The organism is Oenococcus oeni (assembly GCF_020510245.1).
Taxonomy (GTDB): Bacteria; Bacillota; Bacilli; order Lactobacillales; family Lactobacillaceae; genus Oenococcus; species Oenococcus oeni.
The window spans coordinates 1671572-1786914 of record NZ_CP084701.1; the positions used below are offsets into that span (position 1 = coordinate 1671572).

Genomic DNA, 115343 nt, shown 5'->3' on the forward strand with positions numbered 1-115343 from the left:
GATTACCAATTGGTTACTCTTCAATCCGGCCAATTCGGCTGCCTTTGTATACAAAACAGCAGTCGTCTGCGGGTTGACCTGATAAAAAGAATTGATACCGATTTCAAAATCAAGTCCCAGCAAAGTATCATGAATAACCTGTTGACCGGATAAAACACGATTATCCAGCCCTAGTTGAACATTTGTCTGTTTGGGATTGTAGTTCAATAAAAAACTGGTTAAATCCGGAATTCTTTGGTTAATTTCTTTAATAATTTCTTTTTCATGCGGCAAATGTTTTTTTGTTGCCACTACCGCCAGCATTGTCTGGCCACTATGATAACCATGGCGAACCATCAGGTAACGCACAATTCCCTCCCGGGAAATTTCATTATAGGCGGAAATGTGAAAATCATTCAAAACATCCCGAGCAATTCCAACAACAACATCAATTTTCGGATCATTTAAATAATAATCTTCAATCGGAACCAGCTTGTGAGAACCACGGCGGTAAAAGCCGGTCACCAACTTCCCTGCTTGAAATTTTACCGGAACTACTGTTTTATTTCGATAATGAGTCGGGTTCTTCATCCCCAACGTCGGCAATATCTCAAGATCATCGATACCAACTTTATGAAACAATTGACGAATTTGTTTGCGTTTAAACTCCAGCTGAGCCGGGTAGGACAAATTTACCAGCGGAGCGATGCCACTAGCAATCATTTCCGGGTGATCGGCTCGAACCCGATCTGGAGATTCCTTAATAATTCCAAGCACTCGTCCAAATGCATAGGAATTTAAAACTCGGGTGATTGCAAACTTAATTCGTTCTCCAGGAAGTGAATTAACAATAAAAACCGGAAAATCGTCGACTTTGACAACACCTAATCCCTCATAAGTTAGATCAATTACATCTCCGGTTAATTCTTGATTCTTAACTAATTTTGAATAAGTTTTTTTGCTCACTTATCCACTCCCACCTTTTTCTTAATTTCTTTAGAAGCTGTTTTGAACTCTTCTTCGGCTTTCTTAGCCATTACCTCATCTGCAGTTTGAGCTCTCGTTCTTGAACCTGGTTTCATTCTTGAGGTGACCGCGATAAATTCAATATGCCGCTGCAAATTTTTAAAAGTCATTGGAGCAACGCCACCGAATTCACCGTCAAGATTAACTTTCATTTTATCGTTAGATAAAGGTTCGACTTTGACCTTACTTGTTTTAATGTAAGTTATTAATTTGTCTTTAATGTGGGAACCGTTATTTAAAGCCTTCGTAATTAAATTAAAAAGTTGAGCAATATTAGACTTTTCAACAATTAATAAGGAAAATTTTCCATCATCAAGTTTGGCATCAGGAACAATTTTTTCAAAACCGCCAACTGAATTCGTCAAGGCTAATAAAATAAGACTGACCTGTCCCTCGAATTTTCCTTCATCATAAGTTATCCGAACAGGAACCGATTGAATGCGTGTGATCAGTTCGGCACCCTTGGTAATATAAGCCAAATATCCATACAGAGTTTTCAACATCGAAGGAACTTCATATGTTAATTCAGATAAAGTGCCAAGTGCCCCAATATTCATAAAATAGTTAAGACGAGAATTACCGGAAGTGATTTCACCGATATCCATTTTAAGTGTCTCGTGTTTATTAATAACTTTAGCAGCTTCGACCAAATCATCGCGGGGTATTTTTAAAGCACGAGCGTAATCATTAGTCGTTCCCGAAGGAATCACCGCCATCAAAGGACGCTTTTTTAAAGGGGAAATACCGTTGACAACTTCATTGACAGTTCCGTCGCCTCCAGCGGCTACAATCAAATCAAAACCGGCTTGGGCAGCACGCTTTGCTTCATCGCGGGCTGAAAATGCTTTTGGGGTTGTCTCATAAACAGAAGTTTCATAGCCGGCACGCTCGTAAACTTTCATTATTTTTAGTAAATCTCGTTGAATCGCTTCACGACCAGAGGATGGATTATAAACAATACGGGCACGTTTCATACAAATTTATTATAGGCTATCAAATCAACATGCCGACTGGCTTATAAGCGATTGTAAAACTAATTCAAAATTAAAAGTCGCCACGTCCTTGTCAACTCTTTATCCAATTTAATAATTATTTAAGTTGTTTGGTTCAGGACTTAAAATATAAAGTACGATTTTTGCGATCCTTTTTCGGCAAAACCTGAATATCATTATAAAAGCCCTGATTAACTTTTCGCAAGAAGAGGTTGCCAGCCATGACACGATCGCCAATATAGATTTTTCTCCACTGATCTTCGCCGTACAAATCAGGTAAAGAAAAACTTGTTTCAGAGTACAATTTCTCCAATTTGGAGTCGATTATCTTAAAAATATCTGTAAGTTCTTCCTTCATTTAAAGTACCCCCCTACACGCCTAAAACTATTTGGCTATTTCTTTTGCAACATCAACCCAGCCAGCTGCTCGAGAATATTTTTCCAACTCGTCCAAAGATAAACGGATAGCAGCATTGAGATCGCCGGCGGCCGGGTAAAGTAAATCATGTTTTTTTTAAAGAATAATCCAAATAAACCTTTACCCCATCGTTCAAAGCAAAAGGGCAAACACCACCAATTCGGTAACCGGTCATCGTTTCTACCTGATCGTGAGGAAGCATCCTCGGCCTTTGGTTAAAGACTTTTTTAAATTTTTGATTGGAAATTCTGGTCATGCCGCTTGTGACTACCACAAAGGATCGATCTTCAAATGAGAAAGCCAGCGTCTTAGCAATTTGATCAGCTTGAACGTAAAGTTTCCGCCACCTGATCGACGGTTGCTGTCGGCCTGGTAAACATCTTGATTCGATCGTTTAAAGCGAACTGTTCAAAATATTTCCTCACTCTTTCTACAGTCATGATTGCCTCTAATCAATTAATAATTATTAAAATAATCTTAATACTAATCAGGAAAACTAAATAAAAAAAGAGCGCAAATTATGCGCTTTTTTTACTTCTCATAATTAGAGTTCAATCAAACAAGCTATCTCTTTTTAAAAACTAACTTATTGTTGAATTCAAAGTATCTTTCGAATTTTTAGATACTTCTTTTAGATTATTAGGTTCATCCTGAAAAAATTCTTTTTTCTGATCTTCGAATTGATAAGCTTCTAATGTCAATGAAATCACATAATCAACATTTTCACCATGTTCCCCAAAATCAAGCCCTTTTTGTTCTTCTTTAACATCGACCCGCATTTTCATGAATAATTTGAGAAACTTTATTATTAAAAAACAGATTAGAGCCGTGAAGATAACTGAAAAAAGCGTTGCAAATAACTGAACAGCAAATAATTTAAATCCGCCGCCATAAAATAATCCATTAATACTTATCGAAGAATTAACCGCCCGACTGGCAAACAAACCGGTTAAAATACTGCCAACTATTCCACAAACCCCATGGCAGCCAAAAGCGTCCAAAGCATCATCAATGCCAATTCTGGCTTTGAGAAAATTGACAAAAAAGTAACTGGCAACAGCCGCTAATATTCCAATCCAAAAAGATCCGGCTACAGTTACATAACCGGTAGCCGGTGTAATTCCAACTAATCCGCACAGGGTTCCGTTACATATCCCTGCCAAAGTCGCTTTACCTTTTAAAGACATTTCAATCAGCATCCAGGTAATCATTGAACAAGCTGTCGCGACCGTTGTGGTCAACACGGCCTGCACAGCAATTTGGTTGGCTGCTAAAGCAGAACCGGCATTAAAACCATACCAACCGATCCAAAGAATCGTCGTCCCCAAAAGTGCCCAAGGAAGACTGTAATGTCCTTCTTGTTTACCCTTGCGATAACCGATACGTGGTCCAAGAAAATAAGCCAGAACCAGGGCGGTTACACCAGCATCAATATGAACAACAGTTCCTCCGGCAAAATCAATTACTCCCATTTTGGCCAAAAATCCGTTTGCCCAAACCATATGCACTAACGGATAATAAATAAAAATTGACCAAAAAACAGTAAAAAGCAGTAAAAATTTAAAACGAATCCTGCCAACTACTGCTCCAACAAATAAAGCCGGTGTGATTACAGCGAACATCATTTGAAAAATTAAATATAAACTGGTTGGAATTTTTGTCGATGTCAGAGCGGTTAATTTCACCCCATGTAACAAAAGGGCACTGAGACTTCCAAAAACACCGCCGAAATCACCGACGAAAGATAGCGAATAACCGCAAATCACCCAAAGAACAACTGCAAGTCCACACATGACAAAGACCGACATCATTGTATTGACAACATTTTTCTTTGAGCCGAGTCCGCCATAAAAGAAAGCCAATCCAGGTGTCATAAACAAAACTAAAACACTCGATAAAATTAAAAAAGTTGTATTTGCCGTACTCATTATTTCAATAATGTATAACTTATGACAACTTTTTGGCAGTTTTGTGTTAACTAATATAATAATGATTTCTATTTTTTAATAACAGTCACTTAAAAAGTAATTATTCTTTGCCTGCCAGAATTTACCAAATAAATCACAATCTTTTTGCTTCTTTTAAACTTTTAGGTAGTATAATTATTCTGCGATTAAGATAATTAAATAAATTCTTCGGGGCAGGGTGTGATTCCCAACCGACGGTAACAACATTTTGTTGAAGTCCGTGACCCGCGCAAGCGGTTGACCCAGTGAAACTCTGGGACCGACAGTATAGTCTGGATGGGAGAAGAAATAGACGAATATTTCATAGATTCAGTGTAAATTTCATTACACTGAATTATGAGATTTTGTTTGATGCGTCATCAGTTAAGCCCCATATTTATGGAGCTTTTTTTATTGGCTAATTTAAATAGAAAAAGAAATCGATTTATGAATTTATTTTTTTGGTTAATAAATATCGCGATGCAAAAAGGATGATAAATTTCAATACCATCTCCGATATTTAATGAAAGGTTGAAAAATAAAACATGATTGAAAGCAGAAAAAAACTTAGAATCTTAATGATTACCGTTCTCTTCTCGGCTGTCAGCTTTATCTTAATGATTTTTCCACAAGTGCCGATTATTCCAGGAGCGAGTTTTTTAAAACTGGAACTCTCGATTATTCCCTTGCTTCTATTGGCTCATTTTTTCGGCATTAGATACGGACTACTTGGTGTTTTGCTTAGATCGGTCCTGCATTTGATTCTATTAAATCAGGGAGTTATAACTTGGATTGGTTTACCGATTAATATTGTTGCTGTCATTGTTTATATGCTGATTCTTAGTTACCTAAGAAGGAAGAACGTTTGGTTAGCGATTATTGCCTCGACTATTGCTCTAACATTAGTTGAAATATTTGCCAATATTTTCTTCGCTTTACCTTTATATGCTGAATTTATGAACTATAACATCGGTAAAATAATCGGTCTGGGGAAATACATACTATTAATGGTACTTCCCTTCAATTTAATAGAAGGACTGGTTTGGGGATTCGTTTATTATCCAATTGAGAAAATTTTTGAGAAAATTTTCCCCAAACAATTATGATCGAATGATATACACATGTGTCGAGTAACAAAAATAAGAGATCAGTTTAGGATTTAATTGGAAATTATGAACGACGGAATGAATCTTCCAACTGTTCCAAGCTTCTTCCGGATGTTTCTGGAATAATAAAGAAAGAAATAATTATGCAAATCACACCGATCACGGCAAAAATCCAAAAAGTATTTGATAAACCAAAGATCTCAATTAAAATCGGGAAAAAGAAGCCAACGCCGAAGTCCATTATCCACATGCCGAAAGTCGCAATTCCGACCCCCAATCCACGCACATGCAATGGAAAAATCTCGGATAAAAGCAGCCAGCAAACCGGTCCAAGAGTCATTTGATCAACAAAGACAAACAGCATCGTACAGGTGATAACAATATAAGGCAAAATCGAAAGTCCAGCAGCATAGTGACTCAAAATCGCAATGGCAGCTAATATAGTCGTCGTGAAACAGAAGCCGCCAATCCAAGCAAGTCGACGTTTAATTCGGTTAGCAAGGAAGAACATATATATAGTGGTACCCAAAACAGATAGAACTCCGTTACCGATATTGGCAATCAAAGCTGCCTTCGTGCTGAAACCCGTTTTTTCCAAAATGGTCGTTCCATAATACATCATGATATTGATACCGGCCAGTTGTTGCATTACCGCAATCGTAATTCCAATAATTAAAATTCTTTTAATCCAAGGAGTGTGAAAATCGTGCAGGCTCGCATGCCCTCTTGAACTTTCTTTTTTAATGTTTTGTTCAATATGCTTTAAATCCTGATCAGCAGTTTTATCGTCTCTGGTATTTCTAAGAACGACTAAAGCCTGATCACTTTTTTTCTCGATTGCCAACCAACGGGGCGTCTCGGGAATAATATAAGTCCCTATCCAGAGGATAATCGCAGGAATCGCTGCCAGTGCAATCATAAAACGCCAGATATAGGAAACATTAAAGGCGTTTCCCAAAATGCCATTCATGACATAAGCCAGTAATTGTCCTAAAACAATCATCATTTGATCTTGGCATACCAGGCTTCCACGAATATTGGATGGTGCCATTTCTCCCAAATAGACCGGCACAATTCCGGCAACTCCGCCAACTGCTAGACCCATAAACAATCTGCCAATAATCAAAACGTATGAATTCGGTGCGATAGAAGAACCAAGTGTAGAAAAAAAGAAAATTATCGCCAAGACACGTAAAATTGATTTACGACCGTATCTATCAGCCAAACGGCCCCAAATAACGGCCCCAATTGCCGCTCCAAATAACAAAGAGCTGGTGACCAGTCCCTCCATAAACGGAGAGAGATTAAGCTCATCGCCTCGAGCCATAAAAGAAAGAGAGCCATTAATGACTCCCGTATCGTAACCGAACAAAAAAGCTCCAAAAGTGGCTAAAATGGCAATTTTCTTTATATATTTTAATTTTTTATTCGCTGGAATTGTCTCAATAGCTTGTTTCAATATCCCTCCTTTAAAAAATCAAAAACGTAATACGATAAATAAAAAAACAATTGAAGCATTAATACTGCTTTTAAAATCAACACTAAAACCTATTTAATACTTTGTCAATTAATAATGAACTTCTATAAGTAGTTATTGCAATTAGCTATTCAAAACAGCCAATGAAATTTCACCGATTGACCTTTTTTCTTGCCAAAAATTTTGCTTTTAAAAATAAGTATTCAAATAAATCGTTTGTTTCCGAATTCTTTTAAAATCAATTTTGGGAATTATTAGTTACTTGATTTTTTTAATGCAAGGGTTTACACTTAAAAACTGTTGAGCTTTTTATGGTTTGCAATTAATTAACTAATTATGGAAAGGAATTATTTTGAAAGCACATCATTTAAATATATTTTTTATTTTTGTTTTTGGTGCCTTGGGAGGTTTGCTCTTCGGTTTTGATACTGGGATTATTTCCGGTGCATCATCTTTAATCGAAAGTGATTTCAGTCTAAATATCGAACAAACTGGCTTCATTACATCTTCTGTTTTGATCGGATCATCGATTGGGGCCCTGTCTGTTGGTTCTTTATCCGACAAGTTCGGTCGTAAAAAATTGTTAATTCTGGCCTCGGTTTTATTCTTAATCGGATCTGGGCTATCAATGTCGGCTGTCGGTTTTGTTTCAATGGTTATCGCTCGTATCATTCTGGGTTTTGCCGTGGGATCCGCTTCAGCCTTAACTCCGGCTTACTTGGCCGAATTAGCTGATGCCCCACATAGAGGATCATTAGGAAGCATGTTCCAGCTAATGATTACCCTTGGTATTTTATTGGCATATGTTTCTAATCTCGGCTTCCTGGGTCATAATTTGTTAGGGCTTCGTGATTGGCGTTGGATGCTCGGATCGGCATTAATACCGGCTTTAATTTTATTCATAGGTTCGATTGTCCTACCGGAATCACCACGTTATCTGGTAGAAAAAGGAAGAATCGATGAAGCTCGAAGTGTCCTTCACCACTTGCGTGAAAAAACCAACGAAGATCCTGATAAGGAACTAGCAGATATTAAAAAAGTTTCCAATCAGCCCAAAGGCGGTTTTAAAGAACTTTTTACTTTTGCCCGTCCAGCCGTCATTGTTGCGATTGGACTGATGCTTTTACAACAATTGGTTGGTATTAATTCCGTTATCTACTTTTTGCCACAGGTCTTTATTAAAGGATTCGGCTTTCAAGCAGGCAATGCTATCTGGATCTCAGTCGGCATTGGTGTTGTTAATTTTCTATGTACCGTTTTGGCATACAATATCATGGACAAATTTAACCGTCGCACAATCCTCTTGTTTGGATCGATTGTAATGTCAGTATCAATTGGAATTTTGTCCGTGCTTAACTTTACTCTCAGTGTTAAACAAGCGGCCATTCCGACAATGATTCTCATTGCGATATATATCTTTGGTTTTGCCGTTTCCTGGGGACCAATTTGCTGGTTAATGATTGGTGAAATCTTCCCATTGAATATTCGTGGAGTCGGCACATCGATAGGATCAGCTGCTAACTGGATTGCAAACTTTATTGTTTCTCAATTCTTTCTCGTATTATTGGCAACTTTCCATGACAATGTCGGTGGGCCGTTTGCAATCTTCACTTTCTTTGCCATTCTTTCAATATTCTTCGTGATCTATCTCGTTCCAGAAACCAGAGGAAAATCACTTGAGCAAATTGAAATGGATATGCGTCGTAAGCCGCTGCCAAAGAAAAACTGAAAATCAATAAACGATTAAATGATTGAACTTTAAACGGTTCAATCATTTTTTATATTTAATTTATATGTAAACATGCGATAATTAGTCGAACTCTCTACACTTAAGCTATGGACAACCAACAGATACTTATAAAACTGGATCAAGGACTTATAAGTTTTGCTAATGCTTTTCGACAACAATTTCCCATTCGGTCGTCAAGCCCCGATCAAAAAATTATTAATAAGAATAATCATCGGTCTTCTATAGAAGATGCCGCACAAGTTTGTTATCAAACACTCAAACAGCTCCAAAAAAATCGAACGATTCAAAAACAAGAACTATTAAACTTCCGGAATCAACTTTATACATTAAAGGGCTCTTTGGAAGGGTCGTCAGTCTATTCAAGTATTGAAAAGCAGGCCAAGATTGACCAATTATTGAAGCAATTGAGAGAGTTAAGCACTTTAGCCGAGCAAATGAGACCCGACTGATTTGAGCTCAATTTTTTATCGCTTTAATCTGATTTAAATCTTCAATGATAAAATAAACATTTGTAAGCGTTTAGATAAACATTAGTTGTTTCGTTTAATAAGATATTTTCCTCAACCAAAATGAAGGCTTACAAAATCAAAAAATAAAGTTATATTTACTTACGATTGCGATACTGAACATAAAATAATTTCTATCGTGAGTTTTGCGTTTTTATGCCTGACACTAGAAATCTCGATAACAAAAAATCAAACCAAGAGGTTCATTAATGGAAAAATCAGATTTTAAAGTCACTAAATGGGAAGAGAAGGCAATCGAAAACGAAACAGATCTTTTTCCGGTCCATACAGTTGAAGTAGAGTATAAAATTTCCGGCATTTTAGAGGGGATTGCCTACCTGCAGTATCTCCTTTATTATCTTGAAGAGGACGTTGATGGCCAACAGGCAGAGGCCAGGGTTTCTGGTTTTTTTCACTTTAAAAGAATTTACAAAAACAGGGAAGGAACTTTTACCGCTTGTGAAAACGGCACCTTTGAAGAAGGAAGACTGAATATTAACGCTCAAATAGTTAATGCGACCGAACAATTAAAGGGTTTGGATGGAACTTATAAATATGATTTCCAAGGTAAATCAAGTGAACTTTTGCTTGATTTCAAACTTAGTGATCAGGATTGAAAAAATAGTAAATTCAACGGAAAACTTGACCGAAATCCAACTCGTTATAATAATCTTTTTGGAAAATAATTAATTCCTCTTTAATAAAAAACGTGTGGTTATATGAACTGATCAACTGTTTAAAACACCGCAAAAGCAACTAAAACTGCTTTATTCCGCGATTATAATCCGGAACATAAAGATTTAATATTTAATTATCGTTATTTTAATTTGACCTCAAAAAAACCGGTAACAGTATTTTATCGACAATTTCTGTGAGAGATTCTTTAGGCACTATTCCGCGAGTTGAAATTACTTCATTCAATAATAATAAAAACGGAAGTTCTAAAACTCTTTGAGATAGCTGATTGATTTTTAATTCTCCGCGTTTCTCTGCCCTTTGAAGAATAATTACAATAAATTTTTGTAGGGCGTTATTTTCGTCCACTCTTCCAAAAACCTTATCGATAGACGTGTCACGTAAACGGTCAAGCAGCAATCCCTCGAATTTTCCGCTAGTTAAGAATTCTAACTGATTTACCAACTGTTCAAATAGTTTAACAAGATCGTCACGCAAATTTCCGCTATTGGGAATGTGCATTTTTGGTCTGGGTACGAACTTAGAAAAAGCACTAACTACAAGCAAAGATTTGTTTGGCCAACGCCTATAAATAGTTGTTTTGTTCGTACCGGCTAAACTAGCAATCTCTGTAATGGTTAAATCTTTATAACCAACTTTATTTAATTGATCCCAAGCTGCAGTTAGAATCGTATTTTCTAATTTCTCACCACGACGACGAGTTTGTTTTTGTGTTTCCATCTGAAAACTCCTCCTTGTATTCTTAAAAACAATGAGTTATATTACTTAAGGTACTTAAGTACCTTAAGTAATAAAGTAAATGAGGTTGTAATAACGAACAAAGAAAATAATCGTCACGAGATTGTCAAAATTGCCTTTATCTTAATATTAGGCGCTATCGCACCAATGCTTGACACAACGATGACTAACGTAGCAATTAACACCATTATGAATGATTTAAACAGTTCTGTCGACGTCGTCCAATGGGTCACGACTGGCTATATACTTTCCCTTGGTATTACCGTTCTTTTTACGGGCTGGGCTTCAGATAGATTCAGTGGAAAAAATCTTTATATAGCCGGCATTATTTTGTTTTTAATCGGTTCGATATTTTCCGGAATTGCTTCAAATATTGATATTTTAATCATTGGTCGATTAATTCAAGGTGCTGGATCAGGAATAGTTGTTTCCTTGTTATCGACATTGATTGTTCGCGCAGCAGGTGGGAAAAATTTGGGAAGTTTGATGGCTATCGTGGGTTTGCCCGCCGTATTAATACCTATATTAGGACCAACGATTGGTGGATATATTATTGATCAATTAAACTGGCACTGGATTTTTTATGTTAATATTCCAATCGTTGCCGTTTCGATTGCTTTAGTAATTTGGCTCATGCCAAAATTTCCTGCTTCTAAAAAATATGGTAAAAGTTTTGACTGGATTGGTTTTCTGATATTAGGAGGAATGTTCTCTTCTTTAATTCTAGGTATTGTTAAATTCAGTAATTATGGCAATCTATCGTCTGCAAACGTTCTAATACCACTATTTATCGGAATTGATTTACTAGTTGCTTATGTTATTTACGCACAAAAGTTCTCCAAACATGCATTAGTTAGTCTAAGTTTGTTTAAATCAATTAACTTTTCAGGAGCTACAGTGATTCTTTTAATGTCTGGAATCACGGTTAATGGTGCCATGTTTCTTCTGCCTCTGTATTTGCAAAATGTTCGTGGCTTAAGCGTTGTCTGGTCAGGAACCTACTTAATTTTTCAGGGAGTTGGTTTGTTGGTGTCGAGGATCCAAATAGGCAAACTAACCGATCGTATTGGAACTCGTTGGGTTGTTCTGGTCTCCGTTGTTATTGCAGTATTAAGTACTCTGCCTTTTGCTTTCTTTGATGCTAATACCAGTAAATATTTAATTTGGCTGATGCTTTTCTTTCGTGGGATTGGCCAAGGTGGATTAACGATTCCAGTTATGTCCGATTCCTATAGCGGCATAGCAGCTGAGCAGGTTCCCGAAGCCACCACAGCAACCAGGACATTACAAAATGTCGGAGGCGCTTTTGGATCGGCAATTTTAGCAACAGTTATTCAGAGTCAAACAAACGGACTAGTACCAACAGTTTCAAATCTGTCGAATGCCTATCACATGGCTTTTATCTGGTCAATTGCAATAACGGCGGCGGCTGCTATTCCAGTTTGGTTCCTGTCCCATCATAAAGACCTAAAAAAACAAGAAAACAAAAACATTGTAAAAGGAGCAGACCGATGATAATTATTATCAGTTTAATCTGTATTATTGGAATTATTCTATTAGCTTTATTAGGAAACATTCCACACCGAATAACTATTGGAGCCATTTTAATAATTACTTAATTAGCCTCCCAAACCTTGTTGATCGCCGATACACATTATCACTGGGGAACAGAATTAAAGGTAATGAGTTCTAAAAAAACTATTTATCCATTGGTTAATTTTCCAGGATCAAATCACATTTTGGTTTATCAAAACATCAACCAAGGCAAGGAACAAAAACAAATTTATGTCTACAAAGGCAGTACTCAATCGCATAAAAGCCAAACAACCTATTCAAACGGTATAACTGTTAAGCTGCTTATCAATCAATCTCAAAAAAACGCTTCAAGAATTAAATCAGTTAGTCAATACCGTTACACAAATAAAGCCGATCAAATACTTTTTGCCGGAATAATCAACAATCATCAAATTAAAAAAAATACCGTTAGTTTCGTTCTTCCCCGCAATTGGTTCGTAATTTCTAAAACAAATCTAGTTAAAGCAGGAAAAGATATTAAGAAAAATACGAAAAAAACGGTCTCAAAACAATTGAAGGACTATTTGCAAGAGCATCCCAAAGAAGCTACTAATAAATCAGCCATTCAAAGAGAAGAAAACGAGTTACTGAAAAAATATACTAAAAAAACATTAGTCAAATATTCTAAAAACTGAACAGATAGTTTTTTAGAATTTCTTTATTTTTAAATTTAAGAGTTTCAACAGAAAAATATAAATTACGCGAAGTAAAAAATAGAACTTTTAATTTCTTTGCTATTCATTCGATTTCAGTGCCGATACCATATCAATATTTTTTAATCGCTGATGTGTAATAAACATGACAATCACGGTAAATAAAATCATCAAAAATGTTGACGCAATATAACCAAATAAATGAATCGTCAATGGAAAAATTACTTGATCGGTTTCTGCCTGCTGAAGAATATACCAGGTAAGCAAATTTCCGACAATATAGCCGGTAAAGATTCCAATAATAGTTAAAACAATGTTCTCCCGCACAACATACATGTTTACTTCCTTATCATAAAAACCAAGTACCTTAACGGTTGATAATTCACGTATACGCTCGGAAATATTAATATTCGTCAAATTATACAAAACAGCAAAAGACAGTATTCCTGATAACAAAATAAGAATCAAAATAATCGGAATTAAACTAGAGGACATATTTGAAACAGCATTTTTTTGATCCTCTGAATAAGTGACACCCAAAACATCATCTTTTTCGATCAATTGATTAGACAGCTTGTTACGCTGCTTTTCTGTTTGTGTTTTTAGCCTAATTAGAAAGCTGTTCCAGTTGGCCTTGTGGCTAAATAGTTTTGTATAAGAGGACTGGCTCATATACATAAAATTACCAACAAAGTTTTCAGCAATAGCCTTAACTTCAGCCTGGGCCTTTATACCGCTGCTAGTGGTGATTCTAATTTTATCGCCAACATTTATATTTAGAACAGCAGCAATTTTTTGAGTAATTACGACACCTTTCTTTGGCAAAGTTATTTTTTGATTGGAATTAACTCTCCTAAGGTTAACGTACTGATAAAACCGACTATTTTCTTTCGGGACATAAATGCCAGTATCGCTCACCTGTTTCCCATTTGCTTGAATTTTGCCAATATCAGAAGAAATATCAACGTGACTTTTATAGCGTTTATTTTTTTGTAAGGTTCCAAGAACCCGATTTTCGCTTTTTGCACTTTTCAGTCTAATGAGTGCTTGATATTTGGTTAGTTCGTTGAATTAACGCGTACCACTGGCAGCAATTGAATTTTGTATCCCAAAACCGGTGAGGATCAGTGCTGTTCCACCGGCAATTCCGATAATTGTCATAAACATTCTCGATTTGTATCGAAAAAGATTGCGGTAACTAATCTTCTGTTTAAAATTTAACGATGACCAAAGAGGTTTAATCTTCTCCAGCAAAATTTTTTTAGCCGATTTAGGTGATTTCGGCTGCATCAATGCTGCTGGTTTTTCTGATAATTCGTTAAAAACAACAATTATAGCAGCGCCCGTGGTTGCGATTAATGAAAATAAAATAGATAAGGCAAAAAATCCCCATTGAAATTTCACAACAGCAACGATTGGTATGTAATTTTTATACAAAGACAATACAATTAGTGGCAAAAAATTATTACCGATTAGTGCACCAATAATTGTACCGGCCATTCCTGCCATTAAAGCATAACCAATATAATTGCGGGCGATTGAAAATTTAGAGTATCCCAAGGCCTTAAAAATGCCAATCTGTCCACGAGCTTCTTCGATCATTCTCGTAATGGTTGTGAAAGTAATCAGGGCAGCAATCAAGAAAAAGAACGCCGGGAATACATTTGCGATTGCTGAAATTCGATTCGAACTGTCTCCATAAGTGGAAAATCCCGGCAAATCTTCACGTGTTTGCCAAGTATAAACCGTTTTGGAATTTTGATTGGCCTTTTTTAAAAGTCCACTAAGTTTCTTCTGCTGAACATTCAATCTTTTTTCTTGTTGATCCAGTTTAGGTGTTGTTTTGACAAGACCACCGGATTTTTCGACCAATTGTTTTTTCGCTTGATCAACTTCATTTTTGGCCTGATTCAGTTGTTTTTGTTTTCCTTCTATAACGCTAAGTGTTTTATTTAAGATCTGGCTGCTTCGTATTTTTGAGCGAGTTTTAAAAAGTTTTTTTAATTGAATTATTTTCTTGTTAATTTGGTCCTGGTAGTGATTGCCAAAACTGCTGTATTTTTGCAAACTGTCGAATCTAATATTCAACAAAGTCGCAGAATCAAGGTTCATTTGATTATCAGGTATATAGGCAAAAAAATGAACCGTTCCGTCACCGATATTGGTTGTTCCTCTTTCTGTATTGTCAATATACATTGGCGAATCAGCGAAACCAACAATCTTATATTTCCGTTGTTTTAAATTTGCTGATTTAAGAAAAGTAAATGTTTGCCCTAACTTATATCCATATTTTGTTTTGGCTCTATTATCCAAAACAATTTCATTTTTGGACTTTGGCAATCTTCCGCTGCGCAGAATTAATTTATTTTGCTTTTGCTGAGACTGGTATCCAAACAAAGCCACTGCAGACTTGTCTTTACCTGCTAAAACATATTTAAATTTAACGGCTTCGGCTTTTGCATCGGAAAGCTTCTCGGCAATTTTAATATCTTTTTTGTCAAAGCCGGTTGTTGAAAGGACTTGGATGTCGCTCAATTTAGTATTAAGTAACGTTTTACTCAAAGAATCATTTAAGCTGGGTCCTGAAGCTTTCACGCCGACAAAAATTAAAACTCCAAGCATAATAATTAAAACAATCGCAATAAATCTTCCCAAGGGTTTTTTGATGGCACGCCACATATTTTTAGTTAAGGGTTTCATTGAAATTTCCTACCACTTTATATCCGAAATCGGAATCGGTTTTGCATTATCCTGAACGGAAGCTACTTTGGCGTCATTGATTCTAATAACTCTGTCGGCCATTTCAGCGATTGCTGAATTATGTGTAATCAACAGAACGGTTTTATTATATGTTTGGCTGGCACTTTGTAATAAATTCAGAATTTGTTTGCCAGTTTCATAATCCAACGCGCCGGTTGGTTCGTCGCATAAAAGTATCTTGGGATTTTTAACCAAAGCTCGCGCAATAGCAACGCGCTGCTGCTCGCCACCGGACAATTGGGAAGGAAAATTGTCCAATCGTTTCTCTAAACCGACATCTTTCAATACTTCGGAGGCATCAAGGCCGCTTTTTACAACCGAAGAAGCTAATTCAACATTCTCTTTTGCCGTAAGATTCGGTATTAAATTGTAAAATTGAAAAACAAAGCCAATATCCTGACGCCGATATTCAGTTAATTGTTTCTCATTGAAAACAGCAATATCAGTGCCATCTACAATGACTTTACCCTCGGTTGGCGAGTCCATACCACCCAAAATATTTAAAATGGTTGACTTTCCAGCACCGCTTGGTCCAAGAATAACGGTTAGTTTTCCTCGTTCAGCCTCAAAAGAAAGATCGTCATTGGCGACAATCTCGATTTCACCCATTTTATAACGTTTAAATTCGTTTTTGACCTGAATATAAGCCATATTAAGTTCCCCATTAATTATTAAACAGACTATCTAATAAAAAACATTATCCTGGATTAATAATCAAATCTCAATATAAAAAACTTTAGTCCATGAAATATTGAGCAAAAAAATAATTTATTAAAAATAATTTTATAAGTTCCTTTCATCTAAGAAAAAAATATTGAACTGTTATTAAAAAAAGAAATAAAAATGACAATATAATTGCAAATATTCTGCTATTTCGATAACTACAAAAAATCTGATTCAAAAGTACTGTAGGTTAAGGAATTCCAATAATGTACGCAAATTGGTTTAGACCAAAGACGTTTTGACTTCCAAAACATACTCTGAGCAGTTAAGAGCGGTGTTAGAATGATTTCTTGTAAGCGCTTGCAGGGTACTCTTTATTATCCGATTCAAAATAACTTCTCTTCTTGAAAAACGGGCGCTTACACATTACTAAAATCATTGAAATAACTCATAGTGAAGCTTCATAATCGTATCTTTGCTGTGAGTTTTTAATTTGACAAAAAAGCGCCAGCTAATGAACTGGCGCCTTATCATAATAAATATTGTACTGGGAAACTTAAAGTTTTCTCATGAAAAATATATCAATTTCAAGTATTGAAGCTATTTAATTATGCTGCTGCGATTGTAGCCAGCTGAAAACTGGCTACAAAACATAAGATAACGCCGATTAGTTAAAGCTAAGTAAATCAAATATTAAATAAAAATAAAGTTAAACCAAAGTAATCCTAGAATAATTAAATCAAGCATACACACAAACCGCGGTGCAACAATATCAGTCAAAAGAAACAACAACTTTGTCCGCTGCGCCGGGCGTTGCAGCGGTTTTCAAAGCCTTTAAGGCATCCGAAAACGGGAAAACATTGCTGATAATTTTAGCGTATAGTTCCGGGTACTTGATTATATTATCAGTTACCTGAAAAATTTCAGTTGGATAGCCGACTGAAAGTCTGATGTCCAACTCTCTATCGAGTAGATCGCCGAAATTCACAGGAACTTCTTTTTTGTGCACAGCAACAATTGTATAAACAGCACGGTATTGGGCAATTTTAAAAACTGTTTTTGGAACAATCGAAGCTCCGGCTGCATCGATATAAATATCGGTAGCCGAACGTTTATTTCCGCTTGGAACTTTTTCCAGCCCTTGACCATGAAACTTAATTAATTGTTCCAATACGTCTTCTTTGCCGGAATCAATGATTGAATCGGCACCAACATCCAAAGCCTTTTGTAATCTTTCAGGAATAATATCGATCGCGACGACGTTCTTAACTCCTAAAGCCTTTAAACTAATAATTGCTCCCAGGCCAATTGGTCCTGCCCCAAAAACAGCAACTTTACTATCAGCTTTCGCTTTGGAACGATTCACAGCATGCTGCGCAACCGCCATCGGCTCATTTAAAGCAGCAACTTCCCAAGGAATATTTTTTGGAATAATTCGGAAATTCCGGTTAGCTTTGGCATTAATTAAATTGACATAGTCTGATAAAGCACCCTGTGCGCCACCATTACCAATAATGCCATCTTCAGCCGACATCGGATTGATCACCACGTGATCTCCGATGGAAACGTCATCTACATCCGAACCGATATCGGCCACAATACCAGCTGCTTCATGTCCCAATGGAGTATGGCCTTGGCGTGGTGGAATTCCACCAATTGAAGTGTAGGAGGTATCAGACCCACAAATTCCATTAGCCTTAATTTTAATTAAAACATCCTGTCGACCCACTTGTGGTTGGTCGACATCAACAAACGAATTTTCTCCGACAGCAGTAACTTGAACTTGTTTCATACAAATCACACTTTCCTTATTAATAATAAGTTAATTGTACTTCCTTTATCATACAAATGAAAGCGCATCCACTTTTCAGTTAATCCAAAATTCTAAGAAGTACTTGAATATTCGAAATTTAAACAGATTAAGCAAAGAAAATAAAAACGATTTATGTCGGTTAATAGTCAAAGGAAGGAAGCTCGTTTAAAATGAACATAAAGTTGTTAAAGAAAGAAAACCGTCTATGATTACAAATAATTTAATAAAGACTTTCGCTAATTATTGGCAAAAATTCAACTGGGAAATAATTGGCCCTAAAATTCTCGATTCGATCATACAAATAATAATTTATTCAATCATCTTTTGGATAATTAATCGACTGGCTGTTTTTCTGCTCGATCGAAGTTTCGATACCTATTTGAGATCGCGCCGAATCAACAAAAAAAGAGCAGATACGCTTCACACTCTAACACGTAATACTGTTCGCTATTTCATTGTTTTCTTCTATTTATATACAATTTTAAGCGCACTGGGTTTCCCAATTGGCACTTTAGTTGCCAGTGCTGGGATTGTAACAGTCGTGGTTGGGTTGGGAGCCCAAAGCATTATTCGCGATATTATTTCCGGATTTCTAATTTTGCTCGAACAACAGATGGAAGTTGGCGACAGCGTCATAATAAACGGTAATATCAGCGGGCGGGTGGTCGCTTTTGGTTTACGGATCACCACTATTAAAGACACCGACGGCGGTTTAAACTATATAACTAACAGCAGTATCACAACCATCAACAATCAATCCCGAGCCAACATGCGTGTCCAAATTGACATTCCGATCAAAAATGTTCAGCAAAGCCCTTTGGCAATCAAAGCTATCAAAAATGTAAATGAAACTATTTTGAATAAAAATAATTCAATCATAAGTCAACCGCAAATACAGGCCCCGGTTGTATTAGAAAACAACAATACTTTTGGCATTACGGTTATTTTGTTTGTTAAAAACGGCCAACAATCAAAGATCAAGGCTCAATTGACAAGCAGCTATCTAAAAGCAATTGAACAAGAAGAATTGAAAAAAAGATCAGCAGAACAAAAAAACGAAATCAAAACAAATAAATAATAAATTTAAAGCTATTAATTTTTTAATTTTCTCTTTAAAATTCAAGGTGGAAAGCATATCTGTTTTAATGGTTCTAATAGGGGGTAGAAATTCTTTTATTAATTTATTATTTATTGTATTGGCAACGGATACAATGATTCAGTTGATGAAATTAGAAGCAATATCAATAAAAATCCCAACTATCAAAAATACCAGTGCCAAATAGAATAAGAAACTCTTGCCAAAAACAACATTCACTATCATTAATAACAAAGCTACCAAATAGAAAGCCAAATATGTATAAGTCAATATATTAAATAGTTTCTTCTCTTCGTGATTGTTTTTATTCATTCCCAAACCCCATTTAAAAATCTCTACAATTTCTTCCTATTGATAATTGTCTTCGTTTAGCAGTTGATAATCTAGAGTGATCGAACATGATTTAAACTTTCTCATATTAATATCGATTAACACAGATCACTTATTAAAGAATCCTTAAATTAAGAACCAAATAAAAACAATTTTTTACTTAAAAAGCCTTAGAAATAAATCTAAGACTTAAACATGCTTTTATTAATTTAATTACTAATTATCTTTTTTTAAGCTCGGCCAGCAAAATTTCGTGAACAATTTTTGGATTGGCATTGCCGTGAGTTTTTTTCATGACCTGCCCAGTCAAATAACCAATTGCACGATCTTTGCCGCCTTTAAAATCATCAATTGACTGTTGATTATCATCCAGTATTTGATTAATGATCGGCGTTAGCTTGTTCGGATCCGATAGCTGAACCAGACCGTTTTTCTCGACATAGGCTTTTGGTTCTTCGCCATCCGTAATTGCCGTGAAAACCTTCTTTGCCTGCTTGGTTGAAATTGTTCCGTTGTCGATTAATTTAATCATCCCGGATAGATGTCCAGGCGTCAATTTTGTGTCCTGCAAATCAAGTTGGGTTTCATTCAAATAGGCGTTTACATCCCCAATCAAGTAATTCGCAGTTCGTTTTGGATCAGCACCATCATCAACGACTTGATCGTAAAAATTAGCCATCTCAAGTGTCTGGGTCAAAACAGCGGCCTCCTTTTTAGAGAGAGCAAATTTATTAATGTAACGGGCGATACGATCATCGGCAGTTTCGGGCAAACTCGATTTAACCGCTTTAATCCATTCATCGGAAACATGAATCACTGGAAGATCCGGTTCCGGAAAATAACGATAATCGTCCGCGCCTTCCTTAACCCGCATCAAAATTGTCGACTTCGTTGGTTCGTCGAAACGACGGGTTTCCTGACCAATTATATGACCAGCCATCAATTCGTCACGTTGGCGTTGTTCCTCATAGGCCAAGGCATTTTTCGCATATTGGAAAGAATTGACGTTCTTAATCTCAACCTTAGTACCATACTTTTCTGCTCCAATCGGGCGAACAGAAATGTTAATATCAACCCGCATCGATCCTTCTTGCATCTTAACATCGGAAATGCCCGTAAATTGAATTAATTGACGCAGTTTCTCCAAATATAGATAAGCTTCATCGGGACTGGAAATATTTGGTTGAGAAACAATTTCGACCAATGGCGTCCCTTGACGATTAAGATCCACCAAAGAATAGCCCTTACCGGAATGAGAATTTTTTCCCGCATCCTCTTCGACATGTAATTCTTTAATACCAATTCGTTTGCTCGTACCGTCTTCTTTTTTTATTTCAACGTAACCATCATGACCGATCGGTGTTTGCTGTTGGGTAACTTGATAGGACTTTGGATTATCTGGATAAAAATAGTTTTTCCGGTCCCAATGAACATCGCGGGTAATTTGTGCATTCAAGGCCAGAGCTGCCATCATACCGGATTCCAAAGCGCCCTTATTGGCGCTTGGCAAAACACCGGGATAGCCCCAATCGATTACATTGGTATTCTCGTTAGCTGGATCACCAAAATTAACCGGTGAAAGAGAAAAAGCCTTCGATTTCGTTTTTAATTCAACATGGACTTCAAGTCCGATCGTGGTTTCAAAGCTCGACATTAGAAATTCACCCCCGGATGTTTAGTAAATAATTGACTGTCCTGCTCAAAAGCGTAGGCTGTTTTGTAAATTGTACTTTCATCAAAACGTTTGCCGATAATTTGCAGGCCAACCGGCAAACCGTCGGTGAAACCGGCATTAATCGACATTCCTGGCAAACCGGCCAAATTGAGCGGAATTGTCAACAAGTCATTCATATACATTTTCACAGGATCGTCATTTTCTGAACCAAGATCGAAAGCCGGTGAAGTCGTTGTCGGTCCCAAGATAATATCGTGATTTTCAAAAACTTTGGCAAAATCATTAACAATCAAAGTACGCACTTGAGCTGCTTTTTTGAAATAAGCATCGTAAAAACCAGCCGACAAAGCAAAAGTGCCTAACATAATTCGGCGTTTTACTTCATCACCAAAACCTTCGGAACGAGTTCTAACATATAAATCCTCCAACGTTTGACCATCCTGACGAGCAGAAAAACCATAGCGAATACCGTCAAAACGTTCCAAATTAGAAGAAGCTTCCGATGAAGCCAAAATATAATAAGCGGCTATTCCGTATTTGGAATGAGGAAGAGAGACTTCATCAACTTTTGCCCCCAATGATTCATATTTGGCAATCGCCTTTTTAACGACATCTTTGACCCCTTCATCGATGCCCTTGGCGAAGTATTCTTTGGGAACACCAATTCGCAAGTCTTTAACACCCTTCTTAATTCCCTTTGTAAAATCAGGAACCGATTGATCCTCAGTCGTTGTATCCCGTTGGTCTTTTCCGGAGATTGCCGCTAAAACACGAGCATTATCTTCAACGGTTCTTGTTAGAGGACCAATCTGATCAAGACTAGAACCAAAGGCAATCAAGCCCCAACGCGAAACGCGACCATAAGTGGGTTTTAAACCTACGATTCCATTAAAGGCTGCTGGTTGTCTAATCGAGCCACCAGTATCCGAACCCAAGGCAACCGGGATAACTCCCGAAGCAACCGAAGAAGCCGATCCACCTGATGAACCACCAGGAACTTTTGTATGGTCCCAAGCATTAGCAGTTTTACCAAAATAAGAGGTCTCAGTTGAGCCGCCCATCGCAAACTCGTCCATATTGGTCTTGCCGATTGTGACAATCCCCAATTCATTCAGTTTTTCGATAACAGTCGCATCATAAACTGGCACGAAATTATCAAGAATATGCGAAGCTGCCGTTGTTTTTAGGCCCTTGGTAACGATATTATCTTTAATCGCAAAGGGAATACCGGAGAGGATATTATCCGGATCTATTCCAACAGCATCAATTTCAGCAGCTCGTTTCAAAGCCCCTTCATCATCAATCGTGATAAAGGCATTGATTTCGCTTTGAGAACTTTTCGACTTATTAAGGGCTTCTTTTGTAAGCTCAGTCGCAGAAATTTCCTTATCGACTAATTTTTTGTGTAAACTTGTTAAATTTTCATTAAAAAAATCAGTCATTTTAGCTTTCCTCGTCAATAATTGCTGGAACTTTAATTTGGCCATCCTGGGTTTCAGGCGCATTAGCCAATAATTCGTTCTTTTGATTGGACTTGACGGCAACATCTTCTCTTAGAACATTGATATTATCAGAAACAGTATAAGTTGGTTTAACGCCGTCGGTATCAACTTCGTTTAATGTTTCTACTAAATCCAAAATATTTGCTAACTGACCAGTGAAAAGATTTAATTGCTGATCGTTAAAATGAAGTTTTGCAAGCTTGGCTACATGAGCTGCATCTTCACGTGGTAATGATTCTGACATAGTTCCTCCTTGATAAAATTTTAACAGTTTAACCGCGAAGCAAAAAGAAAAAGCGGAATTAGATTCCGCTTACGACTTATCACTTTTTGCGTTTTACAAGACTTTTATACCGCGAATACCAAAGATCAACATATTCTTGTGAAAAAGGACCGGCATTGCTATTGATCATCTGAATGAGGATTTTCGTGTGAGCCTTTAAAATCTCATCAATTTCCGGAGGATAATTCCAAAGCTGCCCATGAGCAATATATTCATCTGCATCCAAAAGGTGCTTAGTCCCATTTGTTAAGACTTTAATATCCAAATCATAATCGATATACTTTAAAGCTTCTTTATCCATAACGTATGGGCTGGCAAGGTTGCAGTAATAACTAACACCATCATTACGAATCATCGCGATAATATTAAACCAATACTTATTGTGAAAATATACAAGTGCCGGTTCATGGGTAACCCAACGCCGACCGTCATCTTCGGTAACAAGTGTATGATCATTCAAACCAATGAGAGAATTTTCACTGGTTTTCAAAACCATCGTGTCACGCCAAGTCCGATGTAAATGGCCGTCGTGCTTGTAACTTTTGATCGTGATAAAGTCGCCTTCCCGCGGATTGCGAGCTGCGTCTTTAGTCATAATCCTACCTCAAGACATTTCGTCTTCGATTAAAGTTTATCACAGTGAAAGGAGCGAAAATTTCGACTAAAGTTTCTCAAGAACTTCCCGGTGCATTTTCATCCACTGGTAACCGATAATTCCAGGGGCTGTGGTAATTTTTTTGGAAAGAATTTTTTCTTCCAATTCTTCAAATGAAAAGAAAACAGTTTTCACAAACTCACTTGGATCGAAATTTTTGTCCGTCTTTCCCTGTAAATCGGTTAGAAGCATTAAATGGGTCGCTTCGTTTGTAAAACCTTCGCTGGTACTGATACAAAATATCTCCTGTGCATCGCGATATTGCAACCCGATTTCCTCGCGAGCTTCTCTTAAAGCAGCCGTTTTCGGATCTTCACCGGGATTGATCAAACCAGCCGGGAAACTGGTTCTTTCTTGGTTAAGCCCAGCTCGATATTCGGTCCCTAAAGCAAATTTGATTTGATTATCAACAGGCACAGGAGCAATAAAAGCAACCGCATTGCCGTGTAAAACAACCTGCCGCTCAACTGTCAGGCCATCCGGAGTCTTAATCTTTCGGCTGACAACGTCAAAAATAAATCCATGAAACTCTTTTTTTTCATTTAAAATCCGACCTTGTTCCGTCATTTTCTTTCTCTCCAATTACCTGATCAATGATTTCAACCGGGAAGCCTTTCCCATATAAATAACTGCGAGCACGATAAGCTTTCTCGCGACCATATTTATCATAACGAGACCAAATGTGATTAATTGTCCGGCGTGCATTCTCTAATTGCTGCTGATTATCTTCCTCGAAAACCAATTTATCAATTGTCGCCTTAATTAAATCCGAATCGTAGCCTTTTGTATAAAGTGCTTGATTGATTTTTTGTTTCTGCTTGATAATCGAATTCTTGGAATAATGTTTTTGATATTTCTCAGCTAGAGAAAGAGCATTTTCCATTTGATCGTTAGTTTCATAAACCGCCAAAGCCGCTTCGATATCGGTATTGGGAATACCGACTAATTTTAATTTCTGCGAAATAACCAATGGCCCGGCCGCCTGTAGATTAGCCTGTGTGCGGACAAAATTCTCGGCATAAATCTTATCATCGAGATATTTTTCATCTTTCAAACGTGCGATCGCCGCTTTGATCGTTGCATTATTAAATTCCAAACTGCGTAATTTATCAAAAATTTCTTTTTCAGTTCTTAAATGGTGTGATAAATAATTCAAAGACTTGGAAATTGCCCGGGCAATATCTTCGTACTTTTTTATTTCATTGATTTCTTTTTCGTTCAGTTCGCGATTTTTCGCCAAACCAAATTTAATCAAAGTCATCTCTGAAATCCCAAAAGCAAATTTACCGTCTAAATCCAAGTTATAACGGCCTTTACTCTTTTGAGCTGAAATTTTTGTTATTTTTTTTGTCATTTAGTTAATGCACTGAGAATAAAAAATTATATTTCGAAATTATCCCAATTTTTGATCAAATATTTATCGTCAATTTCCGGGTCCTGAGAAGTGAGAATCTTGGGACCGTCATGTGTAATAACAATCGTATGTTCAAATTGAGCCGACCAGCCACCATCTTTGGTCGCCACAGTCCAACCATCGCCTGCATAATCGGTTGTGACTTCCCAGGTACCGGTATTTACCATCGGTTCAATCGTAATCGTCATCCCCGGGCGGAGACGCAAACCATGCCCGGCAACACCAAAATGAGGAACCTGAGGATCCTCGTGCATCGTCGGTCCAATACCGTGGCCGATATATTCGCGAACGTTTCCGAAGTGGTTTTCGTCAGTTACGAAATGATCGATCGCTGCGCCAATATCGCCAATTCTATTTCCGACAAGCGCATGATCGATCCCGACATAAAGTGCTTTATGGGCAACTTCGTATAAGCGTTCGATTTCCGGGCTGACAGTCCCGACCCGATAAGTCCAGGCCGAATCGGCCAGACCGTGATCCTTTTCGACAACAGTATCAACTTTAACCAAATCACCATTTTCCAAAATAAGTCCTTTGCGCGGAAAGGCATGGGCAACTTCGTTATTAACAGATACCGTAACAGCATATTTGAAGCCTTCAAAACCGATTTGGCTGGCAATCGCGCCATGGTTTTCTATATAGGCCCGTGATTTTTCTTCGATTTCCCAAGTATCGAGTCCTGGTTTAATCAAATCACGCAGCATGTGATGCATACCGGCAATTACTTGACCGGCTTGATCCATTTCCTTTATTTCATTAATACTTTTCAAAGTAATCATACTTCCGATTATATGCCTTCTTTTTGACCTACTTGCTCTCTTTCTCGACATAAATCGGCCTTCTCTTCGACTCTAAAAAAATCGCTGAAATATATCTGCCGACAACTCCGAGACTGAACATTTGCAGACCGCCAAAAAACATAATGATAACCGTAATCGTTGTCCAGCCGCCAATTGCAATTGCCGGATCAAGTAATTTACGAACAATTACAAAAATACCGCCAACCACTGCAAGCAAAGTTGTTAAAAAACCCAATACAGTTACCAACGTTAAAGGCACCGTCGAAAAAGAAATAAGTGCAGAAATTGCGTATTTAAAGAGTTTCCAAAAACTCCATTTTGTTTGTCCTTTCTTTCTTTGAACGTTTTTATAACTGATATATTCGGTTCTAAAACCAATCCAAGTGAAAAGTCCCTTGGAAAAACGCTGATTTTCCGGCATCGACAAAACAGCTTTAACCATTTGTCTACTCATAATTCGATAATCGCGTGCTCCACTGACGAGTTTTGTCGATGAAATCTTGGAAATAAATTCATAAAAGAGATTTGAAAAGAAACTAATTAACGGCTTTTCTCCCTTGCGGTCCAACCTTCTGGTAGCAACGCTATCCAATTGTTCATTGGCTAATTTTCCAAGCATCTTCGGTAAAAGAGCTGGTGGATCCTGCAAGTCAACATCCATCAAAACAACATAATCATATTTTTTTGCATAAGTCAGACCGGCATAAATGGCGGCTTCCTTACCAAAATTTCGCGAGAAGGAAACGAAGTGGACCGAGGAATCTTTCAGTTGAAGTTGTTTGATCTCAAGTAAGGTTCGATCAATCGAACCGTCATCGATATACCAAAAATCATATTTTAAATGCTTAAAGGCGTCCGGCAATGATAGCAAACCTTCGGCTGTCAAATTTTTTTTAACAGCGTCATAAAAAATATGAATATTTTCCTCTTCGTTATGAACAGGCACAATGATTGCTAACGAAGGATAAACTGTTTCCTGCATACTTATAGTTTATAAGACTTCCTTAAGTAATAAAGCGGAATTCCAAGTGCAACAATTAAAAGCGAGATTGTAATTCCGAAAAGCTGTTCCCCAGTTGAATCATTTAATGCATTGACAATCGTCGAAATCTCAATGAATAGAGTACCGGCAATCGCCAAAATTGGAAAAAGCGGATGCAAAGGAGCTGCGAAATGCGGTTTGCGTTTTAACTGATGACGCAAAATAAAGACAGCCACAAAAGTCAAAAGATAAAAGAGAAAACTGACAAAAACCAACCAATCGGAAAGATCCTGAGAAGAGGAAAAAGCATTCAATAAGAGCGCCGCAATCAGGATTTCAAATGCCGTCGCATAATTGGGTGTTTTTGATTTTTTGCCCAAAGTATGGAAAAAACTCGAAAATGGCAATTGCCCGTGATCGGCCATTTCAAAAACGACCCTGGGGAAACTTAGAATTTTCGAGTTCAAAGTCCCAATCACCGAAATCATAACCCCAATATCCATGAGCCGGCCACCAAGCGAACCAAAGGCTTCCTGCATAATATGAAAAGGAGCATGATCGCCAAGAGAAACAATTTCTTTTCCTGGCAAAGAGCTGAAAACACCAAAAGAAACACCCATATAAGCCAGCAGAACGATAAAAATCCCAATTGTGACTGCACGAGGCAGATTTTTTTGGGCATTTTTGATCTCGCCTCCAAGATTGGAAATAATTACCCAGCCATCATAAGCAAACAATGTAGACAAAACAGCAACACCAAAATTGCCCTTATCAACCTGTTCGGATAGAACTGAAATTGCGCTTCCAGTCGCGCCGGTCTTACCAAAAAAACAGACCGAACAGAATCAAAGCAAAAATAGGAATCATCTTAATAACAGTCGTCGTAATTGCAAAAGTCCGACTAACTCGGTTTTCCAGCATATTCATCAGTGCAATCAAAATGCACGCAAGTATCGAAACAGCCACAACACTTCGCATCGAAAAATAAAAAAACGTTATTTTTGTCGGCAGCTTAAAAAAAGTGACAAACAAAGTCGAAAAAAAGTAAGAGACGGACGCAATCAAAGCCGGTCCATAAAAAGAGATCTGCATCCAACCAGTCAAGAAACCCCAGAATTTTCCAAATATCTTACTAATATATATAAATACCACCAGTCTGTGGCATTTCCGAACCGAGTTCGGCAACCGACATCGCTGAAGAAAGGGTTAAAACCCCACCAACGAACCAGGCCAAAAGCGCCATTTTAGCGGATCCGGCTTCCTGCAAAACACGTCCTTGCTTAAAAAATATACCGGAACCGATGACTGTTCCAATAACAAGAGATAAAGTACCAAAAAAGCCGAAGTTTCGTTTGAGTTGTTTTTCGTTTTCGATCATGATTTTCGATTAAGTATAAAGGCTCCAGCAACCTCAAAGCAAGTACTTTCTTAAATTATTTTTGCATTACTTATTGTAAGTAAGTACAATGAGAACTAGAGAAGGAGGAATTATATGGCAATCTCAGTATTAAATTCTGATTCGTTTGAAGAAGCAACCAAATCCGGCGTGACTGTGACTGATTTTTGGGCCACTTGGTGTACCCCTTGTAAAATCCAGGCACCTATCTTGGAAAAACTTTCTAATGAAATGTCGAGTGTTAAATTCGGCAAGATTGATGTCGATCAAAACCAGGAAACGGCAAATGGACTTGGAATTAAAGCGATCCCTACCTTGATCGTTAAAAAAGACGGTGAAGTCGTTGATCGGATCGTTGGCGTACACAACCAAAAACAGTTGACTGATATTATTGATAAATACACAAAATAAAGTTTATGAAACTATATACTTTATTGAAGAAAAGCCTGTTTAAAGCAGGCTTTTTGTTGTCAATGAAAATTCACAAGTGTTAAAATACAAAAAAGACAGAGGTGAATTTATTTATGACAGAAAAGAAACGTTTTGGGGCCGATCTGGTTCTTGAGTCCCTATTAAATCATGACGTTAAATATGTTTTCGGCATTCCCGGAGCCAAAATAGACCGGCTTTTTGAAGTAATTGAAAATAATTCCAATGCTCCAAAACTCGTGATCACAAAACACGAACAAAACGCAGCTTTCATGGCTCAAGCGGTCGGACGTCTGACCGGAAAACCCGGTGTAGTGCTCGTAACATCCGGACCGGGAGCATCGAATCTGGCAACCGGAATTTTGACGGCACAGACTGAAAATGATCCGGTTGTCGCAATCGCCGGCCAAGTTCAAAGACAGGATCTTTATCGCCGAACACACCAATCGACTCCTTCAGTACTTTTGTTCAATGGAATTACAAAATTCACGACCGAGGTACAAGATGCAGAAAACTTATCCGAAGTAATTGCAAATGCCTTCAATATTGCCAGCGCGGCCCCTCAGGGAGCCTCTTTCATCAGTCTCCCACAAGACGTTGACGACAGTCCGGTATCGAGTCAAGCCTTGGAAAAAGTAGAAAATATTTCTGCTGGTCCGGCCAGTCCGGAACAAATCGAGTTCCTGGCAGGTAAAATACGTCAGGCAAAATTGCCGGTTATTTTGGTTGGCCAACGCGGTTCCGACGAAAAAACCGTCAAAGCTCTCCATGATTTTTTGCACGCAACTAAATTGCCGGTTGTCGAAACATTTCAAGGTGCCGGTGTTATCGATCGGTCTTTGGTAGAACAATCGTTTTTTGGGCGTGTTGGTTTATTTGCCAACCAAACCGGCGATCAACTCTTAAAAGCTTCCGACTTGGTAATTGCACTCGGTTATGATGCCGTTGAATATGAACCGCGTGTTTGGAACAAGAATAATAAACTGCCGATTGCAACGATCGATTCGATCCATGCCCAGATCGATGCACATTATAATCCGAAAATTCAATTAGTCGGCGACATGCCGGTAACAATTAATCTATTGGCCAAACAGCTCAATAATTATTCGCTGTCAAAAGAAAGCAATTCTTTGCTTAATAAATACCGTGAACAGCTTAAAAGCGAGCCTGGCGGCCCAAAATTTGTCGCAAAAGTCGGTCTGTCCCATCCTTTGGATGTTGTTCACGCCATTCAAAAACAAGTCGACGATAATATGACTGTTACTTTGGATGTTGGCTCGGTATATATATGGATGAGCCGTTTCTTCCGTTCATATCGTCCGCGTCATTTTTTAATTTCCGACGGCATGCAAACCCTGGGCGTTGCTTTGCCTTGGGCAATTGCGGCAGGTTTGGTTCGTCCAAATGAAAAAATTGTCAGTGTATCCGGGGATGGCGGCTTTATGTTTTCCAGCGCGGAATTGGAAACAGCTGTTCGACTGAAATCAAATCTGGTTCATATTATTTTTAACGATCATGGACATTACGATATGGTTAAATTCCAAGAGGAAATGAAGTACGGCAAATCAGCCGGAGTCGATTTTGGTCAAGTCGATTTTGTGAAGTTTGCCGAATCCTTTGGAGCAAAAGGCTTGCGTGTAGATGATCCTACAAAAATCGACCAAGTTTTGACTGAGGCGTTTAATTGGGATCAAGGACCGGTTTTGGTCGATATTCCAGTCGATTATTCGCACGATACCGAACTTTATTCGGAATTGATCGAAGGAGATATGGATTAAAAATGAAAGATTTAACAAAAGCTTATCAACATGGCACTTTGGCTCAAATTATGGATGGCCAATATGATGGGACAATACTGCTTAAAGATCTTCTCGAACACGGCGATTTCGGTATTGGTACAACAACCGGAATCGGGGTCGAATTAATAGTTTTGGATGGGGTGGCTTATGGAATCCCCAGCAGCGGAAAAGTCCAAAAAATGGACATCGAGCACGAAAAAGCACCCTTTGCAAATATTAACTACTTCGATCAAAAGTTGAAGAGCGAAAGCCTAATTAATCTTGATTCCGATAGTTTTCAAAAAAGGGTTGAAGAAGAATATAAACTTAAAAATGTCTTTGCCGCAATTAGAGTACACGGAGAATTTACAAATGTTTTGGCGCGATCAGCCGATAAACAAGAAAAACCATACCCGCCATTTTCAAAGGTCGCGGCAGCGCAACATGAATTCCATGCTGATTCACTGACGGCAACGATGGTTGGCTATTATTCAGCAGCGATGTATGAAGGGACAACCGCGGCCGGCTTTCACCTTCACATTCTCTCCGATGATCGTCAATTCGGAGGGCACCTATTAGATTTTAAAATCAAAAAAGCCGACCTCCAGGTTCAGATTTTTCAGGATTTCCAGTTGCATCTACCAATTGAAAATCCCGATTTTCGCCGACGCGAATTAGACTTGGAAACTTTAAAAAAAGCGATTGAAAAGACAGAATAAATAATAAAAACGGACCGTTATTTGATCCGTTTTTTAAAACTTATTTTTGAAAAATCAAAGAATATGACAAAATTCAATTGTTTCTTCATTTGGCCCAAGAATATTGAAGAAACGAATTCCACGATCCCAGAACGAAGGGATTGATTGAATTTCATCATTAACCAAACGTAGGCCTTGTTCTTTAGCAGCGCTAAAAGCTTTTTCGATATCCGTTGTATTCAGGGAAATGTGATTAATTGCACCGGCCTTCATAACCGCTGGATCGCCTTCCCATGTTTCAATCGTTAAATTGCCAAAGCGCATAAATGCACAACGATTCTTGCCGTTTTTGAACAATCCGGCTTCTTCAAAACCAAGCGATTTATAGAAATCGATCGTTTTATCCAAATCAGCCGAAGGAATACCCACGTGTTGAATTCCGGTAAAGAAATTTTTTAATGCCATGTTGAAATTCTCCTTTTTATTAATTAATTTGTTTTCCAACATCCAGTGCCTGGTGATGGAGATGGAGAAAGACCCGCTTATCGGCAAAACCGGTAATTCCACCTTGAAAGAGAAAGGCGAAAATCGTGCCCAAGCCCAAATTTGTAAACTGGTGATCGATAATTAAAGCAATGATTGCCAGAACCGTTGGTGGAATATAGGATACCCACATCGCCGCTGCAGCATTGCCTTTGAAATATTTAAAACGCAGAACCTGCATTAAATCATCCGCCGGATGCAAAACCAGATTAACTCTTTGATAAATCGAGATAGCAGTTGCGATCAAGGCAACACCGAAGAAGTTTAAAACGATATAAAGAATGATCATTCCTAAACTGTGGGCTTCTGGCAAGCCTTTGAATACCGGATAAACACCATTGAAAAAATCAGCGAAAACCTGAATCAATGCTGAGAAAGGAACCATAAAAATCATATTTCCGATTGCTCTTGACCAAGACCAATGACCGATCAGAATCGCGTTCAAAATTACTGTTAGAACACCAATAATAATAAAGGCCCAGAAAAGATTCCAATTAAGCGCATCTCCGAAGTTTACTGTTGCAGCGGTCCAATAAGCAGCTCCTAAATAAGAAGGATGGATTTTGGCACTTGTTACCAGTGTCAAAACATTTCCAGCTGAGTTAATAACCAGCGATAAGATGAAGTAAGCAATTGAGCTCTGCATTGAAATTGTTCGTGTTTTTTGTATTGGTTCTGTTTTTGATGTTGCTGAGATATTAGAAGACATCGATTAAGCACCTACTTTAACAACAGCTTTGCTGACATTTTTAACACTGCCATCAAGATAATCGGAAACTTTATCAAGTGATGGTTCATTACTAATCAAAGACAATACGTCCAATTTCCCGCTCGACAACAATGCCAAAGAATCTTCAAAAGCATTAGGGTTGATAAAGGAACCTTGAACTGTAAGTTGCTTTTGATAAACCTCGTAAGTATTCATTTTGAATTCCTGATTTGGTTTTCCGACACCAAACATCAAGACTTGCGCTCCTTTGACAGTTGCATTAACGGCTTGTTCTTGTGTTTCGGGAAGACCGACTGCTTCGATCACAACATCATAATCAGCCGGAATCTTGTCGCGAGTCGTATTGTAAGTATTGGTAACGCCAAATTTTTCTTTGTTCAGAGCCAGCTTTTCATCGATAATACCGGCAAAATCCACTTGATGAACTCCGTAAGCACGCAGAAGTTGAACAAACAATTGACCCATAAAACCATCACCGATTACCAGAGCCTTTTGATAAGGCGTTAACTTTAACAACTTAACACCGTGAACAGCACATGAAATCGGTTCGGTTGTGGCGGCGGCTTTTAAAGAAACGTTGTCAGGAACCTTGTAAACCTGTGTCGAAGGTGCTGTGAAGTATTGTTCCAAACCTCCGTTACGGGTAACACCGACGGCCGACAAATTATCACAAAGTTCTGGACGGCCAGTCCGGCAATAGAAACAGTGGCCACAGTATATGTTCGGATCAACCGTTACCCGGTCGCCGACCTTGACGCTTGTAACTTTCTCACCAACTTCGGAAACAACCCCGGAATTCTCGTGTCCCAAAACAATTGGTGGAACCGCAGCGGCCGAACCCGGCAAACCATTGTAAAGAGCATGGTCGGTTCCACAAATTCCGGCGTATTTGGTCTCGATCAAAACCTCATTTGCCTTCACTTGAGGCTTGTCGACTTGTTCAATTTTCATATTCTTAACGGCAGTTAATACTAATGCATCCATCGTTGCCATAATAAAATCTCCTTTTTTCAACAATTGTCAATTTAAGAATCAACAAAGGAATCATTATTCAAAATGGGAAATAATCTTTAATTCAAACCCTTTTATGTGAAATAATTCACTTATTGTATTATATCACTATTAAAATAATTTTTTCACTAACTTTATTTACGATATTCCAAAAGTGCCAAAGCAAAATCGCCTAAAGTCGCTGATCCGTTCTCCTTGATTGCCGGCATCACAATATAATCTTCCAGTTTTCCAACATCGACATAATCATTTAACAGCTCTTTAAACTGGACACGAACCTTTTTCAAAAATTCCTCGCTAACGACGCCGCCGCCAAAAACAATCTTTGCCGGGCGAAGTGTCAAAGTAACTTGAATCGCTGCTTGAGCAACATAATAAGCCACTATGTCCCAAACATGGTCAGTCAGTGGAACGTTTTGACCTTTTTTACCGGTTCGCGCTTCAAAAGTCGGACCGGAAACGAGTCCCTCAAGGCAATCGCCGTGAAAAGGACAAATTCCTGGAAAGTCCAAATCATCCGGATGACGCTTTAAACGTACATGCCCCATTTCCGGATGGCCAAGATCACCGATAAATTTGCCATTCACAATCGCGCCGGCACCAACACCAGTTCCGATCGTGTAATAAACCAAAGAATTAATATGCTCGTTGAATAAAGTCGAAATAACATATTCTCCATAAGCCGAACCATTAACATCAGTGGTCCAATGAATTGGTACATCAAAATCTTTTTTTAAACGACCTACGAAATCAACATCGGCCCAACCGGGTTTTGGCGTATTTGTTATGTAACCATATTTAGGCGAATTGCGACGCAATTCAATCGGTCCAAACGAAGAAACGCCAATCGCTTTTACATCGTCAAATTTCTTAAAATATTCGACACATTTTGTCAATGTTTCTTCTGGTGTAGTCGTTGGAAAACGAACAATATTTTTTGTCCGGTAATCCTCATTGCCGACGGCACAAACAAATTTGGTACCGCCAGCTTCAATGCTTCCTAGTAACACTCGCATCCCCCTCTGGTACAAAAATAAGAATTGATATAAAAAACAATCAATTATTTCACTCTGAAGGATAAATAAATCCAATTCAGAATCAGTTCTATCAAGTTTTTTCCGATCCAACCAGATTTATAAATCCTTCATTAACTTGATGTTAGCGTTTTCAAAAAAAGCAATAAAGTGAAGTTTTCCACAAAATTCAATTAGTTTGTGGAGAGCTTTTTGACTGTTTTTAGGGATTGATTTAAATTATTTTTAAAAGTTTAATAAAGAATTTCATTCTCGATATGTTTGCCTTGAGAAAGGGCAATCGCATCGTTTAAAGCTATTTCAACCATATTTTTAACGGCCAGGTTCGTATAAAAAGCCACGTGTGGCGACAGTAAAACGTTGTCCCTCGACATTAATTCCTGAACATCAGCCGGAAGTTTGTCAGGATTTTGGATTTTGCCCATAAACTCGGTTTCATTGGGCAAAACATCCAGAGCTGCTCCAGCTAATTTTCCGCTACGCAAATTTTCCAATAAAGCCGAAGTTTGAATAATCCCTCCGCGGGCAAAGTTTAAAATGTATGCATTCTTTTTAACTTTTTGAAAAAAATCTTTGTCGGCCATACCATTGGTCTGCTTGTTTAAAGGCGTATGGAAAGTGATAACATCAGCCCTTTTCAAAGCATCGTCAAGATTTGTATAATCCAAAAAAGCTTCATTTTGAGCATGGTAAACCGGATCAACTGCCAAAACCTTCGCGCCAAGTACATGAAGCATCTCAGCCAGAGCCGAACCAATACGTCCAGCGCCGATAACAGCGACCGTTAGATCATGGATTTCTTTCCCCTGAGGGGCTGCAGACCATAACCAATTACCCGATTCTGTGGCCTGATAATATCTCTTGTTGTCACGGATCAGGTTTAAAAGTTGTGTCAATGTGTATTCGGCAATCGCTCTTGGCGAATAAGCTGCGACATTTGACGCACGCAGTCCGGCTTTATGAATCGCATCGATATTTAAAATATCGTAACCAACCTGACGGATACTGATTTGCCTGATACCTAATTCAGCCAGACGAGAATACACCATGTCAGGAATGTTGACCGTCTGTTGGGTAACAACCGCATCGAAACCGGCTGCCAAATCGACATTTTTTTCGGATAAATAATCGGTTTCCTGAACGATTTCATGGCCAGTACGATTGGCAAACTCTTCAATATAAGGTACTTCATCTTCGAAAACAGCATACATTAGGATTTTCATATTGTTGCAATCTTAACAAAAAAAATCCTCGATAACAAACTAAAAGATATCGGATTATGAAAAGGAAAACAAAATCTTTTTCTTGACTTTTAATTTTAATAAAGTTATTATGACATGTTGTCATATGACAACATGTCATAATAAAAACAATCTGTATGCCGAAAGAAACTTTTTACAATTTAAGTGAAGAAAAACGTCAAAGGATTATTAATTCCGCTGAAAAAGAGTTCTTCCGCGTGCCCTTATCAAAGGCAAGTATTGCCAATATAGTTACTGGAGCCCAAATCCCTCGGGGAAGTTTTTATCAATATTTTGATGATTTGAATGATTTGTATCATTATTTTTTTGAAAAAAAATTTCAGGGCTTTCATGAAAATTTCAAAAAAGAACTCGAAAATCACCAAGGCGATTTGATTGAGGCATGGCGGCAAGTCGCAAAAAAAGTCTTGAGAAGAATTGTGAATGGCGAGAATTCGATTTTTTTCGAAAATGCTATTTTCGGTTTGAATATTCAACGAGATCAAAATATTATTGATAGTTTTGCGAATTTTCATCATCCGGAAAACAAAGCACCGGAATATTTCGATGAGATAGATTTCTCTTTTTTGAAAATAAAATCAAAAAAGGATCTGATAACTTTGCGGCACATAATGTCGGGAATCATCATTCAAGCAGCAACGGCCTACTTTTCAAAATGCGATTCCGGTCAAAAAGTGGATTTAGAAGATATCCTGGAAGGAATAGACAAACAAATAGACTGGTTAAAATACGGAGTATATAAGGAGAAAGAGCATGATTAAATTAGCCAAAGGAAGAATGAGCATATGGGCAGTTGCAGCATCAGTCGTTTTTATGATCATTCAGGTTTATACGATGCTGCTTTTGCCTGATTTGACTTCTAATTTAATCAATAACGGCGTTATCAAAGGCAATATAAACTACATATATCATACAGGTGTCTGGATGGCCTTATATTCGTTCATCTCGGTTTTAGCCGGTGTGGCTAATGTTTATACTTCAGCGATTGCCTCACAAAAACTTGGGATGCTCTTAAGACGCGATATCTATAACAAAGTAATGAGCTTTTCCAACAAAGAATTCGACCAAATCGGCACTTCGTCTCTAATTACAAGAACAACCAACGACGTCGTCCAAATTCAAAATGTCGCCATGATGTTTTTAAGGATGATGCTTATGTCTCCGATCATGCTGGTGGCGGCCAGTATTATGGCCTATAGCAAGTCGCCTCAATTAACAAAAATTTTTCTCGTATCGATTCCGGTTTTGGTGATTGTAATCGGTATTGCGATGTACTTTGCGATACCACTTTTCAAAGCAATGCAGAAAAAAACCGACCGAATCAATCTGGTTTTTCGTGAGGGACTGACTGGTGTCCGGGTTATTCGTGCTTTTGGGCGAGACAAGTTCGAACAGTCTCGTTTTAAAGATGCTAACGATGATTATACAGACAATGCCATAAAAGTCTTTACAATTATGTCGGCAATTTTTCCTTTGGTAACCTTGATAATGTCTGGAACAAATGTCGGTATCACTTGGTTCGGAGCAAAATTAATCTCCTATCAGGCAATGCAAACCGGTGACCTGGTTGCCTTTATGACCTATGCAATGCAGGTTATGATCAGTTTTATGCTTCTGTCAATGATCTTCGTAATGGTTCCTCGTGCCCAGGCCTCGGCGGATCGAATCAATGAATTATTTAATTCCAAATCAACAATTATAGATCCCAAAGAATCAGTAAAAGCCCTTGAGAAACCGGAACTGTCTTTCAAAGACGTTGAATTCTTTTATGATGGTGCTGAAGAAGCAGCGCTCAAAAACGTAAACTTCTCTGCCAAAATTGGTGACACAGTCGCAATTATTGGTGGAACCGGCTCTGGAAAAACGACTTTGATTAATTTAATTCCGCGTTTTTACGATATTGACAAAGGATTAATTACAGTTAACGGTCAAAATATCAAAAACTACCGTCAACATGATCTTCGCGATTTAATAGCTCTTACGCCACAAAAAGCAACCCTCTTCACCGGAACTGTTCGCGATAATCTTAAATATGGAAATCCGAATGCCAGCGACGAAGAACTCTGGCATGCCTTGGATGTTGCCCAAGCCAGTGATTTCATTAAAGAACTGGACGGCGGTCTGGACGGCCACGTTGAACAAGGGGGCGACAATTTCTCTGGAGGCCAAAAGCAGCGCTTGGCAATTGCCCGTTCTCTAGCCAAAAAAGCTTCAATTTACATCTTTGACGATAGCTTCTCGGCCTTGGACTTTAAAACCGATGCCAATTTGCGGGCTGCTTTGAAAAAAGACCCAGAAATTAAAAAATCAATCGTTGTTATCGTTGCCCAAAGAATTTCAACGGTTGTCGATGCCGATACTATTCTAGTTCTTGAAGACGGAAAAATGACCGGTGTCGGCACGCATCAGGAATTAAAGAAAAAAACAAAGCATATCAAGAAATCATTGACTCGCAGATTCGGAAAGGAGATCAATAATGGCCGAAAACAACAAAACGACTCAAAAACATCCTGGCGGCCCGCGCGGTTTCGGACCGCATGGTGGCCCGGGTCTGGTAGAAAAACCAAAACATTTTTGGCCAACCACAAAACGTTTATTCGGTTATATGAAAAAGCGTTGGCTGGCTGTCAGTTTTGTGGTCGTTTTTGCAATCGGATCAGCAATTTTCCAAGCACAAACTCCAAAAATTCTTGGAAAAGCAACGACTCAAATTTATGAAGGAGTTCTCTCGGGAGCTGCCGAAATAAAAGCCGGGATGCACATTTCCACTTTGCCGATGAATTGGTACAAAATTATCAGTATCGTGATTGAAGTTATTGTCTTATATATACTGGCGGCAATTCTTTCTTTTGCACAACAATTTATCATGACGCGTGTTTCCCAGCATACCGTTTTCGATCTTCGACGCGACTTGAAAAACAAAATGCGGAATCTTCCGATCAGCTACTATGACACACACTCCAATGGCGATATTATGTCCAGAGCAACCAATGATATGGATAATATTTCGTCGACTCTGCAACAAAATTTGACCCAGCTGATTACCTCGATTGCAACCTTTTTCTCGATTCTTTGGATGATGATCTCAATTTCGATCCCATTAACTTTATGGGTTTTGATTATCGTACCTGTTTCAGTTGTTATCATCGGAATCGTCGCACCCCGTTCACAAAAATATTTTTCCGATCAGCAACGCCACTTGGGATTATTGAACAATCAGATCGAAGAAACTTATGCCGGATATACAATCGTCAGAGCCTATAATCACGAAGACAAAGAACGACAAAGCTTTGCAGCAGAAAACGATCAAATTTATAAAGCCAGCTGGAAAGCCCAATTTATTTCCGGCATGATTATGCCTCTAATGACCTTTATCAATAATTTGGGTTACATCGGCATTGCAATTCTCGGTGGGATTAAAGTCGCTAATGGCAAAATTCCAATCGGTGATATTCAGGCCTTTCTTCAATATACCGATCAATTCAGTCAACCGATTTCTCAAATTACCACTCTTACAAACCAAATTCAATCAACAATTGCTTCTGCAGAGCGTATTTTTCAAGTTCTTGATGAACCGGAAATGAAAAATAATAAGCAAAATCTTCCGGTCAAAAAAGAAAAAGAAATAATTAATTTCGATCACGTTCAATTCGGATACAATCCCAATGACGAATTATTGATGACCGATTATAATTTGCCGGTTAAAAAAGGCGAAATCGTTGCGATTGTGGGACCGACCGGGGCTGGAAAAACGACTATGATCAACCTTCTCGAACGCTTTTACGATATAAAAGCCGGTTCGATCCGTTTCAACGGCCAGGATACACGTGATATGAGCCGCGAAAAATTACGTTCCCACTTCGCAATGGTACTTCAAGACACCTGGCTTTTCACTGGAACAATCTATGACAATATCGCTTACGGAAAAGAAAATCCATCAAAAGATGAGGTTATTAAAGCGTCAAAAGCCGCCCACGTCGACACTTTTGTAAAGCAACTGCCAAAAGGATATAAAACAATTCTTAATGAAGAAGCGTCAAATATCTCTCAAGGGCAGCGGCAATTGATTACAATTGCGCGAGCTTTTCTTGCCAATCCGGAAATTCTGATTCTCGATGAAGCGACTTCTTCTGTTGACAGTCGAACAGAAGTCCAAATTCAACATGCAATGGAAACTCTGCTAAAAGGAAGAACGAGTTTTGTCGTCGCACATCGTCTTTCAACAATCCGCGATGCTCAGCATATTGTCGTTATGAACCACGGATCAATTGTTGAAACCGGAAATCATGACTCGTTAATGAAGAAAAACGGTTTTTATGCCGATCTGTATAATAGCCAATTTTCCGGAAAGGTGGTTATCTGATGAAGAAGTCAACGAAAATAATTTCAGAGATAATCCTTCTCCTTTTAATAGTTTCCGGTGTCAGATATTATATCTTTCGCCCAGCGAAAGTCGAACCGGATAAAACAGTTTACAAAGCAAGTGGTTTGTCCACGAATATCAAGGGAACCGCAACTAAAAATAAATTTATCAGCTATTCAATTAATGACGGAAAAAAGCATTCTGTTCGAATCAGATCGAATTCTTTTGCAATAAATATTCCAAGTTCGAATAAAGAACAGAAAGTAACGATTTATAATGGCAACGTATCTGCCAAAATAGTTGTTAAAGCAAGTAAACAATTGGCTGACTACCAAAAATTCGCCAAAAAATATAATCAATCTTTAATTGCCAGTTCCCTACCGAAAAGCATTATTAAAAAAGCAAACGAATTAAAAAAAGCGCAAGCGGCAAAACAAACAACGGCCGCCGAAATCGCTCGAATGAGTCGGACCGAATAACTTCAATTGGAAGAAAAAAACAAAGAATTAAAGCAGGACGCCAAAGAAGTTCAAGCGGCAACAGCGAAGTTGAAATCAGAAAACAAGGATAACCTTCTACCGAAAAAGCTTAAAAATGCGATTAAAAATGCTGTTAGCAATAAAAATTATATTATAAGAGTCAACGTCGCTAATGGTCGATTAATCGGAATATCCTTAATCGTCCCGGCTAAATTGCTTTCAAGCGGAAGCAATAAAAAATCAGCTCAAACTTTCGCAACAACTTTCGCCTTGCTGGCTAATTCACTTGGCGCCAATTCAAAAAACGTTTTAGAAAAGTTCACAAAGTTTGCCAAAGAAGCAAAAACATCGCAGACAACCTCTTTGAAGACAATCAGCTCAAAAGGAATTAAATTTGATACCGGCTTTTCAACCAAGAAAATCTATATCTTCATTACTAGATGAGAATTCTAATTTTTAAAATTGGGACTTTTTTCACTTGAAAGGGGTTACCAATTATTCTATAGTTAAAAGGTTGTTTTAAACGTTTTACAACATAAAAAAATAAGAAAGGTATTTTATGGGAATTTTAATTGCCTTGATTCCTGCCATAACTTGGGGATCAACTGGCTTAGTTAACACAAAAATGGGTGGATCAGCTGCCCAACAAACACTCGGCATGACTTTCGGCGCATTAATTTTCGGTTTGGCAGTAATGCTGTTTTATGTGATTCCAAATCATATTTCGCTTGATTACCGCATATGGATAGTCGGCCTATTTTCCGGAATTTTTTGGGCAGTTGGTACAGCTGGACAATTCGTCGCCTATAAAGATATGGGCGTTTCTTCGGCTTTTCCGCTTTCAACTGCCGGACAAATTGTTTCAAACGCAATAATGGCAGCAGCCGTTCTTGGCGAATGGACAACAATTCAGATGTGGATTTTCGGTGCAATTGCCATTACATTGGTTACAACTGGCGCGCTTTTGACTTCCGCTCGTTCAAAAGCTTCCAAGTCTACCAGTACCCAAAGACCGGCTGCCTATTCACACGGGTTGATTGCTCTTCTGCTTTCAACAATCGGCTACATGCTTTACTTTGTTTTTCCAAACTTGATGTTCAAAGTCGGCTTTATCAGCAAGGCCGTCCATGAAGCTAATAATGGCGCCAGCTACATGACGGCAATCATTGGTCCTCAAGCAATCGGCCAGGTTATAGGTGCTTTTATTATCGTAATTTTTGTTTTCCACGAATCCGAAAAAATGTTTCAAAAAGCAACTTGGAGAAATATTTTAACCGGTTTAAACTGGGGAGTCGGAAATTTATTTATGTTTATTTCAACGGCCAACCCGGCAATCGGGCAAGCAACGGCCACAACCCTTTCACAGATGGGTGTGATTGTCGGAACCTTCGGTGGAATTTATCTTTTACACGAAAAAAAGACTCGCGATCAAATGGTTAAAATAGTTATCGGCTCTGTTCTTGTCGTGATTGGCGGAGTTTTGATCTCAAATTTAAGCAAACTTTAAAAGTTTTGCAAATAAAAAAGCATTCAGATAGAGAATGCTTTTTTATTTATCGAAGTTTCAATTTTTCAAAAGTTTCTTCTGGTGAAAAACAAATTACTTAAACATCTTCTTTGTGGCCCTTGCAATCACTTTTGGATCTTTTTCATAATGATGAAGTTTGGTTAATTTACTAGAAGGAATACCGAGGAATTTGTAAACGGCCACCTGCGCCGCTCGAATCGAATATTGTTCGGTAAAGACCATATCGAAGGGCATTTCAGCAAATTGACTAATAAAGGCTAAATTTTTAGAATTCTTTGGTACAACCGCAGGACGGTCCCCAACTGCGCGCCGGTTAAAAAGAGCACTGGCATAAGGCATATAAACCGGAATCACGTTAACAACCGAATCCCAAATCTGGTCAAGATGATCACCGATTTTATCAGCTGCCCCATCGACTTCATTTAAATGACCAATCAATTCACTAAGAATTTCCCGACCGGTCATTTCAATAAATGGTTTGTCAACATAGTCCCCTTTCTTTCTAGGAAACATTGCATAGCCCCAAAAAACGGTCTCATTTTCTTTTTGAGCTTTAAAGTGTGGCTGATGATGAACAACGATCGAAAGCAAATTATTCGAATCGACCCAAGTATTTAAGGCATTGCCGGGTTCCTGCTGAGTAATTCGGGTAATTTGATTCAACAAGAAATGATTATTGGTTGTCACCGTGAAGCTCATCCATTCGGATTGCGAACGGTCGTTGAAAAACTTATCCGGATGGCCAAGGGAATAAAAATGCTCGGTTGCTTGTTTCCACAAAGCTGCTGATGGAGCATATTCTTTGTTTTCGACAATTGCTGTGTCGATATCACCGATACTTGCCGAATCAGTAATCGCACCGTTTGTATCAAAAATAAAATCATCTTTTTCAACGTTGATTTTTGATTTCTTTCCAGAATCAACATTTTCCAACTCCAAGCCGGTCACGATAATGTCATCGCGAAAAGGCGTATCGGCAAAATCAAAAGCAGTAACTTTAGTATCGTTTACAAATTCAACCCCGCTATTTTCCAAATACTTCCGCATTGGCAAAATAATCGATTCATATTGATTGTAAGGAGTTCGCGTAACGCCTTCCAGAGTATTAATTCGGGAAAACTCTAAAATCATTCGGTTCATATAACGGCGAAGTTCCATCGCCGAAGATTCTTTTTTAAAAGCAAAAGTCGTTTCCCACATATACCAGAAATTAGTTGTAAAGATGTGCGGACTTGTCTTAAACCACTCCTCAATCGAGATGTCGTTTAATTTTTCTTCATCCTTTTCCGGCATCAGCATTAATTTGGTCAAAAAACTTCGATCGCGCATATTAAACTGCATCTTTTCGTAATCATTTTTACCGTTAATTCTCAAACCATTGACTTTGTCCATCAAACGAGCAACATCGTGGGTTGGATGGGCGTGATCAAAATGTAAAATATCGTCGGTCACTGACTGACCAGGATTATCTAAAGACGGAACGCTTCGCAAAATGTCCCAGAGATTTTCATAAGTCGCCTCATTAAGCATGCGACCACCCTCGGCCAAAAAGCCCTTTGTATTGCTTAATTTAGGCCCCCGGTATTCCTTGGTATATTCTTCAACCAAATTACCATCATTTGCGCCGTGGGTATTTAAACCATACATTGTGATTTGTTTGCCAGACCATTTGCCATCACGAATTAAATATATTCCAGCAGACAGATTTCCAATTCCAGTTCCGATCATATAAACATGTTGTGTCATAAGATTACTCCTTTAACAATTTCGGAATGAATATTCATTCAAAACTTTATATGAACTATTTTACACCCCTAAAAAAACTTTTTCTTAAATAAGAAATAAGCCAATAAATTCATCAAAATTTCTTCTGTCCACAAATATAAATTAGCAAGATATTTATCTTGCACCATTTGCTCCTAATAAAGAAACGCTAGATCTGTTTTGTGTCTCTCTTTCTTTTTTAAAAATGTTTGACAAAGCAATCGGCCCTTGTTATATTGTGTTACGTAGATTTCAAACGAATTGATCCGGAAAGTACTTTTCCAGTAATGTCTAGAGAGTCGGTACTAGCTGTAAGCCGATCTTTACTAAGAAAAGGAAAATGGCCGGTGATTGGTTGATACGAACGGTTTACCGAAAGTATCAAACGGAATGGTCCTCGTTATCGGACACGCCATTGCTGTTAGCCCATCTGCTAACAAAGATGGTTAGTAAGGTTTATTTGTGCAAGCAAAGAAACAAATCAGGATGGTAACGCGACAAGTCGCTTCTGTATTAATTTACAGGAGCGATTTTTTTGTCGGGAAATTCCGCGATAAATCACTAAATTTTGGGATCGGAGATTTATTTATTATGAAAAGAGCAATTAAAAAGGCAGCCTATTTTTCACTTTCAAGTCTGGCCGTGAGTACCTTAGCACTTGTTTTGCCGGCAATTAATTCAAATACAGTTGCATCTGCCAAGGCCAAAGCAATCACAGTTAAAATCGGTGTAATGACAATGGATGACGAGGCCAAGGCTGAATGGAAAGTCATCAGCAAATATGCTAAAAAGCATGGAAATGTCACAATTAAATATGTTCAATTTACCGATTATTCCCAGCCCAACAAGGCTTTAGAAGACGGCAATATCGACTTGAACGCTTTTCAGCATTATGATTTTTTGGATAATTGGAACAAAGAAAATCACGGTGATATCAAGGCAATCGCTAAAACAGTCATCGCACCGATTCGTCTTTATACCAAAAAAGGATATAAGAGTGTCGAGGATCTTCCAAAAGGGGCACAAATTGCCATTCCTAATGATGCAACCAACGAGGGTCGCTCCTTGGTTGCCTTGCAGACAGCTGGTTTAATTAAATTAAAGAAGGGTGTCACTTTGGCTACTCCAAGTGATATCACAAGTAATCCAAAAAAGATCAAAATAACTCTGGTCGACGCTTCGCAGACCGCCCGTTCTTTAAGTTCAGTCGATGCTGCTTTTGTAAACAACACCTTCGTTTCATCAGCCGGATTAAAATTCAAATCAGCCATATACGTTGAACCGGTCAACAAAGCATCAAAGAAGTGGATCAACGTGATCGCTGCCAAACCAAATTACAAGAAAAACAAAGCCAAATACGCTGCCTATAAAGAAATCATTAAAGGCTATCACCAAAAGAAAGTTAAGCAGTTAATTAAAAAATATTCTGACGGTACTGAACTGGCAGCTTGGGATATCAAAATAAAGTAAGGAGAAATTTAAGATGTCGGAAAATACAAATATTACATTGACAAGGCCACCATTCCGGGCCGACATTGTTGGCAGTTTTTTAAGACCCGAGAATTTAAAAATTGCGCATAAAAAATTTAGCGCCGGTGAAATAGACCAGGAAAAGCTACTTGAGATTCAACAGAAAGAAATTAAAAAAATTGTCGATAAACAAGTCGAACTTGGTTTAAACGATGTTACCGACGGAGAATTTTCCCGCAGTTGGTGGCATTTGGACTTTCTTTGGGGACTTTCCGGAGTTGGTAAATATGACTACGAAAAAAGTTATAAATTTCATGGTAGCAAAACGAGAACCGATAACGCGGAATTAGTTGGAAAAATTGCTTACAATCCAAATCATCCTTTTTTCGCTGCCTTCAAATATTTAAAATCAATCACACCATCTAATATCCTGCCTAAACAAACAATCCCATCTCCGAGCTTGCTGTTTAGGGATAATCGGAGTGACAATTGGCATCATTTTTACGAAAATTGGATTGATTATTTGGCTGACATCGCAGCTGCCTATCATAAAACAATTCTTCATTTTTACGAATTGGGGGCTCGCTATATTCAACTAGACGACACAACTTGGGCCTTTTTAATCAGTAAATTAAATGACACAAAAAACGATCCCGAAAGTCGTCAAAAATATGAAAAAATAGCCAACGATTCAATCCAAGTAATTAATAATCTTTTAAAGGATTTACCAGAGGATCTAACGGTAACAACTCACATCTGTCGTGGAAACTTCAAGTCGACTTACCTTTTTTCTGGAAGCTATGACGTAATTGCTAAATATTTAGCACAACTGAATTACGATGGATTATTTTTGGAATACGATAACGACCGTTCTGGTGGATTTCAACCATTAAAACAAATTTGGAAGCAAGATTCGAATAAAAGAATAATTCTTGGAATAGTGACTTCTAAACTGCCCGCATTAGAGGAACAGACGAAACTAATCGATTGCATCCAAGAAGCCAGCGAATATGTCCCCTTGGAAAACCTCGGAATCAGTACTCAATGTGGGTTTGCTTCAACCGAAGAAGGTAATCTGCTGACAGAGGATCAACAGTGGGAAAAATTAAAACTGGTTATTTCAACTGCTAAAAAAGTTTGGAAGGAGTAAAAATGGTTGCGACAACAAAAATTAGACAGGATTATTTAGAAAAACTGGCACAATTAATTAAAATTCCAAGCGTTTCGGCCAAAAAAACAGGTCTAAAAGAAGCCAGCGAGTTGATTGGGAGTTTTTTTAAAGAATTAAAAGCCGACCAGGTGATTATTGACGATCAATATGAGTTTCCGCTTGTATTAGCTCAATTTAAAGCCACAAAGGATAATGCAAAAACACTTTTAATTTACAATCATTACGATGTCCAACCGGCTGAGCCTTTTGATCTTTGGCATAGCGACCCATGGATTCTGACCGAACGCGACAACAAGTTCTTTGGTCGCGGCATCGATGATGACAAAGGAAATTTGTTGGCTCGTTTAACAGCGTTGGCCGAATATCTAAAAGAAAACAATCATTCTTTACCGGTAAACATCGATTTTGTTGTTGAAGGTTCTGAAGAAACAGCTTCCCGCGGTCTCGCTAATTATTTAAAAAAACATGCTCAATTTCTGAAAAACGATCTCGTAATTTGGGAATCCGGCGGATACAACAACAAGGGTCAGCAGGAAATCGGCGGCGGGACCAAAGGAATTGTAACTTTCGATCTGAAAGCAAAAACTGCTGGACGGGATTTGCATTCCAGTTTTGCCCCTGTAATTGATTCAGCTGCCTGGCAATTGGTTGCAGCAATTAATTCCCTGCGTAATTCTGACGGCACAATTGCAATCAAAGGGGTTTACGACACGGTACGCAAACCAAGCGAACGAGAACAGGAATTGGTCAATCAATATTCGACCATTGACGAGCATTTATTAGTCGACAGTTTTCAATTAACAGCTCCGCTTTTAAACAGCCAAACAAAAACTGAATTATTAAAAGCTTTATATTTTTCACCCGCTCTAAATATCGAAGGAATTCAATCTGGTTACCAGGAAGATGGTGTTAAAACGGTTTTGCCAGCTGAAGCAACTGCAAAATTGGAGATCCGACTAGTCCCAGATCAGGACCCACACGATATTTTTCAAAAAGTTGTCGACCATTTAAAAAATAATCATTTTGATAACGTTCAAGCCGAATATACTTTGGGAGAAACACCATACCGTTCCGATCTATCTGCACCAGAAATTCAGCGAGTTATTAAAACAGATAAACAAATCTACGGTAACGATATTTCATTGCTGCCAACGACTCCTGGAACCGGCCCAATGGCTTACTTTTACAACAACTTTAAATCGCCAATCGCTGCCATCGGAATCGGTTACAGCGATTCAGCCGATCACGCCCCTGATGAAAATGTCCGAATAAAGGATTATTTTGATCACGTCGACTTTACAAAGGAATTAATTAAAAGTTATGAGTGATTCGATCATTGAACTGAAAAACATCAGTGTTCATTTTCAAAACGGAAGCGAGTCGATTGATGCGGTAAAAAATATTAATTTGGCAATCGAAAAAGGAGAAATTTTTGGAATTGTCGGCTATTCTGGTGCCGGAAAATCCAGTTTGGTTCGTTTAATTAATTTGCTTCAGCATCCGAGTAGCGGAGATATGATGATTGGTCAGACAAAAACTGTAAAAAACGGTAATGTTCTGATCAAAGGAAAAGAATTACGTAATTTGCGTCAAAAAATCGGGATGATTTTTCAGCATTTCAATCTTCTGGATCAATCAACAGTCTTAGGGAACGTCCTCTTTGCTTTGAAGCATTCCAAAATGTCCAAAGAAAAGAGACTGGAAAAGGCCAAAAAACTGGTGGAAGAAGTTGGCCTCTTTGACCGCATCGATAACCATCCTTCTCAATTATCCGGCGGTCAAAAACAAAGAGTTGCAATTGCGCGAGCATTGGCTAATGACCCGGAAATTTTAATTTCCGATGAAGCGACTAGCGCCCTTGATCCAAAAACAACCAAGCAAATCCTCGAATTGTTGGCTGATTTAAATAAACGAACCGGCTTGACAATCGTCTTGATTACTCACGAAATGCAGGTAGTCAAAAATATTGCCAATCGGGTTGCCGTGATGAGAGATGGTGAAATCATCGAAAAAAATTCGACTTATAGCATCTTTGCCGATCCACAAAAACCTTTAACGAAAGAATTTATCGAATCGGCTTCCGGTAATCAGGAAGCTCTTGAAAAAATTTTGAGGCAACCGGAAATCGCCCGATTGCAAAAGAACGAGTTTTTAATCCAACTGGGATTTAGTGGCTCTTCGACTGACGAACCATTAATTTCTTCATTGGCAAAAAATTACGGAGTTTCAGCCAATATTCTTTACGGAAATGTCGAAACAATCGAAAATATTCCAATTGGAACTTTGATTGTCGTTTTGTCGGGTACAGCAACAAAACTCAAACAAGCTCTGGATGAAATCAAAAAACAAAACGTCAAATTGGAAATCATCAAGGAGGGAAAATGATTAATTGGTTAATTAAAGTCCTGCCGAATGTTGTTTCAATGGGCTGGAGCGGCGACTATGGCTGGTGGGCGGCAATATATCAAACCCTATACATGACATTTTTCTCAGCCATCATCGGCGGTGCAATTGGTTTAGTATTTGCAATTATTTTGGTTATTTCCGACGACGATGGAATTTTGCCGAACGGAAAAATTTTCTGGTTAGCTGATAAAATTGTTTCCATTTTTCGAGCAATTCCATTTATAATTCTTCTATTCGTGATTTCGCCCTTTACACAAGTTTTAATCGGGACTACGCTCGGCGCAACAGCCGCCTTGGTTCCTTTAAGCCTCTCGGTCGCTCCATTTTACGCACGACAGATTCAAGTAGTCCTTAAATCGGTTGATACAGGGAAAATCGAAGCGGCCCAGGCTCTTGGTGCAAATAATTGGGATATTCTGGTCATTTACATGAGAGAAAGTTTCCCGGAAATAATTCGCGTTTCAACAGTAACCCTGATCAGTTTGGTCGGTTTAACGGCAATGGCCGGTGCAATCGGATCAGGCGGTCTGGGAAACACCGTTGTGACCTTCGGACAACAATCAAAATACGATGTCGTTTGGATCGGCACGATTGCTTTACTGATTTTAATATTTGCGATCCAGGGAATTGGCGACTGGTTGGCAAAAAGAATTAATCATGCCGACATGCAATGAAAAATAATTTCTTTCAATAAACTTAGTGATCTTTTTAATAATTAAGTGATACACTTGTTTTAAACATTTTTGAGGAGGTTATGAATTATGAATAAATTTATCAATATTTCAATGAATAATTTTTCATACATGATCTCTTTAAAAGCCTTGTTGATCTGATATAGGACTCTGACAATTATTATTTGTCGAGCCCTATTTTGTTGTAGAAATGGGGCTTGTCGAAAAAAGTATCCCATTTTGTTGGGATACTTTTTTTATTCCAAAAAAAAGGATTATTCAAAATGATTAAAAAAATTCAGTTTTTTGATACAACTTTAAGAGACGGCGAACAAACAATTGGCGTTAATTTCAGCATCGAAGAAAAAATAGCTATTGCGCAACAACTAGAAAAATGGGGTATCGATGTAATCGAGGCGGGTTTTCCGATAGCTTCGAAGGGAGATTTCCAAGCAGTTCAAGCGGTAGCTTCATCAATTAAAAAGGCTCGAGTAACTGCTTTGGCCCGCGCTAATAAAAAGGATATCGATGCCTGTGTACAGGCCACTGCGCCGGCAATTCATAAACAAATTCACATTTTTATCGCTACCAGTCCGATTCATCGTCAATCCAAACTACATATGACAAAAAAAGAGGTTCTTGAAAAAATCAAAGGCAGCATTGAATATGCCCATCATTTTTTTGAAATCATTGAATTCTCACCGGAAGATGCGACCCGCACGGAACGAACTTTCTTAGTCCAAGCGATTGAAACAGCTATCACAGCAGGCGCAAGTGTTATTAATATCCCCGATACAGTCGGTTATACGAATCCCGCCGAATTTGCCGATTTATTCACATATCTTCGAAAGAATATTCCCACTTTTGACGAAGTTATCTTTTCCGTTCATTGCCATGATGATTTAGGTATGGCTGTCGCGAACAGTCTGGCATCAATCGAAAATGGAGCCACACGAATCGAGGGAACAATCAACGGCATTGGAGAAAGAGCTGGAAATGCTGCATTGGAAGAAATTGCGGCAGCCCTATATGTTCGTAAAGACTACTATCATGCGACCGATAATATCAACTTAAAAGATACCCAAGCAACCAGTGAAATGATTAGCAGGTACTCCAAAATGCCTTTGCCAAAAAATAAGGCAGTCGTCGGTAATAATGCCTTTGCCCATGAATCTGGTATTCATCAAGACGGAATGTTGAAAAATCCCCAAACATACGAAATCCTAAGGCCGGAAACAGTCGGCGGAAAATCTACTAGACTGCCCCTGGGAAAACTATCCGGTTCACATGCCGTAATGGAAAAGCTAAAGGAAATGGGTTATCCGTTCGATCACGAATCAATGAAAATTATTTTTCCAATTTTCAAAGAAAGAGCCGACAAAAAAGCTCTTATCGACGAAAAAGATTTACAGGTAATAATGCAGCAAATTAGCGAGGTGAAAAGATGAATGGGCGGAGCTTTGAAATCGCTGTTTTGCCCGGAGACTATATTGGCCCTGAAATAATGCGAGCCGGATTAGCTGTTTTAGCAGTTGTTAGTAAAAATAAAAATTTTGATTATAAAATCAAGGAACTGCCCTTTGGCGGTGCAGCAATTGACAAAGACGGTGATCCACTGCCAGCGAATACGCTAAAAGAATGTCAAGATAGCGACGCGATTCTGTTGGCTGCAATCGGCGGCCCCAAATGGGACCAAGCTTCTAAAAGACCAGAGGCAGGATTGCTAGAAATTCGTAAAGCTTTAAATCTCTTCGCAAACATTAGGCCGACGGCCATTAGTCCCGCTATGCAAAAGTATTCGCCCTTAAAACAAATTAAAAAAATTGATTTTTTAATCGTTCGAGAACTGACCAGTGGAATTTATTTTGGAAAACCACGAGAAGAGTCTGAACAAGCAGCTCTCGATACCATGCGTTATAGCGCAACATAAATAAGACGAATAGTGAAAATTGCTTTCCAAACGGCTGCAAAACGCAACCATCATGTCACTCTAGTCGATAAAGCCGATGTCTTGGCAACCAGCAAACTATGGCGGAGAATTGCCAACCAAGTTGCCAAAGAATTTCCCGAGATTAGCTTTGACAGCTGCTACGTCGATGCCGCAGCAATGAAAATTATCTCCGCTCCGGAAAAATTCGACGTAATCGTAACCGAAAATTTATTCGGCGACATCTTAAGTGACGAAGCGGCCCAAATTACCGGCTCTTTGGGAACAATCCCTTCGATAAGCCGGGGCGATCACGGCCCAGCCCTTTACGAACCAATCCACGGATCAGCGCCCGATATCGCAGGAAAAGGAATTGCCAATCCCTTATCGATGATTAATTCAGTTGCCATGATGCTTGACCACAGTTTTAATCGAAAAGATTTGGCCAAGCGAATCACAGATAGTGTCAATAAAACAATAGAAGATGGCACAACAACTCCCGACTTAGGTGGAAACAGCAAAACAACTGTTGTTACGAATGCAATTATCAAAAGAATTGAGGAAAACTAGAATAAATATGAAAAAAACAATGTTCGACAAGATCTGGCATCAACATGTAATTACCGGAGAACCCGGCGAACCACAATTGATTTACGTTGATCTGCAACTACTTCACGAAGTCACATCGCCACAGGCTTTTGAAGGATTGCGGGAAAAAAATCGTCAGGTCAGACGGCCGGATCGAAATTTTGCCACAATGGATCACAATGTTCCCACGGTCGATATTTTCAATATCAAAGATTTAATTTCCAAAAAACAAATTGAAACCTTAGCTAAAAACACAAAAGACTTCGGAATTCGTTTGGCTGGAATGGGATCAAAAGACCAAGGAATTGTTCACGTTATTGGTCCGCAACTGGGCCTAACCCAACCAGGAATGGTAATTGTTTGCGGAGATTCACATACGGCCACTCATGGAGCATTTGGTTCGATCGCTTTTGGAATCGGAACCAGTGAGGTCGAGCATGTTCTCGCCACACAAACGATTTGGCAAACAAAACCAAAAACAATCGGAATCCATGTCCACGGAAAGTTGTCGAAAGGAGTTTATGCCAAAGACATTATCATGGGTATTATTGCTCGTGAAGGTGTCTCCTTTGGAACTGGTTACGCAGTTGAATTTTACGGAGATACAATTCGGAATATGAACATGGAAGAGCGAATGACTCTTTGCAACATGGTCATCGAAGGCGGTGCCAAAATGGGAAGTATTCAGCCAGACCAAACAACCTTTGATTATATCGCCGATCGAAAATATGCGCCGGGCAATATGGAAAAAGCAGTTTCTTACTGGAAACAGTTTTACACGGACAGTCCGGATGCTTTTGATAAGGTAATCGATTTCAGTGTTAACGAATTGGCACCTTTTGTCAGTTGGGGAACAAACCCAGGGATGGCTGTACCAATAGATCAGCCTTTTCCAAAAATTAAAAACGAAGAAGACAAAAAAGCTTATGAATATGTCGGTTTGAAAGCTGGCGAAAAAGCAAACCAAATACCAATTAAATTTGTCTTTTTTGGTTCCTGTACCAATGGTCGCCTTTCCGATTTGATTATTGCTGCAAAAGTTCTAAAAAACAAACATATCAAAAACGGAATTACTGCATTAGTCGTTCCTGGATCACGAAAAATTAAAGAAAAAGCCGAAAAAATCGGCTTGGACAAAATATTCAAAGAGGCTGGTTGTGAGTGGCGCGAACCCGGTTGTTCGGCATGCCTGGGGATGAATCCCGATAGAGTACCAGCAGGAATTCATTGTGCTTCGACATCCAACCGTAATTTTGCCGGTCGCCAGGGAGCTGGTTCAAGGACTCATTTAGCAAGTCCGGCAATGGTTGCCGCTGCAGCAATCCACGGTCATTTCATTGATATCAGAAAGGAGATAATTTGATGAAAAAAATTACAACAATTAACAGTGGCGTAATTCCCTTAATGAGGGACAATATCGATACTGATCAAATTATTCCAAAACAGTTTTTAAAAAATATTCTTAAAAGTGGCTACGGACGCAATTTATTTTATGACTGGCGTTACAAGGCCACTTCAAAAGAGGCCAATCCGGACTTCATTTTAAATAAGCCGGAATACAAGCAGGCACAAATTTTGGTAACGGGAGAAAATTTCGGTTGTGGTTCATCGAGAGAACACGCCGTCTGGGCACTAAAGGATTATGGCTTTCAAGTCGTAATCGCCGGGAGCTACAGCGATATTTTCTATATGAACAGTACAAAGAATGGTCTTTTGGCGATCGAGCTTCCTAAAAAAGATCGAACAATCCTGGCTTCAATTCCAGCTAAAGAAAAAATCATTGTTGATCTTCCAAGGCAACAGGTACGATATGAAAAGTATCAGTTTGATTTTTCAATTAATCCGCTTTGGAAACACAAATTCATCAATGGCCTCGATGACATCGCGATCACAATGAATTACGCCAAAAAAATTGAAGCTTACGAAAAAGAGATTCCTAATTTTAATTAAGAAAGTGCTGAGAATTAAGAACGCATTAACGCTTAACACCAGAAAAACCGATCGATTTAACGAAAGTATCGCCATTATTTTATAAAATTTTCGGATTGGTATCGAACGGTATATTGCCTGAACGCCGTACCAGAATAACCAATGAGATCACTAAACTGTTTGGCATTACAATGCTAATCACGGTTTGGCGTTTTGGCAATGAAAGCAGTCAAAAAGCGATTAAATGAGTATTTACCAAAAACATTAATGCTTTTCAAGATAAAAACGGTATCGGTCTCCAGCGTAATAGGTTTTTACAAATTCAAACGGTTTGTCATCAGTAAGGTAAGATGTTTGACGCAAAAAAAGAGCTGCCTGGCCAAGAGTTAAATTTAATCGTTTACAAACGATTTCGTTTGGTACGACCGCTGAAATCTCCTGAACAGCTTTACCAAAATGAAAGCCCCGGTCCTCTAAATACTCATAAAGTCCGTGAGCCATTTGGCTGCGGTTGATATTGCCGACTAAAGAAACCGGAATTGTCGTAATTTCAAAAGCGATCGGTTCCTCGTCCCCATAACGAACTCTCTCGATTGTGATAACTTCTTCATTTCGATCAATTTCAAGATTAGAGGCCTCAATTGCCGACGGCAAGTGACGCTTAAAAACTATGAACTTTGATTGAGCTTTTTTACCCTGAGATTGCATAATCTGAGTAAAACTGGTGATACCCTTCAGATTTTCCGAAACTTCTTTTTCCTGATCGGATACATAAGTTCCCGAACCGGGTTTTCTAATCAATTTACCTTGGTTAACCAATAATGCAATCGCTTGGCGTAAAGTCATTCGAGAAACTTTGTACTGTTCAGCCAAAACTCTTTCGGCTGGCAAACGACTTCCACCCTTAAAATGCTGTCTACGGATTTTTTCGGCTAAATCATCGCGGATTTGAAGAAAAATAGGCATATCGCTCATTTTTGATCAACTGCCTTTAAACCATCTCCGTCGAGAAAGTTTTCTAATAAGTCCTGATCGGAATTCAGCAAATTAAAGTTTGCCCGTTTGCCAACTTCCAGACTGCCGACATCATTCAAGCCAAATTCTCGCGCTTGATTTACTGAAGTCATTAAGACGGCCTCTTCAATGCTGGCACCAGTGAATTTTTGAATATTTCTGAAAGCCAAAATATACTTAAGGACCGAACCTGCCAAATGGCCGTTTTCCAAACGAGCAGCTCCGTTTTTAACAATAACCTTCTGACCGCCTAATTCTGAAACTTCATTTTCTTTTTGGCCTTTGGCTCTCATCGAATCAGTGATTACTTCAATATTTTTGGCACCCTTCAACTGATAAGCCAATTTAATCATTTCAGGAGAAACATGTACCCCGTCAGCAATTACTTCAACCTTGATAGACGGCGTTAAGACACCATATCCTGTGACACCGGGTTCACGGCCTTCTAATTGCGACTGGCGATTGTATAAATGAGTTACATGGGAAGCCAAGGTTTGGCCCTTATTCATTTTGAAATAAGATTGATTTGTATGGCCAGCCGAAAGCACAACACCCATATTATGCAAACCGGCTTCAAAAGCCGATCCGGATTTTTCTGGAGCGTAAGTAACTAATTTGATCAAACCATCAGCATCTTTTTGCCAGTTTTTAAACAAAGCCAAATCAGGCCTGATCACATACTCTGCCGGTTGCGCCCCGTTCATGTCGGCATTAATAAAAGGACCTTCCAAATGGATTCCCCGGATCATTGAATTATTTTTTGCTGCTTCAGCAACCGAAACAAGAGCTTTTTTAATGTTGTCTTTTGTTTGCGTAATCGTGGTCGGAAAAACACTTGTCAAACCTTCCCTTCGAAGATTTTCCATAAAACGATTCAAGCCATCGACATCAGCATCCATCGTATCAAAACCATAGCCTCCATGGGTGTGGACATCAATAAAACCAGGTACGATAATTGCCCCCTTTGGAACAGTGATTACTTGATCGTCACCTTTAGTAACAAAAGCTTTCGCTTCGCCGATTTCTTCAATTTTATTAGAAAAGCGCAGAAAACCGTTTTTCACGACTCCTACGCCAGTATAGATATCAATATTTTTAATTAATTTTGCCATACTTCCATTATAGGTTTGGTATAGCCCAATTAATAATAGAATTAAGATGCTAATGCTTTTTTGGAAGTGGAAATAATCTTAGGCTGAGCTTTGCCATCAACTGCCGCTTTAGTCACCAGAACTTTGGCAACATCCGGTTTGGAAGGAATTTCGTACATTGTTTCTTTCATAGTCGATTCCATAATCGAGCGTAAGCCACGAGCACCTGATTTTTTATCAATTGCAATTTTGGCCATTTCTTTAAGAGCTTTCGGATCAAAATCAAGCTGAACGCCATCCAAAGCCAATAAGGCCTTATACTGCTTAACTAAGGCATTTTTAGGCTTCGTCAAAATTTTTACCAAATCGTCTTCGTATAATGGATTCAGAATCGAAATGATTGGTAAACGACCAAGGAATTCTGGGATTAAACCAAACTTTATCACATCCTGATCAGTAAACTGAGTTAATGGATTCTTCTTGTCGAACTGTTGTTTTTCCTGTTGGTCCTCATGTCCAAAACCGATCATCGATTCACCGAGACGATCTCGAATAACATCTTCGATACCATCAAAAGCTCCACCGACAATAAAGAGAATATTACTGGTATCAACCTGAATATATTCCTGTTGCGGATGTTTGCGTCCACCTTGAGGCGGTACCGATGAAATCGTACCCTCCAAAAGCTTCAAAAGGGATTGTTGAACGCCTTCGCCGGAGACATCACGTGTAATACTAACGTTTTCAGACTTCTTGGCAATTTTATCAATTTCATCGATGTAAATGATGCCGCGCTGAGCTTTTTCAACATCGAAATCAGCAGCCTGTAATAATTTCAAGACGACATTTTCAACGTCTTCGCCAACATAACCAGCCTCGGTTAACGTTGTCGCATCAGCAATTGCAAAAGGTACATCGAGCATTTTTGCCAGCGACTGAGCCAAATAAGTCTTACCGGAACCAGTTGGCCCGATCAACAAAATATTCGATTTTTGTAACTCGACATCGCTTTTATGCTGCAAGGACTCGTTAACACGCTTATAGTGATTATAAACAGCGACCGCTAAAGTCTTTTTAGCTTCTTCCTGACCAATGACATATTCATTTAAATGCTTAACCAGTTCGATTGGCGTTGGTAGGTCGTCAAGAACCAAAGCCTGTTGTTCATGCTCCAGTTCTTGATCAATAATGTGCTGCGCAAGGGCAACACATTCGTCACAAATATAAACACCCGGTCCTGCGATTAATTTTTTAACCTGATCCTGGCGTTTACCACAAAAAGAACAAGCTAATGTCGGTTGTATTGATTCTACGTCCATGTTTTTCATTATAACAAAGTTTGCATAATACAAGTTTTCTAAAGCAAAAGAAAAACCGTTCTTTAAAAACGGTTTTAAAAATTACTTTTTTTCAACTGCTTGAGCGCTGTTAACAATCAATTCAACCGCTTGCTGAACCTTCAAATCGTGGCTAAGCATGCCGGCAGAAACCGATTTCTCAACTTCGCTTTCCTTAATATTGTATTCGGAAGCCAAGCTCTTGATTTCTTTATCTATCTCTTCGTTGCTTGGATTAATCTTTTCGACACGAGCAATCTCTTCGAGAACCAAATTAGTCTTAACCCGGTTGGGTGCGCCTTCCGTCATTTGTTGCTTTAACTGCTCCTGGCTGGTTCCGGTAATCTGGAAATACATTTCCGGCTTGACCCCTTGACCAGCTAAATTATTGAAAAATGTCTGCATCTGACGAGAAACATCATCGTTAATCATTTCTTCAGGCAACTTTTCGGGATTTATTTTTGCCCCATCGACAACTTTTTGGATTGCGGCATCTTCAAAAGCATCCTTGTTCTTTTCCGCTTTATCTTTTGCCAACTTTTCTTTGGTCTTGGCCTTTAACTCTTCTAAAGAAGAAACCGAATCATCAACATCCTTAGCAAATTCGTTATCCAAAGCTGGTGTTTCCAATTTCTTTAACTCATGAATCGTAACTGCAAAGACAGCTTCCTTGCCAGCCAAATTTTTAGCTTGATAATTTTTAGGGAAAGTAACTTTAACATCAACGTCATCCCCGGCTTTATGGCCAACCAACTGGTCTTCAAACCCAGGAATAAACTGTCCCGATCCCAGACTCAAACTAAAGTTTTGTGCCTTGCCGCCGTCGAATTGTTTTCCATCGACAGAACCGTCAAAATCAATCACGACCGTATCGCCTTTTTCAGAAACCTGATCCTCTTTAGCAGGTACCAGCTCAGCCTCGCCTTTTTGCAAACGCTCTAATTCGGCATTTAACTCTTTATCGCTGACTTCGTCGGATTCCTTTTCAACTTCTACGCCCTTATAATCACCAAGTTCAACTGTTGGTGCCAAAGTAACTTCGGCATGAATCTTCCATGGACCGCCATGTTTCAAATCATCAGGAATGATTTGTGGTTGTCCAACGACAGTGATATCAGCTTCATTAACTGCTTGATCATAAATATCAGGCAAAATTGCATTCAAAGCGTCTTCATAAAGAGCTTCTTCGCCAAAACGAGCCAAAAACAACTCTTTTGAAACGTGTCCCTTACGAAAACCGGGAATGTTAATCTTGTCTTTTTGTTTATTGAAAGCCTGGTCAATTCCGCTTGATATTTGTTTTGCTGGAATTTCAAAGCTCAAAGTTCCTTTATTGCCTTTGCCGGCTTTAAAAGTGGCATTGGTCTTAATAATATCTACCATTATTCCTCCAGATACGTACTATAAAATTATAGCGTAAAGCACATTAAAACTAATCGTATCACTTTAAATCTTCAAAAGATGCTGGCAATAAATGGTCTAAATCGGTTTTGACAACTTTTCCGGATGTATTGGTTAAATATATCGGCATTTTTTTATCGAACCATTCCACCATCACCTGACGGCATGCCCCACAGGGAGCAATTGCGCCCTCGGTTCGCCCGGAAATAACCAGAGCTTTGAACTGGTGGCAACCAGCGGCAACAGCTGAAAAAATTGCCGTCCGTTCGGCACACATTGTTGAACCAAAAGCAGCATTTTCAATGTTGCAGCCGGGAAAAATTCGATCATCAGCCGATAAAAGAGCAGCGCCAACAGCGAAATGGCTGTAAGGAATATAAGCTTTATCTAGTTCTTGGTCGGCAACCTTTTTTAATGCCGAATATTCCGCTTCAGTCATTTTAAATACTTCTCCAATTCATTATGAACCCGAGTTTTTTCCGCCTGGCTCATCACCTGCATCGATTGCCCATTAATCGTCTCACCTGTACCAACCATTTGATCGGACTTAACAGTCCCAAAAGCAGCACGGTACTTTAAGGCAAGATTTTTGAAACTGCTCCAAGACAAATCGGTCAAAATATTAGAAGACAATCTTTTGATAAACTTCTGATTGAAAATTGTTGTCGGATTGGAAACCGCCTTGCTAATAACCGCCCTTAGGACCTGCTGCTGACGGAGCTGGCGACCATAATCACCACGAGGATCTAAATGCCGCTCTCGAACATAGGACAGCAGTTGATTTCCCTTCATATTGTAGACAGTGCCTTTAACAAAAGAATGACCAAATTCTGTGAAAGTTAAATTGGAAGTAACAGTAACTCCGCCGAGAGAGTCGACAATCGACTCTAAACCACCCATATTAATTAAGGCATAACCATTTAACTTGATATTAACGAGTTTTTCAACTTGTTTAATAGAAGAACTAGCTGAACCATATGCATAAGCGGCATTCAATTTAACTGTTTGTCCATCAATTGTAATCGGAGTATCCCGTTCAAGGCTTAAAAGAAAGGTCTTTTTTGTCTTCGGATTAATCACCGCAATCATCATTGAATCAGTCCGACCTTTATAGCTCCGATCAAGGGCTCCGGTATCAGTGCCCAAAAGCAAAATAGCAATCGGCTTGCCGGATTTGGTCAACGTGTCGGCCTTGTCGGACGTCTTAATAGAACTATCCTTATGGATCTTTTCGATTGCTCCATGAGTTGTCCAAACAGCATAAGAGGCTATACCAACAACACCCACAATTAGAATTGAAAAAAGCCCGATTAAAAATCTTTTCATTTAAATTTCCTCGCTAATATGACAAAAATTAGTCCAAATCACTGTCTATAATAACAAAAAGCTTCGGAACGATTATGAAAATAGTAATCTTTATTATCGATTATTTTCCAAATCGGTCAATTTCGTCGGGCTGACTACTCGTTTGGCTAATTGCTGAGTATAATCAAGACTACTTGACTGACCGTAATAGTCATTAATCGCCTGAGTTAGCGAGACTGTAAAAGCCGCAGTGATTGGCCGAACAACCGTAATTTGATTGTTTGAAATTGTAATTTTTGCTGATAATAGATCAGAAATACCAGAAAAACTATCGGCATTAGGCACATAACGATTAATAACTCCATTTGAAATAGATCCGGTCATATCCCAATAGTTTTTATCGAATTGGAATAAATCATTTGGTTTCCCGTTGTCGCCTTTGAAAGCGACTTGAATTAAAATCGCGACCTGATTAGTCAAGCTGAGCGAAGCCCATTTAGTCTGAACATTCGAAGAACTTGTCGATGTACTGGAATTATTATTAACGCTGGACGAAGAACTTTGAGATTTTGCAGAAGACTTACTTTTATTCTGACTTGATTTTTTACTGGAATTTTTGCTTGAAACTGTTTTCTTCTGACTGCTTCCCTTTTTTGATCCGCTTGGTTGATCCAAAGCCTTAACTGCAAATACGGCTCCTCCAATGATGAACAGAAAGACAATAATCGAACTGATTATAATTGTTGTTTTTTTTGATTTCATTTATTTTTCCTTCCAAATAACTCTCTTAAAAATTAGCCATAAACAAAAAGCTCCTTTAATTATCTCCTAGACAAATAGCTGGAAACTGGAAATTAAAGAAATTACTTGGTCTGTAATATCACAAATTGGACCGGAGCCTATATTTAAGCTTTTCTGCAAATATAAATTTACAAAAAAGCCTTTATCAGGCTTCTAAATTTAAAGAATAATCTGAGCAAATCAGTCTAAGTTATAAAGCTTATAACTGTTTATAAGATTAATTAATTTTGTCCATAAGTCAGATCGGTTGCATATCCGTCGCTGACAAGATTTTTTGCTGCTTGGCTATAGCTTCCAGCAACCGAACGGAAGACGTTATGATACAAAGAAGTATTCCGAGTAACTCCAGGATTCATCTTGTATAAATAGTCATAAAAAGAATTAGTTACCGAAGCGAAAAAAATAAGTATTAAACAAAGTTTTGGCAATCATCGTAGCAGCACTCGTTAGTGCCGGTCCGGAAATATAAATCCCATCATTTCTGCTGCCTTCAACGATTACAGCTATATATGAAGCATTAGTCGAAGAAGTAATAGAAGCGTACTTCGTAATTGGAAAAGTAGCATATGTTTTTTGCTCAAGTTCCATAAAAGATGGAGTAACTAAGCTCGTTTCAAACACAGCAGAACTCAACAAAAGCGGTATTAAAAGCGTATACTTCTTCATTTTTTCCAAATTGATAAATTCCAGAGTTTTTAATTGACAGGAGTAATTTTACTGATTATTTATTATCCAGGGATTACGAGATTATAAAAATATGACTTTAAATCACTTAATCATTTCTTTTAATAAAATTCATAACAAACTTTATATCGCCCGTTCGCCAAGTCTCGATCAAAAAAACTATTCCAAAAATCAAAGTGTTAATGACCAACTGAAAGAAATTGGAACTTGGATTTTTTCCAAAAATAATCCAAGACAAAGAAGCAGCAGTTGGAAGAATCGAAAGTAGAAAAGGTTTGATTAATATCTTAATTACAAACCAAAGATTCGTTTTAAGAGCAAAATGAGTCAGCATCCAAAAAGTAAATAAAAAGTTGATTAAGAAAGCAATCGACAAAACAAAAGCCAATTTAGCAATGTCACCAAGAATAATTCCGGCGATAATTCCGAGCACAATTATGACTGTCGAAATAATTCCGGTTCTAAAAAGATATTTGGTTTCGTTTCGAGCCTGAAAAATCGAACCAATTGTTGAACCGGCGATCTGGGTCCAAACTACCAAAGATAAAAATTTAAAGGGGGCAATCGCTGAATCCCACTGACCGCCGAATAAGAAAGCAATTAATGGCGATGCATTAATACACAAGAAAAATGACAAAGGTACCCCAACCAGAAAAAGTAATCTTAAAACTTTAGAGTATATGTTTTTAATCAATTCAATATCTTCCTGATGCTGAGCCAGAATCGGTTGAATAACTGGAGTTATTACATCTGTAAGAATCGAATTAGGATAAGTCAACATCTGGTAGGATTTGCCATAGCTTCCCAATGCCGCCGCACCGAAAAATTTTCCAACCATAATATTATCGAGGTTTCGAGAAAAATAATTTACTAGTCCAAAACCAAATTGGTTTGATGAAAAATGGCGAACTTTTAAGAAAGATTTTTTATTGTACCCGGATAAAACATGCAAACCCGATAGACGAAAATAACAAAAGAAATTAAGAATGGCCGGTACAGTCGAGCCAATAATCAGAGCATAAACTCCCAAACCGCTAAGGGCAGAAATAATACCGATCACACTGCCGATGATATAATTCATCAAACCAGATAAGTTAAGTATTTTAAACTGTTGGTTTTTAGTTAAAATTGCAACCGGAACAACCGACATGATAGAAAAAATGATATTAATGCTCAATAGCCAGGCAATAGGAATGTAAATTGTCTTTCCATAAAACCAAGAGAGACCAAAACCAAAAAAACCAAAAAAACAGCCAATCAAAAGCGACACCACCGTCAACATTTTAAATAGAGAAGAAAGATCCAAATCATCTAAATCACGATTTTGAATAATAGCCGGACCAACTCCTAGTTCGGAAATCATTTGAAAGAAAGGCAAAAAAACAAGAACTATGTTTAAGGTTCCGTAGTCGGTCGGAGAAAGAATCCTTGAGAGAACCATGCTTACGAGCAGGTTGGAAACGACACCGGCATATTGTCCGATTGCCGTGAAGACGACTCCAGTTTTTAATTGTTTTTTGATTTCTTGCATTGATTAATTATCACTCATTATTCTTTTTATAAAAAAAGCAGGTAGAAGTTTTAAAAAAATTGCCTTGCGAGAATTTTCTGATAAAAGTTTTATTTTAAAAGATTCGTCTTGCTTGGCGAGTTTAGAAGACTGATCTTCTTTATGATAAACACCGGAAATAGGAGCAAAGGTCATTTTTAATGATGTTTTATCAAAAATTATTTTTAATATATTCTCTTCGAAATATAAAAAAGTTTTCGGATAAAATCCTCTTGACCATTTGAGATAGTTCTCAGTCAAAAGAATTGCGGATCCATGTAGAAAAAAAATATTTTCCCTAACGTAGTCCCCTTTTTCCGGACGCAGTTGCCGTAAAAACTGGCTAATTTTTCTAAAGACATTATGGTGCGAATGAAAAATCGGATTGAAAAAAAAGTCCCAGTTTTGTTCCAGCAGTCTCAATAGATTGGTTCGCTCATAAATCGGATTCTGTTGAAGATTTCGACTATCTAAAATATTCGTGCCGACTGCGCCAACATTAATATCATATTTAAAACGCGTTAGTTTACTTAAATAAGTATTATCTTGAAAAAGAAGATCATTATTAATTATGAAAATTTTAAACAAATCATAATTCCTTTTAAGAAAATCAATTCCTAAATTATTTGCCTTAGCAAAACCAAGATTTTCAGAAGTTTCGAGTAAGGTAATCTGCTGATTGTCCGAATAAAATTCTGATAATTTTTGAAAAGATCCGTTACCAGAATGGTTATCAACAATAACCAGATGGAAAGATTGAAAATCTTGCTTTTGCAAACTTTTAACCATCTCGACTGTATCTCGCCAATTAAGGTAGTTAATTGTGACAATCCCCAAATGGGGTTCTATTAGTCTCTTTTCCATTGATCCCTAGTGTAGAGTTTATCTGCCGAGTCTTTAATTTCTTCAGTGACCCGATTGGCAATGATTAGATCGACCTTATTTTTAAAATCAGTTAAATCGTTATCAACCTCTTTCCCTTGAAAAAGTTTTGTTTTTAGAGTTGGTTCATAGATAATGACTTCAATATTGTTTTCAGCCAAATAATTCATAACATCAATAATCGATGACTGGCGGAAATTGTCGGAACCAGACTTCATAGCCAGTTTATAGATACCAACTGTTTTTGGTTTCTTCGACAAGATTTGTTTAACAATAAACCGTTTCCTGGTGTCATTGGATTTCACGATTGCTGTCATCAGTTCCTGTGGTACTCCTTCATAGGAAGCTAATAACTGTTTGGAGTCTTTTGGCAGGCAATAGCCGCCATAACCAAAACTCGGGTTGTTATAAAAATCACCAATCCGCTGATCCATACCGACACCTTTGATAATCTTTGCTGTATCCAGATTGTTGCTGACCGCGTAGGTATCCAATTCGTTGAAATAAGCTACCCGCATAGCCAAATATGTATTCGAAAAAAGTTTAATTGCTTCGGCTTCTTCACTGTTGCTAAACAAAATCGGAATATTTTCTTTAATTGCCGCTTGCTTCAACAACTCGGCAAATTGATGAGCCTCTTTGGACTGAGAGCCGACAATAATTCGACTTGGATATAGATTGTCGCTTAAAGCCTTGCCTTCACGCAAAAATTCAGGAGAGAAGAAAATTTTTTTAAAATCAAAATGCTGAATTGCCTTATCAACAAAACCAACCGGAATTGTAGATTTGATAACAATTTGAGCCTGCGGATTTATTTCAATTGTTTCTTTGATAGCAGCTTCAACGCTGGATGTATCAAAATGATTTGTTTGCGGATCATAATTGGTTGGCGTTGCAATGATAACAAAACTAGCCGCCGTAATTGCTTCTTTAGGATCCAGAGTCGCTTGAAGCTTCAAATCTTTGTGCTCAAAAAAATCCGTAATATCATGATCGACAATCGGACTGACTTTTCGATTAATTTTCTCAACTTTTTCGGCAATAATGTCCAAAGCCTTAACTTCGTTTTGTTGAGACAAAAGCGTGGCCAATGAAAGGCCGACATAACCTGTACCGATAACTGCAATTTTCATAAAAAGTACCTCGACTAGTTAATTATAGACAAGCTGATAAAAGAATCACATATCCTTAATTTTTCTGAAATTTCGATAAAAATAATTAATATAAGACGACGAAGCGGCTCTATATGTCATTTTCTCGCGACGGGTCAACGAATTTATACCAATTGAAACGATATCGTCTTTCATCTTTTTGGAGAATTCTTTTCGAATATTAAAAGGAAAATAAAAATTATAAAAACGAATCATTCGATGAAAATGCCAATTATCAATATATTTCTCATTGAAAAAATTCAAATAAATTTGTCTTTCCTTGTCTAATGCAAAGAAAAGATCAGTAATTGTCTGTTTTAAATTCTTAGTCCATTTTTCTCCAGTCGCGCTGTTTCCTCGCCGACGATACCAATAAAACGGTCCTCCGGCCAAAAAAACAATCTTTCCTGCATGCGAATAAACCGTTGGTGTTGAAATTTGATCTTCAAAAATCATGTTTTCCGGAAAAGTAATTTGATTTTCTGTATAAATATCTTTGCGGGCGAAATAGTTAAAAGGGGCAACAAAACGAGAATAACGAATAATCAGACTGAGGGCCTCCTCTGTTGAAATCAATTTAGATCGTTGATAATTAGGACCATCGTCCATCAGAACACGTTCGTTCTTTTCGTTTAACTCGCCAATGTCGAAGATGATCAGATCGGCTTGTGATTGTCGCAACAATCTTATTGATTGCTTAAATAAATCAGTATCGACCAAATCATCCGAATCCATAAAATATATATAGGTGCCCTTTGCCTTTGAAAGCCCGTTGTTCCTCGCAACTGATTGACCTGCATTAACCTGATGGAAAATTTTAATACGTTGATCCGAAGCGGCAACTTGCGATAAGAATTTCTTTGTTTCCAAATTCGAACCATCATCAACAATAATCAATTCCAAATTAGAGTAGCTCTGCCTCAAAATACTTTTAATAGCCGGATCAAGAAAATCCAGTTGATTATACACCGGCATAATGACAGAAACTAATGGTTCAGGTTCATTTTTCATCATGAAATCGTCCTTTCAATTGAGCAATAATAAAAGGAAAAATATGTTCTTTCCATTCGGATTTGCGTTCTTGATCAGGAAAATCAGACAGAATACGCCGTAAAATCCAGATTTTTTTTAACTTATTCATACTATGATCATCCAGCAAACCGTTAATCACATTTCCACGATCAAAGCTCGCAATAACTTCCCGACTTAAATATTTTCGATAGCCAAGCATCCATTCATGAGAATAATGCCAGGTATTCCGTTGAGAAACGCTCATTGATCGCCCTACGTATTGCGTCCGATATATCGTTAAGGGCTCGCCAACATAGACAGACTTGGCATGGCAGTAAAAATCAGCTTTAAACAGCCAGTCCCAGTCCTGATGTTTTGGAAGTTTTTCCGTAAACATATTCTTAGCTAATAAACCACGGCTCGACATAATAGTCGATGTTGTCATATAACCCTTATGCAGAAAAATGTATTCGGCAAAAGACCAGTCTTTTTTTGGGCCGCTTTCCGGTAAAAGATCGTAACGATCGTTTTCTTCAGATTTCACTTGTGTGAAAGAAAAAACTAAATCATTGGGGGAATAGTTTTTTAATGCTGCCAATTGTTTTTCAATTTTATTTTCATTCCAGAGATCGTCATCATCTAAAAAAGCAACAAAGTCTGCTTGGGAGGCCCGAATACCCAAATTGCGTGCACTTCCTCCACCTTTTTTTTCGATTGACTCAATGATTTTAATACGATCATTATGAAAATCAGCCACGATCTTCCTAGCAATTTCAGAACGACCATCAACAACAACAAAAACTTCATTGACCGAATAGCTTTGCCGGAGAACGGAATTCAAAGCATCCCTCAACATATAATTTTGTTGGTCGCGATTTTTAGGACGCTTATAAGTTGGTATAACGACATCTACGCTTGGATGCTGACTTATTTCCATGTCTTTTCTGTAACCTCGGCCCGATACTGATAATCTGAATCAGCATACTCGATTGGTGGATTAAAGAAGAATCCATTCCAGGTGCCTTTAATAATAATGCCAAGTTTGGCAATTCGAAATTTAACACCCGGTTTTAAAATGACTTTTAACAAATCAAAGATATTGTGAGCAAGCGTTTTTAGATATTTTGGTAAAGAATGGCGGCGGCGTGAGGTACAAAGACGATTTCTAAATTCATTTAAATAACGAGGCAAACGCTGTTTATCATTTTCGCCAGAAATATCACCTGGCAAAGGATTTTGACCACTGGCATGTAAAACAATCGAATTGCGAACAAAAAATCCAGGGAAGAAATGCGTCACGCGTTGAGTATATTCGATATCGTCTCCCCAAATAAAGTATTCTTTTTGCGGCAAACCGACTTTTAAAACTGCCATCCGAGAAACAATCGTTGAAACAAAAGTTGAGTGCTTAATTCTTACAAAGGGTTGATCGCCATAATAAACTTTAATCTTATCGGAAAAAAGCGGAGATGCCATATTCATGTTGGCCCAGGTCCCATCTTTCCAAATATCGTGACTAGCGGCCATACCTGCGGCTGGATCCACTTTCCATACTTCCAATAAACGGTCAAGTGAATCTTTGGTTACCAATGAATCATCGTCCATCAACCAAACGAAATCATCGTTTGTCTTTTCAATAAATGCGCGGATTCCCTGATTGAAACCGCCGGCGCCACCGATATTTTTTGGTAGATTCAAAACGATAATTTTGTCGTCTTTTTTAGATTCCTGTTCAATCCACTTTTTAGTTCCATCGGTCGAAGCGCCGTTGATAATAATAATATGTTTCAAAGTTTGACTATGTTGATTTTGAAGTGCTGAAACAGATTGTTTTAATAATTCCAGGCGATTATATGTAACAACAACTGCACTAACACTTGCCTTGCTTATATCATCGATAAATAATTTAGACATCCCTATGATTTTACCACCAGTTTTTCATCCATTCGATATTGAACAAATCTAACAAAAACAAAAATTGAAATAAGAGAATAATAACTCAGCCAGTTAAAATCAAACAAAGCCAAAAAACTGTAAATTATCATCGTATATTTAGCGGCATCTTTAACAAAAAAAGTTAAATCATCCTGAACGATTTGCGTTCGAAAATTATAGAACAGTTCGCGAACTTTTTTGACGATCGGCAGAAAAAACAATAAACCGTATTGAGCAAAGAAGCCGCCCCAATCGGATAAAACCGAGTAGCGATGGCTGAAGCCCCATAAATACTCAATATTTAGTTTGGTATTTCTCGGAACATATTCAACCAAGTAGTGACCAATATATCCATTGCCGACACCGATCAAAGGATAATGGAGAAAGGTCAAGAACAGACCGATCGTACCTCCTATTCGATCAGAAGCCGAAAAACCACCCTTCGCAAATAAATAATTGTTCAAAAAACCATTAATTCGAGGAAGGGTAAAATAAGCGATTCCCAAAAGAAAAAGTGCCAGAACAGCTGCCCCGATAAAGAATTTTTGGATTGGTCCGCGCAAATCGGAGACCATAATCAAAGCGGTCAAAATGATTGCCACCAGCCCGGTTGTTGTTTTTGCTAGAACGAGCGTTATAACAATAAAGGCAAGTAGCAAGTAAGCTTCATAAGGAAAATTACCAAATTTATTTTTCAAAAAAGAAAAATTATGTTTAATCGCCGATAATATCCAAGGCAAGAAAACAACCGACAATTGTCCGGCCAAAAAAGCCGGTTCGATTTCCAAGCCATTTGCACGATGCAGCGTGGCTACATAAGAGCCTCTCAAATAGTCGCTGGGAATTTCCCAACGCGGAAGAATAGAGCGATCAAGCAGATTGGCCCATCCTAAAAATATATTTTTGCCAGCAGCTACTGTCAGTTGCGGCAATAGAATAAACACACCCATCAAAAAAAGGGTCAGCATGGAGCCTCTAATAAAACGCTGCATGTCAAAATCAGATTTAATTGAAAAATAGAGCAAAAAATAGACAAGCAAGAAACTGATAATCGTCGAAATGAAACCGACAAAAGACCCCAAAATATTGAAATCTTGTGAATCCGAACCAAATTTCGAATAATTCCAAATCAGAAGGACGATTTCCGACAGAGTTAGTAAAGCAAAATAAAGAATTACTTTGCCTTGAAAAACCTTTGCTTTCAAAATTCCTTGTGGATCAAGCGAAACCTGAAAAGCAAGATATAAAACGATCACAAAAAAAGGAAGCACAGCAAAGGGCTGTGGAATTGACTGAGTAAATGGTTTAACAAACAGAGAAAAAAATATCAGCCAAGCAGACATTACCTAAGTTTATCCTTTATATCGTTCCAAAGGAGTACTACCCCCGACAAAACCAAGCCGAAAATAGCTCCGATTAAGGCGTATTTTTTTGCACTCGGGCCAGTTGACTCAATTGTTTCGACAGCCTTTTGAGCGATAATAACTTTCCCGGCAGCCGGAAGAATTTTAGGAAGAATCTTTTGGGTTGACTTTGATAAGGCATCCGCAATTTTAACTGCTTTTTTGGCTTTACCCGCGGTTGCGCTTATTTTAATCAAAACGCTATTGTCAGGCGAATTAACGTTGATATCATTCGACGAAAAATCAATCTTTTTCTTGGCGTTATCCGTAATTGCTGAATCCTTGATCAAACTCTTAATCGAGTTTTGCAGGAGGATATCGCTTTGAGTCAAATCAAAGGCATCCTGCCCATTATTTTGTTTATCAGCCTGGCTAATCTTCGAATAATTATGTGCAACGGTCAACGTTGAAGTTGCCTGATAAGTTTTAAAATGGGTTATTTTCGCAAATCCGAATCCGACAAAAGCAAAAGCAATCGCCGTTATTACCCAAATCCACCATTTGCTAATTATTAATTTTAATAAATCTAATAAGGAGTATGTCTTCATAATTAATTCCTGGATAAGTATATCAAAGCACCAAAGATCGGTGGCTGCGACTGCTTATTTTTTTCTAATTGTTTCTTTTCATCCGCATTAATAAACAGTAACGGAGCAATCATCATAATCTCGATTGGCACTGTGTATCTTGCGTCCCCATTAACCGATCCGTCTAAATTAATCAAAAAAGTCAGAATCGACGGCAGAGTTAATGCTATTCCCAGTTTATTTCTTTTAAAAATAAAGTAAATCAACATTGAAATTGCCAACCAGTTCCATAAAGCTGTTTTCAAGACGAGATTAACGATCGGAATTGCACAAATTAACGATAGATAGTCGAGCATTCCTTTTTGGCTTTTAACCAAGGGCTTTACATCTTTTAAATATTTGTTGCTCAAAACAAAATAGGTATTTCTTGGTCTTCCGACATAAATTGAAATAGATCCATAAGGATCATTCAAATTAAAACTGCGCTCCGGAATCGGGTCTAAAGAAAGGAATTGATTGTTTAAAGTGGCATTGACGTACTGCAGTGGATGTCTGATTCCCATTTTTAGCCAAGTGATTAAATACTGTTTGACATTTTTTTTGTAAAGATTCCCTTTCCACCAATTAGGATTTTTTTGAAATTCTTTAATGCTACTTGCCAAGATGAGAAAGGAATTGTATCTAAAGAGGTTTTTAGCGGAATCACCGAAAGTTGGATTGTAAGTCTTGGAAATTTTATCCAGATACATAACTTTGTTAATTGATTTTTTATCCGCCTTTGTCAATTCCCTTGGATAGTTAGTCACGATAAAGGAAGTCTGCTGAATTGGAGCGACTAGCATTTCTGCTGGCGAAGAAGGCATTACGTCCAAGGCTTTCAGTACGACTTTAGACCATCCCTCATAAGCAATCAAAACAACGGCAAAAATTATCAGTAAGGGCCGTCGAATTTCCTTAAAAAGAAAAATCGACAAGAGAATTGCCGGTAAAACGACGTAAATGCCGTTATTTCTAAATAAGCAAACCAAAAGAGCAGAAATCACCAAAAATGAAGAAGAAAAAATATTTTTCTTCTTCAGCACAATAACATCCAAGAATGCCGATACGAAAAATGCAGTCGAAGCTAAAAACCAACCCGTTTTGTCAAAACAGACGGCATAAGCCGAAAAATGCGGTTCCAAACCGAAAAACAGAATTACAATCCAGGCATTAAAGTTATTCGATAATTTACGTACTCTTAAAACCAAGCCCGAATAGGCAAAAACGGAGACCAATAGCAAAATTGTCGAATGCAGATAAAAAGCACCAGTATTCGAGTGAAATAAAAGCAAACCCAACTTAAAAATTCCGCCCATGACCAAAGTAGCAAACCAAGGATGGTGATTGGTTGGAAAATAAGTAAAATGCAATCTGGGAATGTAGACTTTAAAAAATTCGTCCAGCTGGCGGGAACCGTCATAACCGATCGTGCCAGGAAACAAATAGATAATTATTGGCAGCCAGAGCAAAAAAACAATCAAAGCTGTCCAATAAAAATTAGGAAAATGGTAACGATTTATTTTTTCAATGACTTTTGCGTCGGAAATCTGTTTAAAAACAAATTTAAGAACATCAATAAATGCATAAATGAAAATCGCAAATCCGGCCCATACAATTAAAGAAATCAAAAAAGTTACTTTGCTGGCAAGCAATAAATCCAAATTAAGAGTCTTTGAAACGCTTTCACCCAACAGTGCAAATAAAGAGAGAATAACGCTGGTTACAATCTGCCAAGAATTATTAACAGGTTTTTTCCCGTTTTCCAACAAGAAAAATGATAAAAAAGGCAACAAAAAAGCCAATAATACGAGCGGAAAATTAGTTGAAGAAAAGCGCTGATTGATCGTTGAGAAAGCTTCGAAATTAGAAACATAATTAAAATTAACCGAAAAAGCAGCGGCCGATAAAAAACTAAAAACCCATTTGTAAGGAAAATTATTTTTAATTTTATTCATCAATTCTCTGTTCAGCATCAATTAGCCTATATTCAAAATTCATTTTCTCTTGAGACTGAATTGCATCAAGTATCAAGCCGCTAAACAAGGAAACGATCGCTATCAAAAGAACTATCATCGAAACGACCAACGTTGGCATATTTGCCACCAGACCTGTTTTTCGGTATGGAATAAATACGCGCAGACAAAAAGTAATCAGACTGATAATCGTCAGAATTCCAGAGATCGTACCAAAAAAAGCCAACGGATGATAGATTCTGAATAAATTCCAAATTTTCAGAATCACTCTCATTCCGTCACCATAGGTATCCAATTTCGATTCGCTGCCCTCGGGCCGGTCGCGATACTCAATTACTTGATTTTCAACAAACATATTTGTTTCAGCAGCGTGGATGCTCATTTCAGTTTCAATTTCAAAACCTTTCGACAATACCGGAAAAGTTTTGACAAAACGGTAAGAAAAAGCTCGATAACCAGTTAAGATATCTTTAATATTCGTATCGAATAAATGATTGATTAAAAATTTTACAATCGAATTTCCGGCATTGTGAAAGGGCCGTTTATTTTCTTGGAAGTATGTAGATGATAGTCGATCGCCAACGACCATATCAACTTTTTTATCTACAACCCGGTGATACATTTCCGGAATTGCTTCAACCGGATAAGTATCATCGGCATCGATCATAATGTAGACATGTGCCTCGATTTCGCGGAACATCCGCCGGATAACAGCACCTTTTCCACGAACATATTCGTGTTTGACAATCGCTCCGGCTTTAGCGGCTAATTGTGCCGTATCGTCGTCGGAATTATTATCATATACATACACCGATGCATCAGGAATTGTTTCAATAACGCGCTTCGTATCGTTAACAACTTTTTCAATTGTCGAAGATTCATTATATGCAGGAATTAAAATAGCTAAATTTTTCATAGGGATCAACTCTTAACTATTCTACCCTACTTGCTTATCAATACGCATATGCTCCGATACAATACAATCATTTGCTTGGAACTTTCATGAATCCATCGTTCTTGACGTAATGCTTGCCGCGAGTGATATCGTATTGAACCATCTTATAATCTTTTAACAACTGTTTTTGTTCTTTTGTTAAGTCACTGTTATTAACCTGCTCACCGGAATTATTCAAATAAATATTCTTATTTTCGTTCGGTTCCCATAAAGCAGAGCCGTTTTTAGCCAGGGCATTCGAAGAAGCGGGAATTTGCTCCCTTAATTCGGTAAGTAGTGCCAAAAATGGTGAAACTTTAGTATTCATGTGTTCGGCCGCCAGTGCCTGGAAATAATTAGGAGAAGTATAACTTGTGTTATCGGTCAACTTAGTCGAATGGGATTTGCTTGCTTTGTTTGAGTATATGAAATAATCAGTTTCATGCAGTTTTAACAAATTCTTCGAATCCTTCATCTCACTGTCATAAATTCCGGGAAGATGATCGCCATACCAAACAACCGTGATTGGCCGCTTGATTTTATTTAAAGCTTCAATGAATTTCTCGGTTGAGTCATCAGTATAATTCAGTCCTTGAACATAAGTCTTAACTTCAGTAGATTCCCAACTGGATCGATTATAAGTAGATTTAATGTCGAAAGTATATTTGTCATACCAGTTGTTATAGCTTAAATGATTTTGAATGGTCGGCGTCTGAATAAATTGCGGTTTGGAAGTTTTATTAAGCTGCAAAAGGATATCTTTATAAGCAGATTCATCGCTGGCGTAGGGGTTTTTGCCAATTCTAGACGAATATTTGACTTTTGGGCTATAGAGCGAATAAAAATGTTGAAAACCCATTTTTTTATAAACCGTCGAACGATCGTAAACCAAAGGAAGGTAAGGATGAATAGCGTTTTTAATTGACCAGCTATTACTAACGTTTGGTACATAACTGGACCCTGGGACCAATTGAACATAAGGGGAAGTCAAAGTTGCAAGGAAATTAGTCAATGACAGACCGGTCAAGGCTTGATATTCAAGATTGGCAGTTCCGCCACCATAACCGGAACTCAGCATCAATCCTGAAGTTGTTTTCGTTTTTAGAGATCTTATTTTAGGAATCGGATCGGGATTCACAGTTAAACCGGGAACCCGCCTTGGATCAGAAAAACTTTCACTTAATATGTAAATAACTGTTTGCTGATTTAAATAATTTTTTCGCGTTTTATTGATTTTTTTGGCAATTTTACTGTATTTTTTATCAATTTTTTCGATCGCCGCTTTTGAATAGCCGCTTGGCATCGTCATAACTTTGTCATCGAAAAAACGCATAAAGGAATATATGGCTCCGTTGTCTCTTTGATCTAAATTCGTATCCCATGGCTTGGGCGTATCGTCAAAGTGAAGGGCAACTTTATTAGGAATTGTCCCCGGAGTGTAAAGGTCCTGGGCAGAGAAAAGAACTAGGCCACAGATCAGGAAAAGTGGCAAACGAATATACCACTTGGTAAATTTTATTCGGGAATCGAATCTCCTAAAAAGAAAATAAAGGACTGTGACAGCCAGAATTCCCGCAATAAAAATAGCAATCAGTTCAAAAGCACTCATACCGATAAAGCTAACCAAGGCAAAAGGATTGGATAGTTGTGATAAATCAGATGGCAGAATGGCTTCGTTTCGATAAACCAGTTTTTGTTGATCGGCGATTCCAAAAACAATAAAAATCAGATTGTTGAGAATAAAAGTCAGCCAAAAACGATTCGTGACAGCCAGAATTACTCCAAAAATGGCAAAAACAAAGATTAGATTCAAAACAACCTGATGAGTTTGGCTTCCCGGCGTAAGACCACCAATAATAAAATTGGTGGCTGCTTCGATTTTTTGCGTCAGATTCTGGCCCATTCCCACCTGAATCATGAATTGCACAAAGAAAACATCGAAGAGCGAGAATATTAAAGTAATCAAACCGTAAAAAAGCCAGCGCGGAAAAAAAATGCTCGCCAGCATCGACGAATTGTGTTTAGACTTAAAATTATTTATCTTGTTGAAAACTTTCCCAAAAGTTTTATTAAGTTTTGAGTCCCTAAATTTTCCAAATAAATTTTTAAACATCGTGAGGCATTATATAATATGTTAATTAAAATATAATTAATAAAAATAAAAGCCTAGTTTTTTGAAAAATAAAACTAGACTTTTATAAACGTTATTAATTCTTATCGAAACTGAACTCGGCCGACAAATGGAACTCTTGCCTAACGGTATTAAAAGTTGCATTGATTACTTGATCCATATCGAAATATCGATACAGGCCAAGTCGGCCGCCGAAAATAAATTGATCTTTATGTTGTCGAGCCAGTTTGGCATATTTTTTATATATCTCGGTATTCTTTTCATTGTTAACCGGATAATAAGCTTCTTTGCTGCGATCCCAATTTTGAGGATATTCACGAGTAATGATCGTCTTCCCTTTGTCGGCCAAACCGTCAAAATGACGCCACTCCATAACTCTCGTATAAGGCGTTTTTGCATCCGTATAGTTTATCACCGAATTTCCTTGATAATTGTCCGTATCAAGTGTTTCTGACTCAAATTTGAGGCTTCGGTACTCCAGCTCGCCAAAACGGTAATCAAAGAAACGATCGATCATCCCCGTATAGACAATTCGAGGAAATTCTTTAATGTAATCATCTTTGTGTTCAAAAAAATCGGCGTTTGTTTTCACATCAATTAAGTCCGAACTCAACCATTTGTCAAAAAGCTGGGTATAACCGCCAATTGGAATACCCTGATAGCGATGATTGAAATAATTATTGTCAAAAATAAATCGGACCGGCAAACGCTTAATAATGAAGGCCGGTAATTCTGTTGCTTTTCTGCCCCATTGCTTTTCCGTATAACCTTTAATCAGTTTTCTGTAGATATCGGTTCCAATTAAAGAAATCGCCTGCTCTTCCAGATTGCGTGGCTGTCCGCTTATCCCAGCTTCCTTTTTTTGTTCTTCAATCTTTGCTTTGGCTTCGGCCGGAGTCTTAACTCCCCACATCTCATAAAAAGTATTCATATTGAAAGGAAGATTATAGAGTTCGCCTTGATAATTAGCGATAACCTGGTTTTGATAATTATTGAAATCAGCAAATTTATTAACAAAATTCCAAACTTCCTTGTTATCTGTATGAAAAATATGAGCGCCATAATCATGCACGGTAATTCCATTTTCTGTATGTGTGTACATATTCCCGCCGATATGTGGGCGTTTTTCAACAATTAAAGATCTTTTGCCGAATTTAGCCGCTTCATAAGCAAAAATCGAACCAAAGGGACCTGCTCCAACAATTAAATAATCATATTTTTTTGTATTGTATTTATTTGTCATCTTTTCCTCCGGCGATCATTCTTATCAAAAAATTGCCGCCTTTTTTAAACCAGTTTTGTTTCTCTTCGAAAACAAAGGGAACCTCAACATATTTTTTATTATTAGCGTCCAAAAATATGTCCAGTAAACGCTCGCCCACGAAACCAAAAACTCTTTTTTCATATTGATCGTAAGTACTCGTGTCGATTTCTTTTTCCAGTTTGAATAAAATGTCAAACATCCAATCTGCATATTCATCAAGTTGTTGGCGTGTAATTATCAGCATATTAAACAAGTGCTGGTCGGTTCTCTTCATTATTTTGTCGTAACTGGTCTGATAAGTTGGACTCATCAATTCTCGAGCTTTATTAATTGCCTCCGCATGATGAGCATGAACATAATGCGAATAATTCGTCTGAATATAGTAATTACGTTTTTTCGGCAGGACAATTTGATTGTTTTTAAAAAGATCATCCAATTGCTTGCTGTTCAAAACATTATCGAGACCTTTTTTGTGGTTAAGCGAAAAATATCTTCGATAGTGGACAAGGCCGATTATGTCGGCATCGGAATTCTTCCAAGCCCAATAAAGAGCTGTTAATTCATTAAAAGAGGAATTTTTGTCGCTAATATTGTCACCAGTATCGTCACCAATCCATCCAGCCGGCAAATCAAAGGGATTGCTCGATTTGCTGTGTCCAACCCAAATCGGCTGATATAAAGGATCACTAGGCATCTGATAAAGTTTGTGAGATGCCACGTAGATTTTAGCTTGCATCAATAAGCCCCCGCACGAGAAAAAATAGCCTTCATCGTCAAATAAACAATATACCAGTCATACCAAAAACCAATGTGTTCGACATATTCAAGGTCAATCTCGGCACGTTCGGGATATTTAATGTCGGAACGCCCGGTTGCTTGCCACAAACCCATCGCCCCGGGTAAAACGCTTAAAAATTTGTCAACATTCGAACCATAGTAGCGCAATTCCGGTTCGGTAACCGGGCGTGGACCGACAATCGACATCTGGCCGGCGAAAATATTAAAAAGCTGAGGCAGCTCATCAAGGCTTGTCCGCCGTAAAATCCTGCCAAACTTCGTAACCCGGGGATCCTCACCGGCCGGAAACTTGTAATCGTTTTTAACAAAAGTTTGATAGTCTTCCGGGTGACGCTTGAAATAAGTATCCGCATCAGCCCGCATCGAACGAAACTTGATCAGTTTGAAATGCTTATGATTCTTCCCAACCCGGTCATGAAAATAGAAAATCGGACCATGCAGGTCGTTTATTTTCTGCAAAATAATTAGAATTAAAAAAAGCCAGGACAATAAAACAATGCCAACTAAACTTCCGGCAATGTCTATCATTCTCTTAAAAGGTATGTAACGTTTTTGCGGTTCTGTCATTCTCTGTCTAATTATAACTAAATTTATTAATTCAACATTTATTCTAAATTACTTATTAACAAAAACCTAACCGGGAAGATTTGGGCTAAAATTAGAAAGTCTGATTATGAAAAATTTTTTTAATAAAAATTACGAAATTATTCTTTACCTGATTTTTGGTATTTTAACAACGGTTGTTTACTTTATAGCACGTTTTCTAACTCTTAATTTAAGCAAAAACGCTCTTCTGGCCGTAGCTGTCGCCCAGATATTGGCAATTCTTTTCGCCTTTATCACAAATAAGATCTGGGTCTTCAAAAAAGCCGAAAAGGCTCCTCTTTTGATTCAATTTTTAAAGTTCGTAGCGGCGCGATTATTTGTCTTTTTACTCGACTTCTTTATCACTTGGCTTTGCATCGAAAAATATGGTCGTTTCTTTATTAACTTCTTCGCTTTGAACCATCTCAATTATCAATCCGGTATTACGACTTTCCCGATAATAAGCGGTTTTATCGGTTCGCCCACGCTTGCAAATACCTTCATTTGGTCAATGTTCGTTCAAATTGCCGCAATTATTTTGAATTACGTATTTTCTAAACTGTTTATTTTCAAAAACAAAAAGCAGTGATTAATTAATCACTGCTCCAGCTTCGACTTCGTCAGGTAATTCGCTGACGATCACTTTTCCATCAGAATTTTCAGCGCAAAGAATCATCCCCTGACTGATTTCTCCAGCCATTTTTTTTGCCTTTAAATTCGCGACAATTGCAATCTTTTTCCCAACCAGAACCGAAGGATCCGGATACCACTCACGAATTCCGGAGAGAATTTGGCGGCCGCCTTCGCTACCATCATCAATTTGCCACTTAATCAATTTTTTTGAATTTTTAAGGATTTCTCCCGATTTTATTTTTCCGGCAATTAATCGAAGTTTAGCAAAATCATCGTAATTAATTTCCTCGATAGTTTCGTTTTGTAGTTCTTCGCGGGCCTTTTCCTTGGCAGCTTCCATCCGAGCGCGGCCTTTGCCTTTGGTATCCTTTTGCACAAGACCAGAGATAAATTCAACCTCTTTTTTTACGTCGAGTCTTGGAAAAAGCGGTGTTGGACGCTCAACAACTTTTACGCCGGTAGGAATATCGGCAAAATTCAAATTAGAAATCGGCTCGACTTCTGGCAAACCAAGTTGATCGAAAATTTTCTTTGGCGCCTGGGTCAGCACCGGTTGCAATAAGGAACCAACAACCCGTAGCGAGGCCGCTAAGTGAGCCATTGCATCATCAAGTTCCGCCCTTTGCTTATTTTTATCAAGTACCCAGGGCTCTGTCTCATCAATATATTTATTCGTACGCCGGATCAAGGTCCAAACTGCTTCCAAAGCATCGGCCGTGTGGACTTTTTCCATTTCATCCTTGAAGTTTTCAACAGCCTGAGAAGCAGTCTCTTCAAGTTCGCGATCTTCAGGAAGAAGCTTTCCAAGCTTTGGGATCAAACCATTATCATAACGATTAATCATCGAGATAGTTCGATTCAGTAAATTGCCGAGATCATTGGCCAAATCGAAATTAACACGATTGACAAAATCCTCCGGAGAAAAGACGCCATCATTTCCAAAAGGCATGCTGCGTAGGAGATAATAACGGACGGCATCAAGACCATAACGGCTTTCCAATGTTTCCGGATAAACAACATTGCCTTTGGACTTGGACATTTTACCGTTTTTCATGACCAGCCAGCCGTGGCCCAATACTTCGCCCGGGAGCGGCAGTCCCAAAGCATGGAGCATAATTGGCCAATAAATCGTATGAAAACGCACGATTTCTTTACCAACTAATTGAAGATTAGCCGGCCAAAACTTTTTGAACAACTCAGGTTGATGATCAAAATCACCTAATTCAGGGTCGTATCCAAGCGCGGTAATATAGTTGGACAAGGCATCAATCCAAACATAAATAACATGTTTCTCATCTCCAGGAACTGGTATTCCCCAATTAAAACTGGTTCTCGTAAGAGCCAGATCTTCCAGACCCGGCTTGATGAAATTAGAAATCATTTCATTCATCCGGCTTTCCGGCTGGAGAAATTCAGGATGGTCATGATAATACTGCAAAAGCCAATCGGAATATTTACTCATCTTAAAGAAGTAGGTCTCTTCTTTGACGAGTTGAACTTCGTGACCGGATGGTGCTTTCCCGCCAATTACTTTGCCATCCTTATCGCGATAGACTTCTGCCAATTGAGATTCGGTAAAATATTCCTCATCGGAAACCGAATACCAACCGGTGTAATTACCCTTATAGATATCCCCTTCATCCATAAATTTCTTAAAAATATGCTGGACAACGCGTTCATGGTATGCGTCAGTCGTTCTGATGAATTTATCGTAGGAAATATTCATTAATTTCCAAAGCTTTTTGATACTAACAGCCATTTCATCCAGATATTCCATTTCGGATTTACCGGCTGCTTCAGCTTTTTCCTGGATTTTCAAACCGTGTTCATCAGTACCGGTTAAAAAGAAAACATCTTCTCCCAAAGCGCGATGAAAACGGGCTACGGAATCTGCTAGAACGGTCGTATAAGTGTTTCCTAGTTGCAATTTCCCCGATGGATAATAAATCGGTGTTGTAATATAAAATCTATTTTTTTTCGTCATGACAAATGAGTCCCCTTCAAATACATATTTCCATTATATATATAAGCCAAAGATAGCTTAATATAAATACTAAATGAAAAAGTTAAACGATAGTAAAAATAACATGAAACGAGAACTATCAAACCGTCATATACAACTAATATCGATTGGTGGAACAATCGGAACCGGATTATTTTTAGGTGCTTCCCGATCAATCGCTTTTACCGGACCGTCGATTATGCTGGTCTATTTAGCCGCGGGAATTTTTATGTTTCTGCTGACAAGAGCGATGGGCGAAATGCTTTACATGGATCCAGACCAGCATACTTTTATAAACTTCATCAGCAAATACTTGGGAAAACCCTTTGGTTTTTTCTCTGGTTGGACTTATTGGCTCTCGATTATTTTTACAGGAATGGGCGAATTAACGGCAGTTGGTATTTATTTTCAATTCTGGTTTCCAAAAATGCCCATGTGGATAATTCAACTAATGTTTTTAGCCGCAATTATGTCAATTAATTTAATTACAGTCAAATTTTTCGGCGAAGCTGAATTTTGGTTTGCCATGATTAAAATATCCGCCATCATCGCTCTAATTTTGACAAGCATCTTCATGCTTGCTACGGATTTTAAAACCCCAATCGGGGCCGCCGGGCTGACAAATATTTCAAAAAACTTTCAACTCTTTCCAAACGGCTTTAAAAATTTCGTAATGGCTTTCCCAATGGTTTTCTTCGCTTATCAAGGAATTGAATTTGTTGGTATCACGACCAGCGAAACAAAAAATCCAAGGGCCGTTTTACCAAAAGCAATTAATCAGATCATTATTAGAATTCTAATTTTCTATATCGGTTCATTAATAGCGATCATGTTGATTTATCCTTGGCAGTCTTTGGACCCGAAACAGTCTCCTTTCGTTTGGATATTCAAGCTGTTGGGAATCAGTTGGGCCGCCGGCTTAATCAATTTCGTTGTTTTAACGGCAGCATCCAGCGCATTGAATTCCATCTTATACTCTTCCGGCCGACACCTTTATCAGCTGGCATCGGATTCATCCGGTAAATTCAATAAAAACTGTGCCGTCATTAGTAAGAACGGTGTGCCGGCACGTACCATTTGCCTATCGGCTTTAGCGGTTGCGGTTTCCCCGATTATCAACTCGATTCCAACAATTAAAGACGCTTTTTCTGTCATTGCCAGCGTCAGTTCGGGAGCTTACCTGTTAATTTATATTCTTACTTTATTTGCTCATAGAAAATACACCCAATCCAAGGACTATCTTGACAATGGTTTTCTGATGCCGAAACCAAAGCTTTTCGGTCCCTTAACAATTGCATTTATGGTTTTCATCCTGATATCAATGCTCTTTCAAAAAGAGACCTGTCCGGGAGTCGTCACGGCTTTAATTTGGCTTGTAGTTTTTGGAGGTTACTCTTTGACAAAATATAAAAATGAAAACAGTTAATAAAAAATGACCCTTGTTTGAAATTTTCAAATGAAACTTTTTAATTAAATCTATAGAAAAAAGAAGTAAAAATTTTATTGCCAATTAAAATGAAATTATGAATCCAAACAGTGAAGAAACTGAAAAACTGAACAAAATTCATAATTTTATGTGTGGCATCTTAGACAGCGATCAATCCGGTCATGATAGTTCGCATATTGATCGTGTAATCGGTTTAACAAAGAAAATTCTTAAAAAAGAACCAACTGCCAACCAATTTATAGTCTTGGCAAGTGCGACTTTGCACGATACCTACGACGATAAATTATTTGTGGATCAACGAGAAGCTAAAAAGAAAGTTATTGATTTTTTAAATGCAATTGATGTCGATCCAAAACCGATTATTTATATTATCGATAACATGTCCTGGTCGGCGGAAACTTTTGGCCAAGCAAAAAAATTGGACATCAATGGGCAAATTGTCCAAGATGCTGACCGGCTCGAAGCAATCGGGGCAATCGCAGTTATCCGCGCTTTTAAGTATGCTTTTAAACACCAACAAATCGATTATGATCCAAAAATAAAGGCGCGAGTTTTAAAAAATAAGACCGATTATCGTAATGGGAAGCAAACAACAATTAATCATTTTTATGAAAAATTATTTAAAATTAAAAATTCTTTGAATACAGAAACAGCAAAGCAAATTGCCAAACGACGTGACGAATTTATGCATGAATTTGTTAAAGAATATATTGCCGAATATAATTTGGATGCCTAAGGCGAAAGACAATTATTAATAATCTATTTGATTAAAACACTTGAAAAATCTCCATTAAAATCTAATTCAGCTGATTTGATTAGGACTTTACTTATTCCTTTTCAAAGTAATAGTCATTTAGAGTAAAGGTTTGAACCGGTGTTATATGCAATTGATATTTTTGAACCAAGGAGGCCAGTTTGATTCCATCTATCAAGGTGACCGAATTGTTGCCAACTACTGCTTTCTCTTTCGCTTGATCGGTAAAATAGCTAGTAGTAATAAAAATGCCATATTCAGCATTGAAACTGTCCATAACGCCTTTAAACTTGTCTATTTCTGGTTCGCCAACCGATCCATTTGTAAATCTTTTCGCCTGGATTGCAACTCGGCTTGTCCTAAACTCATCTGATTGGAAATAACCAAAACCATCAATGCCGTGATCTCCAGAACGAATTATTCCTCGTTGATTGTCAATCCTAACTCCCATTTTAGAAATTAAGAGTCTAGAAAAACTTTCAAATTTTCCGGGACTGAATTTTTTTAGCTGGTCGATAAGTTCAGTTTTCCAATCCGAATCGCCAGAGTTTTCATCTATTTCAACCGCCTTGGTACTTGTGGAGTCGTCAATAATTGAATTAGCTTTTTTTCGAGCTTTTCTTAATTCTGATTTGTTCTTCCAATACTGATCAATTAATCTTTTTTCTTCAAGAGTTGGAAAAAACTTCTCATTGGAGATTCTTCCTTTTTCAGTTAAAATTATATCTTTTCCCCTTTCGGGTTTTTCGATATAGCCGGCAATAAACAAATTATTGACTCCAAAATTAAAATCAAATAAAAAAGGAACATATTGTTTGCCTGATCTGGAGATAACTGGATCAAAAACATCTTCATAACTAAATTCACTATCATTGTCATCAGCAATTGCCTGTTTAATATCGTCTCGAGAAGCGGAACCACCTAATGTTTTTAATTCTTTTAAAATTGCTCTCTCTGCTCCGCGCCTTTTATAAATGTGTTTTACCATTCTTTTTTATCCCCTTGGATCCATTCGATTGCTCATTATTGAATACCATTTTTAATTATAAAAATCTTTTATTTTTCTTGCCAAACTATAAATAATGGGTTTATCAATATTCTGATTATTTATTTTATAAAAATGAAAATCAATTATTTGGAAATGATCAATAACTCTTTTTGATCAATTATTTTGTTTTGCTCATTGAAATCTATTTTTAAAATATACGGCGTAAAATTTTGAATCCTGACAAAATCCAAATATCCGAAATTTGGATTAAAATAGTTCAGAATCGAGCTTAAAGCTGCCCCGTGAGTTGAAAACAGTATATTTTCATTTTTATGCTTAGATAATATTTCAAATAGAACCGCAATATTCCTCTGCTGAAGACTATTCATCGATTCACCGTTTTCTTCGTGAAAATCAAAATTATCCCAGCGTTTTTTCAACAACTCCTGATAATTATCATTAACTTTCCCCCTTGATTCTCTCCTTTAGACGAGGATCGGTATGTAGATCCAAATTCAACTGTTTGACCAGCGGAAGGATTGTCTCAATAGTTCTTTTGTAAGGGCTGGAAAGACAAAAATCAAAATGGGCATTATTTAATTTGTTTAAAACTTTTAAAGAATCTCTCTTGCCCTCGGCCGTTAAAGGCATAGTCGCATCATCATCAAAAGAATAGTCAGGCAAGGCGTGGCGCACAAAATAAATACTAATCACAAATTTTCTCCTTCGGCATTTAGAGTTAATTATATTAAGTTAACAGAAATCAGTCACAAAAAAATTAGTTCCTAAAGTCGAGCAAATAAATAACGTTAATTTAAAAGTGAATCCATTTATGAATAGAGATTAGATTTACCACAATTATGATAACTACCAGTGGCATGAATGCAAAAACCTTGCCCCGGCTAACGTAATCGGCAGCTAACCAGATAAGCCAACTTGCTAATCCCAAGGAAACGATTCCTAAAAACAGTCCGGGAATATAACCCTTAAAAATGACCGCTTGTCCAATATGAAACAAAATATGTAAGTTATAAGCCAATATGACAGCAAAATAAAAATAGAGATTTTTCGTCCACCAGCAAAACAACATAATTATTAGTAACAAAATATATTCTTCTAAGACCATTAAAGTGAAGTTTTTCGCAGAAATTTCAGGAATCGTTTGAGCCAGCCGCTTATTCTTATTCGCTTTAACCTTAGCTACCCAACCCGGCATAAAAGCAGTCTCTTCCAATTCGTGTAGCATAAAGATTAAAGGAAATATAAAGTAAATATTCATGATCCCTTTCTGTATCCAGATTAGTAATTATATATCGAGAAGTTTTACATAGCTTTTAGGCCTGCCGTTCGCCATAAAACATAACTCAGCAATATCATATTAAAAATTTTAAGCAGCTATCCATCCTTAAAATACTATCGAAATCTCACTTACAGTTTAAGAATAACTTAATCATATTAGAGCTGATTTCATTTTGAGAGAAACTACTTTTCTATTCAGATTTTTTAAGGTAATTGATATTAATTCATTTAAAGAAAAGCAATTTTTGCTTTTATATATCTCATCAAAACCAATAAATTTTAAAATTCTAATGGATTAAAAATATAGATCGAAACTATATTTCTTTTAAATGAAAAATCCCAATACATAATTTTTCTTTTGAACAATCAGACAATTTATTTATATGCATTTTGGAAAAAAATTAGTTAAGTGCACGATTGATTTATTAAATAGTCTTTAAAACTATTTTTCAAAAGAAAAGAAATGGAAAAGAAATTAACGATATCCGACGGAACTAAAATAGCTTATGATATCAACGGAAAGGGCAAAACAATGCTGATGATTCACGGCGTTACCGATTGCAAAGAAAGTTACGACAGCGATCCGTCCTACTTAACAGAAAAATATCAGGTATATCGTTACGATCTGAGAGGACATGGAAATTACGACCATCCAAAAAAACAATTTGATTTAGAAGATCATATTAACGATGGCATCGAATTGATAAAATAATTAAAATTGAAGGATTTTGTTCTCTATGGTGGCTCATTAGGGAGTTATATAGTCCAAGGAACAGCCGTCAGAATACCGGAAAAAATCAACAAACTTATTTTGAATGTTTCTGCGGCCAAAAATCCGGACTCTGCCTTGGCAGAAACTGCTAAAAAGGACAGCATCCCCGAAAAAACTTCTGAAAGAAGAGAATACTGCATTAAACATTTAACTCATGATCCAAAAAATATTGCTTCGATAGAGAAGTCCGGACTTCAGAAGAATACACTTGACGCCGAGGACGAATACCGCGCCTTAAAATCAATCACAGCTTTTGATTTCCGCGATCAATTAAACAAAACAGACTGCCCGGCTCTGATTACCAGTGGAATTTACGATCCTGTTAACCCACCAGCAAAAGGCGAAATTCTTCATAAATTGATTAAAAACAACCAGTTTTCCAAATTCCCGTCCGACCATCCTTTGCGGCTGGAATGTGCAGACAAATACAAAGAAACGGTTCTGAATTTCCTACGTAAATAAAATAAAAGATACTAAAAAACGCATGTTTTCATTGATCAAACAGCGTTTTTTATTTTAAAAAGGATCGGCCTATGTTTGGGAGTCGCCATCGGAATTTTGCTAGGCGTTTTAATCAAACATCTGGATATCGGTATTGGACTGGGAATTTTAGTAGGGGTAGTTATAGGCCATATCAGTACTTTTAGAAATAATTGAAGACTATCAACGAAAGAGTCAAAAAATTAGTCGACTAATCTACCGGGATTACCGACGATCGTTCGATGGGCCGGCACGTTATTCAAAACGACGCTTCCAGCCCCGATTTTTGCGTACTTGCCAATTTTAACAGCTCCCAAAATTTGAGCGTTGGCACCAATAAAAACATTATCGGCAATGTGAGGATGACGCAAACCAGGTATTGGCCGCCGCGAGCCAAGAGTTACATTTTGTAAAATTGTAACCTGGTTACCAATTACAGCTGTTTCACCAATCACTACACCCAATCCATGATCGATAAAAAGGTTTTTGCCAATTACTGCGGCAGGATGAATTTCAACACCGGTTGCTTTTTTGCCCCAGTGAGAAATCAACATCGCGAGTAAACGATGTTTGTGCTGCCAAAAATAATGGGCAATCCGATAAAAACCGACGGCATGAAAGCCGGAATAGGTTAACAAAATTTCCCAAATACCAGGAGCAGCCGGATCGTGTTGCTGAATAAATTTAGCGGCAGTAAACATTTATCATTCCTTTCAAAAACTAAATCTTGCTGAATGACTGTTTTAAGTCGTCCAGTAAATCCTGACCATCTTCCAAACCAACCGATAGACGGATCAGCTCGTCTTTAATACCGTTCTTCAAACGAATATCTCGAGGAATCGAGGCATGTGTCATCAAGGCCGGAATTTCGATCAAACTTTCGACACCGCCCAAGCTTTCCGCTAAATCAATGATCCGCAGACTCTCAACAAATTTCTTCGGGTCCAAGCCTTTTTCCAGTTCAAAGGATATGATGCCGCCAAAACCACGCATTTGTCGTTTTGCAATTTCATATCCTTGAGAAGCAGGATCACCAGGATAATATATCCGCGCGACCTTGTCATTGCGAGAAAAATAATCATAAATAAGCTGAGTATTTTTATGATGAATTTCCATTCTGGCAGCTAAAGTTTTAATCCCCCGCTGCAATAACCAACTATCATCAGGACCTAAAACACTACCAATCGAGTTTTGAAGAAAAGCTAATTTGTCGGCAACTTCAGGATCGTTGGTCACTGCCAGACCGGCCACAAGATCACTGTGCCCAGCCAAATATTTCGTTGCGCTATGAACAACAATATCCGCTCCAAAAACCAACGGATTTTGATTATAAGGGGTCGCAAAGGTATTATCGACAATTGTGTGAAGTTGGTAGTGTTTTGAAATCTCGGCAATTTTTTTAATATCGGTGATTCTCAATAAGGGATTGGTCGGCGTTTCCAAATAAATTGCCCGGGTATTTTTTTGTATGGCATTTTCAACCGCGGACAGATCTCGGGTATCAACAACAGTAAATTCCAAACCGAAGCGTTTTAACACCTGATCTATCAAACGGAAAGTACCTCCGTAAACATCATCGCCAACAACAATGTGATCACCCGAAGAGAACAATGAAAAAACCGCATGAATCGCCGCCGAACCGGAGGCAAAAGCAAAACCAGCTTTCCCTTCTTCTAAATCGGCAATCAGTTTTTCCAAAGCCGCACGGGTTGGATTTCCACTGCGCCCGTATTCCCACTTTGCATTTCCAGCGACCTTGTTTTGATGAAAAGTCGAAGAACGATAGATAGGGATTGAAACTGCCCCGGTTGATGAATCTTCGCTAATACCGCCATGAATAAGTTTTGTATTGAATTTCATTTAATTCACCTCAATTTTTTAGTCGTAGATACCTTTACTTAAATAACGTTCGCTTGAATCCGGAAAAACAGTCACAATCGTTGAATCGGACGGCAACTCCTTTGCCAGCTGTAAACTTGCTGCTAAAGCAGCGCCACTTGAACTGCCGGCGAACAGACCGACATGTGCAGCCAACCATTTAACATATTCAAAAGCCCGATCGTCACTGATTGTTTTAACCTGGTCCACACGAATCTGATCGAAGAAAGGCGGAACAAATTCAACGCCGATTCCCTCGATTCGGTGGGGATGTTCTGGTCCCCCGTTTAGAATTGAACCTTCCGGTTCGACAGTCACGGCCTGCATTTTCGGATAATGTTCCTGCAGGAATTTTGTTGTGCCGACAAAGGTACCACCGCTTCCGGAACCGGCAACAAAAGCATCGATTTTCTGCCCGGACAAATCCTGCAAAATTTCCGGACCCAGGGTTCGATAGTAGATATCGGGGTTGGCTGGATTTTGAAACTGTAATGGAACATAAGAATTTTTGATTGTCTTTGCCAAGGATTGGGCTTTGGCAATCGCCCCTTTGATCCCATCATCAGCCGGTGTATTGATCACTTCAGCCCCTAAGGCCCGCATCAAGGTTTGCTTTTCAAAACTGAATTTTTCTGGCACAATCAATTTGACCGGCAAGTGATATTGTTGGGCTGCCAAAGCAAGACCGATCCCGGTGTTTCCGGCGGTTGGTTCGATAATTGTTGTGCCTTCTTTGACGGCGCCGATCTTCCGTCCATAAGCGATCAAAGCAATTCCCAGTCGGTCCTTGATACTACCGCCGGGATTGAACATTTCCAATTTGGCATAAATTCGACTACGGTTTGGAACGTCGATATTCAGGCGCAGTAGTGGGGTCTTGCCGATTACCTGGTAAAGATTATTAATTAACATTTTTTATACTCCTTGTGAAATAAAAGCAAATAAAAAGACGCGAATTTCGAATTGAGAATTTGCGTCTTACGGACTGATTTTCTGATTTTAAATTGGTCTAGAGAAATTTTTTAAGATCGGTTTTTAGACACAACAACCAGTGAATCGCGTAAGACGCGGTTCACAGCAGCAACTATTCAGATATGCAGGTGCCAAAACCATTAAAAAACTCCTTATTCCATATTTTTTATCTATTTGCCAGTAATCTTATCCAAAATTCGCCTATCTGTCAATCGTCGTTAATTAACTACCAAAGAAAATTGTCAGAAAAAACATAAATTATAAATAAAATCAGTCTTTTAAATTTGAATAATACGATCAAAATACCGGTCATATTGATTAGAGTGAGTGACCATGATGACAATACAACCTTTTTTAGCAAAAGAACTTAAAATATCCATTACTTGTTCGTCATTTTTTCCGTCCAACGATCCGGTTGGTTAGTCAGCTAAAATTATGCTAATCTTTTTCAACAGCAGCCTCGCTAAAGCAACCCGCCTTGCTGACCACCGCTGAGTTCATAAACAGGCATCTGATAATAATCTTGATTCAAATCAACTTTAATCAGTGCCTTAATTGATTCGATCTTTTTCCTCTGAAAATCGATGGAATGGTTATGTAATTTAAGAAAAATATATTGAATAATGTTTTTTACAGTTTGGATTAAAAGCGTGCCCACAGTATGGACATTTCCCGCTTGTATACTCGTCGAAGTTCATTTTATGTCGACAAACACCACATAATACTGGTGAATCATTTTTATCACTGGCCAAAAAATGATGATTTTCGCTCGCGTCATGGCATAAATAGCAAGCATAATACTCGCCACACTGAGCACGTTTTAAACAGGCAACATCGTTCTCTTCGTGATAATGAACGCAACGTCCCTGGTTATCTATATCGATTCCGTTAATTAATGCCAACAACTCTACCTTGTAATTATTTAAATTCTCAACTTTAACAAAAAATCTGTTGCATTAAAAGGTCCAAAGAGTTTCTCGAATCAGTTAAAGACAAATTAATGTGAATTCCTATGGAAAATTATAATGTATTCATTTTTTAGATTTTTTTCAAAAAATACTATCTATTTATTCATCTTTCCAAAAACACTAATTCAATTGAAAGTTCCCCAAATATCGATATTTATGATAAAAGAAAAGATAAAAAGAGGAATCCAGACGGAATTTGAATTAAATAAAACAGTGGCAACGCAAATTAAGTCGAAAGCGGCAACGATTGAGAACATTTCATATCCTCTTCTTTTTTCATATACATGAGAAGTTGTCACCTGCTGAATAGAGCATATGACGAAGCTAAAGAACAAAACCAACTTAAGCGGATGCATTAAAATAGATAATTAATAATGAATAAAAATTATGTCAAAACTTCTCGCGGCGTCTTTACTTGTTTTTCCAGTGAAGAAATTAAACAAAATAAACCAACGCTTGTTTTCTTCGCTGCCATGGGCATTAATAGTGCTTATTTAGACTTTTACAATTTATTTACTTTCTTAGATGAAAGTAAATATAATCTGATCAGTGTCGATATGCTTGGGTCTGGTTTTAGTAGCGACCCTGTCTACCATCAGCGTACATTGGAGAATTATTCAAAGGAAGTTTCGGAACTATTAGCTAAAGTAGGCGGTTCTAAACTATTTATCGTATCGCATAGCTTTAGCGCAGTTTACCTGCTCAATATTCTTCATCAAAAACAAAAAGACTTTCAAGTATCGGGCTTGATTGGAATTGATCCAACTGCTCCAAAAATAATGTTGCACGACACAGATCAACTGAACATTAGTCTCAACGAGGCCAAACAAAGCCAAAAATCCAATCAAGGAATGGATACAGATATTAATCCATGGCTTCCCGACCCCTTAGCTAAGCAGGCCAAAAAGATTTATCAAAAAAAATCAGGTAATTTCTTTGAAATCGATGAATTAAAAGAAGCCGTTAGAACACTGAAAAAAACTCAAGACATGAAGATTGGAACCGAGTTACCAACATTGTCAATTCTATCAGCCCTGAATTATCCCGATTATATTAAATGGGGTAATCCATATTTCAATGAAAACAACGCTTCAATTCAGCTTGTTTTAAATGGTCACCATTTTTTGCAGTGGCTTCATCCACAATTAATTGCCGGTTTTATCAGCTTTTTTGTTGATAACCTAATTTGATACTAATAGTAATATCCAACAAAAAAAGACCTGTTTTAAACAGGTCTTTTTCATAATTAGTTTTTGGTTTTCCTTTGCCGAATGCTTTTTTGAACTCTCATGGACTGTTACCAAGTAAAAGAAAACTCTTTGAACAGAGAAATCGAAGGGTTTATAGAATATAAGCATAAAATGTACTGATACACTTTATGCTTTTGGAAATGATGACATTTGGCCTAAGTCAAAGTGACACAGTAACTTTTCCCAGTTTATTGATAAGTTTCATATTCTCTCTATAATCGACTGGACATATAAGAACGTTAACCTGATTGTCGTTTTTCAGATAATTTTGAAGTTTGTTTTTTAAGTCGTTTCTGCTGCTGACAATATGAGCATTGGCACCGAATGATTCGACGTATTCGACGAAATCAGGATTATCAAAATCAACCTCGGAATGATGACCCATTTCCATATCCATCTTCCATTTAATTAGTCCATATGATTTGTCGACCCAAAGAAGAATCGTAATCGGAATATGATATCTGACAGCAGTCTCTAACTCTTGAGAATTCATCATAAAACTGCCGTCACCCATCACTGACAAAATATGATGATCTGGTTTTGCAAGTTTCGCTCCAATAGCCCCCGGCAAAGACCAGGACATCGTTGAAAGTCCGTTATCAATCAAACAGGTATTAGGAGCATAGGTTGGATATAAACGAGCCATCCACATCTTAAGAGCACCGGTATCAACTAAAACAATTCCCTTATCATCAACCGATTCCCTTGTCGCACTGATAATTTGTTGAGGAGTAAGAGGCACTTTGCTTTCAACTTTTCCAGACGCAATCTCCGCTTCAACTTCTTCTCTGATATCAGCCTTAGTCTCCGACGACTTAAAATCGTTCAAACAGTCGGACAAAGCCCTGATACTTTTGTCGATATCAGAAATAATATTTACTTTTACAGGATAATGTTCATCACTATCCTCGCTGAAAGTACTCATATGAATAATAGTCTTGTTGGCTTTTGGATTGATGCGGACAGGATTGAATTCAGAAAGTTCATAACCGATTGACAAAATTAGATCAGCTTGATCGAAAGCGAAGTTCCCATAGTCATGTGCCATAAAACCAATTACACCGAGTGCATATTTAGAGCGATCGTCAACCGACCCTTTACCCATAAAAGTAGTGGCTACCGGTAAATGAGTCTTTTCAATAAAAGCATTCAGTTCCTTCTCGGCATGATTCCTAACAATACCCATCCCGGCCATCACAACTGGATGCTTGGCGTTTTTTATAAGTCGAGCAGCTTTTTCAATTAACTTTGGATTGGGTTCGTTACTCTCCTTAGGCATTGAAAATGTACTGATTTGAGAACCAGTTTCCTGCTCTTCAACATCTTGAGGGACACCGATGTAAACTGGTCCTGGTCGGCCATTAACGGATTTATCATAGGCCTTTCCAATTATCTCGGAAGTTGTTTTCGCTTCGTATATGTGGGTTGACCATTTGGTTATCGGTTGAAACATTGCTTTTAAATCAATAACTTGATGGGATTCCTTATAAATTCTGTCCAGACCGCCTTGAGCCGTAATAGCGATCATCGGGGTTGAATTGGTTTGAGAATCCGCCACTCCTAAAAGCAGGTTTATCGCTCCTGGACCCAAAGTAGCGGCGGCAACACCGGGTTTTCCGGTTAGTCTTCCATAAACACCCGCCATAAAAGAAGCGCCTTGTTCGTGACGAACTAGAATAAATTTAATTTTGTCGGATTGGTTGATTGCATCGACTAGATGAATATTTTCTTCGCCTGGAATTCCAAAAACATATTTAACATCACGGTCTTCTAATACCTTAACAATTTGATGAGCTGTATCCATTTTATCTCCTTTGTCTTAAATAATTAAAAAAATTAAATTTTCAGGAAAACGATTATTAATCCCATTGAAAATATAGAAATAATATTGCTTAAGAACAGTGTCGAAGCCATTTCCTGTTCAGCGACTTTATATTGGTTAGCAAAAATAGTTGAAATGGCAGCTACCGTAATTCCCATGGTCATGGTTGTCATATTAATCACCGATCTATCTACTTTAAAGAACATCATGACCAAAAAAATAACCAGCGGAACAAAGACTGTACGACTTAAAGTGTTCATCCATACGGCTAAATTTAGCTTGGGTTTTTTAACATACAAGATTATTCCAATTGAAAACAGAGCCATTCCACCAGTTGCTCCACCTAAAACAGAAAAGTTCTTTTGCCAAATCGGAGACAGTGTTATTCCGAACAAAGATAGAATCAAAGCAAAAATCGGTGCCCAAACAACCGGTTTTTTAAAAGCACTAATGATATCAAGACCAAGGTTGTTAATTTTTCTGTTTTTATTACTGGCAGATAATTCATAACTATCGGTCGACAAAAGAATAACCGTTAAGGGAACTTGAACAACATTCATAATTAAGCTTCTGATGGCTACTATCAAAGAAGTTTCTGTCGGAAATAAAAAACCTAACAAAGTCGGACCGACAAAAGGAATTGCCGGACCTGATATAGTTAGTGATCTTAAAGCCGACAAAGAGGTACTGTTTTTCAAAATAAATTTGCAAATCGAGAAAACAATCAAATACCCTCCGACCATGCCAATAAAAATCCAGATCGCAACTGGAATATTTTCAAAAATTACTTTCCTTCCGGTAGCTAAAATTCCACCAAAAAGACTCATTGGCAAACTGTAGGACATAATTAATTTATTCAGGATCTTGGAATGACTTTCTCCAAAATCCTTTCTTGCCCCGGAAAAATATCCCAAACACAAAGTAACTATGATTGGCAATAAAGCGCTAATTAAAACTAAAATCATACAAAACTCCAAACTTTTTGCATGCAGGATTAATTAAAATTTCCTTGACATGTTTACTTTTAAACGTTGATTTTTAAACGTTTACTTTTAAACAATAACATTAACAAAGAAAATGTCAAATTATTTTGCAATCTGCAAAGTTGATACAATTAAAGGGAGAGGAACTGCTATCAAAAATTATGAGAGAAGAGACATTTCCAGGTGACATAGCACAATACTTTTCCGTAATACACCGTGCTTTCTTAAAAGACACAAAGGGCGAATATGCAAAATACGATTTAAATCCGACCAATGCCTACATTTTGCTTTATCTGTTTTTTAATAAAAACAGCAGTCAATCAGAATTAGCTCAAAAATTGGTGATTAATAAGGGCCAAATAACCAGGGAAACAACCAAACTCCTTTCCTTGAATTTCATAAGTAAAGAGATCTCGTCAAAGAATCGGACGACGAACGTAATCGCTATATCCAGCGATGGAAAAAAAGTAATAAAAAAGATTATCGACATCAGAAATCAATGGTGGGAAGAAAAATTAAAATTAAGCGGCGTAAAAACCAATTCCGAATTCTTGGATTCTCTTAAGAAACTTGAATCTATATTGAATTGATTCTTCAGTCTGAAAAAATAAAGGAAAATAAAAAAGGTTTCAACTATTTTAGTTGAAACCTTTTTTATAATTCTAAAAACATTTGAACTCTCTCAAACTTTAATTACTCTCTTGGGACATTAAATCATTTTTACGATAAGCCCGTTGAATCTCTTTAGCGTTCAATACAAAGATCGAAAGCAAGGCACTAACACCGTTGCTGGCGGCGAAAATGAAGAAGACAACCGCTGTACCGACCGCCGATATAAGCAAAGGATATATCAGGCTGATAATAAAATTAGTTATCCAGGTAGTAGCCGTTGCTATAGACATAAAACGTGCTTTGATTTTTCCGGGAAACATTTCCGACATTATTAACCAAGTAACCGGACTGACAATTCCCTGATGGCTTGCCAAGAATAGAGCAAGAAAAATCAAGACCAAGGCATTCGTAATTGTCTGCGTAAATAAAGATAAACGCAAAACAAGTCCCAATAAAGCCAGAAAAAGAATGTTGCCGAACAAGCCAATCAAAAGCATCCGATGGTGATCAAAACGGGCAATTAATCTTGTACCAAAAATGCTGGCTACAAAAGACACCAAACCGATCAGAATATTGGCATATAGAGATCCGCTTTGTCCCATGCCGACTTTTTCCATCAAAATAGTACCGTAGTACATTACTGTATTAACTCCGGATATTTGTTGAATCAAGGCAATCAAAATTCCAGAAATCAGCAGATAAACCAGACTCGGTTTTTTTAGGATGCTCTTCCAAGAGATGTCATCATCTTTTTTACTTTTTGTTTTTGATTCCTGTTCGATACCGTCAAAAGTGCTTTTTTCAAATCCCAGTTTGGAAAAAAGTTTACGAGCTTTTTTAAATCTTTTTTTAAGCAAGAGCCAGTGTGGGCTTCCAACAATATGGAAAGAATTAATCCACAAAATAATTGCCGGAATACTTGCCGAAACAATCATAATTCTCCAAATAGGATTCCAATTTCCCCCAATGTTGCCAAGAAAAGCATTCATGCAAAAAGCAGACAATTGGCCAAGAACAATGAATATCGCATTTTTATTGACATTAATCGTTCTGACCGGTTCAGGAGAAATCTCAGCCAAATACATAGGAGATAGACTTGAGGCCGCCCCGACAGATAAGCCAAGAGCAAAACGGAAAAATGACATAAATAAGAAATTCATTGAAAGAGCACATAGAATCGTTGAACTTGTAAATAAAGCAGCAATCCAACGCAGAGTCTGTTTTCTTCCAAATTTATCAGCAATTCTTCCACAGCCAAGAGCTCCAAAGAAGGCTCCCAGTACCAATGAACTGGAAACAACTCCCTGCAGTCCCGGAGTTAGATTAAGCTGATCGGGTTTACTCATAAAAGCCAAGGCTCCGTTGATTACGCCGGTGTCATAGCCAAAAAGAAAACCCCCAATAGAAATGATATAAGTACTATATTTTAAAAAGCTATTATTGAATTTAGATTTTTTTGGCTCCAATAACTTTATCCTTTCTTGTATCTCGGAAATTAAGTAACGAAGCAAAGCCCGTCAAACGATAATACAATCACCATTCTATTCTTGTTGGCTCGGAAAACAAAATTGGAAGCAGACGAAATCCATGAAACGATAGTCAACTAAATCAATTTATAGCTTAATATTATATATTCATGGTCCTTAAATTCTTTTGGCCTTGCTATAATGTTTTCTATAAGAGCCTGCAATTTAAGTTTTATCAGCCGGGGGTTTTATGAGGATCACAATCATCTATTCCTATCCAAATAAGGAGGGTTTCAACGCCGGAATTTTAAAACAGGTCAAGAATAATTTATCCACAAAACATCAAGTAACAATCATTGACCTGTATGCCGAGAATTTTGATCCGGTATTGCATTTTGATCATTTGCACCAACGACGCTTTCTAAAAGATGATCCTGATCTGGCTGATTATCGTCAAAAAATCACTGACAGCGATCTGTTAATATTCATCTTTCCGATTTGGTGGTCGGGAATGCCGGCTATTTTAAAAGGTTTTATCGATCGAACATTCTCTAAAGGCTACGCTTATTCATATAAAGGTTTGTTACCTACTGGTCATTTAAAAGGAAAAAAGGCTTGGATAATTACCACGAACGATACTCCTTCATTCTACGTTCACCTGGTTCAAAAGGATTATGGAAAAGTTCTTAGTAAACAAGTCTTGAAGATGTGCGGTATTAAAACAATCAAGCGATCAACCGCCTACTATTTACGCGGCTCTTCATTAAAAAGACGTCAATCCTTTCTTCGTAAAATTGGACTTTATAGCCAAAGAATATAAAAATAATCATGTAAGTGGACTTCTACAAAATTGTTATTTATTGTATTTCTCATTTATGAGTTAATTATATTTTTTAATGAATCAGCAGTTGAAAGCCAAATTGACGAAAAGGGGTCGATCAAATCAAAATGATCTGATCTTGAATCCGATATTAAGCCGACATCATCAGCTAGTCTGATTGCCTTTTTGTAGTAACCAAGAGTTAAATCAAGCGGAACCTCTTGGTCACTTCCCCCATGAACTAGAATTTGCCGGACATGCAGCGGCAATAATTCATAAGGCGAAGCCAAATGATATCGGTCAGATGCCTCTTCCGGCGTACCACCGAGAAAAGAAGAAACATTATTGCTTGTTTTTCCTTTGCTTTCTATTCTCCACATTTCTTCCAGATTCGAAACTCCAGCCAGACTAATTATGGCTTTAATAGAAGTATGCAAAACATTTCCCATTTGATCCGCTTGTTTTGTGTTCCAACGGGATGCCAACCAAAGAGCCAAATGTCCTCCTGCCGAATGTCCCAAGATAACCACACGAGATAAATCAAGTGGAAAATCCTCTTTAAGAAAAGCCAAGTAATTAACCGCGTCAATAACATCGCTGAATGTCCCCGGCCATCCTCCACCATTTTCACCAATACGACGATATTCAACGTTCCAAGTCGCGTAACCGCGCCGAACTAAATCTTCGTCAAGCGGCACAATTTCTTCAAGACCATATTCAGCCTTCCAAAAGCCACCATGAATTGTAACAACCACTGGGCAATTAGTGGTATTCCTTGGCATTCGAAAAATACAAAACTGTGATTGTTTTTTTCCATATAAAAATTTGCTTTGAAAAAAATCCATTCAAACGATCCTCTCTTTATTGATCAAAATTATCAACCAGTCGATTTATTTGTATGATAGTCCACTATATCGACAATAGATAAACATAAATCAAATCTGTTTGTATTTAAGCGATTTAAAGATAATAAAGAAACCTACAAATATTAAACAAATTCCGATCCCGATACCAAATAAGCCAGTGGCAGAAGTTGCACTCGAAGAACGTTCCATCGATAAAAGAGAATATTGGGTGAAGACAATAGCAACCAAACCATCGGCGATGTTTAGAGACTTTAAAAACAGAATGATCGGACTTTTAAAATTTCTCGACTTGACCCAACCGACAACCGAAGAGATTATTTTCGTGAAACCCATTAGGGCAATTAGCAATACAAGACTTTGATTGTACTTTTGTTCCTGACCATAAAAAAGCATATAACAGGAAAAAGCCGTAAAGGTCATTCCTAGAAGACTGTATAAAGCGCCTCCTTCTCTAAGACAATTATTTTCGATAACTAATCTTTCGCTTCTTGATAAATCCGATTTTCGAACTTTAGTATATTTATGTAAAAAATAAACTCGTATTGCAAATAAAACCATGTAATAACTACCAAATATTAAAAACCAAAGAGAGAAAAAAATTAGACCAATAATCAATTTAAAAACAGCAAAAATAAAATTAGTTATAGTTGACAAAGCATTATATAAAACTACTCGATCTGGTTTATTTTCAACGTGCTTTTGCAAATGCAAACTATTTATAATTGATTTTAAATAATTCATTACTTTACCTTTTCGATTTATTTTCATAAACTTGTTCACATCAATTTATTTATCAAAAAATTCCAAAGATCAATAAATTAGTTCTTTATTCCCCTTATCTATGTATATTAAAATTAATTTAATTTTATAAAGTTAAAAGCTTGTGCGCTTGTTCGCAGGTATCGTAAAGCAGGTCGTATAGTTTATTAATTTGCGGAGATAATTCTTGTGAACGACGAGTCTTGATATTTGTATAAACCCAGTAAGGGAGAATCCAACCGATTAATCCCGGTATCCCTAAAACGAAAGATAAAAAAATATTATAATGGAAAAGCATTACAGAAGCAGCTAAAAAGACTGAACCAAGGAAACCAATCGTTAAGGCTGTTGCCGATGCCCGAACTGTTTTTTCCCGCTCAAGTTTATCAACCTGACTTAGCTGAGCCTCAAATTTTCTTTGAAGCCTGGTCAATTCCTGCTTATTTGCAATATGTCTGTTACGCTTCAATTTAATAATCATCTTGCTATTAACGGGTTGTGCTTTTTCGGCCGATATTATCTGCCAACCAAAATTGGGATAATTATCCAGATAAAAATCAACTAGCTTATTATTGATATTAATCTCTCGATATTCATAACCGATGAAATCCGGGTTTTCTTTTTTTAATATTGGGCATGGTGATTCTGTCCTTTCTTGGAATTTTAAATTGGAATTTATAAATAAAATCGTTAATCCGGATCGTTTTTTTTGATCGGTAGGCAGTCAAACGGAAAACGTCGTTCCTAAATTGACTTTACTTTGTACGCTGATTGTTCCGTTTGAAAGTGAAATTATCTTTTTGGCCATTGCTAACCCCAAACCGTTCCTACTATTGGAATGCGATGTTTCTCCCTGATAAAACTGTTCGAAAACATGATCAATAACCGAGCTTTCCATACCAATCCCCGAATCAACGATTGAAATAAGAACGCCCTGATCCTGTTTTTTCTGTATAAGAGAAACCTTGCCCTTTTCAGGCGTGAACTTAATTGCATTATTTAACAAATTATTCCAGACAATCGCCAACATATCTTCATCAGCCAAAATCGGACAATGATCCAATAGATCGGCTTGAAAATCAATTTCTTTTTTCTCCCAATTTGGCTCCAACTGCAGAGCACAATCAGCTAATTGTCGGCTTAAATCAAAATAAGAAAGTTTGGTCGGCATATTTTGATTCTCTAATTTATTTAAACGAAGAATATTAGTCACCAAAGACGCCAGATTGTTGGTTGCTTCAACAATAGCCCTCAAATATTTTTGTCGTTCCTTTACAGATAAGGAATCATCATTAAGGCTATTAGCGTAGCCTTGAATAACCGCTAAAGGAGCTTTAAACTCATGAGAAACATTGCTGATAAAATTACTTTTCAATGTTTCGGTCGATCCAAGTTCAGAGACCATCAGGTTGAAATCTTCGAATAAAATATCTAAATAATCGTAATGCTCAGCATCGTGAATCGCTGGCAAGTAAACTGAAAAATCACCATTTGCGACTTGATTAGCGGCCTGGCTCAACTGCTTAATTGGTTTATCGAAGTCGCGATATCTTCGAAATGCAGCAAAAGCCGAGAAAATCGCAGAAAAGATGACCCAATAAAGCAAATACCATCCGGTGTAACCACTGATTAAAACATCTTGCCAATTTTGAGCATTAGAAGCATACAGAATACCGGGAATCCCGCCAATAATACTGAATAATAATAGCATGAGAATATAATTACGCAAAGAAAAGTAAGATGATTTATTTTTTTTCCTCGTACCATGTCTTGTTTTCATGATCGAATAACAGTTTTATACCCTAAACCGTGAATTGTGTTAATTTCAAAAGCATTCGTTGATTTGAACTTTTCCCTCAACTTCGTGATATAGACATCTACGGCTCGAAGACTGGCATTACTTTCGGTATCCCAAAAATCATCTAATAATTCAGCCCTTGAAAAGGCTCGTCCGGCGAAAGAAAGCATTTTAAACAAGATATTAAATTCTCTAACAGTCAAAGGTATAGGAACACCATTTATGCTGGCAGAAATTTCTTCAGACTTAAGTAATAAATTTCCAATCTCTATTTTCTGATTTTGCGAAATATTGGCTCTTCTCAAAACAGCACTGATTCTTAATTTCAATTCATCCAGATCAATCGGTTTAACCAAATAATCATCAATACCTACTCTGAAACCAGCTTTTTTTGTCTTGATATCATCGCGGGCAGTGACAAAGAGAATTGGAATATTCTCGTTAAGCTGCCTAACAGTCTTGGCGAATTCAACACCGTCAATTCCCGGCATCATAACATCAGTGACAATTAAATCAAAGAGATTATTATACAAAGCATCGTAGGCTTTTTGAGCATCAGCACAACTGATTACTTCAAAACCGTTCGAAGCAAGATACCGGCTGACTAATGAATTAAAATTTTCATCATCTTCAACTACCAGGATTTTGACCATTCGTGCCTCCGCAGAATCGAAAAACCATTCAATATGATCATAACAAATCAAATAGTTTCAAAGATTTTAATTACCTGCTCGAAGCTTTTTGAAATAGTTTTTACCGAAATAAAATCCATAGATAGAAACTAAAGGCAAGACGATAGAACCAGCTAATACCGGTAAGATAGAAATCCCCCAAACTGTAAGTCCCCAACTAAGTAACTGGTTGGCAGCGACAGCCCCCAAAGCACCAAAAGTCGAAGTTGTGACAAGTAATGCCCTGCTATGACGATCAGCTATGGTTAAAACCCCCAACCAGTGAACGCTCCTAATAAGATTCCGATAATAATAATCATTTTAATAATTTCCTTTCTGTTTTTTGATTAATTAAATATTTTCCACGCCACTGTGAGTAAAGCAACAACGATTACAATTGCGATTGTTCCTGCGACCATTTTGATAACTCCCTTTTAAATTAAATAGAATTTTTTTGATAGTGATAATGATTCCAAAGAGCGACAGCCAAGATGCCTAAGCCGCCGGTCATAATAACAGTGATGATCGAGATTAATATTTTCATACTTGCCTCCTTTTAATAATTCTTGTAAATATCTTTTGAACATCTATAGAATAGGGAAACTTTGTTTACGAAATGTTTTAAAAATGTTTATGAAATGTTAATTGACAAAAATCAATCACCTTAAGCTTCTTTAATAAATTAGCTTTGTTTTAAAGCATCGTAGGGCGTTTCAAATTCAATCGGGTCTTTAACAAAAAAGCCGATGTTTCTTTGCTTTAATTCTTCAATAAATGATTCCAAATAAATTTTGTCGGCAAAACTTTGAATAAAATCAAGCGACAGAGTTTCATTAACAGCCGACATTTGAATTGTTAAACCTTTCGAACCACTGATATAAGAATGAATGTCGTCAATAAAAGATTCATAAGCACCAAGCTTGAACTGTCCAATATAGCTCAAAACAAAAGTATCTAGAATCAAATCGTCGTAGAAGGAAAGCATTTTTTGTTTGTCTAAAAATCCTTTTCGCTTGTCAAGTTGATCGGATAAAGCCGTCATCCGGCTAATAGAGTCTCTTAGCTGTTGCTTCTGTTTGCTTTGTCTAATCGTATTTCGATAATTCTCAACCTGATCAAGAAAAGGAATTTCATCAGGATGTCGACTGTAAGCTAATTCAATACTGCCGACACAGTTACGAAAAGTATTTTGGCAACTGCTTCCGGCACGGTCATCCCTGGCCAGGTTGCAAATTATTTCTTTTTCATTTGGATGAACATTCTCGATTACCTTGGACATTAGCAAAGCAACAGTGATCGAAGGCGTTGCATGCTTTGATCGTGCCCACCCGACAAAAGAATCTTGATCAATATTTAATTCGTATCTGGTGCTTTTATAGAGATGTTTATCAGTTGTCAATTCCGGAAGCCTAAAGGCATCATGCTTAAATACAGGTAATGTATCGGTTGCTTTTTCCTCCGAAACAAAGGGTTCTTGTAATTCGCCAATTGACATATTTTCGGAAGCTAAACTCAAATCATCAATATCAATCGGTGGTTGATATTTTTTTAAGCAATAATAGTAAATTAGTTTTCTGACAAAAGGCATGATTCCCTGACCATCGCAAAGGGCATGATGATAAGCGACATAAATCTTTTTTCATAAAAGGTAATATCAACTAAATGATAATTTGTTTCCAAACCTCCGAGTGGTCTCAATCGAAGAGTCTCGACGACCTTCATCGGCAGAAAATTTGCACTAAGATAAAAATCGCCATCAACTTGGATAAATTTGCTGGTTAGATAAGGGTATCTAGACAGTGATCGAAGAAGCGCCTTTTCCAATAAATCAGCGTCGACTAAATCATGCATCGACAATTCCATAATCATACTTTCGTTGCCGTTTTTACGGTATAAAAATGATTGTCCTGAACGAATTTTTTCTAAATGAGGTAATTGTTCTAAATATATCCTGCCGTTTTTCGATTTAAAAATATCTTTGTAAGTTTCGATTTCCATTTTTATTGATTGCTCCTTTGATATTTATGGAGCAAAGTATATCCAGCAAATGTTTATAAAAAGTTGTCGAATAGTTAATAAAATGTTAATCGTACCAAGGATTATTTTAAAGTCCATCAATTGTTTCCAATTTAATCGCTTTAAGACTCCAAAAGACACCGACAAACATAATGGCGAACATACATAAGAAACCAAAAGCTGCTCCTAAATGATCATTTGTAATACCAATTACTGTAGATATAAAAATTTCAATAAACTGAGCAATTCCGTTCCAGATGGAAGTCGACCTACCCATAAAACTTTTGTCGACTTCTTTCATTAGAACTGTATTAATTACGACCCTCAAAGCAGAATTGGAAAATCCTAATAAGAAAGTGCAAAGATACATAAGTAAAACAAAACGACCGATATACAAGAAAAACAAAACTAGACTAGCAAGAGCGAACAAATTTACAATAATTTTTTTATTCGGAAATATGAGGATTAACCAACTTGTAATTAAGCCTGCCAATAGACCACCAGCACCATAACTCATGTCTGCCAAACCGTAAACAACACTATTGGACTTTAAAACTGTCGAAATATAATCCGGTGAAGAAACATTAAACATCTGTGTGACAATCAAAGGCAGAATAGAAATAATACCGATACTCAAAATCAGTTTATGCTGCCAAACATACATCAAACCAAACCTAAAACCAAGCGAACTATCCGACACTTTTCGAACAACGATTTTATCTTTTTTGATGCCGATAATTAATAAGGAGGCCAATAAAAAAGTTGCATATAGTTCGCAGGAGAGATCATGACAGATATGGCCAAACCTTCAAAGAATTGAGAATCGCCAAAGGAGTCAGTTTATCAAACGCTGCTAAAAACGTCGTTTCAAAATCATTTTTATCACGCTTTGAAAGGGATCAAAGCAATATTGTCTTCGATAAATTATATCGCCTGTTGCTGAACATCAATGTTTCGGTCGAAGAATTCGTCTATATAAATAATCAAAGAAACAATCGCTATCAACCTTTTCATTACGAGGATACGAAGGATTATGTCGACCAGCAAATCATTGAAAAATCAAATAAATTAAGCAAATATTATTATCAAAGATGGATAAATAACCAAATTGAATATGATTATGTAAATTTTCTAAAAGAAAAATCAATCATGGAGAAGCACCATATTGCTAAAGTTTCCCAAAAAGAAAAACAGTTTCTCTATAATTATCTTTTCGCAAAAGAAACTTGAACACACTATGAAATCAGACTATATATGAGCATCATCAATTTATTCTCTCCCATGCAATCCTTTTATCTAACACAGCAAATGTTGAAGAATGGTTCGGAAACAATTGATGTAAATTGGAATCACCAGGCGGATTTTCTATATATCATTTTGAGTACTGCCCTAATCATGGCCTTTCAAGGTAAAATTCCCGAATTGGCTCAATTGATCAAACAGGCGGGAAACTCGATTCATAACGAACAATATCTTTACGAAAAAACAGAATTGCATTTTATTAAGGGTTTACTGGATTATTTAAAAGGAGACCGAATAGTTGCAAAACAAAGCATAAAAGAAAGCATTGATGTTTTTCAGGTCCTGAACTCTCCAAAACTTGTCGATTTATATAATCGCCGTTGGCAAGAATTTTTAAACAGGCAAAAAATAGATAATAAAAAATTCCGATGATGCCGCTTTTTAAACGCCATCATCGGAATTTTTTTAAGGACTAAAGAAAATCAAACCTTTTAGATATCCTTTGTATCAGTCTGATCTTCAATTAAAATAATTTGATCATTTTCCTTTATAGTAAAGGTTTTTAGAGCCACATTAGCGGTTAATTCCGCGGTGTCTTGGCCATTGGTTGAAGTTCGAATAATTTTGATTTCATTTTTGTCGGTTGCGCTGACTTGAATATCTCCTTGAAGATCAAAAGCGGCACTGCGATTGCGCCAAGCCAACAATTTCAGTAGGCAGGCAACAATTGGTCTCTGCACTTCATTGGCAACTTCTTCTTCACTGTAATAATGACGATTTATATTGCGTCCTTCCTTGGTCTTTTCCAACAAATCCAAATCGTTTTCACCAGCCAGCAGGCCTACGTAATAGATTTGTGGAATTCCCGGGGCAAAAATTTGTATTGCACGGGCAAGCAAATAGGCTTTGTCATCATTGCCAAGAGCTGAATAATAGGTCGAGTTAATCTGGTAAATATCCAAATTATTATAGGCCGCAGATGAATAAGTCCGTTTGACGTTCGCACCAACTTTATACAGTTCACTGGAAGTATAGTCGATTTCCTCATCAGTTAAAATATCGCGAGCATCAACAACCCCGATTCCATCATGAGTATCAAGAGTCGTAAACTGTTTTTTTTTGGTGACATTTTCAACCATTTGGCCAATTGCTTGGGATTTCCAGAATAAAGAGTGTACAAAATTACCAGAGGTAAAACAAAATCATAGGTAAAGTAACCATACTCATTTATTTTGGCCGGGATTGTGTAATGTTCATGAATTTCCGGTAAAATTTCAGCATGTAGGGGTTCGAGAATCTTCCGAACTGATTCCAGTAAATCCCAAATTTCCGGTTCAATAAAGAAGTCATTAGTATCAATCTTTTTAATTGCATAAGCAAAGGCATCCAGGCGAATCAAATCCGCACCGTGCTTAACCATTGACTGTAAAGTATCTTTAAAAAATTCCTGAGCAACTTTGGACTTCACGTTAATATCGATCTGCTCATCGCCAAAAGTATTCCAAAGATGTTCTTGACTGCCGTCTGCAAAAGTAATCCCCTGAATCGGCGCCTTATCTTTTCTTTTGTAAATTAAATCGATATCGGCCTTCGTCGGGCGTCCTTTCGGCCAGAACTTTTCCCAACGAATAAAAAAGTCCTTGTAGCTGGAAGCATCCTTTTTTTTCCTTGAAATCTTGATACATAATCGATTCACGGGAAATGTGATTAATCATGAAATCAAACATTAAATAATACTTTTTTCCAAGTTCCTCGACATCCTCCCAATCACCGAAATCCGGATTGACACGAGTGTAATCCGAGGGCGCAAAACCACGATCTCCGGTTGACGGAAAAAAAGGCAGCAGATGAACTCCACCAATCGCGTCTCCAATATATTTATCTAAAATGTATTGTAATTCCTTGATATTCTTACCCATCGAATCCGAATAGGTGATCAGCATTGCTTTATTTTGAACCGGCATATTTTCTCCTTTTTAAAAGTTTTGAAAGGCCATAAAAGTATTATAAAGGATTAACAATTACCCTTGTGAAACAAGTTGATCTCAGAAGGCGGCTTCAATATTCAAAACAGCTTTGTTGGTTCTAATCTTCCCTGAAAGGTAGTCGTTCATTTTGGCAGCTTTTAATTCCATGCTGACCAATTCGGAAGGGTCAATCTTGCCGGCGGCGATCATTGCAATAGCCGCTTTAAAAGTATAGGGATTAATAAACGATCCCTGAACCGTCAGTTGTTTTTGGAAGATTTCATAAGAAGAAACAGAAAACTTTTGTTCGGGTTTTCCAACACCGAACATTAACACTTGTCCACCATGAGCAGCGGCTTTAACTGCCTGTTCTTGAACATCGGCTGATCCGACCGCTTCAACGACAACATCATAATCCTTGTCAAAATCATTTGAACGAGCATCGACAACCTCGTCGGCACCAACAACCTTTTTAAGAAAATCAACGTGCTTTTCATCATCAAGATGACGAGTTGAAATAGTGACTTTGGAAACGCCGTAAGCTTTAAGCGTCTTAACAAACAATTGACCGGTAAAACCATCACCCAAAACAATTGCTTCTTGGAAAGGCTTGATAGCTAACAAGTCGACCCCATGGACAACACAGCTCAAAGGCTCTGTTAACGCAGCCTGTTTGAAGCTGACATTATCAGGCAGTTTATAAGCTACTTCTTCTGGGACAGCCACGTATTCTTCCAATCCGCCATTGCGAGTAACACCAACGGCAGATAAATTAGTACATAATTCAGGACGGTTCGTACGGCAAAAATCGCACTTATGACAATAAATATTCGGATCGATTGCAACGCGATCACCAACTTCAAAATTGGTAACGGATTCACCGATTTCAACAACCGTTCCCGAATCCTCGTGTCCCAAAACAATTGGCGGCACTGCATCCGCCGAACCAGGAAGTCCCTGATACAATGCTTTATCGGTTCCGCAAACGCCAACATAAGCGACCTTAATTAAAACTTCATTATTTTTGGGAGTTGGTTTTTCCAAATTCTCAACCTCCAAATGATTCATCTTATCTAAAACTAATGCATTCATATTTCTATATTCCCCTTTATTAATCAGCATTCCTATTGGATCTTATTAAACCTTTATCAAATAATTGGAAAGTCGCCGAATATCATTTAGGATACTTCACTTCGAAAACTATTTGATTAAAATCAAGATACTTTTAAAAGACGAGCAATCACAAAATTAGAAAATGATAATTCAACCACTTCTTTATTTTAAATTAAATTATTCACAAGTCAATAAGGGAATTTACGAACAAACAAAAAAGTTTCCCTTCTAAGAAACTTTTCGCATTTAATTAAATTATCGCCCGAATCAATTTTCAGCTTGAAAATAATCAACTCGACTGGTCCAATCGGCCAATTGAATCGGTGTATCATAAAGACCGATATTCATCAATTCATCACCGGCATACCTTTTTTATCATCAGCCAGATAAATCTTATCAGGATCCAAAGCGGCCAATTTTGTCAAAGTAAATTCCGGTTGAGCTTGGGAAATTAGTTTATAACGATAAAGCAGCAACTCTTTTTTATCAGGTGAAACAAATTCCTAGGCTGTTTGGTTTCCATCAAAAGGCGATTTTAATCTGATAAAATCTCCGTACTGAATTAGTTGACGATGTTTTTTATAAAATTTAATTTGCGATTTAACGATTTCTTTTTCCTTATCGGACAAATCGGCTAAATTCAATTCATAGCCAAAGACAGCCGCCATCGCCACATCCCCGCGCATCTCAAAACTCGTTTGACGACCGGTCTGTTGATTCGGAGAAACAGAGACATGGGCTGTCATACTCGATACCGGATAAGACAAAGAACTACCGTATTGAATTTTCAAACGCGCCACGGCGTCGGTATTATCAGATGTCCAGGACTGAGGAAAATAATAAAGCATGCCGGCATCAAAACGACCGCCACCGCCAGAGCAACCCTCAAAAAGAATGTCTGGGTATCGGGAAGTAATCCGTTGAGCCAAATCATAAACACCCAGCACGTAACGGTGACTTACCTCGCCTTGACGATCAGCTGGTAATTCAGTTGAATATACTTCTGTTAAATGACGATTCATATCCCATTTGACATAATCTATATCAACATTATCAAGAATTTTGGTCATTTGATTAAAAATATTATCGACCACTTCTTTTCGAGAAAAATCCAATACATATTGCCCTCTCGAAGGCGTCATCCCTCGGCCAGGAACCTGCAAAGCATAATCAGGATGTTTTTTATATAATTCGGAATCTTCAGAAATCATTTCCGGTTCAAACCAAAGACCGAATTTCATTTTCCTGTCATGGACCTGTTGGCTCAAGGCCTTCAGTCCACCCCTTAGTTTCGTTGCATGTTCAAATCAATCGCCAAGACTTGAATTGTCATCATCCCGATGCCCGAACCAACCGTCGTCAAGGACAAACATTTCAATTCCCAAGGGCGCAGCGTTATCCAAAATTTTCTGAATTTTCTCGGTATCGAAATCAAAAAAAGTTGCTTCCCAATTGTTAATAACAATTGGCCGCTGAGCAAATTGATACTTTCCACGAGCAACGCGCTCACGGAGCAGACGATGATAAGTTTGAGACATTCCGTTTAAGCCGCTACTTGAATAAACAATCAGAGCTTCCGGTGTTTGAAAGGAGTCACCCGCTCTTAGCTTCCAATCAAAATCATACTGGTTAATGCCGGCAAGAACCCGTGTCTGGTCGATATAATCGCGTTCAAGCGTTTCTTGATGATTTCCGGAATAAACCAATTGAATGCCAATCGCTTCATCGTTAAATTCAGTTGTCGATGGATGAATCAAAGCAATAAAAGGATTCATATGATGGCTGGAGGTACCCCGACGACTTTCAAATTGAGTCAATCCATGGTGAAGCGTTTGCCGTTCGATTTGCCGTTCGCGGGCGTGAGCGCCTGGAAGGGAGATAACTTGAAAATCGCTTTTTGGAAAATCAATCTGCATACTGGCAATCTTTTCAATATGCAAAATATGTCGTCCTTTGTTAATTAATTTTGCGCTGCGGGCAATAATGGGTCGATCATTGTAGATGCTATAACTGAGTTCAACTTCGCATGCCAAGTTTTCATTCAATAGATTCACAATCAAAGTCTGAGCTTCGGAATCATCCTTGACATAAGCATGGGGAAGATTCTTCAATTCCGGTTTTCCGTCAATTATTTTATAAGATTGAAAACGAAAATCTGTTTGTCTTGCCCCGTTTTCATCGCGGATAATCACAGCTGGGGCTCGATAATCTCCGGTATTATTTCCCGACCATTCCTGCAACAAAGTATCTTTTGAATAAGTGCGATCTAAAGAACCAGGCAGATTGCCGGAAAAACTACGGTCAAAGCGGGGATTTAATCTTTCTCCAGAATAATGCCCAACTCTTTTACCAAAATAAAGATGGGCAAGCAGGTTTCCTTCTTCAACTGACATGAGATAAGAAATTTGATTATTGGATAAATGAAATACCTTTGTGTTTTCATCAAATGTGATCATCGTTTAATCCTTTTATTTTATAAACATATTTTATTCGTGAGAAAAAAGCATTTTCAATTTGGAAAATGCTTTGTCTCGACAAACTATATCAAGGAATTTTATAGCCGGCAGCCTGATAAAGGTCGTACCACTCTTGGTTGCTCAAATGAACATCATCAACTTCAGTCATTTGTTTGATATGCTCCGGCGAAGTACTTCCAAGAATTGTTTGAATATTTGCCGGATGTTTTAAAATCCAAGCAACAGCGACAGCACTTTTATTTGAATGATACTTGTCGGCCAAAGTCTGCAATTGATCATTTAGTTCTTTAAACTTAGGATTGTCGATAAAGACACCGGCAAACATCCCATATTGGAAAGGCGACCAGGCTTGAATCGTCATTTTGTGCAAACGCATATATGTCAAAATATCAAAAGTTCGAACATGGGTATCAGAGTCCGGACTGCCGTCGATATTCATTTGAATATTTTCAGAAATCATATTCGCATGCGTTAAAGCAAATTGTAATTGATTGACTTCTAAGCGCTGGCTAACGGCTTGTTGAACAAGTTCAATATCATAGGGAGTAAAGTTGGAAACCCCGAAATGCAAAACTTTCCCGGAAGCCTCAAGTTGACTGAAAGCATCGGCAATCTCTTCGGGCTCCATCAAAGTATCGGGACGGTGCAAAAGCAAAAAATCAATGTGATCAGTCTGCAAACGCTGCAATTCGATATCAACAGCCGAAAGCAAGTGTTCGCGTGAAAAATCATAACGAAGGCCGGTTAAGCCGTCACCATTAATCTGTCCATTTTTCAGGATAATGCCAATCTTTGTTTGTATATAAATTTTGTTTCGATCAATTCCGGCATCTTTTAAAGCTTGACCAAAAATTGTAGACGATTTTCCAGCCCCATAAATGTCGGCTGTATCATAATAATTAATTCCCGCGTCGAAAGCTGTAGAAACTGTTTTGGCAGCTTCTTGGGCATTTTTTCTATCTATTCTCATAACACCTAAAGCAATCTGACTTGCGTTCAAACCAGACTGCCCTAATTCGATTTGTTTCATATTTACCTCCTTTAGGCAACAAAAAAATCGAAGCAGATGCTCCGACTTAATTTTACTATGAATAAAGCAAGTAATTAAATTATTAATTATCGCTTCGAGCGAATTTATTGTTCATTAAATTGGAAACAGTGAAGAGAACCTGATCCAGGAGGTCTTCGGTTTCTTTTTTAATCTGATCGGTAATTTTTTTATTGGCTGCTTCTAAAGTAGCGGTTAATTCCTGGCCACTCTTACCGGCGGCCAACTTATCGGCGGACAGTAAATTTTTATGACCAAGAGCGATGGTTTTTTGTTGGTAACGTTCAAAATAAGCAACCACATCACGATAATGGGGATCGGCCAAAGCAGCGATGATTCGATTAATCCAGTAATAATTCTCAGAACTTACTCGATTTGTCGTATCTCTTAAATAACTTGGCGTGTCTTCGACATTTGTATAAAAAGGTACCAGCGTGTTGAAAGGCATTGAACCAAAGGCAATCCATTGAACAGCTTGATTACCCTTTGGCTTATTCGGTCGAATTTGCAAAACCGACAATTCACTCGTTCGGTTGATCCCAATGGGACGGAACATATGCTTCTCGGCCTCAGTCCCACTTGTACCATATGGATCGTAGACAGTATCTTGGTAATGACCGGACAAAACATATTTAATATCTTCGATCGTGACTTTTCTAAAGGGTTTTTGCGAAAACGGAATCGTATCACTCATGGGATCTTGTTCAACACTCGGCGTCAAAAACTTCTGCATAAACCAAGCACGGGGGGTATTGTAATGGTGATCTATATCAGCGTGCGAACCAAAAGTCAAACGACTGTTAACCTTACCGTCGAAGGACAAATTCAAATGATTGTCCCGAATAAAATCTTTTAAATCAGCAGAATAAACGAAGTTATCACTGTCGTCGAAATTGATCTCTTGAATTCCAAGCTGATTAGGAACAGTAACATAGGAATCATCCGGAACGCGTTGAGCAACCCAATGATGGCCACCAATTGTTTCTAAGAACCAGATCTCATCAGCGTCGGAAAAAGCAACACCGTTCTGTTCATAAGTCCCGAATTGTTCAAGCAGAGAACCAAGTCGCTTAACTCCTTCTTTAGCAGAATGAATATAAGGAAGAACGATTGTTAGAAAATCTTCCTCGCCGATTCCATCAGTAACCATTGGGTCAGCAGCCAAAACACGTTCATTTGTCGTGATTGTTTCAGTCGCGCTCATGGCTGCGTTTTCCGAATTAATTCCGGCTTCGCCCCAGATTCCTTCTGTTAAATCAGCATTTGGGACAGATGTATATCTAAGCGGGTTGTCTGGCAAATCGATTTCAACTTTTGAAATCTTGGAAACATAATGTTTCGGCTGTTCTTTCGGGCTAACGACAATAAACTTTTTTGCTTCAAAAGTGCCGTCGCCGGAATCTTCCGTCCTTGCAACGATTGTCGACCCGTCATAACTAGCCTTTTTACCTACCAAAATAGTTGTACACGATGTTTTTGAAAATTGATTCTTCATATTAATCTCCTTGTATATTTCAGCATATAAAAAAAGCCGCATAGCGACTTAAACTATCAGTACTAGTTAAGTCCATACTTTTTGTTGAACTTATCAACAGCACCATCGGCCTGATTGATTTTCTGCTTGCCAGTATAGAAAGGATGTGAATCCGAGGTAACTTCAACACGAACCATTGGATAAGTCTGGCCTTCGTATTCAACCTCGCCTTGAGCTTTAGCGGTTGAACCTGATAAGAATTTAGCACCAGTTGTTGAATCAACGAAAACAACCTGGCGATAATCTGGATGAATATCTGCTTTCATATTTTTCTCCTTAGTGCCCTTTAACCTGAAGTCAAAGAGTCAGTAGTAACTTTAATATAATAACAGCTCAAGCCAACCTTTTCAAGCCAGTTAAAAACTTTCAAGGCATCAAACTGGGTATGTCAACTCCTAAAACCGAGACCGAGGCTCCAAGTCCGGTTAATTTTTGTTGAATTTGTTCATAGCCTCTTAAAATATGTTCGGCATGATCAATAATAGTCTGTCCGTCAGCCATCAAGCCAGCAATCACCAAAGCAGCACCAGCGCGGATCTCGGCAGCTTGGACATCAGTCCCGACCAATCTTGGTGATTCGTTAACCTGAATAACGCCACCCTCCAAAGAAGAAATATCGCCACCCATTCGACGCAGTTCAACAATATGACGAATCCGCTGAGGATAGATCGTGTCAACAATTGTCGAAACACCATCTGCTTTCATCAGTAGTGGACTAATCGGTTGCTGCAAATCGGTTGCAAATCCAGGAAAAGGAGCCGTTGTAATCGTCACAGGCTTTAAATGGCTGGTCGCCGGCACATAAATTTCATCTTCGGAGATTCGAAGATGGACACCCATTTCAATCAGCTTAGAAGTAAATGACTCCAAATGCTCCGGGATAACATTTTTGACTGTTACGCCATCTCCGATTGCCGCTGCTGCCGTGATATAAGTACCAGCTTCGATTCGATCGGGAATAATCGCATGAACAGCCGATGAACGTAAAACCGGAACTCCGGTAATTCGAATCGTATCAGTTCCGGCTCCACGAATATTTGCACCCATATTATTCAAAAAAGTCGCTAAATCAATAATTTCCGGTTCACGAGCAACATTTTCCAATATTGTCAAACCCTTAGCCCGAACAGAAGCCATAATTAAATTCATGGTTGCGCCGACAGAAACCTTATCAAAAAAAATCTCGGCGCCGTGAAGTCCTTCGGGGCCGGTTGTAATATAAATCGTATCATTTTCTTCGCGGACCATGGCACCGAGTGCCTTAAAGCCTTTAATATGCTGGTCGATCGGTCGTGGACCGATGTTGTCGCCACCAGGGAAAGTGACAGTTGCCTTGCCAAATTTTCCCAATAAGGCACCCATGAAATAATAGGATGCTCGCAAAGATTTTATTGCATCTTTTGGCAGAGGGGCGTCAACTATATGTGTCGGATCAATTTCTAAAAAGCCGTTTTCAAAATTAGAAGAAACATTCATTGATCGAAGAATTAACTGTAGATTCTTAACATCCAAAATTGCTGGAACCGTGTCGAAACGAACCGGGGTTTCTGCAAGAATTGAAGCCGGAATCAAAGCAACAGTAGAGTTCTTTGCTCCACCGATCGTAACTTCACCATGCAGGCGTTTTCCGCCATTGATTAAGATTTTGGTCATTACTCTTAATTCTAACTTATATTCCTTTAGATTTCAGTCTTTTAGCTTCTCCTCGTATGCAAGAGCCGCTTGAATAAAAGCGGCATAAAGTCCCTCTGGACGGTCGGGACGGCTTAAAAATTCCGGATGGTACTGAACAGCAATGAAGAAATCATTTTGAGGATATTCAATAATTTCTACCAGAGAGTTGTCCGGAGAAGTACCGGCGAAAACCATTCCTGCTTTTTCAAACTGTTCGCGATAATCGTTATTAAATTCATAACGGTGACGATGGCGCTCGGAAATTTCTGAAACGTTATTGTAAGCTTCGGCCGTCTTAGTGCCGGCTTTCAATATTGCCGGGTAGGAACCCAATCGCATCGTGCCACCGATTTTTGTGATTTTCTTTTGTGAATCCATTAATCCAACTACCGGATAAGGAGTATCAGGATTCATTTCTGTCGAATTGGCATTCGACATCCCGACAGCATCGCGGGCAAATTCGACAGAGGCCATCTGCATCCCCAGGCAAACACCAAAAAAGGGAATATTGTTTTCACGAGCATATTTAATCGCTGAAATCATACCTTCAATCCCACGCGGCCCGAAACCGCCTGGAACAATGACACCATCGATTCCTGCCAATTTTTCGGCAACATTATTATCTGTCAGCATCTCGGAATTAATACTTTTCAAAGTAATTTTGGAATCAACCGCATAACCGGCATGCTTTAAAGCTTCATGAACCGAAATATAAGCATCCGGCAAATCAGTATATTTCCCTACCAAAGCAATCTTAATTTCTTTAGATAAATGACGAATTCGGTCAACCAAAGCCCCCCATTGAGAAAGATTGGCTTTTGGTTGGCTACCAAGGCCTAATTTTTCCAAAACAACCTGATCCATGTTTTGGGCGGCTAAATTCAAAGCAACCGAATATAAAACATCCGAATCAATCGACTGAATGATTGCCTCGGTTGGGACATCGGTAAATTCAGAAAGTTTTTCTTTCATACTATCGGTAATCGCTTTTTCGGAACGAACAACAATCATGTCCGGCTGAATTCCCATTCCACGCAATTCATGAACGGAATGTTGGGTTGGTTTTGTTTTTAATTCACCGGCTGCCCGCAAAAAAGGTACGAGTGAAACGTGAATGTAAAAAGTATTGTCCGATCCAACTTCTTTTTTCATTTGCCGAATCGCTTCAATAAATGCCATCGATTCGATATCACCGATCGTTCCCC

109 protein-coding genes, 6 pseudogenes, 1 riboswitch and 1 other annotated feature (2 of these 117 running past the window's edge) are annotated in these 115343 nt (G+C 37.9%); of the genes and pseudogenes, 37 read left to right on the forward strand and 78 right to left on the reverse strand.

Annotated elements, in window-relative coordinates; translation table 11 throughout:
* The 5 genes from rlmD to J3U91_RS08695 form a co-directional block, all read right to left on the reverse strand.
* Nucleotides 1-945, reverse strand: partial view of a 23S rRNA (uracil(1939)-C(5))-methyltransferase RlmD gene (gene rlmD / locus J3U91_RS08675; protein ID WP_002819499.1) — the 5' portion only. Its footprint begins 432 nt before the window's first position; only the first 945 of its 1377 coding nucleotides appear in the window; it begins with the start codon at nt 943-945; its stop codon lies off the left edge, out of view.
* The gene (locus J3U91_RS08680) at nt 942-1979 is read right to left on the reverse strand and encodes a diacylglycerol kinase family lipid kinase (protein WP_002819500.1); all 1038 of its coding nucleotides are present in this window, start codon (nt 1977-1979) and stop codon (nt 942-944) included. The genes rlmD and J3U91_RS08680 overlap by 4 nt, the downstream gene beginning before the upstream one ends.
* A gap of 133 nt (nt 1980-2112) precedes the next feature.
* A complete protein-coding gene (locus J3U91_RS08685; protein WP_002819501.1) occupies nt 2113-2355 on the reverse strand; it encodes a single-stranded DNA-binding protein in 243 nt (80 codons plus the stop codon).
* 145 nt (nt 2356-2500) lie between these two features.
* Entirely contained in the window at nt 2501-2767 is a 267-nt protein-coding gene (locus J3U91_RS08690) for a YbaK/EbsC family protein (protein WP_226490007.1), read from the reverse strand.
* 229 nt (nt 2768-2996) lie between these two features.
* Nucleotides 2997-4343, reverse strand: coding sequence for an ammonium transporter (locus tag J3U91_RS08695; RefSeq protein ID WP_002819505.1), 1347 nt, complete (start codon nt 4341-4343; stop codon nt 2997-2999).
* Nucleotides 4344-4542: 199 nt separating this feature from the next.
* Nucleotides 4543-4674: riboswitch (FMN riboswitch) on the forward strand.
* A gap of 232 nt (nt 4675-4906) precedes the next feature.
* On the opposite strand from J3U91_RS08695, the gene J3U91_RS08700 reads away from it, so the two are divergent.
* Nucleotides 4907-5467 (forward strand): ECF transporter S component, encoded by a 561-nt coding sequence (locus J3U91_RS08700; protein ID WP_002819506.1) that lies wholly within the window; start codon nt 4907-4909, stop codon nt 5465-5467.
* Between the two features lie 64 nt (nt 5468-5531).
* Here the strand turns inward: J3U91_RS08700 and J3U91_RS08705 are convergent, their stop codons facing one another.
* Nucleotides 5532-6926 carry a sugar porter family MFS transporter gene (locus J3U91_RS08705; RefSeq protein ID WP_002819507.1) on the reverse strand — a complete coding sequence of 465 codons (1395 nt, stop codon included), beginning with the start codon at nt 6924-6926 and terminating at the stop codon, nt 5532-5534.
* Between the two features lie 370 nt (nt 6927-7296).
* Between J3U91_RS08705 and J3U91_RS08710 the strand changes: the two genes are divergently transcribed.
* The 3 genes from J3U91_RS08710 (at nt 7297) to J3U91_RS08720 (ending at nt 9817) form a co-directional block, all read left to right on the forward strand.
* Entirely contained in the window at nt 7297-8673 is a 1377-nt protein-coding gene (locus J3U91_RS08710) for a sugar porter family MFS transporter (protein WP_002819508.1), read from the forward strand.
* Between the two features lie 107 nt (nt 8674-8780).
* Complete coding sequence (locus J3U91_RS08715; RefSeq protein ID WP_002819509.1) at nt 8781-9143, forward strand: hypothetical protein; 363 nt, start codon at nt 8781-8783, stop codon at nt 9141-9143.
* A 266-nt stretch (nt 9144-9409) separates the two neighbouring features.
* Nucleotides 9410-9817, forward strand: coding sequence for a DUF3224 domain-containing protein (locus J3U91_RS08720; protein ID WP_002819511.1), 408 nt, complete (start codon nt 9410-9412; stop codon nt 9815-9817).
* Between the two features lie 205 nt (nt 9818-10022).
* On the opposite strand, the gene J3U91_RS08725 is transcribed toward J3U91_RS08720, so the two are convergent.
* A complete protein-coding gene (locus tag J3U91_RS08725; RefSeq protein ID WP_002819515.1) occupies nt 10023-10616 on the reverse strand; it encodes a TetR/AcrR family transcriptional regulator in 594 nt (197 codons plus the stop codon).
* Nucleotides 10617-10781: 165 nt separating this feature from the next.
* Between J3U91_RS08725 and J3U91_RS08730 the strand changes: the two genes are divergently transcribed.
* Both J3U91_RS08730 and J3U91_RS08735 read left to right on the forward strand, forming a co-directional pair.
* Complete coding sequence (locus J3U91_RS08730; RefSeq protein WP_002819516.1) at nt 10782-12149, forward strand: MDR family MFS transporter; 1368 nt, start codon at nt 10782-10784, stop codon at nt 12147-12149.
* A 119-nt stretch (nt 12150-12268) separates the two neighbouring features.
* The gene (locus J3U91_RS08735; RefSeq protein ID WP_002822005.1) at nt 12269-12844 is read left to right on the forward strand and encodes a DUF4811 domain-containing protein; all 576 of its coding nucleotides are present in this window, start codon (nt 12269-12271) and stop codon (nt 12842-12844) included.
* A gap of 99 nt (nt 12845-12943) precedes the next feature.
* Here the strand turns inward: J3U91_RS08735 and J3U91_RS08740 are convergent.
* The 3 genes and pseudogenes from J3U91_RS08740 to J3U91_RS08750 all read right to left on the reverse strand — a co-directional run bounded on the left by J3U91_RS08740 (nt 12944) and on the right by J3U91_RS08750 (nt 18077).
* Nucleotides 12944-15562 (reverse strand): annotated as a pseudogene (locus J3U91_RS08740) (ABC transporter permease).
* 9 nt (nt 15563-15571) lie between these two features.
* Nucleotides 15572-16273 (reverse strand): ABC transporter ATP-binding protein, encoded by a 702-nt coding sequence (locus J3U91_RS08745; protein ID WP_002819521.1) that lies wholly within the window; start codon nt 16271-16273, stop codon nt 15572-15574.
* 784 nt (nt 16274-17057) lie between these two features.
* Entirely contained in the window at nt 17058-18077 is a 1020-nt protein-coding gene (locus tag J3U91_RS08750; RefSeq protein ID WP_002819522.1) for a zinc-dependent alcohol dehydrogenase, read from the reverse strand.
* Between the two features lie 226 nt (nt 18078-18303).
* On the opposite strand from J3U91_RS08750, the gene J3U91_RS08755 reads away from it, so the two are divergent.
* The gene (locus J3U91_RS08755; RefSeq protein ID WP_002819523.1) at nt 18304-19176 is read left to right on the forward strand and encodes a mechanosensitive ion channel family protein; all 873 of its coding nucleotides are present in this window, start codon (nt 18304-18306) and stop codon (nt 19174-19176) included.
* Nucleotides 19177-19314: 138 nt separating this feature from the next.
* Here the strand turns inward: J3U91_RS08755 and J3U91_RS08760 are convergent, their stop codons facing one another.
* From J3U91_RS08760 to J3U91_RS08805, 10 genes and pseudogenes are all read right to left on the reverse strand, one after another.
* A complete protein-coding gene (locus tag J3U91_RS08760; RefSeq protein ID WP_002819524.1) occupies nt 19315-19506 on the reverse strand; it encodes a hypothetical protein in 192 nt (63 codons plus the stop codon).
* Nucleotides 19507-19744: 238 nt separating this feature from the next.
* Nucleotides 19745-21178 carry an Asp-tRNA(Asn)/Glu-tRNA(Gln) amidotransferase subunit GatB gene (gatB, locus tag J3U91_RS08765; protein ID WP_002819525.1) on the reverse strand — a complete coding sequence of 478 codons (1434 nt, stop codon included), beginning with the start codon at nt 21176-21178 and terminating at the stop codon, nt 19745-19747.
* Nucleotides 21178-22641 carry an Asp-tRNA(Asn)/Glu-tRNA(Gln) amidotransferase subunit GatA gene (gatA, locus tag J3U91_RS08770; protein ID WP_002819526.1) on the reverse strand — a complete coding sequence of 488 codons (1464 nt, stop codon included), beginning with the start codon at nt 22639-22641 and terminating at the stop codon, nt 21178-21180. Before gatA ends, gatB begins: the two co-directional genes overlap by 1 nt.
* Before the next feature lies 1 nt (nt 22642).
* Nucleotides 22643-22945 (reverse strand): Asp-tRNA(Asn)/Glu-tRNA(Gln) amidotransferase subunit GatC, encoded by a 303-nt coding sequence (gatC, locus tag J3U91_RS08775; RefSeq protein ID WP_002819528.1) that lies wholly within the window; start codon nt 22943-22945, stop codon nt 22643-22645.
* Between the two features lie 79 nt (nt 22946-23024).
* Complete coding sequence (locus tag J3U91_RS08780; protein ID WP_002817031.1) at nt 23025-23579, reverse strand: DUF402 domain-containing protein; 555 nt, start codon at nt 23577-23579, stop codon at nt 23025-23027.
* Between the two features lie 66 nt (nt 23580-23645).
* The gene (locus J3U91_RS08785) at nt 23646-24206 is read right to left on the reverse strand and encodes an NUDIX hydrolase (RefSeq protein ID WP_002819529.1); all 561 of its coding nucleotides are present in this window, start codon (nt 24204-24206) and stop codon (nt 23646-23648) included.
* Nucleotides 24178-24993, reverse strand: coding sequence for a recombination regulator RecX (gene recX, locus J3U91_RS08790; RefSeq protein ID WP_002819531.1), 816 nt, complete (start codon nt 24991-24993; stop codon nt 24178-24180). The genes J3U91_RS08785 and recX overlap by 29 nt, the downstream gene beginning before the upstream one ends.
* 26 nt (nt 24994-25019) lie before the next feature.
* Nucleotides 25020-25832 carry a type I methionyl aminopeptidase gene (map, locus tag J3U91_RS08795; RefSeq protein WP_002819533.1) on the reverse strand — a complete coding sequence of 271 codons (813 nt, stop codon included), beginning with the start codon at nt 25830-25832 and terminating at the stop codon, nt 25020-25022.
* 28 nt (nt 25833-25860) lie between these two features.
* Complete coding sequence (locus J3U91_RS08800; RefSeq protein WP_002819535.1) at nt 25861-26835, reverse strand: glycosyltransferase family 2 protein; 975 nt, start codon at nt 26833-26835, stop codon at nt 25861-25863.
* Between the two features lie 2 nt (nt 26836-26837).
* A pseudogene (locus tag J3U91_RS08805) lies at nt 26838-28213 on the reverse strand (APC family permease).
* A gap of 114 nt (nt 28214-28327) precedes the next feature.
* Here J3U91_RS08805 and trxA point away from each other — a divergent pair.
* The 3 genes from trxA (at nt 28328) to budA (ending at nt 31157) form a co-directional block, all read left to right on the forward strand.
* Nucleotides 28328-28642, forward strand: a complete 315-nt coding sequence (trxA, locus tag J3U91_RS08810) for a thioredoxin (protein ID WP_002819541.1) — start codon at nt 28328-28330, stop codon at nt 28640-28642.
* A 113-nt stretch (nt 28643-28755) separates the two neighbouring features.
* Nucleotides 28756-30438, forward strand: coding sequence for an acetolactate synthase AlsS (gene alsS / locus J3U91_RS08815; RefSeq protein WP_002819542.1), 1683 nt, complete (start codon nt 28756-28758; stop codon nt 30436-30438).
* Nucleotides 30439-30440: 2 nt separating this feature from the next.
* Entirely contained in the window at nt 30441-31157 is a 717-nt protein-coding gene (gene budA / locus J3U91_RS08820) for an acetolactate decarboxylase (protein ID WP_002819543.1), read from the forward strand.
* 54 nt (nt 31158-31211) lie between these two features.
* Here budA and J3U91_RS08825 read toward each other — a convergent pair whose 3' ends face one another.
* The 5 genes from J3U91_RS08825 to J3U91_RS08845 form a co-directional block, all read right to left on the reverse strand.
* Nucleotides 31212-31601, reverse strand: coding sequence for a VOC family protein (locus J3U91_RS08825; RefSeq protein ID WP_002819551.1), 390 nt, complete (start codon nt 31599-31601; stop codon nt 31212-31214).
* A 19-nt stretch (nt 31602-31620) separates the two neighbouring features.
* Entirely contained in the window at nt 31621-32388 is a 768-nt protein-coding gene (locus J3U91_RS08830) for a DUF6198 family protein (RefSeq protein ID WP_002819552.1), read from the reverse strand.
* Nucleotides 32389-32391: 3 nt separating this feature from the next.
* Entirely contained in the window at nt 32392-33402 is a 1011-nt protein-coding gene (locus J3U91_RS08835; RefSeq protein WP_002819553.1) for a zinc-dependent alcohol dehydrogenase family protein, read from the reverse strand.
* A 152-nt stretch (nt 33403-33554) separates the two neighbouring features.
* Nucleotides 33555-34430: a fructokinase ScrK gene (scrK, locus tag J3U91_RS08840; RefSeq protein ID WP_002819554.1), complete on the reverse strand. Its 876-nt coding sequence runs from the start codon at nt 34428-34430 to the stop codon at nt 33555-33557.
* A 257-nt stretch (nt 34431-34687) separates the two neighbouring features.
* Entirely contained in the window at nt 34688-35665 is a 978-nt protein-coding gene (locus J3U91_RS08845; RefSeq protein ID WP_002819555.1) for a D-2-hydroxyacid dehydrogenase, read from the reverse strand.
* A gap of 167 nt (nt 35666-35832) precedes the next feature.
* Here J3U91_RS08845 and J3U91_RS08850 point away from each other — a divergent pair, with 167 nt between their 5' ends.
* The 6 genes and pseudogenes from J3U91_RS08850 to J3U91_RS08875 all read left to right on the forward strand — a co-directional run bounded on the left by J3U91_RS08850 (nt 35833) and on the right by J3U91_RS08875 (nt 42065).
* Nucleotides 35833-36477 carry a TetR/AcrR family transcriptional regulator gene (locus tag J3U91_RS08850; protein ID WP_002819557.1) on the forward strand — a complete coding sequence of 215 codons (645 nt, stop codon included), beginning with the start codon at nt 35833-35835 and terminating at the stop codon, nt 36475-36477.
* Nucleotides 36470-38193 (forward strand): annotated as a pseudogene (locus J3U91_RS08855) (ABC transporter ATP-binding protein). The gene J3U91_RS08850 and the pseudogene J3U91_RS08855 overlap by 8 nt, the downstream one beginning before the upstream one ends.
* Nucleotides 38193-40079: an ABC transporter ATP-binding protein gene (locus J3U91_RS08860; protein WP_032804851.1), complete on the forward strand. Its 1887-nt coding sequence runs from the start codon at nt 38193-38195 to the stop codon at nt 40077-40079. The pseudogene J3U91_RS08855 and the gene J3U91_RS08860 overlap by 1 nt, the downstream one beginning before the upstream one ends.
* A complete protein-coding gene (locus tag J3U91_RS08865) occupies nt 40079-40558 on the forward strand; it encodes a hypothetical protein (protein WP_002819565.1) in 480 nt (159 codons plus the stop codon). Before J3U91_RS08860 ends, J3U91_RS08865 begins: the two co-directional genes overlap by 1 nt.
* 6 nt (nt 40559-40564) lie before the next feature.
* Complete coding sequence (locus tag J3U91_RS08870; protein WP_002819566.1) at nt 40565-41002, forward strand: hypothetical protein; 438 nt, start codon at nt 40565-40567, stop codon at nt 41000-41002.
* 115 nt (nt 41003-41117) lie between these two features.
* On the forward strand, nt 41118-42065 hold the full coding sequence (locus J3U91_RS08875; RefSeq protein ID WP_002820910.1) for a GRP family sugar transporter: 948 nt from the start codon (nt 41118-41120) through the stop codon (nt 42063-42065).
* 93 nt (nt 42066-42158) lie between these two features.
* Here J3U91_RS08875 and J3U91_RS08880 read toward each other — a convergent pair whose 3' ends face one another.
* Nucleotides 42159-43832, reverse strand: a complete 1674-nt coding sequence (locus tag J3U91_RS08880) for an oleate hydratase (RefSeq protein WP_002819568.1) — start codon at nt 43830-43832, stop codon at nt 42159-42161.
* A 270-nt stretch (nt 43833-44102) separates the two neighbouring features.
* Nucleotides 44103-44363: a binding site (T-box leader), on the forward strand.
* 78 nt (nt 44364-44441) lie between these two features.
* Between J3U91_RS08880 and J3U91_RS08885 the strand changes: the two genes are divergently transcribed.
* The 10 genes and pseudogenes from J3U91_RS08885 to J3U91_RS09885 all read left to right on the forward strand — a co-directional run bounded on the left by J3U91_RS08885 (nt 44442) and on the right by J3U91_RS09885 (nt 54260).
* Nucleotides 44442-45320, forward strand: a complete 879-nt coding sequence (locus tag J3U91_RS08885) for a MetQ/NlpA family ABC transporter substrate-binding protein (protein ID WP_080289872.1) — start codon at nt 44442-44444, stop codon at nt 45318-45320.
* A gap of 13 nt (nt 45321-45333) precedes the next feature.
* Nucleotides 45334-46470, forward strand: a complete 1137-nt coding sequence (locus J3U91_RS08890; RefSeq protein WP_002819572.1) for a vitamin B12 independent methionine synthase — start codon at nt 45334-45336, stop codon at nt 46468-46470.
* Between the two features lie 2 nt (nt 46471-46472).
* The gene (locus J3U91_RS08895; protein WP_002819573.1) at nt 46473-47819 is read left to right on the forward strand and encodes a M20/M25/M40 family metallo-hydrolase; all 1347 of its coding nucleotides are present in this window, start codon (nt 46473-46475) and stop codon (nt 47817-47819) included.
* Nucleotides 47812-48876 (forward strand): methionine ABC transporter ATP-binding protein, encoded by a 1065-nt coding sequence (locus tag J3U91_RS08900; protein WP_002819574.1) that lies wholly within the window; start codon nt 47812-47814, stop codon nt 48874-48876. Before J3U91_RS08895 ends, J3U91_RS08900 begins: the two co-directional genes overlap by 8 nt.
* Nucleotides 48873-49571: a methionine ABC transporter permease gene (locus J3U91_RS08905; RefSeq protein ID WP_002819575.1), complete on the forward strand. Its 699-nt coding sequence runs from the start codon at nt 48873-48875 to the stop codon at nt 49569-49571. Before J3U91_RS08900 ends, J3U91_RS08905 begins: the two co-directional genes overlap by 4 nt.
* A 281-nt stretch (nt 49572-49852) precedes the next feature.
* Complete coding sequence (locus J3U91_RS08910) at nt 49853-51016, forward strand: 2-isopropylmalate synthase (RefSeq protein WP_002819576.1); 1164 nt, start codon at nt 49853-49855, stop codon at nt 51014-51016.
* Nucleotides 51013-52065: pseudogene (gene leuB, locus J3U91_RS08915) on the forward strand (3-isopropylmalate dehydrogenase). Before J3U91_RS08910 ends, leuB begins: the two are co-directional and overlap by 4 nt.
* 7 nt (nt 52066-52072) lie before the next feature.
* Entirely contained in the window at nt 52073-53446 is a 1374-nt protein-coding gene (gene leuC, locus J3U91_RS08920) for a 3-isopropylmalate dehydratase large subunit (RefSeq protein ID WP_002819579.1), read from the forward strand.
* Complete coding sequence (leuD, locus tag J3U91_RS08925; RefSeq protein ID WP_002819581.1) at nt 53446-54033, forward strand: 3-isopropylmalate dehydratase small subunit; 588 nt, start codon at nt 53446-53448, stop codon at nt 54031-54033. The genes leuC and leuD overlap by 1 nt, the downstream gene beginning before the upstream one ends.
* A 95-nt stretch (nt 54034-54128) precedes the next feature.
* On the forward strand, nt 54129-54260 hold the full coding sequence (locus tag J3U91_RS09885; protein ID WP_257608664.1) for a hypothetical protein: 132 nt from the start codon (nt 54129-54131) through the stop codon (nt 54258-54260).
* A gap of 16 nt (nt 54261-54276) precedes the next feature.
* On the opposite strand, the gene J3U91_RS08930 is transcribed toward J3U91_RS09885, so the two are convergent.
* The 23 genes from J3U91_RS08930 to J3U91_RS09035 all read right to left on the reverse strand — a co-directional run bounded on the left by J3U91_RS08930 (nt 54277) and on the right by J3U91_RS09035 (nt 77809).
* Nucleotides 54277-54987, reverse strand: a complete 711-nt coding sequence (locus tag J3U91_RS08930; RefSeq protein ID WP_002817711.1) for a GntR family transcriptional regulator — start codon at nt 54985-54987, stop codon at nt 54277-54279.
* Entirely contained in the window at nt 54984-56138 is a 1155-nt protein-coding gene (gene nagA, locus J3U91_RS08935; RefSeq protein ID WP_002817710.1) for an N-acetylglucosamine-6-phosphate deacetylase, read from the reverse strand. Before nagA ends, J3U91_RS08930 begins: the two co-directional genes overlap by 4 nt.
* A gap of 41 nt (nt 56139-56179) precedes the next feature.
* Nucleotides 56180-57445, reverse strand: coding sequence for an ATP-dependent Clp protease ATP-binding subunit ClpX (clpX, locus tag J3U91_RS08940; RefSeq protein WP_002819584.1), 1266 nt, complete (start codon nt 57443-57445; stop codon nt 56180-56182).
* 72 nt (nt 57446-57517) lie between these two features.
* Nucleotides 57518-58837 carry a trigger factor gene (tig, locus tag J3U91_RS08945; RefSeq protein ID WP_002819585.1) on the reverse strand — a complete coding sequence of 440 codons (1320 nt, stop codon included), beginning with the start codon at nt 58835-58837 and terminating at the stop codon, nt 57518-57520.
* Nucleotides 58838-58895: 58 nt separating this feature from the next.
* Nucleotides 58896-59294 (reverse strand): cytidine deaminase, encoded by a 399-nt coding sequence (locus J3U91_RS08950; RefSeq protein ID WP_002819586.1) that lies wholly within the window; start codon nt 59292-59294, stop codon nt 58896-58898.
* A complete protein-coding gene (locus tag J3U91_RS08955) occupies nt 59291-60181 on the reverse strand; it encodes an LCP family protein (RefSeq protein ID WP_002817706.1) in 891 nt (296 codons plus the stop codon). The genes J3U91_RS08950 and J3U91_RS08955 overlap by 4 nt, the downstream gene beginning before the upstream one ends.
* A 93-nt stretch (nt 60182-60274) precedes the next feature.
* Entirely contained in the window at nt 60275-60922 is a 648-nt protein-coding gene (locus J3U91_RS08960) for a hypothetical protein (RefSeq protein WP_002817705.1), read from the reverse strand.
* Between the two features lie 260 nt (nt 60923-61182).
* The gene (locus J3U91_RS09890) at nt 61183-61317 is read right to left on the reverse strand and encodes a hypothetical protein (protein ID WP_002819587.1); all 135 of its coding nucleotides are present in this window, start codon (nt 61315-61317) and stop codon (nt 61183-61185) included.
* Nucleotides 61318-61342: 25 nt separating this feature from the next.
* A complete protein-coding gene (locus J3U91_RS08965; protein WP_032804857.1) occupies nt 61343-61627 on the reverse strand; it encodes an SH3-like domain-containing protein in 285 nt (94 codons plus the stop codon).
* Nucleotides 61628-61733: 106 nt separating this feature from the next.
* Nucleotides 61734-63176, reverse strand: coding sequence for a lipopolysaccharide biosynthesis protein (locus tag J3U91_RS08970; protein WP_002819589.1), 1443 nt, complete (start codon nt 63174-63176; stop codon nt 61734-61736).
* 3 nt (nt 63177-63179) lie between these two features.
* Nucleotides 63180-63983: a glycosyltransferase gene (locus J3U91_RS08975; RefSeq protein WP_002819591.1), complete on the reverse strand. Its 804-nt coding sequence runs from the start codon at nt 63981-63983 to the stop codon at nt 63180-63182.
* Between the two features lie 59 nt (nt 63984-64042).
* Nucleotides 64043-65209, reverse strand: a complete 1167-nt coding sequence (locus J3U91_RS08980; RefSeq protein WP_002819592.1) for a nucleotide sugar dehydrogenase — start codon at nt 65207-65209, stop codon at nt 64043-64045.
* A 45-nt stretch (nt 65210-65254) separates the two neighbouring features.
* Nucleotides 65255-66241 carry a glycosyltransferase family 2 protein gene (locus J3U91_RS08985; protein WP_226489945.1) on the reverse strand — a complete coding sequence of 329 codons (987 nt, stop codon included), beginning with the start codon at nt 66239-66241 and terminating at the stop codon, nt 65255-65257.
* Nucleotides 66228-67175 (reverse strand): glycosyltransferase family 2 protein, encoded by a 948-nt coding sequence (locus tag J3U91_RS08990; protein ID WP_002820915.1) that lies wholly within the window; start codon nt 67173-67175, stop codon nt 66228-66230. The genes J3U91_RS08985 and J3U91_RS08990 overlap by 14 nt, the downstream gene beginning before the upstream one ends.
* The gene (locus J3U91_RS08995; RefSeq protein WP_002819595.1) at nt 67166-68152 is read right to left on the reverse strand and encodes a glycosyltransferase family 2 protein; all 987 of its coding nucleotides are present in this window, start codon (nt 68150-68152) and stop codon (nt 67166-67168) included. Before J3U91_RS08995 ends, J3U91_RS08990 begins: the two co-directional genes overlap by 10 nt.
* Nucleotides 68153-68154: 2 nt before the next feature.
* Complete coding sequence (locus tag J3U91_RS09000; protein ID WP_002819596.1) at nt 68155-69516, reverse strand: hypothetical protein; 1362 nt, start codon at nt 69514-69516, stop codon at nt 68155-68157.
* Nucleotides 69516-70124, reverse strand: coding sequence for a YveK family protein (locus J3U91_RS09005; RefSeq protein WP_002819597.1), 609 nt, complete (start codon nt 70122-70124; stop codon nt 69516-69518). The genes J3U91_RS09000 and J3U91_RS09005 overlap by 1 nt, the downstream gene beginning before the upstream one ends.
* A gap of 2 nt (nt 70125-70126) precedes the next feature.
* Entirely contained in the window at nt 70127-72097 is a 1971-nt protein-coding gene (locus J3U91_RS09010) for a DUF6020 family protein (protein ID WP_002819598.1), read from the reverse strand.
* On the reverse strand, nt 72090-73031 hold the full coding sequence (locus tag J3U91_RS09015; protein ID WP_002819599.1) for a glycosyltransferase family 2 protein: 942 nt from the start codon (nt 73029-73031) through the stop codon (nt 72090-72092). Before J3U91_RS09015 ends, J3U91_RS09010 begins: the two co-directional genes overlap by 8 nt.
* Nucleotides 73032-73098: 67 nt before the next feature.
* Complete coding sequence (locus tag J3U91_RS09020; RefSeq protein ID WP_002820917.1) at nt 73099-75162, reverse strand: LTA synthase family protein; 2064 nt, start codon at nt 75160-75162, stop codon at nt 73099-73101.
* A gap of 94 nt (nt 75163-75256) precedes the next feature.
* Entirely contained in the window at nt 75257-76423 is a 1167-nt protein-coding gene (gene glf / locus J3U91_RS09025) for a UDP-galactopyranose mutase (protein WP_002819601.1), read from the reverse strand.
* Nucleotides 76413-77180: a DUF4422 domain-containing protein gene (locus J3U91_RS09030; protein ID WP_002819602.1), complete on the reverse strand. Its 768-nt coding sequence runs from the start codon at nt 77178-77180 to the stop codon at nt 76413-76415. Before J3U91_RS09030 ends, glf begins: the two co-directional genes overlap by 11 nt.
* On the reverse strand, nt 77180-77809 hold the full coding sequence (locus J3U91_RS09035; RefSeq protein ID WP_002820918.1) for a sugar transferase: 630 nt from the start codon (nt 77807-77809) through the stop codon (nt 77180-77182). Before J3U91_RS09035 ends, J3U91_RS09030 begins: the two co-directional genes overlap by 1 nt.
* Before the next feature lie 106 nt (nt 77810-77915).
* Between J3U91_RS09035 and J3U91_RS09040 the strand changes: the two genes are divergently transcribed.
* Nucleotides 77916-78416, forward strand: a complete 501-nt coding sequence (locus J3U91_RS09040) for a GtrA family protein (RefSeq protein WP_002817693.1) — start codon at nt 77916-77918, stop codon at nt 78414-78416.
* On the opposite strand, the gene metG is transcribed toward J3U91_RS09040, so the two are convergent.
* On the reverse strand, nt 78417-80444 hold the full coding sequence (gene metG, locus J3U91_RS09045) for a methionine--tRNA ligase (RefSeq protein ID WP_002819605.1): 2028 nt from the start codon (nt 80442-80444) through the stop codon (nt 78417-78419).
* A gap of 73 nt (nt 80445-80517) precedes the next feature.
* On the opposite strand from metG, the gene J3U91_RS09050 reads away from it, so the two are divergent.
* Both J3U91_RS09050 and J3U91_RS09055 read left to right on the forward strand, forming a co-directional pair.
* Nucleotides 80518-81888, forward strand: a complete 1371-nt coding sequence (locus J3U91_RS09050) for an amino acid permease (protein WP_002819607.1) — start codon at nt 80518-80520, stop codon at nt 81886-81888.
* A 97-nt stretch (nt 81889-81985) separates the two neighbouring features.
* A complete protein-coding gene (locus J3U91_RS09055) occupies nt 81986-82645 on the forward strand; it encodes an HD domain-containing protein (RefSeq protein ID WP_002819608.1) in 660 nt (219 codons plus the stop codon).
* Nucleotides 82646-82736: 91 nt separating this feature from the next.
* Here the strand turns inward: J3U91_RS09055 and J3U91_RS09060 are convergent, their stop codons facing one another.
* The 4 genes from J3U91_RS09060 to J3U91_RS09070 form a co-directional block, all read right to left on the reverse strand.
* Nucleotides 82737-83651 (reverse strand): restriction endonuclease, encoded by a 915-nt coding sequence (locus tag J3U91_RS09060; RefSeq protein WP_002819609.1) that lies wholly within the window; start codon nt 83649-83651, stop codon nt 82737-82739.
* A 143-nt stretch (nt 83652-83794) separates the two neighbouring features.
* Nucleotides 83795-84091, reverse strand: coding sequence for a histidine phosphatase family protein (locus J3U91_RS09895; RefSeq protein WP_002819610.1), 297 nt, complete (start codon nt 84089-84091; stop codon nt 83795-83797).
* Nucleotides 84092-84110: 19 nt separating this feature from the next.
* Nucleotides 84111-84365, reverse strand: coding sequence for a histidine phosphatase family protein (locus J3U91_RS09900; protein ID WP_002819611.1), 255 nt, complete (start codon nt 84363-84365; stop codon nt 84111-84113).
* Between the two features lie 100 nt (nt 84366-84465).
* Nucleotides 84466-84885 carry an HXXEE domain-containing protein gene (locus J3U91_RS09070; RefSeq protein ID WP_235043530.1) on the reverse strand — a complete coding sequence of 140 codons (420 nt, stop codon included), beginning with the start codon at nt 84883-84885 and terminating at the stop codon, nt 84466-84468.
* A 528-nt stretch (nt 84886-85413) separates the two neighbouring features.
* Here J3U91_RS09070 and J3U91_RS09075 point away from each other — a divergent pair.
* The 3 genes from J3U91_RS09075 (at nt 85414) to J3U91_RS10045 (ending at nt 86379) form a co-directional block, all read left to right on the forward strand.
* A complete protein-coding gene (locus J3U91_RS09075; protein WP_002819613.1) occupies nt 85414-85662 on the forward strand; it encodes an alpha/beta fold hydrolase in 249 nt (82 codons plus the stop codon).
* A gap of 6 nt (nt 85663-85668) precedes the next feature.
* Entirely contained in the window at nt 85669-86184 is a 516-nt protein-coding gene (locus tag J3U91_RS09080; RefSeq protein WP_002819614.1) for an alpha/beta fold hydrolase, read from the forward strand.
* A gap of 96 nt (nt 86185-86280) precedes the next feature.
* The gene (locus J3U91_RS10045; RefSeq protein WP_476737681.1) at nt 86281-86379 is read left to right on the forward strand and encodes a hypothetical protein; all 99 of its coding nucleotides are present in this window, start codon (nt 86281-86283) and stop codon (nt 86377-86379) included.
* Between the two features lie 26 nt (nt 86380-86405).
* Here J3U91_RS10045 and epsC read toward each other — a convergent pair whose 3' ends face one another.
* From epsC to J3U91_RS09100, 4 genes are all read right to left on the reverse strand, one after another.
* Complete coding sequence (gene epsC / locus J3U91_RS09085; RefSeq protein ID WP_002819617.1) at nt 86406-86903, reverse strand: serine O-acetyltransferase EpsC; 498 nt, start codon at nt 86901-86903, stop codon at nt 86406-86408.
* Between the two features lie 19 nt (nt 86904-86922).
* Entirely contained in the window at nt 86923-88062 is a 1140-nt protein-coding gene (locus J3U91_RS09090; RefSeq protein WP_002819618.1) for a trans-sulfuration enzyme family protein, read from the reverse strand.
* A gap of 18 nt (nt 88063-88080) precedes the next feature.
* The gene (locus J3U91_RS09095; RefSeq protein ID WP_002819619.1) at nt 88081-88992 is read right to left on the reverse strand and encodes a PLP-dependent cysteine synthase family protein; all 912 of its coding nucleotides are present in this window, start codon (nt 88990-88992) and stop codon (nt 88081-88083) included.
* Nucleotides 88993-89654: 662 nt separating this feature from the next.
* Nucleotides 89655-89957 (reverse strand): CHY zinc finger protein, encoded by a 303-nt coding sequence (locus tag J3U91_RS09100; RefSeq protein ID WP_002816876.1) that lies wholly within the window; start codon nt 89955-89957, stop codon nt 89655-89657.
* A gap of 437 nt (nt 89958-90394) precedes the next feature.
* On the opposite strand from J3U91_RS09100, the gene J3U91_RS09105 reads away from it, so the two are divergent.
* A complete protein-coding gene (locus J3U91_RS09105; protein ID WP_002819624.1) occupies nt 90395-91210 on the forward strand; it encodes an alpha/beta hydrolase family protein in 816 nt (271 codons plus the stop codon).
* Between the two features lie 220 nt (nt 91211-91430).
* Here J3U91_RS09105 and J3U91_RS09110 read toward each other — a convergent pair whose 3' ends face one another.
* Nucleotides 91431-93074: an acetolactate synthase large subunit gene (locus tag J3U91_RS09110; RefSeq protein WP_002816873.1), complete on the reverse strand. Its 1644-nt coding sequence runs from the start codon at nt 93072-93074 to the stop codon at nt 91431-91433.
* A 32-nt stretch (nt 93075-93106) separates the two neighbouring features.
* Nucleotides 93107-94057: an AEC family transporter gene (locus J3U91_RS09115; RefSeq protein WP_002819626.1), complete on the reverse strand. Its 951-nt coding sequence runs from the start codon at nt 94055-94057 to the stop codon at nt 93107-93109.
* Nucleotides 94058-94236: 179 nt separating this feature from the next.
* Here J3U91_RS09115 and J3U91_RS09120 point away from each other — a divergent pair, with 179 nt between their 5' ends.
* Nucleotides 94237-94665, forward strand: coding sequence for a MarR family winged helix-turn-helix transcriptional regulator (locus J3U91_RS09120; protein ID WP_002819627.1), 429 nt, complete (start codon nt 94237-94239; stop codon nt 94663-94665).
* A 99-nt stretch (nt 94666-94764) separates the two neighbouring features.
* On the opposite strand, the gene J3U91_RS09125 is transcribed toward J3U91_RS09120, so the two are convergent.
* Nucleotides 94765-96153 carry a sugar porter family MFS transporter gene (locus J3U91_RS09125; protein ID WP_002819628.1) on the reverse strand — a complete coding sequence of 463 codons (1389 nt, stop codon included), beginning with the start codon at nt 96151-96153 and terminating at the stop codon, nt 94765-94767.
* 250 nt (nt 96154-96403) lie between these two features.
* Between J3U91_RS09125 and J3U91_RS09130 the strand changes: the two genes are divergently transcribed.
* Nucleotides 96404-96973, forward strand: coding sequence for an NAD(P)H-dependent oxidoreductase (locus J3U91_RS09130; RefSeq protein WP_002816867.1), 570 nt, complete (start codon nt 96404-96406; stop codon nt 96971-96973).
* 53 nt (nt 96974-97026) lie between these two features.
* Here the strand turns inward: J3U91_RS09130 and J3U91_RS09135 are convergent, their stop codons facing one another.
* The 9 genes from J3U91_RS09135 to J3U91_RS09175 form a co-directional block, all read right to left on the reverse strand.
* Nucleotides 97027-97818 carry an alpha/beta hydrolase family protein gene (locus J3U91_RS09135; RefSeq protein WP_002819629.1) on the reverse strand — a complete coding sequence of 264 codons (792 nt, stop codon included), beginning with the start codon at nt 97816-97818 and terminating at the stop codon, nt 97027-97029.
* A 90-nt stretch (nt 97819-97908) separates the two neighbouring features.
* Nucleotides 97909-98607 (reverse strand): hypothetical protein, encoded by a 699-nt coding sequence (locus J3U91_RS09140; RefSeq protein ID WP_002819630.1) that lies wholly within the window; start codon nt 98605-98607, stop codon nt 97909-97911.
* A 97-nt stretch (nt 98608-98704) separates the two neighbouring features.
* Nucleotides 98705-99067: a hypothetical protein gene (locus tag J3U91_RS09145; protein ID WP_180365957.1), complete on the reverse strand. Its 363-nt coding sequence runs from the start codon at nt 99065-99067 to the stop codon at nt 98705-98707.
* Between the two features lie 255 nt (nt 99068-99322).
* Nucleotides 99323-100309 (reverse strand): HAMP domain-containing sensor histidine kinase, encoded by a 987-nt coding sequence (locus tag J3U91_RS09150; RefSeq protein WP_002819632.1) that lies wholly within the window; start codon nt 100307-100309, stop codon nt 99323-99325.
* Between the two features lie 65 nt (nt 100310-100374).
* Nucleotides 100375-101049, reverse strand: a complete 675-nt coding sequence (locus J3U91_RS09155) for a response regulator transcription factor (RefSeq protein WP_002819633.1) — start codon at nt 101047-101049, stop codon at nt 100375-100377.
* Between the two features lie 66 nt (nt 101050-101115).
* Nucleotides 101116-101346 (reverse strand): hypothetical protein, encoded by a 231-nt coding sequence (locus tag J3U91_RS09160; RefSeq protein ID WP_002819634.1) that lies wholly within the window; start codon nt 101344-101346, stop codon nt 101116-101118.
* A 403-nt stretch (nt 101347-101749) separates the two neighbouring features.
* Entirely contained in the window at nt 101750-102583 is an 834-nt protein-coding gene (locus J3U91_RS09165; RefSeq protein WP_226489947.1) for a hypothetical protein, read from the reverse strand.
* A 50-nt stretch (nt 102584-102633) separates the two neighbouring features.
* Nucleotides 102634-103065: a hypothetical protein gene (locus J3U91_RS09170; RefSeq protein ID WP_002819638.1), complete on the reverse strand. Its 432-nt coding sequence runs from the start codon at nt 103063-103065 to the stop codon at nt 102634-102636.
* Between the two features lie 106 nt (nt 103066-103171).
* The gene (locus J3U91_RS09175) at nt 103172-103837 is read right to left on the reverse strand and encodes an MFS transporter (protein ID WP_002819639.1); all 666 of its coding nucleotides are present in this window, start codon (nt 103835-103837) and stop codon (nt 103172-103174) included.
* Nucleotides 103838-103845: 8 nt separating this feature from the next.
* On the opposite strand from J3U91_RS09175, the gene J3U91_RS09180 reads away from it, so the two are divergent.
* Both J3U91_RS09180 and J3U91_RS09185 read left to right on the forward strand, forming a co-directional pair.
* Nucleotides 103846-104313: a helix-turn-helix domain-containing protein gene (locus J3U91_RS09180; RefSeq protein ID WP_032804681.1), complete on the forward strand. Its 468-nt coding sequence runs from the start codon at nt 103846-103848 to the stop codon at nt 104311-104313.
* Between the two features lie 51 nt (nt 104314-104364).
* A complete protein-coding gene (locus tag J3U91_RS09185) occupies nt 104365-104757 on the forward strand; it encodes an Rgg family transcriptional regulator (RefSeq protein ID WP_018025298.1) in 393 nt (130 codons plus the stop codon).
* Nucleotides 104758-104816: 59 nt separating this feature from the next.
* On the opposite strand, the pseudogene gtfA reads toward J3U91_RS09185, so the two are convergent.
* From gtfA to J3U91_RS09225, 8 genes and pseudogenes are all read right to left on the reverse strand, one after another.
* A pseudogene (gene gtfA / locus J3U91_RS09190) lies at nt 104817-106289 on the reverse strand (sucrose phosphorylase).
* 81 nt (nt 106290-106370) lie between these two features.
* A complete protein-coding gene (locus J3U91_RS09195; protein ID WP_002819645.1) occupies nt 106371-107384 on the reverse strand; it encodes a zinc-dependent alcohol dehydrogenase family protein in 1014 nt (337 codons plus the stop codon).
* Nucleotides 107385-107672: 288 nt separating this feature from the next.
* Nucleotides 107673-109861 (reverse strand): annotated as a pseudogene (locus J3U91_RS09200) (alpha-galactosidase).
* 88 nt (nt 109862-109949) lie between these two features.
* Nucleotides 109950-110912, reverse strand: a complete 963-nt coding sequence (locus tag J3U91_RS09205; protein ID WP_002819651.1) for an aldo/keto reductase — start codon at nt 110910-110912, stop codon at nt 109950-109952.
* An 82-nt stretch (nt 110913-110994) separates the two neighbouring features.
* Entirely contained in the window at nt 110995-112425 is a 1431-nt protein-coding gene (locus J3U91_RS09210) for a C69 family dipeptidase (protein ID WP_002819653.1), read from the reverse strand.
* 62 nt (nt 112426-112487) lie between these two features.
* Nucleotides 112488-112730 (reverse strand): type B 50S ribosomal protein L31, encoded by a 243-nt coding sequence (locus tag J3U91_RS09215; protein WP_002819655.1) that lies wholly within the window; start codon nt 112728-112730, stop codon nt 112488-112490.
* Nucleotides 112731-112830: 100 nt separating this feature from the next.
* Entirely contained in the window at nt 112831-114117 is a 1287-nt protein-coding gene (locus J3U91_RS09220; RefSeq protein WP_002819656.1) for a UDP-N-acetylglucosamine 1-carboxyvinyltransferase, read from the reverse strand.
* 33 nt (nt 114118-114150) lie between these two features.
* Nucleotides 114151-115343, reverse strand: partial view of a CTP synthase gene (locus J3U91_RS09225; protein WP_002819657.1) — the 3' portion only. It continues 442 nt past the right edge of the window; the window shows 1193 of its 1635 coding nt (coding positions 443-1635); its start codon lies beyond the right edge, outside the window — the gene reads right to left on this strand; its stop codon occupies nt 114151-114153.

Excerpts from the sequence above, each read along its gene's own strand:
- J3U91_RS08960 (WP_002817705.1), bottom strand. The coding sequence starts at position 60,922 with ATGAAATCAAAAAAAACAACAATTATAATCAGTTCGATTATTGTCTTT.
- J3U91_RS09030 (WP_002819602.1), bottom strand. The coding sequence starts at position 77,180 with ATGCAAGCTAAAATCTACGTGGCATCTCACAAACTTTATCAGATGCCT.
- leuC (WP_002819579.1), top strand. The coding sequence starts at position 52,073 with ATGAAAAAAACAATGTTCGACAAGATCTGGCATCAACATGTAATTACC.
- J3U91_RS08830 (WP_002819552.1), bottom strand. The coding sequence starts at position 32,388 with ATGTCTTCTAATATCTCAGCAACATCAAAAACAGAACCAATACAAAAA.
- J3U91_RS09095 (WP_002819619.1), bottom strand. The coding sequence starts at position 88,992 with ATGTTAATTAATAATCTTTACCAGGTAATCGGCAAGACCCCACTACTG.
- J3U91_RS08685 (WP_002819501.1), bottom strand. The coding sequence starts at position 2,355 with ATGAAGGAAGAACTTACAGATATTTTTAAGATAATCGACTCCAAATTG.
- J3U91_RS08875 (WP_002820910.1), top strand. The coding sequence starts at position 41,118 with ATGGGAATTTTAATTGCCTTGATTCCTGCCATAACTTGGGGATCAACT.
- J3U91_RS09140 (WP_002819630.1), bottom strand. The coding sequence starts at position 98,607 with ATGAAAATAAATCGAAAAGGTAAAGTAATGAATTATTTAAAATCAATT.
- J3U91_RS09890 (WP_002819587.1), bottom strand. The coding sequence starts at position 61,317 with ATGAATCCTGGAGTTACTCGGAATACTTCTTTGTATCATAACGTCTTC.
- J3U91_RS08890 (WP_002819572.1), top strand. The coding sequence starts at position 45,334 with ATGTCGGAAAATACAAATATTACATTGACAAGGCCACCATTCCGGGCC.
- J3U91_RS08745 (WP_002819521.1), bottom strand. The coding sequence starts at position 16,273 with ATGGCTTATATTCAGGTCAAAAACGAATTTAAACGTTATAAAATGGGT.
- J3U91_RS08825 (WP_002819551.1), bottom strand. The coding sequence starts at position 31,601 with ATGGCATTAAAAAATTTCTTTACCGGAATTCAACACGTGGGTATTCCT.
- gatA (WP_002819526.1), bottom strand. The coding sequence starts at position 22,641 with ATGACTGATTTTTTTAATGAAAATTTAACAAGTTTACACAAAAAATTA.
- J3U91_RS08995 (WP_002819595.1), bottom strand. The coding sequence starts at position 68,152 with ATGTCTAAATTATTTATCGATGATATAAGCAAGGCAAGTGTTAGTGCA.
- J3U91_RS08715 (WP_002819509.1), top strand. The coding sequence starts at position 8,781 with ATGGACAACCAACAGATACTTATAAAACTGGATCAAGGACTTATAAGT.
- J3U91_RS09135 (WP_002819629.1), bottom strand. The coding sequence starts at position 97,818 with ATGGATTTTTTTCAAAGCAAATTTTTATATGGAAAAAAACAATCACAG.
- J3U91_RS09220 (WP_002819656.1), bottom strand. The coding sequence starts at position 114,117 with ATGACCAAAATCTTAATCAATGGCGGAAAACGCCTGCATGGTGAAGTT.
- J3U91_RS08895 (WP_002819573.1), top strand. The coding sequence starts at position 46,473 with ATGGTTGCGACAACAAAAATTAGACAGGATTATTTAGAAAAACTGGCA.
- J3U91_RS09105 (WP_002819624.1), top strand. The coding sequence starts at position 90,395 with ATGAATAAAAATTATGTCAAAACTTCTCGCGGCGTCTTTACTTGTTTT.
- clpX (WP_002819584.1), bottom strand. The coding sequence starts at position 57,445 with ATGAAAAACATGGACGTAGAATCAATACAACCGACATTAGCTTGTTCT.
- J3U91_RS08850 (WP_002819557.1), top strand. The coding sequence starts at position 35,833 with ATGCCGAAAGAAACTTTTTACAATTTAAGTGAAGAAAAACGTCAAAGG.
- J3U91_RS08730 (WP_002819516.1), top strand. The coding sequence starts at position 10,782 with ATGCTTGACACAACGATGACTAACGTAGCAATTAACACCATTATGAAT.
- J3U91_RS09020 (WP_002820917.1), bottom strand. The coding sequence starts at position 75,162 with ATGTTTAAAAATTTATTTGGAAAATTTAGGGACTCAAAACTTAATAAA.
- J3U91_RS08725 (WP_002819515.1), bottom strand. The coding sequence starts at position 10,616 with ATGGAAACACAAAAACAAACTCGTCGTCGTGGTGAGAAATTAGAAAAT.
- J3U91_RS09195 (WP_002819645.1), bottom strand. The coding sequence starts at position 107,384 with ATGAATGCATTAGTTTTAGATAAGATGAATCATTTGGAGGTTGAGAAT.
- J3U91_RS08980 (WP_002819592.1), bottom strand. The coding sequence starts at position 65,209 with ATGAAAATTGCAGTTATCGGTACAGGTTATGTCGGCCTTTCATTGGCC.
- J3U91_RS09050 (WP_002819607.1), top strand. The coding sequence starts at position 80,518 with ATGAAAAAGTTAAACGATAGTAAAAATAACATGAAACGAGAACTATCA.
- gatB (WP_002819525.1), bottom strand. The coding sequence starts at position 21,178 with ATGTCGAGCTTTGAAACCACGATCGGACTTGAAGTCCATGTTGAATTA.
- glf (WP_002819601.1), bottom strand. The coding sequence starts at position 76,423 with ATGACAAATAAATACAATACAAAAAAATATGATTATTTAATTGTTGGA.
- J3U91_RS09150 (WP_002819632.1), bottom strand. The coding sequence starts at position 100,309 with ATGCTATTATTATTCAGTATTATTGGCGGGATTCCCGGTATTCTGTAT.
- J3U91_RS08720 (WP_002819511.1), top strand. The coding sequence starts at position 9,410 with ATGGAAAAATCAGATTTTAAAGTCACTAAATGGGAAGAGAAGGCAATC.
- epsC (WP_002819617.1), bottom strand. The coding sequence starts at position 86,903 with ATGTTTACTGCCGCTAAATTTATTCAGCAACACGATCCGGCTGCTCCT.
- J3U91_RS09115 (WP_002819626.1), bottom strand. The coding sequence starts at position 94,057 with ATGATTTTAGTTTTAATTAGCGCTTTATTGCCAATCATAGTTACTTTG.
- J3U91_RS09055 (WP_002819608.1), top strand. The coding sequence starts at position 81,986 with ATGAATCCAAACAGTGAAGAAACTGAAAAACTGAACAAAATTCATAAT.
- J3U91_RS08700 (WP_002819506.1), top strand. The coding sequence starts at position 4,907 with ATGATTGAAAGCAGAAAAAAACTTAGAATCTTAATGATTACCGTTCTC.
- J3U91_RS08985 (WP_226489945.1), bottom strand. The coding sequence starts at position 66,241 with ATGATGAAAAATGAACCTGAACCATTAGTTTCTGTCATTATGCCGGTG.
- gatC (WP_002819528.1), bottom strand. The coding sequence starts at position 22,945 with ATGTCAGAATCATTACCACGTGAAGATGCAGCTCATGTAGCCAAGCTT.
- J3U91_RS08955 (WP_002817706.1), bottom strand. The coding sequence starts at position 60,181 with ATGAAAAGATTTTTAATCGGGCTTTTTTCAATTCTAATTGTGGGTGTT.
- J3U91_RS09210 (WP_002819653.1), bottom strand. The coding sequence starts at position 112,425 with ATGAAGAATCAATTTTCAAAAACATCGTGTACAACTATTTTGGTAGGT.
- J3U91_RS08755 (WP_002819523.1), top strand. The coding sequence starts at position 18,304 with ATGATTACAAATAATTTAATAAAGACTTTCGCTAATTATTGGCAAAAA.
- recX (WP_002819531.1), bottom strand. The coding sequence starts at position 24,993 with ATGACAAAAAAAATAACAAAAATTTCAGCTCAAAAGAGTAAAGGCCGT.
- J3U91_RS09005 (WP_002819597.1), bottom strand. The coding sequence starts at position 70,124 with ATGAAGACATACTCCTTATTAGATTTATTAAAATTAATAATTAGCAAA.
- J3U91_RS08900 (WP_002819574.1), top strand. The coding sequence starts at position 47,812 with ATGAGTGATTCGATCATTGAACTGAAAAACATCAGTGTTCATTTTCAA.
- alsS (WP_002819542.1), top strand. The coding sequence starts at position 28,756 with ATGACAGAAAAGAAACGTTTTGGGGCCGATCTGGTTCTTGAGTCCCTA.
- J3U91_RS08970 (WP_002819589.1), bottom strand. The coding sequence starts at position 63,176 with ATGCAAGAAATCAAAAAACAATTAAAAACTGGAGTCGTCTTCACGGCA.
- J3U91_RS09075 (WP_002819613.1), top strand. The coding sequence starts at position 85,414 with ATGGAAAAGAAATTAACGATATCCGACGGAACTAAAATAGCTTATGAT.
- J3U91_RS09015 (WP_002819599.1), bottom strand. The coding sequence starts at position 73,031 with ATGAAAAATTTAGCTATTTTAATTCCTGCATATAATGAATCTTCGACA.
- J3U91_RS08860 (WP_032804851.1), top strand. The coding sequence starts at position 38,193 with ATGGCCGAAAACAACAAAACGACTCAAAAACATCCTGGCGGCCCGCGC.
- J3U91_RS09130 (WP_002816867.1), top strand. The coding sequence starts at position 96,404 with ATGAGGATCACAATCATCTATTCCTATCCAAATAAGGAGGGTTTCAAC.
- J3U91_RS08905 (WP_002819575.1), top strand. The coding sequence starts at position 48,873 with ATGATTAATTGGTTAATTAAAGTCCTGCCGAATGTTGTTTCAATGGGC.
- J3U91_RS08845 (WP_002819555.1), bottom strand. The coding sequence starts at position 35,665 with ATGTATGCTGTTTTCGAAGATGAAGTACCTTATATTGAAGAGTTTGCC.
- J3U91_RS08780 (WP_002817031.1), bottom strand. The coding sequence starts at position 23,579 with ATGACTAAAGACGCAGCTCGCAATCCGCGGGAAGGCGACTTTATCACG.
- J3U91_RS08760 (WP_002819524.1), bottom strand. The coding sequence starts at position 19,506 with ATGAATAAAAACAATCACGAAGAGAAGAAACTATTTAATATATTGACT.
- leuD (WP_002819581.1), top strand. The coding sequence starts at position 53,446 with ATGAAAAAAATTACAACAATTAACAGTGGCGTAATTCCCTTAATGAGG.
- trxA (WP_002819541.1), top strand. The coding sequence starts at position 28,328 with ATGGCAATCTCAGTATTAAATTCTGATTCGTTTGAAGAAGCAACCAAA.
- J3U91_RS09185 (WP_018025298.1), top strand. The coding sequence starts at position 104,365 with ATGCAATCCTTTTATCTAACACAGCAAATGTTGAAGAATGGTTCGGAA.
- J3U91_RS08695 (WP_002819505.1), bottom strand. The coding sequence starts at position 4,343 with ATGAGTACGGCAAATACAACTTTTTTAATTTTATCGAGTGTTTTAGTT.
- J3U91_RS09035 (WP_002820918.1), bottom strand. The coding sequence starts at position 77,809 with ATGACAGAACCGCAAAAACGTTACATACCTTTTAAGAGAATGATAGAC.
- J3U91_RS09000 (WP_002819596.1), bottom strand. The coding sequence starts at position 69,516 with ATGTCTGCTTGGCTGATATTTTTTTCTCTGTTTGTTAAACCATTTACT.
- J3U91_RS08910 (WP_002819576.1), top strand. The coding sequence starts at position 49,853 with ATGATTAAAAAAATTCAGTTTTTTGATACAACTTTAAGAGACGGCGAA.
- J3U91_RS09215 (WP_002819655.1), bottom strand. The coding sequence starts at position 112,730 with ATGAAAGCAGATATTCATCCAGATTATCGCCAGGTTGTTTTCGTTGAT.
- J3U91_RS09090 (WP_002819618.1), bottom strand. The coding sequence starts at position 88,062 with ATGAAATTCAATACAAAACTTATTCATGGCGGTATTAGCGAAGATTCA.
- J3U91_RS08885 (WP_080289872.1), top strand. The coding sequence starts at position 44,442 with ATGAAAAGAGCAATTAAAAAGGCAGCCTATTTTTCACTTTCAAGTCTG.
- metG (WP_002819605.1), bottom strand. The coding sequence starts at position 80,444 with ATGACGAAAAAAAATAGATTTTATATTACAACACCGATTTATTATCCA.
- J3U91_RS08930 (WP_002817711.1), bottom strand. The coding sequence starts at position 54,987 with ATGAGCGATATGCCTATTTTTCTTCAAATCCGCGATGATTTAGCCGAA.
- J3U91_RS08750 (WP_002819522.1), bottom strand. The coding sequence starts at position 18,077 with ATGAAACAAGTTCAAGTTACTGCTGTCGGAGAAAATTCGTTTGTTGAT.
- J3U91_RS08965 (WP_032804857.1), bottom strand. The coding sequence starts at position 61,627 with ATGAAGAAGTATACGCTTTTAATACCGCTTTTGTTGAGTTCTGCTGTG.
- J3U91_RS08785 (WP_002819529.1), bottom strand. The coding sequence starts at position 24,206 with ATGACGGAACAAGGTCGGATTTTAAATGAAAAAAAAGAGTTTCATGGA.
- budA (WP_002819543.1), top strand. The coding sequence starts at position 30,441 with ATGAAAGATTTAACAAAAGCTTATCAACATGGCACTTTGGCTCAAATT.
- J3U91_RS08880 (WP_002819568.1), bottom strand. The coding sequence starts at position 43,832 with ATGACACAACATGTTTATATGATCGGAACTGGAATTGGAAATCTGTCT.
- J3U91_RS08950 (WP_002819586.1), bottom strand. The coding sequence starts at position 59,294 with ATGACTGAAGCGGAATATTCGGCATTAAAAAAGGTTGCCGACCAAGAA.
- J3U91_RS08865 (WP_002819565.1), top strand. The coding sequence starts at position 40,079 with ATGAAGAAGTCAACGAAAATAATTTCAGAGATAATCCTTCTCCTTTTA.
- map (WP_002819533.1), bottom strand. The coding sequence starts at position 25,832 with ATGATTACTTTGAAAAGTATTAATGAAATAAAGGAAATGGATCAAGCC.
- J3U91_RS09170 (WP_002819638.1), bottom strand. The coding sequence starts at position 103,065 with ATGGAAATCGAAACTTACAAAGATATTTTTAAATCGAAAAACGGCAGG.
- J3U91_RS08975 (WP_002819591.1), bottom strand. The coding sequence starts at position 63,983 with ATGGTTAAAAGTTTGCAAAAGCAAGATTTTCAATCTTTCCATCTGGTT.
- tig (WP_002819585.1), bottom strand. The coding sequence starts at position 58,837 with ATGGTAGATATTATTAAGACCAATGCCACTTTTAAAGCCGGCAAAGGC.
- J3U91_RS08680 (WP_002819500.1), bottom strand. The coding sequence starts at position 1,979 with ATGAAACGTGCCCGTATTGTTTATAATCCATCCTCTGGTCGTGAAGCG.
- J3U91_RS09060 (WP_002819609.1), bottom strand. The coding sequence starts at position 83,651 with ATGGTAAAACACATTTATAAAAGGCGCGGAGCAGAGAGAGCAATTTTA.
- J3U91_RS08800 (WP_002819535.1), bottom strand. The coding sequence starts at position 26,835 with ATGCAGGAAACAGTTTATCCTTCGTTAGCAATCATTGTGCCTGTTCAT.
- J3U91_RS09205 (WP_002819651.1), bottom strand. The coding sequence starts at position 110,912 with ATGAAACAAATCGAATTAGGGCAGTCTGGTTTGAACGCAAGTCAGATT.
- J3U91_RS09155 (WP_002819633.1), bottom strand. The coding sequence starts at position 101,049 with ATGGTCAAAATCCTGGTAGTTGAAGATGATGAAAATTTTAATTCATTA.
- J3U91_RS08835 (WP_002819553.1), bottom strand. The coding sequence starts at position 33,402 with ATGGCAACGATGGATGCATTAGTATTAACTGCCGTTAAGAATATGAAA.
- J3U91_RS09010 (WP_002819598.1), bottom strand. The coding sequence starts at position 72,097 with ATGAATAAAATTAAAAATAATTTTCCTTACAAATGGGTTTTTAGTTTT.
- J3U91_RS09110 (WP_002816873.1), bottom strand. The coding sequence starts at position 93,074 with ATGGATACAGCTCATCAAATTGTTAAGGTATTAGAAGACCGTGATGTT.
- J3U91_RS09120 (WP_002819627.1), top strand. The coding sequence starts at position 94,237 with ATGAGAGAAGAGACATTTCCAGGTGACATAGCACAATACTTTTCCGTA.
- nagA (WP_002817710.1), bottom strand. The coding sequence starts at position 56,138 with ATGGCAAAATTAATTAAAAATATTGATATCTATACTGGCGTAGGAGTC.
- J3U91_RS09040 (WP_002817693.1), top strand. The coding sequence starts at position 77,916 with ATGAAAAATTTTTTTAATAAAAATTACGAAATTATTCTTTACCTGATT.
- J3U91_RS08990 (WP_002820915.1), bottom strand. The coding sequence starts at position 67,175 with ATGGAAATAAGTCAGCATCCAAGCGTAGATGTCGTTATACCAACTTAT.